The sequence below is a fragment of the Mycobacterium sp. IDUB_9 genome (assembly GCF_055419505.1).
Genome location: NZ_JBVAXU010000004.1, coordinates 183280 through 297589, shown reverse-complemented (window position 1 = coordinate 297589; position 114310 = coordinate 183280). Strand labels below are relative to the sequence as shown.

Below are 114310 nucleotides of genomic sequence, written 5' to 3'. Positions count from 1 at the left end.
GTGAGAAACACCGTGCCGAAGTTGGCCTTCACGAGTTCGAAGCTTGCCTTGACCGCGTCGACTGCCTTGAGATTGCGGTCCACCGCGGCGACCGTCGTAAACAGGAACAAGACGGCGATGAGCACGCTGGCGATGAAGGCCAGCGGCATGGTCACCCACCAGAGCCCGGGCACCAAGGCCGTCGGGAGCGACAGCACGAAGTTGACCGCGAACGTGATCGCACCGACGATCACCGTCGCAAGGATCACGTTCATGACGTTGCGCGGCTTGAAGAACGATCCGATCGTCACCTGTTGCCCGTTGGCGATGTCGACCAGGCCCGCGGTGTAGGCCGCGGCGATCCACCCGCTGACGATCAACATCAAGATCGACCCGATGAACATCACGATGCTGCCGGCAACCCCGAGATCGTCCGATGATGCCGAGAAACTGAAGCCGTTTCCACCCGACTCGTAGCTGCTGGTGGAACCGGGCGACACCGCCGCTGCAATGAGCGTGACGACAACCCAGACGGCTGCCGATGCCGCGCCGAACACGAGCCCCGGCACGATCAGCTCGACCGGATGCTTGAGGAACTTGTTCCACGCCCACGAGAAGGCATCACCGACGTTGTAGGGCGCGCCGCCGAATCCGGGTCCGCCCGCGGGCGGGTAGCCGGGAGCCCCATAGCCGGCAGGCGGATACCCACCGGGCGGAGGGTAACCACCGGGCGGCGGATAGCCACCGGGAGGCGGATAACCGCCGGCGCCACCGGCGGGAGGCGGCGGCGGATAGCCGCCGCCCTGCGGTGGCTGCGGCGGCGGATAGCCCCCCTGCTGGGGCGGGGGCGGATAGCTGCCAGGGGGAGGCGGCGGGTAGCTGCCACCCGGCGGCGGGGGCGGCGGTGTGAAGCCCCCGTGCTGGGGCGGAGGTGGAGGCGGATAGCCACCCTCCGGCGGCGGCGGGTAATTCCCGGGCGGGGGCGGTTGATCGGTCACGTCGAAAGCTCTCCTCATCTTCCGATAGCGCTCCGCAGGCGGACGCTACTTTCTGCCAGCACCTAGACGGACAGACTGCTCCACACGCAGATTACGCATCGTCAACCCCGTTTGACAGGACAACACGAGCGTCTTCGCCGGGCGCAGCGGGCCGGTCGTCACCGCGGGCAGCGACGGTCTACGAGTTTGCTAGCCCTAGGCCAACTCACCCTAGCTGAGAAGTCGCTGGAGACAAGGTATTCCACGCGACTCAATACGCTGGATCGCGCTAGTGTCGCCCGCCGCCATCGGACAGGAAGCCGAGCAGGTCGTGGCGGGTGAGCACACCGACCGGTTTGCCCTCTTCGACGACCATCACCGCGTCGCATTCACGCAGCGTCTTCGCCGCGGTGGAAACCAACTCCCCCGCACCGATGAGCGGCAATGGCGGGCTCATGTGCTCGGCAACGGCGTCGGCCAGCTTCGCCCGCCCTTCGAACACCGCGGACAGCAGTTCCCGCTCGGAGACACTGCCTGCCACCTCGCCCGCCATCACCGGAGGCTCGGCGCCGACCACCGGCATCTGGGAGACGCCGTATTCGCGGAGGATGCCGATCGCGTCGCGCACCGTCTCCGACGGATGGGTGTGCACCAGGTCGGGCAGCGCACCGGACTTGCCGCGCAGCACATCGCCGACGGTCGACTGTTCGATCGAACCGTCGAGCCGGTTGCGCAGGAAACCGTAGGACGACATCCATGCGTCGTTGAAAATCTTTGAGAGATAACCGCGTCCGCCGTCGGGCAACAGCACCACGACGACCGAGTCGGGACCGGCCTTGCGAGCCACCTCGAGTGCGGCCACCACCGCCATGCCACAGGACCCACCGACCAGCAGTGCCTCTTCGCGGGCCAGCCGCCGGGTCATGTCGAACGAATCGGCGTCGGACACGGCGATGATCTCGTCGGGGACCGCAGGATCGTAGGCCGACGGCCAGAAATCCTCACCGACGCCTTCCACCAGGTAGGGACGGCCCGTGCCGCCGGAGTACACGGAGCCCTCGGGGTCGGCCCCCACCACCTTCACTGGGCCTTCTGCACGCTGTCGGGATATCTCCTTGAGATACCGGCCCGCACCGGTGATGGTGCCGCCGGTGCCGACGCCCGCCACGAAATGCGTGACCGTGCCGTCGGTGTCGGCCCAGATCTCCGGACCCGTCGTCTCGTAGTGACTCTCCGGTCCCATCGGGTTGGAGTACTGGTCGGGCTTCCAGGCGCCGTCGATCTCCTCGACGAGCCGGTTGGAGACGCTGTAGTAGCTGTCCGGGTGATCCGGTGGCACCGCCGTCGGGCACACCACAACCTCGGCACCGTAGGCGCGCAACACATTCTGCTTGTCCTCGCTGACCTTGTCCGGGCAGACGAAGATGCACTTGTAGCCGCGGGTCTGGGCCACCAGCGCCAGTCCGACCCCGGTGTTACCGGATGTCGGCTCGACGATGGTGCCGCCGGGCTTGAGCTCGCCGCTGGCCTCGGCGGCGTCGATCATCTTGGCGGCAATGCGGTCCTTGGAGCTGCCACCGGGGTTCAGGTACTCGATCTTGGCCAAGACCATTCCTGAGCCTTCTGGGACAACCGAGTTCAGCTGTACCAGCGGGGTATTGCCGATGAGCTCACTGATGTGCCTGGCGATGCGCATACGTCAATGGTCTCAGGCCCGCGAATCGCTTACCAGGTGGCCTCTCGAATGTATTCGCCGATCTGGCGCAATGAGCGCTGCGCTTCAGACACCAGCGGCGACGCAAGCTGGAAGACATGCATCTGACCGGGCCAGATCCGGAGCTCGACCGGAACCCCGGCGGCGGCCAGCATGTGCGCCCCTTTGCGCGCATCGCTGAGCAGAACCTCCGAGCCGGACGCATGGATCAGCGTGCGGGGCAGGCCGGGCTCGACGTGATCGAGGGGCTCGTAGACGTGCTCGCCCTTGCGTTTGGCCGCAGCCTCCACGAGTTCGACGAGTGCGTCGAACGCCTTGGCGGGGAACATCGCGTCAGAGTGGATGTTCGGGTGGTTGGCCCTCGACTCGTTGTCGATCTCGAACAGGGGCGACATCGTCACGATGGCGGCGGGGACCTCCCCCTCGTCGAGCAGGCGCTCGGCCAAGGCCAGCGACAGGTAACCACCTGCCGAGTCGCCCGCCAGCACGATCTGGTCCGGTTCGTAACCGGTCAGCCGCAGCCACTGGTAGGCGTCGTAACAGTCCTCGATCGCGGTGCCCACCGAGTGCTTGGGGACCATGCGGTAGTCGACGACGAACACCGGGCTGTCGGCATATCCCGACAGCGCGGTCACGATGCCGGAGTGCGTGTTGGCTCCGCAGGCCAGGAACGCGCCGCCGTGCAGGTAGAGGATGACGCTGCGCTTCCCGTCGGCGGGCAGTACGCCGTCGGCGCGGACCAGCTGCGCGGTGCAGTGAGGCAGCGCGATGGTGGCTTTGATGGTTCCGGGGACCGGGCGGATCAGCCTGGCAGCGAAATTGACCAGCCCGAAAGGCCACGGCAGATGCGGTACATGGCTACCAATTGCCAGGGTCGGCTTGATTGTCAGCATGGCCGCCAGCGAAGCCAATCGGCCGGCCAGACTCGGGCCGTCCTCGACCACCTCGACGGGCGCGCCGTCACTGACCGGGAACCTACGCCCGCGGTGGGCCCTAGCTGGGCTTATACCAGCCTGATGAGACCTGGATACCTTACTCGGTGCGGTCATCGTCACCACTTCCTACGTCTTTGTAGTGCTAGGTGCGCTTCGTCACTCAGACAACCCGGGTAACTTAGCTTGACATCCGTAAACAGTTCAACAGTCAAATAAACTGAATTGATACCGGACTTGATACAGCACCGTGATCGCCACGATGAGGCGCCACGCGGATTACCCGTCTGATCGACCTAGACTGATCGCGTGGGCACACCGCGTCGGTCGACCGTCGCCCTCGCCGCTGCGGCGACGTTGGCTTCTACGGGATCGGCCTATATCGGAGCACGCAACTTGTTGAGCGGGCAGGCCAACAAGGCCCGTCAGGTCATCCCAAAATCCTGGGACATCCCGCCCCGCGCCGATGGCGTGTATCTCCCGGGCGGCGGGCCCGTCGAGAAATGGGAACGCGGGGTCCCCTTCGACCTGCACCTGATGATCTTCGGCGACTCCACGGCCACCGGATACGGCTGCCGGGTGCCCGACGAAGTGCCCGGAGTTTTGATCGCGCGCGGCGTGGCCGAGCAGTTCGGCGAACGAGTCCGCTTGAGCACCAAGGCGATCGTCGGCGCCACCTCGAAAGGGCTGTCCGGCCAGATCGATGCCATGTTCGTGGCGGGCCCACCACCGGATGCTGCCGTGATCATGATCGGCGCCAACGACATCACCAAACCCAACGGCGTCGGGCCGTCGGCCCGCCGCGTCGGCGACGCGGTGCGGCGGCTGCGGGCGGCAGGAGCCGTCGTCGTGGTCGGCACGTGCCCCGATTTCGGGGTGATCACCGCCATCCCTCAACCGTTGCGCGCGTTCGCCCGCGCGCGTGGCCTGCGGCTGGCCCGCGCCCAGGCCGGCGCCGTGCGAGCGGCTGGGGGCATACCCATACCGTTCTCCGATCTCCTGGCCAGCGACTTCCACAAGGCCCCTGACCTGCTGTTCTCCGAGGACATGTTCCATCCGTCGGCAGCCGGCTACGCGCTCGCGGCCAAGCAGTTGCTGCCCGCGCTGTGCACCGTGCTCGGCGAGTGGGACGGTGACGCGGCGCTGGAATCCGGCGCCGCCGACACCAGGACGTTGCTGACCCGGCTCGGCGGTGTCAGCAGGCTGTGGCACCGCTCAACCGGGGTGCCCGCACCCATCGTGGTGACCGCGGGCTAGTTTCAATCTGAGTTTTCTAAGCCATTCGATCAGCAGGAGCCGTCATGCCTGAAGCCGTCATCGTTGCCACCGCCCGCTCACCGATCGGCCGCGCCGTCAAGGGATCGCTGGCCACCATGCGCCCCGACGACCTGGCCGGCCAGATGGTGCGCGCCGTGCTGGACAAGGTGCCGTCGCTGGATCCGCGCGACATCGACGACCTGATGATGGGCTGCGCCCAGCCCGCCGGTGAGGCCGGCTACAACATCGCGCGCGCGGTGGCCGTCGAGCTCGGCTACGACTTCCTGCCGGGCACCACTGTCAACCGGTACTGCTCCTCGTCACTGCAGACCACCCGGATGGCCTTCCACGCCATCAAGGCCGGTGAGGGTGACGTGTTCATCTCCGCGGGTGTAGAGACGGTGTCGCGCTTCGGCGTCGGCGCCGCCGATGGCGCCCCCAATTCCAAGAACTCGCTGTTCGAAGAGGCCCAGGCGCGCACGATCACGCAGGCCGAGGGCGACATCAAGTGGCATGACCCGCGCGAGGACGGCCTGATCCCGGACGTCTACATCGCCATGGGCCAGACCGCCGAGAACGTCGCCACCTACACCGGCATCAGCCGCGAAGACCAGGACCACTGGGGCGTGCGTTCACAGAACCGTGCTGAGGAAGCCATCAAGAACGGGTTCTTCGAGCGCGAGATCGTCCCGGTGACGCTGCCCGACGGCACGGTCGTCTCCACCGATGACGGGCCGCGTGCCGGCACCTCCTACGAAAAGATCAGCCAGCTCAAGCCGGTGTTCCGGCCCAACGGCACGATCACCGCAGGTAACGCGTGTCCGCTGAACGACGGTGCCGCCGCCGTCGTCATCATGAGCGACACCAAGGCCAAGGAGCTGGGCCTTACCCCGCTGGCCCGCATCGTCTCCACCGGGGTTTCCGGTCTCTCGCCGGAGATCATGGGCCTGGGCCCGATCGAGGCAATCAAGAAGGCGCTGGCCAAGGCCGGCAAGAAGATCTCCGACATCGACCTGGTCGAGATCAACGAGGCGTTCGCCGTGCAGGTGATCGGCTCGGCTCGTGAGCTCGGCATCGACGAGGACAAGCTGAACGTGTCCGGCGGCGCGATTGCGCTGGGCCACCCGTTCGGCATGACCGGCGCCCGCATCACCGCCACGCTGCTGAACAACCTCCAGACCTACGACAAGACGTTCGGCATCGAGTCGATGTGCGTCGGTGGCGGCCAGGGTATGGCGATGGTTCTGGAGCGTCTCTCCTAGTTTGCCTGCGTTGACTCTGCGTGCAGGGCGCGAAAGTGCGAGTAACCCGCGCCCTCACCGCAGAGTCAACGGCTCGGCAACCTCATTCCACGCAAGACGTAGACGCCGGAGGATGTCTACCCGACGGTGGCCCTTGGCCACTTGGATCGTGGTCCAACCGGCTCGCCTGATGTATTCGTGGCGGACGATGTCGTAACCAAGCGCATCAGCATGCTGTACGCCGTCGTATTCGACCGCGAGCATGTGCTCCTCCCATCCCATATCCAGGTAATACCTTGCTTGGCCGTTCCGACCCGGCACCGAGATCTGTGTTTGCGGTCGCGGGTAGCCATCGTCGATGATCATGAGACGAAGCCAGGTTTCCTTGGGCGACTGGGCACCCGGGTCGTAGATATCGAGCGCAGACTCAAGCTGACGTAGCCCACGTGTGTGCCGATGACGAGCCGCCAGCGCCAAGACATCAGCAGCTTTGAATCCAGTCGCATTGCCGAGTGCGTCGAGGCGCGCCACCGCCTCCCCGAGTGGGCCGCGCCTGCCGAGATCGAATGCCGTCCGCTCGGGCGTCGTCACGTTCATCCCGTCGAGCCGTTGAAACTCCCCCGGCTGCAACAGATCGGTGCGGGTGATGACTCCCCGCGGAGGCCTCGCATTCGCCCAGATCAGCTCGACTGGAACGTCGTCGTCAACCCACTCTGCGCGATGCATCGCGGATGCCGCGAGACCCGCGACCACCGCTTCGCGATGCGACCACAACCACGCTGCCTGCGTCCGCCGCCGCAAAGTCGGAGTAATCCGCTTGTCCAGGTACACATTTGGCATCAGCGATCGGTAGTAGCGGCGCAACTCGTAGCGGTTCACCGCACCGCATGCCAAAGCCTCACTGCCGACGAAGGCATCACTTCCAATGTCCATGGCCACAGGCTGGTTTCAGTTGCCGACATTCGTCGCCCACCGCACCATCCGGGGCTTCGCGATGTGGATGAATCTTCGCTTGGGGATAACCATCTCGCGCATGCCACCCGTTTGGCTCTGCGCTCAGGGTGCAAACGTGCGAGAGACCTGCGCCCTCCTCGCAGAGTCAACCCAAAAGAAAAAGGCGCCCGCAATCGCGGACGCCTTTCTCGGGGCAGGGTTGCTAGTCGTTGTTGAAGTACGACAGCAACCGGAGGATCTCGATGTACAGCCAGACCAGCGTGACGGTCAGGCCCAGGGCGATGCCCCATGCGGCCTTCTCCGGAGCACCGGCACGGATCATCTGGTCGGCGGCATCGAAGTCGATCAGGAAGCTGAACGCCGCCAGCGCGATCACGAACAGCGAGAACGCGATGGACAAGCCGCCGCCCGAACGCAGGCCGAGGCCTTCACCGCCGCCGACACCGAACATCGCGAGCACGAAGTTCACGAGAACCAATGCCAGCACGCCGAACATCGCGGCGACGATCATCCGGGTGAACTTGGGCGTCACGCGGATGGCGCCGGTCTTGTAGACCACGAGCATGCCGATGAACACACCGATCGAGGCCACGACGGCCTGGAAGATCATGGAGGGCCCACCGCTGGACACCAGGTTGGCGAACAGGAACGACGCCGCGCCGAGGAACAGGCCCTCCAGCGCCGCATACGTCAGCACGATGGCCGGGTTGTCCTGCTTGCGCCCGAAGGTCGCGATCAGCACCATGACCAGACCGCCGAGGCCGCCGATCAGGGTGAACGGCATCATCAGGGCCGTATTTCCGGCCACGAGGAAGTAGGACACGACCGCGACGGCCGACACGACGGCCAGCGTGATGCCGGTCTTGGTGACGACGTCGTCGATGGTCAGCGGGCGGGAAACGCCCGTCTGCGGCTGCTCCAAGTACTCCTGCGCGTAGGGCTGCGCATGCACCTGCTGTGCACCGAAGCCGCTGGCTCCGGTGCCGAATTGTGCGTATCCGCCCTGCGTCTTGGGCAGGCTGCGGAATACCGGGTTGCTGGTTTCGCGCACCGTCGGATCCTCTCTGATGAGATGTGTTCGAGTACGAACTAGTAGCTCAACGATCAATGGTCCTGCTGGGTTCCCGTCGACGACTACAAACTCTCAGGAAACTTCCAGGTTTGATCTTGGGGCAAACCCTACCCGTAGCGCACCACAACTGGGGCGCCGAACTAGATTGCAACTCGTGACAGAAAACGAGGACGTCCTAGTAAGTGTCCGGAACGGCGTCGGGATCCTCACGCTGAACCGGCCCAAGGCGATCAACTCGCTCAACGACGCCATGGTCGCGGGCATCTCCGAGGCGCTGCACGCCTGGGCGAACGACGACACGATCCACACCGTGCTGCTGACCGGCGCCGGCGAACGTGGCCTCTGCGCGGGCGGTGACGTGGTCGCGCTCTATCACAGCGCCAAGGCCGACGACGGGGCAGCGCAACGGTTCTGGTACGACGAATACCTGCTCAACGCCTATATCGGCAGCTATCCGAAGCCCTACCTGGCGGTGATGGACGGCATCGTCATGGGCGGTGGCGTGGGCATCGCGTCCCACGGCAACATCCGGGTGGCGACCGATACCACCAAGATGGCGATGCCCGAGGTCGGCATCGGCTTCATCCCCGACGTCGGCGGTACCTATCTGCTGTCGCGGGCCCCGGGCCGGTTGGGACTGCACGCCGCGCTCACCGGCGCACCGTTCTCCGGGGCCGACGCGATCGCCATGGGTTTCGCCGATCACTACGTGCCCCATGACAAGCTGGCCGCCTTCACCGAGTCCGTCGTCGCCGACGGCGTCGAGAACGCCCTGGCCACCTACGCCATCGAGGCGCCGGCCAGCCCACTTCTCGAACAGCGCGGCTGGATCGACGAGTGTTATGCCGGCGACACCGTGGCCGACGTCGTCGCCGCACTGCGCGGCCATGACGAGCAGGCTGCCCGCGACGGCGCGGACTTGATCGCCACCCGCTCCCCCGTCGCCCTTTCCGTCACGCTCGAAGCGGTGCGCCGGGCCGCCAAGCTGGAGACACTGGAGGACGTGCTGCGCCAGGAGTACCGAACCTCGTGCGCCTCGGTGAAATCGCATGACTTCGTCGAGGGCATCCGCGCTCAGCTCGTCGACAAGGACCGCAACCCGCAATGGTCCCCTGCCTCGATCGCAGCGGTCACCCCCGCCGATGTCGAGGCGTACTTCGTTCCGGCCGACCCCGATCTGACCTTCCAGGAGGACAACCAATGAGTGAGTTCGAGACGATCCTGGTGACCCGCACCGACCGGGTCGCCACCATCACGCTGAACCGGCCCAAGGCGCTCAATGCGCTCAACACCCAGGTGATGACCGAAGTGACCACGGCCGCAGCCGAACTCGACCGTGACCCGAGCGTCGGCGCGATCATCGTCACCGGCAATGAGAAGGCGTTCGCCGCCGGCGCCGACATCAAGGAGATGGCCGAACTGTCGTTCGCCGACGTGTACGCGGCCGACTTCTTCGAGCTGTGGTCGAAGTTCGCCGACACCCGCACGCCCACGATCGCCGCGGTTGCCGGGTATGCGCTGGGCGGTGGCTGCGAACTGGCGATGATGTGCGACATCCTGATCGCCGCGGACTCGGCGAAATTCGGCCAGCCCGAGATCAAGCTGGGTGTGCTGCCGGGCATGGGCGGCAGCCAGCGGCTGACACGGGCGATCGGCAAGGCCAAGGCGATGGACCTGATCCTCACCGGCCGGACCATCGACGCTGTCGAGGCCGAGCGCGCCGGCCTGGTGTCACGCCTGGTGCCCGCGGACTCACTGATCGACGAGGCCCTGGCCGTGGCCGCGACCATCGCCGGGATGTCCCTGTCGGCTTCGCGGATGGCCAAGGAGGCGGTCAACCGGGCCTTCGAGTCCAGCCTGGCCGAAGGACTGCTCTACGAGCGCAGGCTGTTCCACTCGGCCTTCGCCACCGCCGACCAGAAGGAAGGCATGGCGGCGTTCTCGGAGAAGCGCGCCGCCAACTTCACCCATCGCTAAAGTCGACGGGTGACCGAGACCGCCGAATCCGAGGCCGACGCACCCGAAGTCCAGTCAGGTGGTGCAGAGAAGCCGGTGTGGTGGGCACGCCATTACACGTTCTTCGGCACCGCGGTGGGTCTGGTGTTCGTCTGGTTCTCGCTCACACCGTCGCTGCTGCCCCGCGGGCCGCTGTTCCAGGGCCTGGTCAGCGGCGGCGCCGGCGCAACCGGGTACGGCCTCGGCGTTTTCGGGGTGTGGCTGGTCCGCTACATGCGTTCGGCGGAAACCAGCCCGAAAGCCCCCAAGTGGGCCTGGTTGTCCTTGCTCGTCGTGGGTGTCGTCGGACAGATCCTGATGATCATCTACTTCCACGTCTGGCAGGACGAGGTCCGCGACTTCATGGGCGTGCCCCGGCTGAAGTTCTGGGATCACCCGCTGACCGCGGTGCTGTCACTCGTGGTTCTGTTCGCGTTCGTCGAGATCGGGCAATTGGTCCGCAAGCTGGTACGTTTCCTGGACCTCAAACTGGATCGCTTTCTGCCACCGCGGGTTTCGGCCGTCATCACGGTGGCGCTGCTGCTTGCGCTGTCGATCGCGCTGCTGAACGGTGTGGTGGTCCGGGTGGCGATGAGCACCATCAACCGGACATTCGCGGCCGTCAACGACGAGAGCGATCCTGACTTCGCCGCCCCGACGTCGGTCCTACGCTCGGGCGGCCCACAGTCATTGGCCGACTGGGAGTCGCTGGGCCATCAGGGTCGGGTGTTCGTCTCGGCCGGCCCTACTGTGCAACAGCTTTCGCAGTTCCACGGTAAGCCTGCGATCGAACCGATCCGCGCCTACGCGGGTCTGCATTCCGCCGATGGCATCAAGGCCACCGCGGCCCTGGCGGCCAGGGAGTTACAACGCACCGGCGGCCTGGACCGCGCCGTGATCGCGGTGGCGACCACGACGGGCACGGGCTGGATCAACGAGGCCGAGGCCTCCGCCTTGGAATACATGTACAACGGCAACACCGCGATCGTGTCGATGCAGTACTCATTCCTGCCGAGTTGGTTGTCGTTCCTGGTCGACCAGGAGAACGCGCGGCAGGCCGGGCAGGCGTTGTTCGAGGCCGTCGACACTCTGGTCCGGGCGATGCCGGAGGCCAAGCGCCCCAAACTGGTGGTGTTCGGCGAGAGCCTGGGATCGTTCGGCGGCGAGGCACCGTTCCTGTCGCTGAACAATCTCGTCGCCCGCACCGACGGTGCGCTGTTCTCGGGCCCGACGTTCAAGAACACGATCTGGACGACGCTGACCCGCGACCGCGACGCCGGTTCGCCGGAGTGGTTGCCGATCTACGACAACGGCGAGAACGTGCGGTTCAGTGCGAAAGCCGACGATCTGGACCGGCCCGATGCGCCGTGGGGCCACCCCCGCGCGGTGTATCTGCAGCACGCCTCGGACCCGATCTCGTGGTGGACGCCCGACCTGTTGTTCGCCAAGCCGGATTGGCTGCGTGAGCCACGTGGGTACGACGTATCGCCGCGGATGGAATGGATCCCCATCGTGACGTTCCTGCAGGTGTCCGCGGACATGGCGGTGGCGGTCGATGTGCCCGACGGCCACGGCCACGTCTACGTCAAGAACGTCGCCGACGCATGGGCGGCGATCCTACAGCCGCCGGGCTGGACGCCGGAGATGACCGAGAAGCTCCGCCCCATGCTGAGCAACAACGAAAACGCCTGAGGCGCAACCTCACACGTGACCGGCGGCGACCAGCGCGTGATAGCCGCCGACGACGTCGGTGGACCGGTGTAGACCGAGGTCCACCAGCGCCGCCGCGGCGAGGCTCGACGTGTAACCCTCCGAGCACAGGATCACCCAGTAGACGTCGTCGTCGACTGCCTGCGGTATCCGCGCATCACTGGTCGGGTCGCAGCGCCACTCCAGCACGTTGCGCTCGATGACCAGCGCACCGGGTACCGAACCCTCGGCGGCACGCTGGGCAGCGGGGCGAATGTCGACCAGGACGGCACCGGCGTCCAGGGCCTCGGGAAGGTCTTCGGCGGGGAGTCGGTGCAGCCGGGTCCGGGCCTGCTCCAGCACGGTGGCGATTCGGCTCATTTCAATCACTCCGGTGCGTCGGTGAGCTCGGTGCGGTTGCGGCGCAACGTGTTCTGCGGCGTCACCTCGTAGTAGGACATTGCGGTCAGCGGCGGCGAGTAGGCGTGGACGCTCAGCGTCGGCCCCGTCACCGTCAGCGGTCCGGATGCGTGCACCACGTCATGCACCCAACCCAGTGGGAAGGCCGCCTGATCGCCTTCCGAGAGGCGCCGCCCCCGTAGAAGCTCGCCATCCCAACGGGTTTCGCGCAGTGCACCGGACACCACGGTCAAAGCGCCGAGGGAACCGCCGTGGTCGTGCAGTTCGGTCGACTTGTCGGGTACCCAGCTGATCAGCCAGACCTCGACTTCGTCGTCACCCGACAAGCGGGTGTACCAGCGGTCGTCCTTCGGCAGCTTGCGCAGCAACCTGTCGTAGCGTCCGGACAACACATCGTCGGCAGCGCGGTCGGTGGTGTGCAACAGGTCGGGCAGCCGTAGCCGGGTGGGCGCCGAGACCGCAGGAACGGGCGCGAGCGTAGACAACATCAGAGAAACTCCAAGAATGACGGCGGAACAGGGCAGACGGGCGCGCTAGCGAGCCCGACAACACTCCTGGAATCCGGTCCCTTCCGTCATGGCCGCCAGTGTTGCATAGATTGGCGGGATGCGCCGTTACACGTGGACCACCCGCCTGACCGCCGGAGCCGTCACAGCCACCGCGCTGGGCCTGCTGATCGGATGCTCGACGGAGGCCGGCAAGGAGCAGTCCGGCGAGTCCGCGGCACCCTCCCCGCCGGCCACCACAACCGCCGAGGCGGCGACCCCCACGGCCAAGCCCGGCGAGGTCGCGGTGTCCCCCGGCGGGGTCACCACGGCCGTCGGCGCTGACGCGCAGTCCACCGAAGAGGAGTATTTCCAGGCCTGTCACGCCGCGAAGGTGTGGATGGAAGGCAAGGGCGGCGACCTCAAGGCCCAGATCGAGCCGTATCTGGCGAGCCTGCAGGCACCCGATGCGGCCCCCGGGCCCGGCACGTACAACGTGGCGTGGGCCCAGCTGGAGCCGGGCCGTCAGGCAGCGGTCATCGTCGCGGCGCGGGCAGCTGCCGACGAACTCTGCGGCTAGCCGCTGCTAGTTCGAATCAGGCTGCGCCGAACCCCCGGCAGCGCCGCCCTGGGCGGACACCCAGGCGCGGCCACGTGCGACCGCGGTGTCGAGGGCGCCGAAGACGCGGTCGGACGACGGGACGATGCCGTCGTCGCCCAGCAGGTCGTCGAGCCCGCCCCGCCGCAGGACCTCCGCGGTGGCGGCGTCGACCCCAGAGATGATGAGCCGTCCGTTGTTGTCCGCCAGCTGCCCGGCCCAGCGGCGCATCGCCTTGATGGTCACCGACGACGGCACATCGGGCAGCGCGCGCAGGCTGAGCACGACGACGGCGTTGGTGCTGCCATCGGCGCGGGGCCAGGTTTCGTCGATGCGGGCCACTTCCGCGAACAACCCGACCCCGGCGTAGTGCAGCACGGTGACGTCGTTGCTGGCGCACTGCTCGGGCACCGGCGCCTGTTCCCAGCCTCCGCCCGGCGCCGGGGTCAGCGCCATCAACTGCGCGGCTTTTGCCGCCTTCGCGCAGTAGAGCACCAGTGAGGTGATGACGCCGATGAGGATCGCGGTGTGCAACGGAAGTTGTGTGGTGGCCGCGAACGTCACCAGCATCGCCACCGCCGAAAGCGGGGCGACCCGCAGGACCAGCTTGATATCGGGCAGTCGGCCGACCACCAGCTCGGCCCCGATCACGAGGATCAGCCCGCCGATCACCGGCATCGGGATGATCTCGGCAGCCGACCCGGCCACCAATACCAGCGCTGCGAGCCACAACCCGGCGAAGATGCCCGCCCACCGGGTCTGTGCGCCCGCTGAGGTCGCCACCCCGGTCCGCGACAGTGAACCGCCGGCCGGCAGCGCGCCGAACAACCCGCCCGTCACGTTCGCCGCGCCCTGGGCCAGGAAATCGCCGTTCATGTTGGTGCGGCTGCCGTCCGGGTTGGGCACCGCGGCCGAGATTCCAGCGGCCTGGGCCAGCGCGACGAGTGCCACCGCCACGCCGCCGACGATGAGTTCAGGCATGGCGGCAAAGTTCGGAACTGTCAACGGCGGAAGCGCATTCGCGATCGACGCGATGTCACCGACGGTTTCGACATCGATGTGCGCGACGGCCACCACCGCCGTCACGACGACGAGAGCCAGCAACGTCGCGAACGATTCGAGCGGCTTGATGAAGTGGAACACCGCCCACACCGCGACGGTGCCCAGCGCCACTGCGGCGGCGGCGGGATGCCACAACCCGATGTGCGCCAGGGAGTCGACGAATTTGCCAATCGTGTTGCCGCTCTGCGGTTTGTAGCCGGTGGCGTCGCCGAGGACGCCGGCGACGATCTGCAGGGCGATGCCGGTGGAGAAGCCCGTCATCACGGCATTGGACACGAAGTTCATGATCGAGCCGAACCGCAGCAGGCCGAACAGCAGCATCACCACACCGACCACGAGGGCCAGTGCGGCGATATTTGCCGGATCCGCCGGATCCAGGCCGGCCTCCTTGAGCACACTGCGCGACGTCAGGGCGATGGCGCTGGTCAGCGTCGTCACCATCAGCACGGTGCGGGCGAACAGTGACCCGATGATGCCGGGCACGATGCCGGCATAGATTCCGGCGACCGGGTTGAAGCCGCCGATACTGGCGTACGCCATGCCTTCTGGGATGGAGAACAATCCCGTAACCAGCCCCGAGATGACATCGCGAGGCTTGGGGCGACCGAGCTTTCGCGCGAATGTTGACGCTCCCACAGTTCAACCCTCCCACGAATGAGTCTGCGGTGGGCGATACTGCGAATGTGCGCGCGCCGGGAATTCTTCCGTACCAGCGCGCGTGGTTACGCGCCGACGTGGTGGCCGGGCTGGCAGCCGGGGCTGTCATCATCCCGCAGGCCATGGCATACGCGACCGTGGCCCGGATGCCGGTCCAGTTCGGCCTCTACACGTGCATGCTGCCGCTGGTCGTGTATGCGTTCATCGGAGGTTCGCGCACCGCGAGCGTCACCACGACGTCGACGATTGCCACGCTGAGCGCGTCGACCATGGTCGGCGCCGGCATCGCTGCGGGTTCGCCGGATGCGCAGTCGCACCTGATCACGCTGACGCTGTTGGTGGGCGCGCTCCTGCTGGCGGCACGGCTGCTGCGGCTCGGCACGATCATCGAGAACATCAACGAGGCCACGCTGCTCGGGCTCAAGGCGGGGGTGGGGTTGACTGTTGCCGCTGCCCAGATCCCCAAACTCCTTGGTGTGGAAGAGGATCCGCATGCCACCGGGTTCTTTCACATCATCTGGTCGGCGTTGCACCACATCGGCAACGCCAATCTTCCCACCGTGATGCTGTCCATCGTCACGATCACTCTGTTGCTGCTGATCGGCAAGTTCGCGCCGCTGGTGCCGGGCCCGCTGGTTGTGGTGGTGCTCGGTATCGCGCTGGCCGTGGTCGGCGGGTTGCCCTCGATGGGCGTGCAGTTGATCCCCGAGGTGCCACGCGGAATACCCCTGCCCGCGCTGCCTGCCTTCGACCACATCGGGCACCTGATTCCGGGCGCATTGGCCATCGCCATGATGGCGTTCCTCGAAACCGTCGCGGTGGCACGCGGCGTTCGCCGGGCCGACGAACCGCAGGTCGATGCCGATCGTGAGCTCGCCGCCAACAGTATTGCCGCACTGGTCAGTTCGTTCTTCCACTCGCTGCCGCCCGCCGGCGGGTTCTCGCAGACCGGCATGAACCTGCGCGCCGGCGCCCGTTCCCAGATGTGCGGCCTGGTCACCGCGGCACTGGCTGTGCTGGTCGCGGTGTTCCTGGCGCCCGCGCTGTCTGAGCTGCCGCAGGCGACGCTGGGTGCCATGGTGCTGGTCGCCGTGCTCGGCCTCATCGACATCGGCGCCCTGCAGCGGCTCTACCGGTTCGACAAGCTCGAATTCAGTCTGGCGGCGATCGTCGGGGTGTTCGGCCTGACCGTCGGACTGCTGCCCGCCGTCGCAGCCGGGGTCCTGCTGACCCTGTACTTCGTGCTGCGCGAAGCCAACCGTGCACATATTGTGCAGGTCAGCGCCCAGCCGCTGGTCTTGAGATTCGACCTCGGCCTGTACACCGCCAACCTGCGGGCGAACATCGACGCCGTTCTCACGAAGGTCGCGGCCGCTGAACCGCGGCCGGATGTCGTGGTGCTCGACCTGTCCCGGCTGCCGTGGCTGACGTCGACGATCCTCGACGGCCTGCGCGATCTGGAATCGCAGACCGGCGTCGAGGTGCACTACACCGGTCTGCGTAGCGACCTGCACCAGATGGCGAAGCGCTGGCCGTGGTGGCAGCAGGTGGAAAGCCAGGGGCGTTACACCGACAGCCCATGATCCAGAATGGACGTATGCGTGTTGCTCTGGCCCTCGGCAGTGGTGGGGCTCGTGGTTACGCGCACATCGGGGTGATCAACGAACTGTGCGATCGCGGTTACGAGGTCGTCGGGGTGTCCGGGTCGTCGATGGGTGCGCTGGTCGGCGGACTGCATGCGGCGGGCAAGCTCGACGAGTTCTCGGACTGGGCGCGGACCCTGACGCAGCGGGCGGTGTTGCGGCTGCTCGATCCGTCGATCAGCGCGGCCGGCATCCTGCGGGCCGAGAAGATCCTCGACGCGGTCCGCGACATCATCGGCGAGGCCACGATCGAGGAACTGCCCATCCCCTACACGGCGGTCGCGACAGACCTGGTCGCGGGCAAGTCGGTGTGGCTGCAGCGCGGCCCGTTGGATTCGGCGATCCGGGCGTCGATCGCGATCCCCGGCGTGATCGCGCCGCACGTGCTCGACGGCCGGTTGCTCGGCGACGGTGGCATCCTCGACCCGCTGCCGATGGCCCCCATCGCAGCGGTCAATGCGGATCTGACCATCGCGGTCAGCGTCTCGGGAAGCGAACCCAGCACATCGGCGGACCGAGCCGGCGCCGAACCGCGGCCCACCACCGAATGGCTGAATCGCATGTTGCGCAGCACCTCAGCGGTGCTCGACACCGCCTCGGTGCGCAGCGTGCTGGATCGGCCCACGGCCCGCGCGGTGCTCAGCCGATTCGGCGCTTCGATGCCGGAGACCGACGAAGACGTCGACCCGGGCAGCGCTCTGCCGGAGCTGCCCGAAACCGCTGGGGTTCCGCGTCTCGGCAGTTTCGAGGTGATGTACCGGACCATCGACATCGCACAGGCAGCGTTGGCCCGGCACACCCTGGCGGCCTATCCTCCCGACCTGCTGATCGAGGTGCCGCGCACGGTGTGCCGCAGTCTGGAATTCAACCGTGCCGCCGAAGTGATCGCGATCGGGCAGGAACTGACCGCCCGTGCGCTCGACGGCTGAATCAGCCCGCCAGGAAAGCAGCGACCTCAGCCGCCACGCGCCGCCCCTGAGCCCGGCCGGCGTGCGCCGAAGGTACCCGGCAGTCCGGGTCGAGCGGATTCTTGCCGAAGGCGGACAGGGACTCGTCGTCGGCGAAGATCCCCAGCGACCGTCCGGCAAAACCGTCGACCTCCTCGGCGGCGCCCGCGCCGAACGGGGACGGCGTCGAGCGGCCCTGCGGAACCAGCGCCACCGCAGTGTCGCAGTCGCCGGCCAGCGCCATGTTGACCGCGCTTCCGATGCCGCCGTCCATGAACCGGCGACCGCCGATCGTCACCACGGGCCACACCGCGGGCACCGCACAGCTGGCTTCGACGGCGTCAACCAGCGACACTCCCGAGTCCCGGTCGAGCGTCACCAGTTCGCCGGTGTCGATGTCGATGGCCGAGATCCGCAGCACCCGCGCCGGCCAGTCACGCGATGGCAGGCGCGCTTCGATCACTTTGCGCCGCACTGCCGGGTCGATCGTGGCGGTGTCCAGCGCCACGGCACCGATCTGCTGCAGCTTCTGCGCCTTGCTGGTGTTGGTTGTCAGCATGGCTTTGACGAAGAGGTCGGTGACCGTGTCGATGCTCGTCCCGGGGTCGAGCTCGGCCGATCCGGTGCCGACCTGACGCTCGAACAGCTCCTCCAGCGTCAGCCCGCTGCCGAGCTGCGCCGACACCGTCGACCCCGCCGACGTGCCCACCAGCACGTCGGACGCGAGTAGTGCGTCGGCAGTTTCGGGAGATTCGTCGGCGATGCCCTGCAGGATGCCGGTCTCCCAGGCAATGCCTGCGATACCGCCACCGGCGAGCACCAGTGCACGTTTGGAAGTCACGACAGTCGAGTGTGCCAGGGCCCCGGATCAGGCTGGTAAGTCGCAGCTAAGCATGCTGCGACGCTGCCGCCTGCGCGGACAGGTCGTCGCGGTGCAGGAGGTGGCGCGGCGGGGCCGGAAACGCCCGTTGACGTTCGATCCGCAGATCTGCGTCGACGTGTACGAGTTCACCGGGGGTGACGAGCTGCCAGTCCTCACCGTCCATCGGTTCGCTGGCGAACACTACCGACGGCTGCGAGGTCAGGTTCTCGGATTCGGCGCGGATCCGCCGGCTTCTCAGGCGTAGACGCCCTTGTGCCGGGTGTCTGCGGTCGAGCAGATACAACTCGTGAGTGTCCGGGTAGCGCAAGGCCCACATGTCGGTGGCCGTGCTCAGTAGGAGGTTGACGGCGTAGATCGGCACGTTGTCGGCCAGCCAGCCGATGGCGTGCACGATGCCCGCGCCGACGTCGCCGTTGTGCGCTCGGACGGCGGCGGTGATGAGCGCGAAGACGCGTTCGGAGTCGGTCTGGCCTTTGACCAGGTCTGTCACTCCCAGTTCGTGTATCCGGCCGTCCAGGTCATCCAGACCTTCGACCACGCCGTTGTGCGCGAAGATCCGGCCATCTTGGACGAAGGGATGGGTGTTCACCGGATCCAACGACCCGGTCGACGCATAGCGGACGTGCGCGATGAAGGTTGTCGCGGTGACATCGTGTGCCTCAGTGGCGAATTCGGAATCCTGCCACGCCGCCACGGGCTCCTTGTGCACCACTGCGACGCCGTCGGCCCCGAATACGCCGAGACCGGTACCGTCGGGATTGTGGCGGCTCTGCTCGGCAAGGTTGTCCGGTGCATCCAGCAACCAGAAGGTCGCCGGCACCGACTGGCGGCCGGCGTGCAGGCCGAACAATCGGCACATCGCCTCAACCCACCCGATCAAGTGCCATGATGCGGATAGTAACCGGGTAGACGAGGGGAACGCCATGACAACAGATCTTGGGCCGACCATGCGGGCCGAGCGGTTCTACGCGGACACCAAACGAGTTGTGGTAGAGGATGTTCCGATTCCCGAGCCGGGTCCGGGCGAGGTTCTGGTCAAGGTGGCGTTCTGCGGGATCTGCCATTCCGACCTGAGCCTGATCAACGGCACCTTCCCCGCGCAGGCCCCGGTGGTCACGCAGGGCCATGAGGCGTCGGGCACCATCGCCAGGCTCGGACCGGGCGTCACGGGCTGGTCCGAAGGCGACCGCGTCATCGTCGCCGCCGGGCGGCCGTGCATGGATTGCCCCAACTGCCGGCGCGGCGATATCGCCAACTGCATGCGAATCCGGTTGATGGCCTTCGCCTATGACGGGGCGTGGGCCGAATACACCTTGGCGCAGGCGGTGGGGCTGACGCGGGTTCCGGACAATGTGCCGCTGGAGCAGGCCGCAATCCTGGCCGACGCGGTGTCGACGCCGTACGGCGCGGTGGTTCGTACCGGCAAGGTCGGTATCGGCGAGTCGGTCGGCGTGTGGGGCCTGGGCGGCGTCGGCACCCACATCGCGCAGTTGGCCAGGCTGGTGGGTGCAGTGCCGGTGGTGGCCGTCGACATCAAACCCGAGGTGCTCGAGCGGTCCCTGGAACTCGGTGCCGACTATGCGTTCGACGCCGGCGACGAGCGGCTGGGTGAAAAGATCGCCGACGTCACCGGCGGCCGCGGGCTGGATGTGGCATTCGATGCGGTGGGCCTCAAGTCGACGTTCGAGCAGGCGCTGGGCCAACTGACGGTCGGCGGCCGGCTGGTCGCGGTCGGGATGAGCGCCCAGGAACCCACGATCGGACCGACGTCGATGTTCGGCCTGACCCAGAAGCAGGTACTCGGCCACCTGGGGTATCAGAACGTCGACATCTCCACGTTGGCGACGCTGGTCTCGTTGGGCAGGCTGGACCTGTCCCGCTCGATCAGCGAGATCGTGTCACTGGAGGACATCGCATCGGGTATCGACAAGCTGGAGCGTCAGGAGGGCAACCCGATCCGGATCCTGGTGCGGCCGTAGGGTCTCCGTACGCCGACTCTGAAGATATGTGCGAGTTCTCGGCGATTGTTCGCACGCAAGCTCAGGTTCGGCGCGCTTTGCCTGTGATGAGCGGCAGATCCGGGTAGGTGACGACACCGGGTTCGGCCGCGCACACCGCGGGGACCGAGTTGACGCAGTGCGCAGCGGTGGCGACGACACCGGACTCCGGGCCCTCCTCCCCCGCCTCGGACTGGAAGCCCTTGATGATGACCGTGAAGTCCGGGTTTCCGCGGACCTCCATCTCGTAGCGTTGCCCGGCCGGACCGAAAGTCCATGCCGGGTCGAGGTTTTCCTCGCCCATCAGCCAGTTGACCGTGACACGGACGACCGGCTCGCCGTCGACGAGGGCCTCCCAGTGGAACTTACGAGCGGCGACCTGGCCGGGTTCGATCACGCCGATCGGCGAGTCGATGGGCGCGGTGGCCACGGCGATCTCCTGGGTGGCGCGGACCCGTGGATCGATCTTGAACCCCACCTGATCCACGATCATCTTGACGGCCTGGATGAAGCCGCCGTCGAGCATCTTCTGCATCGGTCCACTCAGCGCGGTGTCGGGCGTGCCGCCGAATCCCATGACGTGGCGCACCACATCGGGCGCGTCATACGTACGCAGATCGGAAAACTCTTCGGCCCGAACGAAGTTCACCCCGGTGGCCATCGCGGAGAAAACCAGCGGGAACTTCTCGCTGATTCCGCCCGGCGCGATGCCGGTGCCGTGCAACGTGGCGTTGCCTTCCAGCGCGGCGGCCCGCATCGGCGCGGCCTGCTTCTCGCTCGGGTACAGCCAGCCGACGGGGGTGATGACGTTCTTGCCCGAGCGCAGCAGCGCGGCGACCTCGTCGGCGTTGGGGATCAGCGGCGAGTAGATCACCGCGTCGGCGTCCAGCGCCAGGATCTCTTCGGCGCTGTTGGTGGCGGTGATGCCGAGCGGTTCGGCGCAGATGAGCTCGCCGACGTCCTTACCGTTCTTGGCGTCCGAGTGCACCCAGCAGCCGACCAGTTCCAGGTCGGGATGTTCGAGTACGCCCTTGATCGCGGCCACGCCGACTCCACCGGTTGCCCACTGCACGACTTTGAGCACGACGCACCCTTTCGAACAAACTAGAACGTGTTCCAACTATCTCTACACCACGGAAACCGTGATCTGTATGTTTCTGGGCATGGCTAACAAAGTTTTCGTCGTCGGTGTGGGGATGACGAAGTTCGAGAAACCCGGACGGCGCGAGGGTTGGGACTACCCGGACATGGCGCGGGAATCGGGCACCAAGGCGTTGGAGGACGCCGGAATCTCCTATGACCAGGTGCAGCAGGGCTATGTCGGGTATTGCTCAGGTGATTCCACCTCGGGGCAGCGCGCGCTGTACGAGCTGGGCATGACGGGCATTCCGATCGTCAACGTCAACAACAACTGTTCCACCGGTTCGACCGCGCTTTACCTCGCTGCACAGGCGATTCGCGGTGGACTGGCCGATTGCACGATGGCGCTGGGCTTCGAGAAGATGCAGCCCGGTTCGCTGGGCGGCGGCGCGCAGGACCGCGAGTCTCCCCTCGGCAAGCACGTCAAGGCGCTGGCCGAGATCGACGAGTTCGCCTTCCCCGTCGCGCCGTGGATGTTCGGCGCCGCCGGCCGCGAGCACATGAAGAAGTACGGCACCACCGCCGAGCACTTCGCGAAGATCGGCTACAAGAACCACAAGCATTCGGTGAACAACCCGTACGCGCAGTTCCAGGACGAGTACACCCTCGACGACATCCTGGGCGCCAAGATGATCTCCGATCCGCTGACCAAGCTGCAGTGCTCCCCCACCTCCGACGGGTCGGGCGCGGCGATCGTGGCCAGCGAGGCGTTCGTCGACAAGCACGGGCTGGCCGCCCAGGCCGTCGAGATCGTCGGGCAGTCGATGACCACCGACTTCGCCTCGACCTTCGATGGCAGCGCCAAAAATGTGATCGGTCACGACATGAATGTGCAAGCCGCCCAGCAGGTTTACGCGAAGTCCGGCCTCGGCCCGGAAGATTTTCAGGTCATCGAGCTGCACGATTGCTTCTCGGCCAACGAACTGCTGCTGTACGAGGCCCTGGGCCTGTGTGGCGAGGGTGAGGCGCCGCGACTGATCGACAACGGCGACACCACCTACGGCGGCCGCTGGGTGGTCAACCCGTCCGGTGGGCTGATCTCGAAGGGCCATCCGTTGGGTGCGACGGGCCTGGCCCAGTGCTCCGAGCTGACCTGGCAGTTGCGCGGCACCGCCGACAAGCGGCAGGTCGACGGCGTCACCGCGGCCCTGCAGCACAACATCGGGCTCGGCGGCGCAGCCGTCGTGACGGCCTACCAGCGCGCCGAGCGCTAACCACCTCGCCCGCGAAACGGCATTCCAGCAGGCCCGTTCTCGAACTTTTCCTGCTGGAATGCCGTTTCGGCGACTGAGTCGCGGGAGAAACTAGCCCGCCAGCATCGCGTCGATCAGGCGGCGTAACACCTGCCTGATCTCGCGGCGGGCTTTCTTCGGGTCCTCGGCGGTGGCGATGGCCATGGCCGCCTCGTCGAGAGCGCCGATCAGCACGTGCGCCAGTGCCCGGACCGGCTGCCGGGCGAGCTGGCCCGCCTTGATCGCCTCGCTCAAAAGCTGCTCGGTCATCCCCAGGCTGTAGCGCTGGGCGACGTCACGGAAACCGGCCCAACCGAGGACGCTCGGCGCGTCGAGCAAGATCAACTGCCGCACCTCGGGGTCACCGGACACCTCCAGCCAGGCGTCGACCGCGGCCCGGATCGCGTCGGCCGGTGACGTCGCGCCCGACGCGGCCACCGCCTCCGCCAACCGGACCATCACATCCTGCTCGACCACCTCCGCCACCGCCAGGAAAAGCGCTGCCTTGTCGGCGAATTGGTGATACATCGCGCCGCGGGTCACCCCGGCGGCCGTCGCGATCTCGGGCGTGCCGACGTCGGCGTAACCCCGTTCGCCCCACAGTCGCCGGGCGGCCGAGATCAACGCCTCGCGGGTCGCCGCGGAGCGTTCCTCCTGGGTACGTCTCTTGATTTCCATACACCCTGTTGGTAAGTTACGGACACGCTGTTTGTAAATGTGTATCGAGCCAGGAGTCATCCATGTCGATCATTGAGATTAACGCCGGAACCATCCATTACGAGGAATTCGGACCAACCGACGGCAGGCCGGTCGTCTTCGTCCACGGCTACATGATGGGCGGTCAGTTGTGGCGGCAGGTCAGCTCGCAGCTGGCCGAGCGCGGCCTGCGCTGCATCGTCCCGACCTGGCCGTTGGGCGCGCATCCCGAACCCCTGCGGCCCGGTGCCGACCGCAGCATCCACGGGATGGCCGACGTCGTCGCAGACACCCTGGCAGCACTGGATCTGCAGGACGTCGTACTGGTCGGAAATGACACCGGCGGAGTGGTCACGCAGCTCGTTGCGGTGCACCATCCGGACCGCATCGGTGCGCTGGTGCTGACGAGTTGCGATGCGTTCGAACACTTTCCGCCTCCCATCCTCAAGCCGGTGATCCTGGCCGCGCGGTCCAGGGCGCTGTTCCGCGTGGGCACCCAGGCCATGCGGATCCCCGTGGTGCGCCGACGAGCTTTCGCCGGGCTGGCGCACTCGAACATCGATGCGTTCACCCGCGAGTGGGTGCGGACCGCGCTGTCGAACCCCGCGATCGTCGAGGATCTCCGGCAGTTCTCCCTGTCCCTGCGTGCCGAGGTCACCACCGAAGTGGCCGCGCGGCTGTCGGAATTCGACAAGCCGACGCTCATCGCGTGGTCGGCCGATGATTTGTTCTTCGAACTCGGTGACGGCGAGCGGCTCGCCGACATCATTCCGAACGCGCGGTTCGAGGTCATCGACGGTGCACGCACGTACTCGATGGTCGACCGGCCGGACCGCCTAGCCGACCTGCTCTCGTCGATCGCCGTGCGCGCCTAGTCTCGCGAGCGCCTAAAGGGTGACCACCTCGTAGGCACCGTCGGCGTGCCGGGCCCGGATGGTCTTCTTGTCGTATTTGCCGACGCTGGTGCGCGGCACCTGCTCGACGAAGGTCCACCGTTCTGGCAGCCACCACCGAACTACCTTGTCCGCCAGGAATTCCCGCAGTTCGGCCGGATCCGCCGAGGCACCCTCGTGCAGCACCACGACTGCCAACGGGCGTTCCTGCCAGCGCTCGTCGGGCACCCCGACAACGGCCGCCTCCAGCACCGCCGGGTGAGCAATGAGGTGGTTCTCCAACTCCACCGAGGAGATCCACTCGCCGCCGGATTTGATGACGTCCTTGGCCCGGTCGGTCAGCGTCACGTAACCCTGCCGATCGATCGAGCCGACATCGCCGGTGCGCAGCCACCCGGTGTCGAACTTCTCGGCGTCGCGGCCCAGGTAATACGCCCCGGTGATCCACGGACCACGGACTTCCAGTTCGCCGACCGCGGCACCGTCGCTGGGCAACGCGTCGCCCTCGTCGTCGACGACACGCACCTCCACCCCGCACATCGGCCTGCCCTGGCTGACCCGCATCTGCCACTGCCGTTCCTCGGACACCCCGGGCAGCGGCTTGGCCACCGTGGCCAGCGGCGAGGTCTCGGTCATCCCCCAGGCCTGCTGGATGTAGACGCCGTAGGTCTCCTGGAAGGTCTGCATCAGTGAGAGTGGCACTGCCGAACCACCACAGGCCACCAACCGCAGCGACGAAATATCGTGTCCCGGATTGCTTTCCAGGCAGTGCATGACGTCGTTCCAGATGGTCGGCACCGCACCGGCCAGCGTCGGGCGCTGCGTTTCGATCAGGTCGATCAGCGACGCTCCGTCCATGAACCGGTCGGGCATCACCACGTTGGCGCCGGCCATCAGGGCCGCATACGGCAGCCCCCATGCATTGGCGTGGAACATCGGCACGATCGGCAATACGGTGTCACTGCAGCTGACGTCGAGCGCGTTGCCGGTGCAGGTACTCAGTGCGTGCAGGTAGCTCGACCGGTGGCTGTACACCACACCTTTCGGGTTTCCGGTGGTACCGCTCGTGTAACACATTGCCGCCGCGGAGTTTTCGTCGATCTCAGGCCAGTCGAACTCGGTGGGCTGCGCGGCCAGCAGCTCGTCCCAGCGCACGACGGTCACACCTTGCAACGCGTCCACGTCACCGTCGCCCACCACGATCACGGTGTGCACGGTCTCGGCCAGGGGCAGCACGGGGGCCAGCAGCGGGACCAGAGATGCGTCGGCGATCACGACGCCGTCGGCCGCCTCGTTGGCGATGTAGGCGATCTGTTCGGGCGACAGCCGGATGTTCAGCGTGTGCAGCACCGCACCCATCGCAGGCACCGCGAGATAGGCGGCGAGGTGTTCGGTGTTGTTCCACATGAACGTTCCGACGCGCTGGTCACCGTCGACCCCGAGCCCGCGCAGGGCATGGGCCAGTTGAGCCGCCTGCGCGCCCAGCTCCTGATAGCTGATCGTGCGGTAACGGCCCCCGCCGCCTGCCGTGGTCACGGTCCGGTCCCCGTTGACCCCGCAGGCATGCCGCAGGATCGCGGTGATCGTCAGTGGCCAATCTTGCATGGTGCTGTTCACGGGCGCGATGCTATGCGCTCGACGTTCGGCGGCGGTGGGAACGAATCGAATTCCCAGAACGATGTATGTAGGGGAAGATGGACTGACCACGACGGAAGGACTAGTCCGATGCGCACGAAGTCGCTGTTGGCGGCAGTCGGGCTGGCTGCGTTGGGCGTGGCGGGCGCGTCGTCCGCGGTGGCCTCGGCCGAGGAAACCGCGCAGGAGACGATCAGCCGTCTGCAGTCGGAGGGCTACACCGTCACCATCGACAAGATCGGCACGGCGCCGCTGGACCAGTGCACGGTCACCAGCGTTCGTAACCCCCGACAGGTTTCCCAGTTGGTGCCCTACGTCGGGCCGGGCCTCGGCGGCGATCGCATCCTGGTGCCGTCAGTTACCAGCCAGACCGTGTCGGTGTCGCTGAACTGTCAGCGCTGACGGTCACTTCGAACAGTCCAGCGACACCGTGATGGTGCGCCGCACCACGACGGGTACGAGGTCGAATTCGGACTTGCCGTTCTTGCCGAACCGCTCGACGCGGATGAGTCTCGTCTGGGTTTGTGGGTTGCGAACACTGGTGACGATGCACTGATCCAGCGGCGCACTGCCCACCCGGTCGATGTTGACCTGAAAGCCCTGGGCTTCCAGCAGCCCGATCGTTTCGATCGCGGAGTCGGCGTATGCCGGGCCGGCCGTCGCGAGAAGTGTGCCTATAGCCGCCCCCGACGCGGCGAGCATGATGATTGATGCCCGCATGGTCGTGTCTTCTTTCTCAAAGCCCCGCACTCACCTTGTCGGTGATGCCCTCACCCTTGTTACGTGCTGGAACGGTTGCGAGTTCAATGCGAAAGGCCCCGGCCGGATTTCCCGGCCGGGGCCTTTCGCCCGGTGACTACGCGCGGGCCGGTTCGGGCATGCGGTCCGAGTGGTCGTTGACCATGGTGAGTTCGTCGAACGGATCGTCACCGCGCAGCACCGCATCGACCTTGGCCTTGTCCACGGTGTGCGTCCACGAGCCGACGAGCAGGGTCGCCACCGCATTGCCGGAGAAGTTGGTGACCGCGCGGGCCTCGGACATGAACCGGTCGATCCCGACGATCAGGCCGACCCCGTCGAGCAGATCGGGGCGGTGGGCCTGCAATCCGCCGGCCAACGTGGCCAATCCGGCGCCCGTCACACCCGCCGCCCCCTTCGACGCGACGATCATGAACACCAGTAGGCCGATCTGCTGCCCGACGGACATCGGGGCGCTCATCGCATCCGCGATGAACAACGCCGCCATGGTCAGGTAGATCGCGGTGCCGTCGAGGTTGAACGAATATCCGGTCGGCACAACGACACCGACAGTGCTGCGGTCGACGCCCAGGTGCTCCATCTTCGCAATGAGGCGTGGCAGCGCCGACTCCGACGAGGACGTCGAGAAGATCAGCAGGTACTCGCGGGCCAGGTACCGCACCAGTTTGAAGATGGATACTCCCGACACCGCGCGCAGCAGTGCGCCTAGCACACCGAACACGAACAGCACACAAGTCACATAGAAGCCCAGCATCAGGGTCAGCAGCTGGGTGACGGCGGTCCAGCCGGTCTGCCCGACGACGTTGGCGATCGCGCCGAACGCTCCGATGGGCGCCAGCCACAGGATCATGATCAGCACCTTGAACACGAGCTTCTGCAGGTACTCGATGCCGCGCAGGATCGGTTCACCATTGCTGCCCATGCCCTGCAGCGCGAAGCCGACCAGCAGCGCCACGAACAAGGCCTGAAGCACACTCCCGGCTGTCAGCGAGGAGAACAACGTCTCGGGGATGATGCCCTGGACGAAGTCCATGAGTCCGCCGGCCTCATGTGCCTTTTCCGCGAGCTCGGCGCCTTTGCCTGCCGAGCTCTCGGACAGGTGCATGCCGCTGCCCGGGTGGATCAGGTTGCCGACCACCAGACCGATGGTCAGCGCGATCGTGGACATCACCAGGAAGTAGCCGAAGGCCAGGCCACCGACCTTCCCGACGGTCGCGGCCTTGCGTACCGAGCCGATCCCCAACACGATCGTGCAGAAGATGATGGGGCCGATCATCATCTTGATCAGGTTGACGAACATGGTGCCCAGCACGCCCACGCTCCTGCCGACCTCGGGTGCCACAAGCCCCACGATCACGCCGATGACGACGGCCGCGATGACTGCGATGTAGAGCCAATGGGTGCGGTCCCGCCGAGCCGGCGCTGCCGGTTCGGGGTGCGGTTCTACGGACACGTTCATCGGTGCCACCTCCAGGTCGGGATCTTCGAATGCGCTCTACAAGCACCTTCGACCATAGGGTGATCCAGGTCACGCTTTAGTTCATTACGTTCATGCAGCGAGGGATTGCTCAGATACCGGTGCAGAGCGAGACAAACGGAATGGGTGCGCAGATGCCCACCGAGAAGTAGGGCGTGATGTCGCCGTTCCATGCCGGAGGTGGGGGTGGTGGGGGTGGCGGGGGCGGTGGCAACGCGGCCGCCACGCAGGTGTTCGAAGGTGGGTCGAACACGGTGCCCACTCCGCACTCGGTGGCATTGCCGACCGCCGGGGAAACAGCCGTCACCACTGCCATTGACGCAACCGCGGCCGTGACGACGGTCATCAAGCGATGAATGATGCAGCCCATCGCAGGCCTCCCTTGGATCTGCCCTCGACCCCTGCCTACGGTCCGAGTCTACGACTCTGCGCACGCCGATATCACCCCCAAATTGACGATGGGGAAGACGGCGGAGGATGCCCAAGCGAGCCCGCTACCAGGGGCATCTGGGTCATGATCTTGGTAGTTCTCGACGTTCACAATCCGGAGGTGCGGTGACGCGTTGGTGGCGGCAGCTGCCGGGCCGGGCCTGGCCACGCTCGCTGGCCGGGCAGGCCATCGCGCTGCAGGTCCTGGTGGTCGCGATGGTGGTGCTGGCCGGCACGGCGCTGGCGCTTGTCGATGCGCGCCGCGACGGTGAGGACGCGGCCCGACAGCAGGTGATCGGTATCGCCACCGCTCTGGCCGATTCCCCGTCGACTGCAGAGGCCATCGAATCCGGCACTGCGACAAAGGTTCTGCAGCCGGCTACTGAAGCGGTACGCACCAACACCGGCATCGCGTTCATCACCGTCATGGCCCCGGACGGCATCCGGTTCACCCATACCGATCCCAGTCAGATCGGCGGACATTACCTGGGCACGGTCGAGCCCGCGTTGCGCGGCGAGACATTCAGCGAGGTCTATACCGGGACGCTGGGACCCTCGGTGCGCGCGATCGCACCGGTGCGTGGTCGCGACGGGCGCATCGTCGGGCTGGTGTCGGCCGGGATCACCCAGCAGACCCTGGGGCAGCGCTGGCGCGCACAGTTCCCGGCGATCGCGGCGGTGACCCTTGCCGCACTGGCAATTTCACTGATCGGAGTGTGGGCGATCCGGCGCAGGCTGTTGCGCCAGACCCGCGGCCTTCGGCCCGACGAACTGCGCCTCATGTACGACCACCATGACGCGATCCTGCATTCGGTGTCGGAGGGGCTCATCGTGCTCGATCGCGACGGTGTGGCGCTGGCCAATGACGAAGCCCGCCGGCTGCTGGGCCTGGCATCCGGGCCCGTGCAGACGCAGGACCTGCCGCAGTTTCTGCGACGCGCCGATCCCGGAGCGCGAGACGAATTACACGTCACCGCCGACCGGGTGCTGGTGGTCAACCGCGCCTGGGTCCCCAACGTCGGTTCGGAGGTCGTCACGATCCGTGATCGCACCGAACTGCAGGGCGCCCTGGGCGAACTCAGCTCGCTGCAGGTCCTGACAGACTCGTTGCGGGCACAGGCGCACGAGTCGGCGAACAAATTGCACACCGTGGTCACCATGGTGGAGATGGGCCGGCCCGAGGACGCGGTTCGATTCGCCACCAGCGAGTTGGAGTTGTCGCAACGCCTGGTGGACCGGCTGTCACTGGCCGTCGGCGAACCGGCCCTCGTGGCCCTGCTCCTCGGCAAGACAGCTCAGGCGGACGAACGCGGTATCGCGCTGACGGTCACCGAGGACACCCAGTTGTCCGCCCAGGCCGTACTCTCCGGACAGGAGATGGTGACGGTGCTGGGTAATCTCATCGACAATGCGATGGATGCGTGTGACCGTGAGGATCCGTGGATCGAGGTCACAGTGAGCCAGGACGATGGCGAGTTGTTGATCCGGGTCGCCGACAGTGGGCCCGGCATGGACCCGGATACCTTCGAAAAGGCCATGCAGCGTGGATATTCCACGAAATCCGCCGACACGTCCGGTCACGGGCTGGGGCTGGCGCTGGTGGCCCAGGTGATTCGCAAGCATGGCGGGACGCTGCGTGCCGACGTCACCTACGGTTCAGTCGTGACCGCAACGGTGCCGAACAGATGATCAACGTCCTCATCGTCGAGGACGATCCGTTGATCGCCGAGGCCCACCAGACCTATCTCGGTCGTCTGGAAGGGTTTTCGGTGGCGGCGGTGGCACACACCGCCCGGGACGCGATGCGGGCGGCGGCCGAGGCCGTGACGTCTGAGCATCCCGTCGACCTGGTACTGCTGGATATCGGATTGCCCGACGCCAGCGGAATCTCCTTGGCATCCGGGCTTTCCGGGTTACGGCCCGCACCCGACATCATTGCGATCACCTCCGAGCGCGATCTGGAGATGGTGCGCGCCGCCGTGGCCCACGGCGCGTTGGCCTACCTGCTGAAACCGTTCACCTTCGCGGCATTTCGCGATCGGTTGGAACGGTACCGCCGTTATCGCTCGGCGCTGCCGTCGGGAACCGATGCCGCCAGCCAGGCCGAGGTTGACCGGGCATTGGCCGAATTACGGGTTGCCACAGATAGATCCACCGCACCCAAAGGCGCGGCGCCGCAGACCACCGAGGGAATTGCCGCCGCTGTGCGCGACGATCCCGACGGCCTGACCGCCGACGAGGCGGCCAAGCGAGTCGGAGTGTCGCGGGTGACGGCGTGGCGCTATCTCGAGCGTCTGGCCGATGAAGGCACCGTGCTCCGCAAAACGGAGTACGGCAAGGCCGGACGGCCGCGCACTCGCTATCGGTGGCGCTGAATCAGCTGAATCAGACGCCGGCCGGCGCCAGGGCGGGCAGTTGGTGCATCTCGATCGCGTCTGCCGAGACCAGCTGCGAGTACAGCGACTCGGCGACGTCGAACACGTTGACGTGGCCGGCGTAGTCGGCGATGTAGAGCCGAGTGCCGTTGTCGCGCACGGCGACCGCTGCGGGCTGTGCATGCACGTCGATGCTGCCCTGAATTTCGCTGCTCAGGGTGCACCAGACGATGACGCGGTCGTAGTCGACCAGGTACGCACGGGTGGCGTCAGTGCTCAGCACCAGCTGCGTGGGTGCCCCGCCGACCTCGACGGCGTCCACCACGGTCCCGGCGGACAGGTCCACGGTGTGCACCACACCGCGGTGCTCACGGTCAGAGGTCAACACGTAGGCAACGCCATCACCGATCGCGATGTCGCGGATCGGGGCGCCGATCCACACCGTGGCCTGCGCCTGGGCGGTTTCGGTGTTGACGACGACCAGCCGGCTGCCGCGGAAATCTGAGGTGGCGACGTACAGGCGCTTACCGGTCGAGTCGATCTGCAGGGCGTCCAGGTTGACGCCCGCACCGGTGGCGATGTCGATGGTGCCGACACGCTCGGCGGTGGTGTCGATGACCGCGATGTCGATCCGCTCGTGGCCCGCGCGGCCGGCGAAGACGCGCTTGCCGTCCGGGCTGATGGCCAGGGCGGTGACGGTGAAGGCCAGCGGGTATTCGTTGAGCACGGCACCGGTGATCGTGTCGACGGCCACGAGCGCGTCGTGCCCGGCGGTGCCCACGCTGACGTAGGCCCGGTCATCAGCAGCCACGACGGCGAAGGGGTCTCCCGCGAGGCGGACCGAACCCACCACGCCCATGGTGTGCGGGTTGATCACGGTCAGGCTCTGCGCCGCGGTGTTGGTGACCACCACGGTTTCGCGGTCGGGATCGACGGCAATGTCGCCGATCGGCCCGCGTCCGACCTCGGCCAGGCCGGCGACATCGATGTCGTCGAGCGCACCGTCGAATGCGACGCTGCGGACAGACGAGTCGTCGATGGCGCGGTCATCGTGGCCGGGGCGCAGCGCTGCGACCAGCGCACGCAGGAAGTTGTTTGCCATCGTCATCGGCACCTCCGCCGGCAAGGCTTTCACCGGCTCTAGATTTCAAGTCGATCTGCGCCGGGAGTGGCGCGGTTGCATTGAGTCTAGCGACGAAACCGACAGGTCCTCTACGACTTCACAGCGAATACGCGACAGCCGTCAATAGTCTCTCAGAATGCGCTTAGGAAATTCTTCGTTATCGACTCGTTACCTTTTGGACGCTTTTGATTAAAAGCTTGTTACCAGGGACTTCGCAGCATCGCTATGACGTCGCACAATTCCCGAGCAGCATGGCCGTCAATAGCAATTCTTACCATCTCCGGCAAAAGTGAGCGGTAGATCACACCCCGACACGCCAGCAAACTTTCTGCAGCGTCAACCCAAGGTGACCGGCAGCGGTGGTCGATATGTGTTACTGGTGTGAAAGCTGAGCCACGCCGAATCGGTAGTTCGCTGCATGCCCCAACAGCCCGGCTGCGGCTACAGACGCAGTGCAGCTGCGGTGGCCGGGCCGACGATTCCGTCGACCTTCAGTCCGCGGGTGCGTCGTTGGAACTCCTTGACCGCGGCCTCGGTCTGCGGGCCGAAGACGCCGTCGACCTCGAGATCCCCCGCATACGCCGTGTAGGCGGCCTTGAGCCGGCGCTGCAGCGCGGAAACCTCGGGCCCTTCCATGGGCCGGAACAACAGGACATCGGTGTATTGCCCCACCGGAACGGGCGGCCGGGGCGTGGGCGCCGGTTTCGCGACGTCACCGATCTGCGCCTGGATGTCGGCGCGCAGGATGTCCATGTCGATGGCGCCCGGATCCCACTTTCCTTGCGCGCGGCCCGCATACTCCTTGTGCCCGATGGTGCGTTCGGAGCTCTGCGCCAACCGGCGATTGATCGCGGCACAACACCGCACCAGCGCGAAATACTGTGCATCAGGCCAGTTCTTGCGATGCGGCGCCGTGGGGCTGGTACCGCTGTTGGCGCACTCGATCCCGATCATGTGCCAATTGCCCATGTTTGTCGGCAACCACGGATACATACCGATACCGGCATGCCAGGCCACCCCGAGCGCAATCACCGTCACCGTCCCGTCGCGCGCGATGTGCAACTGCGACAATGGGCCGGGAAGGTCGGGGCGTCCATCGGCGATCGATGCGGCCGTGGCGTTGTCCGACCCGGTGTGATGCACCATCACTCCGCGGATGTCCTTGAAATCGCCGTGCCCGCGCGTACGCCAACCCGGATACTCGACGAGGTCGATACCTTCTGCCCGGAGTACGTCGGCCAGCCAGACCGGGTCACCGGACCATCGTCCTACCTGTGGCACTGAGATCCCTTTTCCTTGCGCAGCAAACCATCCGTGGCACCAGCCTACGCGCGGGAACCGACACCGGTCCGGATGCAACCAGGCGGCCAGACAGGTTATGCACCAATCCCTTTGCCGCCTCATACCTCGCCTGTGGTGCGGGCCGCGAGCCGGTTCGCCGGAGTCGCAACCTGCAAACACGTTCATTGAACGGCAGCGACACTTTCCGTCCGCATCGGCGGCCGAGTGTGCGAGCATCTGCGCATGGATCCGAAGGACGACCCCGAGGCCCGCATCCGGGAGCTCGAGCGCCCACTCGCCGAAGCCGCCCATGCGTCCGAGCTCGGCACCGGCAAGACCACGGGTCCGTCCGGACCGCCCCCGACTCGGCCGTGGACCAACGCGTTCCCGCCACCGCCGCCGGGACCCCCGGCTCCGTGGCCGGGTTACGAGCCTTACCCCGCCCCGCCACAACCGCGACGCAAATCGGGCGCCGCGCCGTTCTTCATGCTGTTCGGCGCGGTGACGGTGATCCTGGTCGCCGGCGGTATCGCGGCCGTGGTGGCGTTCGGCAATACCGACGCGAGCAAGTCCGACACCGACACCGACGCGGTCACCGACAGCCAGTCGACCACCATCCGACAGACAACGGTCAGCGGGTTGCCAATGCCCGGATCCGTTGCACCGACGGAGGTTCCGGCAGGAGAGACGGTGATCGTCTCGGGTATCAGCGAGCACCGGACCGTCGAATGCCGGGACAATACCGTGATCGTCAGCGGCATCGAGAACGAGCTGGAGATCATCGGCCACTGCGCGGCCCTGACCGTGTCCGGCGTCGAGAATGTCATCACCGTCGAATCCGCCGACACCATCGGGGTGTCAGGATTCGACAACCGCGTCACCTACCGCAGCGGGGAACCCGAGGTAAGCAATTCGGGTCAGTCCAACGTGGTCGAGCAGGGCTGATCGGATTCAGCCGGGCGGTCGAGGCGCCGGAGGAATTCGCCGAGCAGACTCACCAGCGGCGCCGGATTGTCTTCTGGCACCCAGGCATAGGAGTCGTCGACGAATTTCAGCATCGCGCGCGGCAGCGTCCGCGCCAGACGCGAGGCCCCTTCGGCAGGGAAATAACTCTCCTCGCGCGGCCAGACCACGAGTGCGGGTCGCTCGTAGTCGGTCAACCGCGGTGAGTACTTCGCCAGATACGCCGGCGATAGCCCCTGGAGAAACCGACGAAAATCGTTACGCACCAGAGGGTCACTGCGCAGCGGCTGTAGGTAGGAGGCCATGATGTCGGCAGGAATGGGGCGTTTGGTGGCGCCGCCGTAAGTGATCCGGAGACGCTGCACGGGTTTGAACCGGATCAACCCCGACTGCAACAGCCCGGCGCCGGGCAGCGAGGCGAGCCGCGCAAGTACCTTGACCGGCCATGGGTCGGAGTCGAACGCGTTGGTGGCGATGAGCACCAGGGCCCCGACCCGTTGCGGGTACTCGGCCGCGACCACCTGGGCGATGTCGCCGCCGTAGCCGTTGCCGACCAGCACCGCCTGCTCTATTTCCAGAGCGTCGAGGAGGTCGACAACGGTCCGGGCCAGCCCAGGCAGGGTGAGGTCGGCGCCGGGGACCGCCGGAGTATGCGATCCCAACGCCAGATCGGGGGCGATACAACGAATTCCGGCCCCGAGGCGGTCAGCCACGTGACGCCAGACCAGTCCGTTGGCCACGAGGCCGTGCAGCAGGACGACGGGGCGGCCGGCCCCGGATTCGCGCACCCCGACCGAGCCGCAGGGCAGCGGAATCATCCGTCGGGAGCTCAGTGTGTTCATCTACCTGCCCTCTCGCCGCAGGGGCATAAATTAATACAGACTGTATGCAAACACATGAAGCGCGGAACATCAATACATACAGCTTGTTAAAATTCCTGAGTGAACGAAGACGCCCGCGACGGCCGCGAACAACGCAGCGAAACCACCCGCTCGGCACTGGTCGCCGCGGCCCGCGCGCTGTTCGTCGAACGGGGCTACGCAGCCGTCTCCACCGGAGACATCGCGCGCGTCGCGGCCGTCACTCGAAACGCCCTGTACTACCACTTCCCCACCAAGGAAGCCGTGTTCCGGGCGGTCTACGAGGACGTCGAAGGCCAACTGGCCGCGCGGGTACTCCCGGCGGCCCTGGCCCACGACAGCAGCAGAGCGCAGCTCGAGGCCGGCATCGACGAGTTCCTCGACGGCTGCCTCGACCCCACCGTGGCCCGGATCAGCGTCTTGCAGGCGCCGGCCGCCCTGGGATTCGCGCAGATGCGTGAGATCGACAATCGCAACTACCTCGGTACGTTGCGCGAGGGCATAGGCAGTGCCGTCGAGGCCGGTGAACTCCCTGGCCTCCCCGTCGAAACCCTCGCGTCGATGCTCATCGGGGCGCTGGACGAAGCAGCCCTGCTGATTGCGAGCGCCGACGATCCCGCCGCGGCCCGTCGCGATGCCGGCGCGGTGGCCCGGGCACTGGTCGCCGGTCTCTTCGTGAAATAGGCGCTACAGCACCTTCGACAGAAACTCCTGCAGCCGAGGATGTTTCGGGTTGTCGAAGACCTCAGCCGGCGAGTCGTCCTCGACGATGTTGCCGTCGGCCATGAAGATCACCCGGGAGGCCACCTCGCGGGCGAAACCCATCTCGTGGGTAACCACCACCATCGTCATGCCACCTTCGGCCAGATCGCGCAGCACCTGCAGCACGTCGCCGACCATCTCGGGATCCAGCGCACTGGTGGCCTCGTCGAACAACATGATCGACGGGTTCATCGCCAGGGCCCGGGCGATGGCGACACGCTGCTTCTGACCACCGGACAACGTGGCCGGCTTGACCTTGGCCTTCTCGGCCAGGCCCACCTGGGTCAGCAACTCCATGGCGCGTTTCTCGGCCGCCGCCTTGTTCATCTTCTTGGTCAACAGCGGCGCCAGCGTCACGTTGTCGATCACGGTCATGTGCGGGAACAGGTTGAAATGCTGGAACACCATGCCGATGTGCTGACGGACCTTGTCCAGGTTCACCCGCCGGTCGGTGAGGTCGAACTCGTCCACCGTGACCTTGCCGGCGGTGATGTCCTCGAGCTTGTTGAGACACCGCAGGAAGGTGGATTTGCCCGATCCTGACGGCCCGATGACGCAAACCACCTCGCCCTTGCTGATGGTGGTGTCGATGCCGTCGAGTACCACCAGATCGCCGAATGACTTCTTGAGGCCCTCGATGCGGATCTTGACGGTGCCCTCGGGCTCGGCGGCCGCGGCTTCCGGTACCAACTGGGTCATTTCACCATCCTTTTCTCGAGCCGGTCGGACAGTTTTGTGAGCGTCATGATCACGACGAAGTAGATGATGCCGATGATCAACCACATGGTGAACGACTGGTAGTTACGGGCGATGATCAGCCGCCCGGTCTGGGTCAGCTCGGCGATACCGATCACCGACAGGATCGAGGTGTCCTTGAGGGTGATGACGAACTGGTTGATGTACGACGGGATCATGGTCCGAATTGCCTGCGGCAGAATGACTTTACGCATCGTCGGCAGGTAACCGATACCGAGACTGCGGGCCGCCTCCATCTGCCCCTTGTCCACCGACTGGATTCCGCCTCGGACGATCTCGGTCATATAGGCACCGGCGTTGAGCGAGAGCGTGATGATGCCCGCGGTCAGTGCGGTCATCTGGAATCCCAGGGCCGTCGGTATGCCGAAATAGATGAAGAAGGCCTGCACCAGCAGCGGCGTGCCACGAAAGATGTCGACGAACGTCGTGCCGATGCCCCGCAACACAATCGACCGTGACACGCGGAAGAGGCCGAAGATGACGCCGAGCACCAGCGCGATGGCGATCGACACCACGGTGAGGATCAGCGTCATCTTCAAGCCGGTCATCAGGAACGGGAAGGTGCTCTTGAGTAGTCCGGCGAAGGAGTTGTCGGAGACCGAGGCCCCCTCGCCGAGGTATTTCTCGACGATCTCGTCGTACCGGCCGGAGTCCTTGAGCTCCTTGAGGCCCGCGTTGAACTTTGTCAGCAGTTCGGCGTTTCGCCCTTTGTTGACCGCGAAGCCATAGCTGGAGCCCTTCTCCTTCGGCGTCACGGTTTTGAAGCCGTTGCCCTGCTGGATGCCATACGCGAGCACCGGATAGTCCTCGAAGACCGCCACGGAGTTTCCGGTCTTGACTTCCTCGAACATCGAGGCCGAATCCGCGAACGAGACGATCTGGAAGCCGTACTTGTCCTTGATCGACGCCGCGAATTCGGCACCTTGGGTGCCGTTCTTGACGGCGACCCGCTTGCCCTTGAGGTCGGCGTAGGACTTGATGTCCTCGTTGGCGGCCAGCACCGCCATCTGCACGCCGGATTCGAAGTACGGGTCGGAGAAGTCGAACACTTTCTTGCGCTCGTCGGTGATCGACATGCCGGCGATCACGCCGTCGGCCTGATTGGCCTGAACGGCCTGCAGCGCGGCATCGAAGCCCAGTGGCTTGATCGTGATGTGGAAGTTCTGGTTGGCCGTGATCTCGTTGATGAGGTCGATGTCGATGCCGACGAATTTCCCGTCGACATCCTGGAATTCGAACGGCGCAAAGGTGATGTCGGTAGCGACGATGTAGGTCTCACCATCGGCGGCGGCTCGGGCCGGCGCTAGCATCGCGGCCCCGAACAGCCCGACCAGCACGGCCACGACGGCGGCCAGCAGCCGGTGCGGGGACCGGATGACTCCGGCGATACCCTCGCCCGACGCGGATTCGGCTCTCATCGCCCAGTCTCCTATCCAGGTATGAAACGACGAGTCCTCACGCTATCGCCGTCACCGCGATTAGGGCGGTATTTACCGGCCACGGTTCGGCGACTCGATCATGCGAAGGGCTCCACTGGCGGGCGGCCGCCACGGAGCGCGCAGCTCAAGCCGGCACCATTCGCCGCCGCTCCGAGGCGGGTGGCTGCGTCACAGGGGTCGCACGGGACATCGAATTACCCTGTGCTGGAAGATAGTTGCGCGGGGAACAGCCGGACCGTCACGCCATCGGCCGATGGCAACCCGCGTGGTGGGCTTTACAAATCACCCGCCCTGTCGATCTCGCCGCCGTGAGAACCGGTCCTGTAAAAGAACGTTCGGTCGCAGATGCACCTTACTGAGGTAGTGCACTACGCGTGAGGAATGACTGCGGTCAGTCGTACGTTTTCTGCATAACAGCGTTGGACAGTACGACGCTTGGTTCAGAGGAAGTTCGACATGAGCGTTTTCCATCAGGTTTCCGCCGTCCGACGTGAAGCCTCAGCACAGACCACGATGCGCCCGCACACGCACAAGCCGGTGCTCATCACCGAACAGCAGGTCCTGTTCAGTACTGCCGCGGCAGCAGGGACCCACGCGCACCACAACGTCATCACGATGATGTCGCATGCGGTGTCCTCGGCGACGGAGCACTGGCGGGCCCGACGCGCCCGCACGTACTACCCGCCACCCTGCAGTTATCTCGAGAACAGCCTGATGGCTCGGGAGATGGACCGGCTCTGACCGGCAGGCCCGGTCAGCCGGCCAACGCGACGGGCGCGATGACCTCGGAGTAGCGGGATGCATCGCCGGCGATCGCCCGGCTGCGCCGGCCGTGGACATCGACCGGAATGTCACCGGCCAGCGTGATCCGGCTCAGCCGGCGGAACTGGTCGTCGTAGTCGGCCACCGCGTAGTGCTGGGTCGCCCGGTTATCCCAGATCGCCAGGTCTCCCAGCTCCCAGTTCCAGCGAATCGTGTTCTCCAACTTGATGATCCGATTCTGAAGCAGCTGGAACAGGGTGGCGGACTCGGCGGCGCTGAGACCCGCGAACTGTTTGACGAAGTGTCCCAGCAGCAAAACCCGCTTGCCGGTCTCGGGATGTATCCGCACCACCGGATGCTCGGTCTCGTAGTACTCGGACTCGAACTCCTCGCGGTACTGACGGTGGCCGTCGGCAACTTCCTCATGGCGTCCGTCGTAGTCGGCCGCATAGTCGTATTGGTTGGTGTGAACCGCCCACAGGTTCTCGACCAACGCACGCAGCGCCTCGGGTAGCCGGTCGTAGGCCGCCTCCGTCGACGCCCATGTCGTGGTGCCGCCGTAGTCCGGGAGCGTCACCGCCCGCAGCAGCGACGCCTTCGGGATGCGGTCGACGAACGTCACATCGGTATGCCAGCTGTTGGCCTTGTCATACCGCGAGTCGATGGGCAGGATCCGATCGCCCCGCGAGGTGACGGTCGGGTGTGCGCCCGTCGGCGTACCGAGCAACCGGGCGAACGCCAGCTGACCGTCGTCGTCGAGGTGGTGTTGCCCCCGAAAGAAGATGACCTTGTGCTCGAGGAGGGCATCGTTGATCGCGGAGACCGTGGCCGGGTCGAGGTTGCCGTCGACGTCGATTCCGTCGATGCGGGCGCCGATGTGGGCACCGAGCTTCACTACACGCAGAGAGGACACCCCGTCACCATCGGCGACAGGGTGGCCGAACACCACGGTTGCACTCACTACGAGCGCAAAGAGCTGCGAAGGTCAGTCGATCCGGATGACGTAGGTGCCGTCCTCGTCACGCTCGATCTGGCCGTCAAGAGCGTTGATCCACACCGGGGTGTCGCGTCGCGAACCGAGGAACGCGCTCTGCACGGAACCCCCGGGCTGCAGGTCGACATTCCACTCGTCATCCTGGGCGACGATGGTGAGAAGCTCCTCGCCATTGGCGCGACGGATCGAGATCACCTGGCCGTTGGCGTCCAGGTCCTCCAGTTCCACATCGTCGTCATCGAGGTACTCATCAACCTCAGCGTCATCGAAAATCTCGGCGTCCGAACCTCTGACATCGTCATGCACGCCGACGACTGTACTCAGGATCACGCGCCCCTATGAAGACTGCGAGCGTTTGAACCGCTACGGTGCATCCGACGTTTACAGGCTGTTCGCCCGGGGAACAAGGAGTCCCGCTGCGGCGTTGGCCAAAAACATTGGTCTTGGACTTAGGAGGATCATCTATGGCTACTGATTACGACGCCCCGCGTGTCAAGGAAACGGACGAGGCGAGCGAAGAGTCGCTCGAAGAACTCGCCACCCAGCGACGCGCCGCGGCCAACACCGCAGTCATCGACGAGGACGAGGTGGTCGATTCGTTCGACCTTCCCGACGCCGACATTTCCGGCGAGGAGCTGAGCGTGCGGGTCGTCCCCAAGCAGGCTGACGAGTTCACCTGTTCCAGCTGCTTCCTGGTGCAGCACCGCAACCGGCTGGCGCTGCAGAAGGGTGAGCAGCAACTCTGCGTCGAGTGCGTCTGACGCAGAGCCATGCCCGGGCCCGACGGCTCCGGCGCGCCCTAGCGACAGCAGTTCGGATCGAGCACGGTGCACAACGCGACGAGCGAGTCCCGGCGCGGGCGGTGGTAGACGTTCATCCCGCGCCGTTCGGACTCCACCATTCCCGCGCGCCGCAATTGCGACAGATGATGGCTGACGGTGGATTCCGCCAAGCCGACCGCAGCCGCCAGATCACACCCGCAGACTTCTCCGGCCTCCGCACTGAACAGCAGCGACACGAGCTTGACCCGCACCGGGTCGGCCAGCGCTTTCAGCCTCAAGGCGATCTCCAGCGCTCCATCGTCATCGATCGGGCCGGCCGCCACGGGTGAGCAGCAGACCGGTTCGGAGGTGTCGACCACCGGCAACGCTTTGGGCATGTACCCATCCTGCCAGAGGATATTGACATACGTCGAAGAGGTGGCATTATCGATGCTGCCCGGATAGTTCGACATAAGTCGCAGAGGTTGGGAGCCTGTCATGTCGCGTGCACAACTCGCCTTGAACGTCGATGATCTCGACGAAGCCATCACGTTCTACTCGAAGCTCTTCAACACGGCTCCGGCGAAGGTCAAGCCCGGCTATGCCAACTTCGCCATCGCCGCTCCCCCGCTGAAACTGGTGCTCATCGAAAACCCCGGGCACGGCGGGACACTCAATCATCTCGGTGTCGAGGTCGAGTCCAGTGAGCAGGTGCACGCGGAGATCGCCCGCCTCACGGACGAAGGCCTGTTCACCGAGGAGGAGATCGGCACCACCTGTTGCTTCGCCACCCAGGACAAGGTGTGGGTCAGCGGGCCCGCCGGCGAAAAGTGGGAGGTCTACACAGTTCTCGCCGACTCGGAATCCTTCGGCACCAATTCACCCGCACTCGATGGCGCCGAACCCGGCAGCGCCTGCTGCACATCGTGAACCAGGTTGTACCCGCGCGACTTTCGACGCTGGACCGGCTCCTGCCGCTGTGGATCGCCATGGCGATGGCCGCGGGCCTGCTGCTCGGAAGGCTCGTTCCCGGAGTCAACACCGCACTGAACCACGTTCAGATCGACGGCATCTCGCTGCCGATCGCCCTCGGCCTGCTGATCATGATGTACCCGGTCCTGGCGAAGGTGCGCTACGACCGGCTCGACCGCGTGACCGGTGATCGCAAGCTGTTGATCAGCTCGCTGATCCTCAACTGGGTGCTGGGCCCTGCCCTGATGTTCGCTCTGGCCTGGCTCTTCCTGCCTGATCTGCCCGAGTACCGAACAGGTCTCATCATCGTCGGACTGGCCCGTTGCATCGCCATGGTCATCATCTGGAACGACCTGGCCTGCGGCGACCGTGAGGCCGCCGCGGTACTGGTCGCCCTCAATTCGATCTTTCAAGTGCTCATGTTCGCCGTGCTCGGCTGGTTCTACCTGTCGGTTCTGCCCGGCTGGCTCGGCCTTGAGCAGGCTCGCATCGATACCTCGCCATGGCAGATCGCCAAGTCGGTGATCATCTTCCTGGGTGTCCCGCTCCTGGCCGGCTACCTGTCGCGCCGCATCGGCGAATCCGCGAAGGGCCGGGACTGGTACGAATCGACATTCCTGCCGCGCATTGGTCCGTGGGCCCTGTACGGCCTGCTGTTCACCATCGTGGTGCTGTTCGCGCTTCAGGGCGACCAGATCGCCGAACGTCCGTGGGACGTCGCACGCATCGCACTGCCACTGCTGGCGTATTTCGCGATCATGTGGGGCGGCGGATACGCGCTGGGAGCGATCCTGGGGCTGGGGTACGAGCGCACCACCACCCTGGCGTTCACGGCCGCAGGCAACAACTTCGAACTGGCCATCGCGGTGGCGATCGCGACGTACGGCGCGACCTCCGGCCAAGCTCTGGCAGGTGTGGTCGGCCCGCTCATCGAAGTGCCCGTACTCGTGGCGCTGGTCTACGTGTCACTGGGCCTGCGACCCCGGTTCGCCGCCGCAGGACACGACCAACCCGTGAGGAGCAGGTGATGGCCGAGCACGACCGCCCCAGCGTGTTGTTCCTGTGCACCCATAACGCGGGCCGGTCCCAGATCGCGATGGGCTACTTCGCCCACCTCGCCGGAGACCGGGCATCCGTGTTCTCGGGAGGCTCGGAGCCTGCCGAGATGGTCAACCCCGCGGCCGTGGCGGCGATGGCCGAAGTCGGTATCGACATCGCGCACCGGCAACCTCGGCGATGGACCGACGAGATCGTCCAGGCCGCCGACGTCGTCGTGACAATGGGATGCGGGGACACGTGTCCGTACTTCCCCGGCAAGCGGTACGAGAACTGGGAGTTGGCCGATCCGGCCGGCCTCGGAGTCGACGCGGTCCGTCCGATTCGCGACGACATCGAGCGTCGGGTTCGTGTCCTGCTCGCCGACCTCGGAATCAATCCTGCCGACTGATTCTCGGGGTGTGACTCAGCCCTCGCCGCGTTCGGAGTGCCGACCGGCAGGCTTCGCGGCGGCAGTGGACCCCTTCTTGCCCTGAGCCTTGCTGTCGGCGTTGACGCCGACGCGCGTTTTGCCGTCTGCGTCATTGTTCAGATTGGCCGTCACCCGGTCACTGAGGTTCTTGACGTCGGCCCCAACCTGTTTCAGCGCGGCCTTGACCGCGGTGCGGTCAGCGACCTTCTTCTTCGAAACCGGTGAATCCTCTGTTGCGGCAGCCAGTTTGGCGGGCGCTTCCAGATCCGGCTGGACCTCGGGGACCTCGGGGACGTCGATGGTGACAGCCTTGAACGGCGCCCCGAGACTGACCGGCGCCGCGGCTGACGGAACGCGCAGTTGCGCGGTGTCGAAGGTGGGCCGCGGTGGTGGTGCGGTCGCCAGCGCGGTGGTGATCCCGAACTGAGCGGCCTCGATGCCGTCGACGATCGACCTCGCCCCGTCCCCGAGGGAGATAAGGAAGTTCTTCGTTCCGTCTACCGTGGCGTCGACGATGTTGCCCAGATCGAAGGTGAGTATGGCGGCGACCAAATTCTGTGTGCCCAGGATGAACGCGTTCACGGCGCCGCTGCCGGCATCGAGGAATCCGTTGGCGACATCGATGACAGCCCGGGGCCACGCGGCCTCCATCGCGGCCTGCACCACCAGATACTTCTGGTTGCGCCAGATCGCCGAATCCAAGAGCGGCTGACCAACTGCGATCACCGAATCCCGCACCGCCTGGGTGAAGGTGTCGAACGCCCCGACGAAGTCCAGATCGAAAACCTGCTGGATGATCTCCACCGTGACGCCGGGGATCGCCAGCACCGACTGTCCCAGACCGATCCCGGCCTGGCCCAGCCCAGCCAGGTAGACGGCCCAGTTCTCGGCCCAGTTGCGGATCGACTGCCGCACGATCGGCAACGTCAGAATGTAGGGAAGCTCGAAGTCGGTGAGTTGGAACTCAGAGGCGACCGCCGGGGCTGCCACCTGCACAGCGGGCGCCTGCCACGACGGCGTGACCGGCGACAACGCCACCGCGGTCGCGCCGACCATCGCCACTCCGGTGGCCAACCACGGGCGAACAGCAAGTTCCATGCACAAGCCCCATCCTGAGAATTACATGAGATTGACGGAACTGTAACTTGTCGCGGCAAGTCCGGCACAGCAAGTGCGGAAGGGAGTCACGGCGAACCGCGCCGGTTCGACCTCACCCTGACCTACCGTGACATTCGTGACTGAAGCCGCCATTCGACAGCGCATCGCCGACGGCGTCAACGCGATCCGTGCGCGCGATCTCGACACTCTGACTGCCCTCTATGCGCCCGACGTCGTGTCCTTCGATCTCGGGGCACCGCTGCGGTACGCCGGTGACGACAACAAGCGACGCGCCTGGCAGGAAGTCTTCACCGCGTACACCGGCCCGATCGGCTACGACGTGCACGAGTTGACCGTCACCACCGAAGGCGACCTCGCATTCGTGCACAGCCTCAACCATGTCCGCGGCACACTGGCCAGTGGTCGCGACATCGACATGTGGGTGCGGTGGACAGCGTGCCTGCGCTGCGTGGACGGCGTCTGGCTCGTCACCCATGACCACATCTCGGTGCCCGCCGACCTCGAGTACGGCAAGGCAATTCTGAATCTGACGCCGTGATCTACCCGAACCGCCCACGCCGGCGCGCATAGTTCCTATTCTCAGACCTGCAGACCCACAACGGCGTTGGGAGCGCAGATGACCGAGGGCGCGACGGCGGAAGCTCGACATACCGGGCGCAGCTACCACTTCGATCGGCACACCCCGCAGTATCGCGACCAGTTCGAGCCGATCACGTCCGAGATGCTGGGTTCCTGCCCGCTGGCCTGGACCGACACCTACGGAGGGCACTGGGTGGCCGCCGGCAGCAGCGAGGTCTTCGAACTGGCCCGCTGCCCACACATCTCGAACGACAACGACATCGTCGGGGAGCGAAACGGCTACCGGGGCATCAACATTCCGCGCGGTGAGGTGAGCACGCAGTTCCGCGGGGGCATGTTGGAGATGGACGATCCCGAGCACCGCGCATACCGGACACCGCTCAACGGGTACCTCTCGCCCGCCGCGGTCGCGCGGTGGAAGCCGGTCGTCGACGAGCTCGTCAGGGCGTGCCTGGACGAGAAGATCGAAGACGGCCGTATCGATTTCGTCGACGATCTGGCGAACATCGTCCCGGCGGTGCTGACGCTCGGTCTGCTGGGTGTTCCGCTCGCCGAGTGGGAGATCTACTGCGAACCCGCGCACGCATCGGTGTACACGCCTGCCGACTCCCCCGACGCCAAACGCGTCTTCGACCTGTCCGTGGCCTCAGCGGTGCACATGATGGGCCACGTTGCCGTGATCCGCGAGGATCCGCGTCCGGGTTTGATCGATGCCATGGTCCAGATGCGTATCGATGGCGAGCCCGCACCCGATTCGGAAATCCTGGGCATGCTCATGCTCCTGATCGGCGGCGGCTTCGACACCACGACGGCACTGACCGCGCACTCCCTCGAGTGGCTCTCTCAACACCCTGATGAGCGTGAGCGGTTGAGCCGGGACCGTGCTTGGTTGCTCGACCCGGCGACCGAGGAGTTCCTGCGTTTCTTCACCCCGGCACCCGGGGACGGGCGCACCATCGCCGAGGACATCGAAGTGGATGGTGTGCCACTCAAGGAAGGCGAGCGGTTATGGCTTTCCTGGGCGATGGCCAACCGCGACCCGCGTGTCTTCGAGAGGCCCAACGATCTGGTGATGGACCGAACGGGTAACCGCCACTTCAGTTTCGGCTTGGGCGTGCACCGGTGCATCGGCTCGAATGTGGCGCGCACGGTGTTCAAGTCGATGCTCACCGGGGTGCTCGACCGGATGCCGGACTACCGATGCGATCCCGACGGCGCCGTCCACTACGAGACCATCGGCGTCATCCAGGGCATGAAACATCTGCCTGCGACATTCACCCCCGGCCGCCGGACCGGCCCTGGTCTGGCTGAGACACTGGAGAAACTGCAACGGATCTGCGATGAGCAGCAGCTGGCAGCACCGATCACGGTACACAAGGCCACCGCGGTCATCGACTGAAAGCGAACGACATGACAGCCCTGATCCCTACCCGACGCCTGATCGTCACCGCCTGCTCCGCGATCGCGGTCATGGCAGCGGCCACCGCGATCGCCGCCTCGCCCACACCGTCGACCGCGCGGGCGGCCTGCCCGAACGGCGAGGACAACGACACCTACACCGGCAGTTGTGTCCCCTACCTGGTGCCGAACTCGCCGAGCAGCAACAGCCTTTGCCCGCCCGGAGTCACCGGCACGGAGTGCGGTTCGGCAGAAGTCAGGACCACTCCCACTGCGCCGGTCGCACCGACGGGCCCCGAGCAGGAACTCGAAGACGTGAGCACGCCCGACTTCTGATGGCCCAGCGAAAATGACGACCGGATCCCACGGTGAGATCCAGCTCGAGAATGACTGGTTCCGTGTCACCCAGTGGACGATCAATCCCGGTGGTGCGATACCGATGCACCGGCACGATTACGAGTACGTGGTGGTCCCGCTGGTCACCGGCACCATGCACGTCGTCACTGCCGATGGCATGGAGATCGTCGCGGAACTCGTAGCCGGACAGAGCTATTCACGTCCCGCGGGCTCCGAGCACACCGTCGAGAACCGCGGCGACCGCGATCCCATCGTCTTCGTCGAGGTTGAGCGACTCGCCTGACGGGCGGGTTTTCCCCCGTTTCGGGGGACGACGTGCGACTGCTGCGCTCATAATCTCGTTGCCATGGCGCACAACGGAAATAACGATTGGACCCAGCCGGCAGCTCTAGCCCTCCCCCAGGAGGGCTACTTCGAACTGACCCGGGGGCGGTACGGCCCGGTCTATCCCCGCACCCCCGCCTGCTACGGATTCAACATCATCGCCAAGGTGCTCGACGGCCACGAGCAGGCGATCCGCGATTACGGCAAGCAACTCGAGGCGGCTGTGGCCGCGCAGCCCGACGTGCTGGCCCCGCTGAAGCTCCATTACTTGCGCTGGCAACTGTTCGATGTCGGCTCCGGTGTGCACTTCCAGTACCAGGGCATCTTCGATACCGACTTCGACAAGTACACCGAGGATGCCGTCAAGCTGTTCAGCTCGACCGGCATCACCACTGCGTTCACCCACCTGGTGGGCTTCCCGGAGGACTGGAAGACCAACCCTGAAGCCTTCATCATGTTCGTTCGCGACCACCAGGTGCCCAGCTTCCTGGAGTATGGCGAGTACCCGTACATCACGTCCGAGGAGGTCAAGAAGGCATTGCGGCTCAAGGCCGCGTTCTCCGACATGTTGGACCAGATGCAATGACCGACCTCGAATTCGACGATATCCAGCACATCATGCTGACCGGGACGCCCCACTTGACCGGTCGGTACGAGTTCCTGGCCTTCGAGACCCCCGAAGCGGGGCGAGCCTGGCTGGCCGAGATGGTCCCCCTGGTGCAGTCGGCCACCGATGTCCGGGAGACGGTCAATGTCTTCAAACGTTGGGTCAACCTGGCCTTCACCTGGAATGGGTTGCGCGCGTTGGGTCTGGACGACGGGTCACTCGCCTCGTTCCCGGACGAGTTTCGCGAGGGCATGGCGTCTCGGGCCGACATCCTCGGAGACACCGGTGCGGCCGCGCCCGAACACTGGCTGGGCGGGCTCGCGGATGACGACTTGCACGCCATCGTCATCCTGTTCGCCCGCGACGAGGACGAACGCGTGCGGTGCGTCGGCGAGCACGACGCACTACTGGCGCGCTGCCCCGGTGTGCGGTCACTGTCGCATCTTGATCTGGCGGCCACCGCACCGTTCGAGTACGACCACGATCACTTCGGGTACCGCGATCCGATATCGCAGCCGCAGATGAAAGGTTCCGGAGAGGTACTGATACCTGGCTCGGGCGGGGCACTGGAACCGGGAGAATTCCTCCTCGGATATCCCGACGAAGAGGGGCTGGTGGCGGACCAGCCCACGCCCGAGGTGCTTTCGCGCAACGGCAGCTACATGGCGTACCGCAGGCTCGAGGAACATGTCGGGGTCTTCCGCGACTACCTGAAGCAGACCGCCGAGGGCGACGAGGACGAGGAGCTACTGGCCGCCAAGTTCATGGGCCGCTGGCGCAGCGGCGCACCGCTGGTACTGGCACCCGAACACGACGATCCGGAACTGGGTGCGGATCCGATGCGTAACAACGATTTCGACTACGGCGAGATGGATCCGCACGGCTACGCGTGTCCGCTCGGCTCTCACGCCCGCCGCCTCAACCCACGCGATACCGAACCTAATCCGAATCGGCGCAGGCTGATCCGGCGCAGCGGCACCTACGGCCCGGCACTGCCCGAAGGCTTGCCAGCGGGGGCCGACGACGGGGTCGAACGCGGTGTCGGGATGTTCCTGATCTGCGCCAGCCTGGTACGCCAGTTCGAGTTCGCGCAGAACGTCTGGATCAACGACACCGCGTTCAAAGACCTCGGCAACGATCACGACCCCATCTGCGGCACCCAGGACGGCACGCTCGACTTCAAGATTCCGAAGCGGCCGATCCGCAAGGTGCACAAGGGGTTACCGGCGTTCACCACGCTGCGCGGCGGAGCGTACTTCTTCCTGCCCGGTATGAGCGCGTTGCGCTACCTCACAAGCCTCGAGAATTAGGAGACATCATGGCGTCACAGTCATACGCCCGCACGTACAACCAGGCCCATATCGCCCGGCCGCACAACGGCAAACGACGGGTTTCCATCTATTGGTCGTGGAGCTACCCGTGGGAGGTCCAGCGCGATCCGGCGCTGCTGTACAACCGGTACTCCACCATGACGGAAGTTCGTCTGGCGACCTGGCCCGCCTACGCCGGACCCGAGTACGACCCGCGCGACTTCCTGCAGGGCATCGACGGAACGCTGGAATTATTCCACCGGTCGTCCCTGGCTTTCCAAGACGTGGCCGGCGAGGCCACCGGACATCCGGTGGCGGTGTTTCAACGGGTCGATCAGGCTGGGTACCGGTTACCGATCGATGAACGCATCCTGGACGACACCGACACTCTGATGATCTTCGGCCTGGACCACCTGCTCGGCGACGAGGCCGCCACTGAAGAGGAGATCGCCGCGATCCAGCAGTGGTTGAAGCGCGAGGGCACCTGCCTGATGCTGGCACCGCACCATGACGTCGGGTTCACCGACGACAAAGAACAGCAGCAGATGGAGTACCTGCACCACGGCGATCCGCTGACACCGCGGATCCAGCGCTTCAGTGGCTATGCCCGGTCACTGCTGACCGGATTGAACATCCCGGTGCACAACACCTGGGGCCTGCGTCCAGCCACGGTCGAGGGGACCAAACAGATTGTGCCGCTTACCGGCTTCCGCGATCTGGATTCCGCCGGCCTGTTGCGCGACGTCACCACGCTGGCACTGCATCCGCACCTGCCGCACTATGAGTTGACCGCGCCCGAGGGGTCGAACCTCAGAGTGCTGGGCCGGCAATTGATCGACCAGACCCGGCCGCATCCGTTCACGTTGGCCGGCAACACCGAGTTCAACGCACTGATCCACATGCCGCCGTCCGGTGATCGCGCCGGTGACATCGTGCTGGTCGACTCGACGCACTTCACGACACTGTTCGGCGCCAGTGACAGCCTGAAGTCCTTCTGGCGCAACCTTGTAACGATGGCCTGATAGGGACCGGCATGAACGATCTCCTCTTGCAGGGTTCGAATATCGCCGTTCTCTTCTTCGTTGTCTCGAGCACTCTGGCGGTCGGGCTGGGCTTGACCGTCGGCCAGATCCTGGCTCCGCTCAAGAACATTCGCGTGGTTGCCCTGGCCCTCGCGGCCAACTTCGTGCTGGCGCCGCTGGCCGCGTTCGGGCTGTGGCGGGTGTTCGATCTGGATGACCCGCTCGGGATCGGGCTGCTGTTGTGCGGACTCGCGGCCGGCGCACCCTTCCTGATCAAGCTCGCCGAGTTCGCGAAGGCCGACATGGCCTTCGCGGTGGGCCTGATGGTGCTGTTGATGGTGGTCACCGTGGGATATGTGCCGCTGATCCTGCCGATCTTCGTCTCGGGCGCGGCCGTCAACCCCGTCCAGATCGCGATGTCTCTCGTGGTGCTGATGCTCATCCCACTGGCCGCGGGCCTACTGCTGCGGGCCCGCGGCCCCGGTGTGGCCGCCCGCCTCCAGCCTGTGATCGCGAAGGTGTCCACCGTCAGCATGATTCTCGTGATCACGTTCACGATCACCGCGCATTTCAACAGCGTGCTGTCGGTATTCGGCACGTTCGGCATCCTGGCGGCTGTCATCTACACGGTGATCTGCGCCGGAATCGGTTGGCTCATGGGCGGTCCCGGGACACGGGAGGTGCTGGCGCTGGGCACCGCTCAGCGCAACGCCGCAGCGGCGTTCGTGGTCGCCGGCCAGAACTTCGACGATCCGAAGGTGGTCGTGATGATCACCGTGGTGTTGATCGCCGAGTTTCTGATGCTGTTGCCGTTCGCGAAGCGGCTCGCGCGGCGTCACTGAGCAGCCCGAGCCGGTCGGCCTCGGCAACCGCGGCGGCGCGGGACGCCACGGCGAGCTTGCGGTAGATCGACTTCGTCTGGCTCTTCACGGTCTCCCGGCTCACGGTCAACTCGTCGGCGATACCCTGCAACGACAGGTGGGATGCCAAGTGCCGCAACAACCGCAGCTCGGCCTTCGTCAGCGACGGCCGAGCGCCGCGAGCCGCGCGGGCCGCCGACAAGACCCGGATATCGTCCAGCCATTGCCCGATGCCGACAGCCTCAGGTTCACGCCGATGAGCGCGGTGCGCCGCGTCCAGGTGACGGTCACACAGTTCGGTGTCGTCGATCTCGACAGCTGCGCCCGCAACCAGCACATGGGCCATCAGGGCGGTACGAGCGGACAGATCTCCCAACCGGTCGACAAGCCGCTCGGTCGCGCGGACGGCCCTGCGCGCTCCGTCCACGTCTCCGCGCCGAGCCCGGACCAGTGCGTCGACCGCGTAGACCACCACCATCGGGACCATGTCGGACAAGTCGCGTGAGTCGACGATCGAGCGCGCGGCGTTGGTGTGTGAGATGGCGGCCGGCAGGTCGCCGTCACCGAGGTCCAATGCGGCGAGATGTGCCAGTGCGGCGGCCTGAAATCCGGGTAGGTCTTCGATCACCGGTAGGGCAGATTCCAGGGTGGCCCGGGCCTGCCCGGATTCCCCGAGCATGGCCAGGGCAGTACCTTTCATCGTGGTGGCCGCACCCCACCATGGATTGACCAGGTGATCGCCTGACTCACAGACGGTTTCAGCATGACGGATCACCTCCCCCACGCCGCCGACACCGATCAGAGAACCGATCAGCGCCGCAGCCACCTCGACCGAGGGTGTGCCATCGGAGAGCGGCTCGCCGGTGTCGGCCGCGGCCGCGGTCAACAACGACCGCTGGATCAACTCGGCGTCACCGGTTGTCACGCCCAGCCAGGCCCGCGCGATCGCCGCGTCGGGATAGTCGGTGAAGGTCTGCTCATCGATGAGGCTGAGCCGCCGGGCCAAGACCCCGACACGGCCGTCAAAGCCCAGCCGCACGGCGTCGACACCCACCAGTGCGGCCACCTGAGCACGATCATCGGCAGCCAGCGCCTGAGCCAGCGCGCCATCGACGTCACCGGCTTGGGCCAGCCAATCTGCCGCCCTTGCAGCCAACTCCCGGAACCGGTCCGGATCCCGATCACGCAACCGCGCGCGCAACAGGTCACCGAAGAGCTGGTGATAGCGGTACCAGATGCCTTGATTGTCAATGGAAACCAGGAACATGTTGCCGGATCGAGTGATCGCGTCGAGCATCGCAGCCGAATCGGTACGTCCGACCAGCGCATCGAGTTCGTCGGCGCAGAAGCGGTCCAGCATCGCCGATTCCATCAGGAATGTGGCGGTATCGGGGTCGAGCTGGCTGAGTACCTCCTCGACCAGGTAGTCGGCCACCAGTCGGTGCCGACCGGTTACCACCTCAGCCGGAGCGCCATCGCGCAGCGCCAACGCTGCCATGACCACACCGGCCGCCCAGCCTTCGCACCTGTCGAGTACCCGCGCGATCGTGGCCTCGTCCGTGCCTGCACCGAGGGCCGCAAATGCCGCTGCGCCTTCGGATCCGGAAAGCTTCAGCTCCGGAATTCCGATCTCGACGACATAGCCCTGCAGTCGGCGTCGCGCCAGATCGACGGCAGGAGTCTGCCGGCCGACGAGCGCCAGCGTCGTCGAGTTCGGGGCTAGATCCACCACTGCGCGCAGGGAGTCGACGGCCGCGCCTGCCGACAACTCGTGAACGTCATCCAGCACCAGGACGACAGGCCCGCAGGTCTCAAGAGCCTGGACGAACGCCGACACCAGTTGGGGCTCGGCGCGGCCCGCCCCCTGCAGGTAGTGAAGCACTGTCGGGTCGATGGGCTTGATCTGATTCAGCGCCGTCGCGAGATGCAACAGCAGATGGGCCGGGTCGTTGTCGAGGTTGTCCAGCCGCACCCACGCGAACGGGCGTTCGTCCGCGTCGTCCCACTGCACGACCGCAGTGGTCTTGCCGTATCCCGCGGGGGCCGCGACCACCACCAGACCGGTGCGATCCCGCAGCACACGGGCAATTCCCGGACGGGGAACACCCGCACGCGCAGTGGCCGGCCGTCCGACGGTCGCCACCGGAATGTGCGTCGGCCAGGATCCCGCTACCACTTCCGCATCGTAGGCCCTGTGCGCTTCGGTCCCCGCCAGGGTGACGCGGACGAGACCTCAGTAACGAGACTATTAGTCTTCATGCCGCTTCAAGATCAGATTGACGCGACCGTCGACAAGTCATGCGCGCTCAATGAGCAGGTCAACATCGTATTTAGCCGGAACTAAATTTTGATACTGCACAAAGTGCGCATCCGAAGGTTCTCAAACTGGAACTTGTTCCACTCCCCTCTCTGTACGGTCCTTGACTGCTGGCTGTCCGCCAGTGCCCGCGTGGAAACCACTGCGGTGGAAGGGAAACCGATGCAGTCAAGCACTGACCATGGAGAGGTCCGATCCTTGTCCAAACATAGAAAGGCCAGATCGCGCGCCACGGTGCGTCCGATCATCACCACCGGTGTGGCCGGCGCAGCGATGGCAGGTGCAGGCATCCTGCTGTTCAGCACGCCGGATACGCCGCCGACCGTCGCGCAGTCTCCGAACATCCAACTCGTCAATTCCGATTCGGCGCTACCTCCACTTCCGAATGCCTCCACGTCGAATGCCCCAGCGGCGAGCGACATTTGGTGGCTGGCCAACAACCGGGCCGTGGTCGGATCGATATCCAGCGCCCCCACGCCCAACGCACTCGTTTCGGCGACCGGGCAACCCGTCATCGGTGACGGCGGTTGGCTGATCGGCAACGGCATCGACGCGGCTTCCGACTGCACCGGGGCGGCCTGCAATGGCGGCGCGGGTGGCTTGCTGTTGGGCAACGGCGGCGCCGGGGCCAACGGTGGATCGGGCGGCAACGCCGGTCTCTTCGCCGGCAACGGCGGTCGCGGCGGCGACGGCCTCGCCGGTGGTGACGGTGGTAACGGCGGCGAAGCCGGGTTGTTCTCGATGTTCGGCAAGGGTGGTGACGGCGGCAATGGCGGCGTCGGCATCGCAGGTACGCAAGGCGAGAGCGGGACGGGCGGCACAGCCGGTAAGAACGGGCCGGACGGCGATGACGGGACCACCGGCAACAAGGGGGACGACGGCGTAGACGGCGCGAAGGGAGCCGACGGCGCCAACCCGACGGGCACTCCGGGTGCCCAGGGCACCAAGGGCATTGGCGGGATCGGCACGGCCGTGGCAGGCAGCGGTGGCGACGGCGGTGACGGCGCTCCCGGTGGTAACGGCGGCAACGGAAACGGCAACATCGGAGCCGGCCATACGGGCGGCGACGGTGGCGACGGTGGCGACGGAAATGTGCCCGGTGCTGGCGGCGGCGACGGCGGCACGGGCGGTGCCGGGGCATTCGGCGCCAACGGTGGTAACGGCGGCGATGGTGGCGACGGCGCTCAGGGCGCAGCCGGACAGACCGGGCAGAACGGCACCGACGGCCACACCGGCGGCGCGGGCACTGACGGAAAAACAGGCGGCACTGGCGGCAACGGCACTCAGGGCGGCACCGGATCCGCGGGCACCACAGGCAAGGCCGGCGGCAAGGGCGGCAACGGCGGCAGCGCCGGCTTGTTCGGCATCTTCGGCTCCGGTGGGGCTGCCGGCAACGGCGGTGACGGCGGGCAGGGTGGCGAAGGTGGCACCGGCGGCCAGGGCGGCGCGGCCGGCAACGGCGGTGCCGGTGGTGACGGAGGCCAGGGCGGCGAGGGCGGCGCGGCCGGCAACGGCGGTGTCGGTGGCAACGGCGCCGACGGCGGCAAGGGTGGCAACGGCGGCAAAGGCGGCCTCGCCAACTACGCGAACATTCCAGGAACCGTGGGCCTCGGCGGACAAGGCGGCAAGGGTGCTGCCGGAGGTTCGGGAGGATCGGGAGGTGCTGCGGGCACAGCCGGTTCCGGTGGTTCCGGCGGCGCCGCCGGGTCAGGTGGCGCCGCGGGTACAGCGGGTGCGGGAGGCTCCGGCGGTGCGGGAGGCTCGGGCGGCTCCGGCGGCGCGGCAGGCACGGCCGGCTCCGGCGGCGCGTTCGGCTCGAAGGGCAAGACCGGCACCGCAGGCCAGACCGGCGCCACCGGCAGCACCGGTGCGACCGGAGCTGCCGGCGCGAGTGGTTCGGCAGGCAGCGCGGGCACGCCCGGCAAGAAGGGTGCAATCGGCAAACCCGGAACGGCCGGCAAAGCCGGAAGCTCCGGGAAGGCCGGCGCCAACGGCAGCAACGGGGCCAACGGAACACACAGCACGCCGTAGGCGTGCCGGGTGAGATCGGGCAGACGCTCGGCTGGATACCCCGGCCGAGCGTCTTGCTCGGGCACTCATCACGACTCCGCCGTCAGAAATGCCAGCGAGTGGTCTTGATGCGCTGCTGAAATGAGTCGAGCGCCGCCAGGTCCTTCTTCATCAGCGGCTTGTTGACCTTCTCGGTGAAGAAGTCGATCAGCGGACCGGCGAAGAACGCGGTCATCACCGTCCCGATGCCGACCTGCCCGTGGAACGCCAACGCCAACGCGACGAACGCGAGGTCCTGGGCCACCCGCACCGCCCGGTACGGCAGGTGCGTGTGATCGACGATGATCGGGGCGATCGCGTCGTACGGGGCGTTGCCCAACGCTGCGGTCATGTACATCGACGCACCGGCGGCGAACAACGTGATCCCGACGAGGAACATCGCGGTCTGCAGCACGCGTCCGGGGTCGACGGGAACCAGGGGGCTCAGCAAGGCCGAGAACCATTGAATGAAGTACCCGGTCATGACCATGTTGATGATCGAGCCGATCCCGATGTACATGCGGCCGAAGAAGAAGACCGGGATCAGCAGCACGGCGTTGCTGATCAGCTGGTACGTGCCGAGGTCGAGCCCAATCGTGTTGCTGATACCGATGTTGGCCGCGGTGTAGGGATCCACGCCGACCTGCGCGACGCGCAACACGGCTGATCCGAAACCCAGGACAGCCACACCCACCAGCGCCCAGAACGACCGCCGCAAGTAGTGCTTTTCTCGGCTACCCACAATGGACGACTATGGCAGAGCCAGGCAGTTATTCACGGCCGACGCGTTGAAATCGCACACAGGGTTGCGCACCAGGACAGATCACGACCGTGGGCGCAATCTCAAGGCGTCAACGCCTGCCTAAGAGAGCTTCGTCAACGTGAATGAGAACCGTTCGCTGCGCTCGGCCGGGCCGCAGTCGCTCGCCTCCCAGGTGGCGAACCCGGTGCCCGTCAGCGCCTGAGCGTCCCAGGACAGCGTGCGTGAGGCGGTGAGCGGGGTGCCCTCGCAGGTCCCGGCGTCGGGCCACGGGCTCGCCATCGTCCAGGTCCCGCCGTCGAGGTGGGCCTGACCTCCATACGCCGCCCACGTCGCACCACCGGTGGCCGCCACGTCTGCGCATCCCGCGCCACATGGGGTGACGGTCCAGGTGCTCCACGTCGACGGACCGTCGTGGTCATAGCGGTAGGTGCCGTTGAGCTCTTCGGCGACAGCCGGGCTCGCGAAACCGACAGCCGTTCCGGCGAGAACCATCGCCGGAACCATGCTCATGACAAGTCTCAAGATCGCTCCCTGAAGTCGCCCCGACGCGGCGCCATAAATTGACGCGCAGAGCATCTCACACGAGAGAGCCTCGGGCACAGCAGAATTGGCACTGCGGTGGCTCGGCTTGGCACGGCTGGGCAGTAATCGACTTAGCTGGCAAACCGGTCGGCAGTCAGCGGGACTCGACCTCGGATTCGACCAACCCGGCGCTGCGGGCGTTGACGACGACGTGTTCCCAGCTGGTCGCCACGGCCGCGATCACCGTGATGGCCGTCGCGAAGCCGGCCAGTGAGGCCAGTACCGTGGCCCACTCTCCGCTGGTGGCGACACTGAGCAGGAGAGCGACGAACGCTCCCGCGAGTACCAGCCCGGCGGTCAGCGCACTGCGCCCCCGTGCGGCCCGGCGCAAAGAATCGATCAGTGTCATGCATCCCACTGTGCCCGCGCTGGCTGAGCAGAGATGAAGCGTTTCCTATGGAAATGTTCAGAACAAAACTTCCCGCTGGCAAAACCGTTCAATCCCTACTCGCGCACGCGGCACCGCTAGGGTGGTCCACCATGGCCAACTTGGATCGCCGAAAAATGATGATGTTGTCAGGTCTGGGCGTGATGGCGGCAGCACTACCCGCCCCGCAAGCCCAGGCCCTCCCGACCAAGCCCCAGACACCGCCTGTTCCTGCGCCGTCGGCGCCGCAGGCCACGGTGAACTACGTGTTCGCGGACGAATTCGACGGGTCTGCCGGCTCGGCGCCGAACGCGTCGAAGTGGACCATCGCGAAGGCCCGCGAGACCATCAAGGACCCCACCTACTGGGAGCAGCCCGGCCGCATCGGCCAGTACCGCGATGACCGCAAGAACGCCTTCCTCGACGGCAAGGGGAATCTCGTCATCCGGGCCACGAAGGAAGGCGACGCCTACTACGGCGCCAAGCTGGCGAGCGTGTGGGAGGGCGGTGCCGGGCACACCTGGGAAGCCCGGATCAAGTTCAACTGCCTGACCCCGGGCGCCTGGCCGGCCTTCTGGCTGGGCACTCTCGGTGAAGGTGAGCTCGACATCGTCGAGTGGTACGGCAACGGCAAATGGCCGTCGGCCACCACCGTGCACGCCAAGTCCAACGGCGGCGAATGGGAGACGCACAACATCGCCGTCGACACCGGCTGGCACACGTGGCGCACCCAATGGGACGCCAACGGTGCCCGCTTCTGGCAGGACTACACCGAAGGTGCGAAGCCCTACTTCGAGGTCGCGGCCAGCCAGCTGCCGGACTGGCCGTTCAGCCAGCCCGGCTACACGATGTTCGTGGTGCTGAACCTCGCGGTCGCGGGCTCGGGTGGAGAAGATCCCAGTGCCGGTACCTACCCGGCCGACATGCTCGTGGACTACGTGCGCGTCTGGTAACCGCCTAGCTCACGTGCTACTTGGGCGTGACGGTCTCGGCGAACGTGCCGCCGCCCTTGTTCAGCCAGGTGATGGTCCCGTGCTGGAATTCGGAGATCCAACCACCGTTGGCCACATCCGGACCGCCGGCCGTCTCGTCCTCATCTTCGGTGGGGAATCCAAGCTGGCCTGCTGGGCCGCCGTTCGCGGTGTAGACCCGCAAGATCTCGCCCTGCACGACGTGCGCGCCGGTGGACGGCGAGGAATAGATGGTGCCGTTGGCGAAAGCCTGCACCGTGCCGTCGCCGACCTTCTCCGGTTGCGCCGTCGGTAGACCCAACTTGGCTTCACCACCGGCGTCGGTGTACGCCTTTGCGACGGGAGCGTCGAGTACCACCTCGCCGACACCCGGTGCGTTCACCGTGCTCGGTGCGCCTTCGACAGCCGACGAGACCGCGCTCGAAGCGGAGCTGGCCCCCTCTTTTGCCTTGCTCGTGCCGGCATCGACTGCCGACGACGCGGCACTCGTGGCACTGGACAAGGCGTCTTTGGTGTTGTCTTTCGCTTCCTGCGAGCACGCAACGGCCGCCGCCCCGGTGATGGCGAGAGCTGCGGCGAGCGCACCTGTGCGTTTCATCAGCTTTGGGTTCATTTTCCGAACGTAACACCGGAACAACTGCTCGTCAGCAACATACGGAAATCGTGGGATGGAATGCCCAAATCAGGGACGCGGGTCCCGCATGCTGACCGGTGGGCCGTTCAGCCCATCTGCCATCGCACGCACATACCCGTGCAGACCTGGCCTTTTAGGGCTCAGCAGCAATGGGGCGAATTCGCATGGAATGGCGTCACGCCGACTGCGTTACGAATCAATGTTCTATGAGCAACGGTGCCGGCAAATGGCGGGTAGACGCGCGATTATCGTGGGGTAACGGCGAATGGAGGCATATGAGTTCCGAGACCCGACTCGACCGCACCGGTGCGGCGACCACTGTGACCGAACACCCTGACCGGTTCACCATCGACGTCGACGGCACCACAGTGGGGATCGCCGACTTCCACGACCGCGACGGCCGCCGCATCTTTCCGCACACCGAGGTTCAGCCGCAATACCGTGGCCGCGGCCTGGCGACCATCCTGATCGCCGAGGCCCTGCGCTCCACCCGCGATGCCGGACTGCGGATAGTGCCGACGTGTTGGATGGTGGCCGAGTACATCGACAAGCATCCGGAGTATGCGGACATCACCGACCGGTGAGACTGCGTCCGTACGCGCCGGCGCTCAGCCGGCCTGGGGCGTCACCAGGTATTTCTCACCGGTCGCTTTCTGCAAGTAGCCGTTGAACGCGTCGGGCTTGAGCATGTCGGCCAGCGAGACCTCTTGGGTGTAGCTGCTTGCGAAGGTCGTGGTGAGTTCCGCGGCAACGCGGGCGCGCAGCCGGGCGATGGTCTCGGCGCCGGCACCGGCGAGAAACGGGGTGAGCAGCCAACCCCCGACACCCCAGGCCATCCCGAAGTTTCGAGTCAGAACGGTCGGGCCGGTGTCGAGGCTGCCGTAGATGTACACCTGCTTGTGCACCGCCGACCCGTAGCGGGAGTACTGCGCGCCGGTCGCGTTGGCCGCCTGCTCCATGCCGTTGAGAATCTGACTGGCCAGCGTGCCGCCACCGGTGGCATCGAACGCCAGCGTCGCCGACGTCGCCTTGAGTGCCTCGACGAGATCCGTCTCGAATGATGGCGACGACGAATTGCAGACATGTACCGCGCCGAGGCCACGCAGGATTTCCTCCTGCTCGGTCTTGCGGACGATGTTGACCAGCGGCACTCCGTCGGCGAGGCAGATCTTGACGAGCATCTGCCCGAGATTCGACGCCGCAGCCGTGTGCACCAGGGCCGAATGTCCTTCGCGGCGCATGGTTTCCACCATACCCAGCGCAGTCAGCGGGTTGACGAATGACGATGCGCCGTCCTTTGCAGTGGCTCCCTCGGGCAGCACGAGGCATGCCGCGGCGTTGACCACCCGGTATTGGGAGTACATCGCGCCGCCTGCGGTCCCGACGGTCTTGCCGAGCAAGGCTTGCGCCGACGGTGACTCCCCCGCGGCCACTACAGTGCCCGCGCCTTCGTTGCCCACGGGAAGCGAAGATCCGACGCGGGCCGCCAGACCGGCGAGGGCTCCTTCCTTCAGCGGCGCCGTGACGACGGGCCGGTCCGGGGTGCCCGCGACGGTCGCGGCCGACATGTCGGCCGCGCTCGGAATCAGCAGACCCAGGTCCGACGGGTTGATCGGCGCGGCTTCGACCCGGACCACGACCTCGTCTTGTGCCGGGGTGGGCACCGCAACCTCGTGCAGCGACAACTCGAGCGTGCCGTCCTCGGTCACCAGCGACCGCAGTTCCAGCGCAGTCTTGGGTAGTGCCTCAGTCATGTCTGAACACTACGTCCGCTGCGCCGGGCTACACGCTGCATTTACCTCCGGTGACCAACTCACATGTGGTCTGCAGGCCGTTGAGCACCCCGGCGGGGATCGCGGAGATGAAGTCGGTCGCACTGATTGCGCGCAATGACGTCAGGTCCTTGGCCTTTTGCGTGCCGATCAGCACCGCCACGGCGTCGCCTCTGTCCGTGGCGATCGTGAACGAGTCGTCGCCGTCGCCGTACTGCCCGGCACAGTCGACGCCCGTCTTGCAGGCCCCGGTAGCGGGATCGATGTTCTCGTCGAACATGTCGTTGATCCACCCCGCGGACAAATCGCGGACGGCCAACGGATTCTGCGGTTGCGGGAACCCGGCGATCGCGTAGGCGGCGACCTGGATCAGCGGGTTGCCGCCTTGCATCGGGTCCATGTGAACGCCGTCTTCGAGAACGACGCCGGTGAATTGACCTGGCCGGGCTTCGGACAGCTGGTCGTTGACATCGCTGAACACGTTGAGGAAATTCAGTGGGGCGCCGATCTCGTAGATCGGGATGTAGTCGTTCGGATCGTCATCGCTGGGATCAGCGGTCCCGTTCGTCTCCAGCTCGTCCAGCCGGTCCATCGCGTCGGGGATGATCGAGCCCATCGGCACCGCATCGTAAATCACCACGCCGGCAAGCTCATTCGGTGCGTCCAGCCCCTGTTCCCGCCGACGGCTCAACCCTTCGGCGTAATACCCGGCGACCCCCGGAGCGAACCCGCCGCCCAACGAGTGCCCGACGAGAACGAACTGCGTTGGTACATCGATATTCTCGGTGCGGCCGGCCTTCAGCTCCGCGGTGTCCATGCTGGCGTTGAGCGCCGTGCGGTCCGGATCGAGAAACAGCTGGGCGACGGCCTCGTGCAGGTTGTCGCCACCGAGCCACATGCCGTCGGCCTCGAACGGGTTCGACGTGAAGGTGGTGGTGACGACGACACTGTTTGTCGATTGGGCCAGATAAGACGCGGTGTAGCTGTACAGCGGACCGTTCGCCAGGAAGCCGTGCTGCAGGTAGATCAGCCGAGTCGGTGGCTCACCATTTTCCGAAGTCGGGAAATACCAGTTGGATTCGACTTCGTGGCCTTCGGAGATGACGAGTGTGGATGTGCTGACCTCGACGGAGTCCCGCAACGCCGGCGGCACCACCGGATCGCCGCCGACGGCCCGCTCCAGCGTGGCCAGCGTGTCGAACACGACATCACCGATCACCGATATCGGCTTGGGGTAATTCTGCGGCTCGGGGTTGAGCACCAACGCCCCGAGGCTGCGGATCACGTCGTGGATGGCCTCGAGCGGATCCTCGTGAGACGGTGTTGCGGCAGCGAGGCTGACGACCCGAGCGCCAGGTTGGTCCGGATCGACCGGCTTCAGGGCGTCGCGCAGCGTTGTCGCGACCTGGACGTCGCGCGGTTCGATCGCCCCCGTCGGGCTGCCCCCGGACAGACGCAGGCGCTCACGGTGTGCGGCAATGGCCGACCGGATGCCGATCGGCGGCCGGACCCGGACCTCGACGGCGCTCTGCTCATCCACGGTTTTCGGCGTGGCGTCCTGGACGATGTCTTTTGCGGCGCTGATGCCGTCGGCCGCGTTACGAATCTCGCGGGCGGTATCCCGAAAGTCGCTGCGCGCCTTGGCACTGACTGAATCGGCAAGTTGGCGAAGGGTGCGCGGCGCCGCCTCGGACTTGGCTGATCTCGGTTTGGTCGTGGGCTTCGTTTCGGTGGTCGGCGCGTCTGAGACCGCGGATTCAGGCCGCTGTTTGACCGTGCGCGTTTTGCGGTGCTGGGTTTTCTGGGCGGACTCGTTGTGGGTGGCCGACGGCTTCGCGTCGCGCTTCGACCCGCCGTCGTCGTCGGCGTGGGCCGTCCCTGCCCCGGCGAGTACAGCCGCCGACAATCCGGCCGTGAACACCCCGGCACCAACCCACGCTGCTACCCGCGTCATTATTCGCCCCCCGTTACATCGAACTCGACGTTTGTCACGCTAGCGGGGATCGGCGGCCCTTCGGGCGAAATTGGACGAGATGCCGAAACGGTCCGGCCCGGGCGGGTTCAGCGCTAGCCGAGCTCGAGAGATTCGCGCGACATCCGGAAGAAGTGTCCGGAGTTGGTATCGGTACACGTCACGCCAGCGGGTTGCGATTCGCACTTGACCGGGCCGGCCGAACGCGTCTGGCCGTACGGAAGCGTGGGCATTCCGGGTTCGAAGATGGTGTCACCGTGGCAGTGCACCTCGGGTGCGCGACCCGGCTTCAGGCTGACGCGGTCGCCCCAGTCCAGATGGCAGTCCGCCGGTTTGGCCGGCGCGGTGTAGGTGTGTTCGCGGATCTCGCACACCACGCCGTCGGTGCCGTCGGAATTGCTCGCCACCAGACACCAGATGTTGCCCGACGGGGTGACAAACCTTGTGGACGCCGGGCAGGCAGAGGCGGTCGCAGGGAGGGCGATGATGGCTGCCGCGGCGGCGACGAACGGGATGAGGTGAGGTCGGTTTGTGCTCATGGCATTGAGCATGCGGGGGCCGCCTTGCGGAATTCTCAATGGAATCTTGTGCTGCGATCGGCCACGGTGACGGCAGGTTCGGCGGTGAGGTCCACGGCCCAGGCGATCGCCGCACCGCGCCGCATCGACTCGGTATCGCCGCTGGTCAGATAGGTTCGTTCGGCTACCGGACCGTTCCGGGCGGCGGGATGGCGGGCCGCGACCGCGGTGGCCAGCCGCTGGGCCGGGTCGATCAGCGCGGTGTCGGGGAGCGCGTCGGCGAACCAGTCGCTCACGGCCGGGTAGTGGGTGCACGCCAGCACCAAGGTCTGGGTCCGCCTGAGCGGGGCGACGATCCGGTGCAGGTCGGCGACGAAGGCCGGTGAGCCGGTGCTGCCGGCCTCGATGTGCGCCGACAGCGGCTGGGCCACCCGTGACAGCACCTCCCGGCCGGGACGGGCCAGCCCTCGCCGGTAGCGGCCGCTGGCGATGGTGCGTCGCCCGCCGACGACGCCGATGTATCCACGGAGCCCGTCGGGAACGGACGCCAGGCCGTGATCGATGATGCCTTCCACCGGAACGGAAACCCGAGTCAGCCGTGCGACGACCGTGCTTGCCGCATTGCAGGCCAGCACCACCTCGGTGGCGCCCCTCTCGGCGAGCTCGGAGATCACCGCGGAGAGCCGGGCTGCCAGATCCTCGCTGCGCATCCGGCCGTAGGGCGTGGCTCCGGCATCCGACCAGTACAGGACGGGCAAGCCGGGTGCGCACCGGTCCAGCTCGCGCACCAGGCCGATGCCGCCGATGCCCCAGTCGAGGATGCCGAGGCACCCAGCCGGCGTCATGGGTAGGTCAGCGGGGCCGTGAGCCCCTTGGCCAGGGGTCCCGAGTCGAACGCCACCACGCGCTGTGACGGCGTCGCCGTCAGCAGCCGCAGCCGGGTACCGGGGAACCGACTGGCGAAGTACCAGCGGTACTCGTGTTCGGCACGGATCGGATTGTGCCGCAGCATCTCCCGCCAGGCGGGATGACTGGTCAACGCGGCCAGCTCGGCGGCGAACCGGGGCCGGGCCCGTCGGGTGCGCAGGTGTTCGAGGGCAGATCGGGCCAGGACGGTGAGCTCGCGAACCCGTATCGGATGCTCCACCATGTCGACCACCCACAGCCTGCCGCCAGGCACCAGGACCCGGCGAATCTCGGCCATCGTCGGATCCCAATCCAAGTACCGGAACGACAGAAAGCAGATCACCACATCGACGTGGTCGTCGGGGATGTCGAGCTCCGGACCGCCGACCGCCGCGAACCGCAACCGCGGGCGATCGTGGGTACGGCGGTGCGCCTGGGCGAGCATGCCCGTGGAAATGTCCACACCGATGCCGAAGTCGACCACTCCGTCGTCGTCCAGCGCCCGTAACAACGCACCAGTGCCGCAGCCGATTTCGAGTACCCGCAACTCCCGGCCGAGCTCGGCCCGGGCACGGGTGGCCCGCTCGGACACCCATCGCCATTCGGCGCCACGCACCCTGATGTCCGCGTAGGCACCGTCGTACAGCTCAGCTACCGGATCATAGGAGCCGCCGGTCCCCGCGAGGTCGGGCAGGCTGCGCACCGGCGGCCGCGCTGCGGCACCCAGGTACTTGCGTGCGGTGCCGAACGGCCCGTGCGATTTTCGGCCCGGCGTGTCGATCAGGTAGAGCTCGCCGCGGGTGACAGGACGGCGCCCCGCCCAGGCGAACCGGTCCTTGCGCGCCGACACCGTCGTGTAGTCGCGGTTACCGAAAGCGGTCACCCCGAACACGTTCGCGAAGAACGGTGCGAACCAGCGCGCGGTGCGGCAAGCGTGGAAGTAGGCCTGGCCGGTGCGTGTGAAAGGGATGGTCATCGAACGCCATTCGTGCGGTGAGAACTGTTCAGGCCAGGCGGTCGATCCGAACATCGGGCCGTACATTCCGGAATGGCTGATGAGGTGCAACTGGTCGATGACGCGGCCGGCCTCGGCCAATTGGGTGAGCTCGGCGACGAAGTCGGCCTTCTGCTGCAGACCCGACGTGATGACCTCGGCATCGGGATGGGCGGCGGCCAGCTCACGTGCCATCGTCGCGGCCGCCACCGCGAACTCTTCGGATCCACCGCGGTAGTGCGTGGTGTGGGCCACCCAGATCACCGGCGCCGCAGTAATTTCCGGCGACACCTCGGCGAGGGGGAGGCGCTGGTGCTGCCCTTGCGGGATCCACGCACCGTAGTTTCCGATCAGCTCCAACATTTCGGCCCGGTCCAGATCGAACACCCGCATGCTGGTCGCCGGTGGACTGTAGAAGTGCAGGGTCAAACCACCGTCCGGGCCGGCCATGTCGTGGATCACGTCGCTGGTGATGCTCGTGACTGCGCCGGTGAGGTGCTCCGCGCTGCTGGTGACGGTCAGCCTTGGACCGTCCCAGCCGAACCGTCGCTCCTCGAACCGGCCGTCCAGGACGATGACGAAACCGCCTGCCCCGCCATGGTCGTGCGGTGCGCAGCGCTGCCCTGGTCGCCATCGGGCCAGCATGATCTCGACGTCGTCGTCGACACGTAGGATCGTCCGCGAGTAGGGCTCACCGGGGTTCGGGTCGGACGCCGTCGTAGCCAGCGCGTGCCGCGCGCCGGCTACCTGTGCCAGCAGTTCGGCCCCGGGGACCTCTCCCCTGACCGCGACACCGGCCAACGCGTCGAGCAGCGAATCCAGTCCGGCGTCGTCGTGCCGGGCGGGGCGGTGCGAGATCGTGGTCATGTCGGAACGATGACGCCGACACCTTGCGGGATTCTCAACGGATCCTTGCGGTAGCGCCGCGCGGCGTCACAATGGGATGCGGACCGCGCCGAACACCGGGAAGGCAAGCGATGAGCGACACTCGTCTCGGGTTCGGTCTGTTGGGTCCGCTGCAGGTCACCGTGGACGACGCTCCCGTCGCACTGGGTACGCCCAAACAGCGCGCGGTGTTGGCGGTCCTGCTCATCAACCGCAATCGGGCGGTCAGCACCGAATCGCTGATCGACGCCGTCTGGGACGGTGAACCGGTGCCCGCAGCCCGCGCCACCATCCACACCCATGTGTCCAATCTGCGTCGGCTGCTCGGCGGCTCTGAGCGGGAAACGCATGCAGCGCTGGTCAAAGCGGCTCCCGGCTATCGGCTCAACGTCGCCGTCGGCAGTTGTGATCTGGACCGGTTCATCATCGAGAAGTCCGCGGGGATAAACGCCGCCGCGGCCGGACGATTCGATACGGCAAGCACGCACCTGTCGGCCGCGTTGACGCAATGGCGTGGCGAGGTTCTCGAGGATCTCCGCGGATTCCGGTTCGCGGATACGTTTGCAGCGGCCTTGGCCGAGGACCACGTGCTGGTGCACACCAGCCGCGCCGAGGCCGAGATCGCTTGCGGCCGTGCGGTGACCGTGATCGCCGACCTCGAAGACCTCGCCGCCAGGCATCCGTACCGGGAACCGGTGTGGGCTCAACTGATCACGGCCTACTACCTCGCGGAGCGCCAGTCCGATGCGCTGGAGGCCTATCGACGCGTCAAGTCCGTGCTGGCCGAGGAACTCGGCATCGACCCCGGGCCGACGCTCACCGCACTGCACGCGCGGATCCTGCGTCAGGAGCGGCTGGACACCAGGCAGGCCGCCATGGCCACCGCCGCGCACACGGTGAGCGCCGGACGCACCGCCGCCAACCGGGGTTCGACGGCGGCCGCACTGCGTGATGCCACCGGACGCCGATATCCGTTGCAACCGACCGTCACCCGGATCGGGCGGCTTCCCGACAACGACATCGTCCTCGACGATGCCGAGATCAGCCGTCACCACGCGGTGATCATCGACACCGGAAGCAGTTTCGTGATCACCGACCTGCAGTCGGCCAACGGTGTGCAGGTGCGGCAGGAACGCATCCACCCCAGCGCGACCGTCGGCGACGGGGACCAGATCCGCATCTGCGGTCACGCGTTCACCTTCGAACTTCAAAGCGCCGCACCGTGACATCCGGTCACCGAGGCCGGCTGTGGGCCCTGATAGCGGTCTTCGCGACGATCGCGCTCGCCGCGGGGGTGATCATCGGGACCCACCTCGCCAAGCGCCCGAACACGCGGAGCTCGGCGCCCACCGCGTCGCTGGCCGCGGGATTCGCCCAGTTGCAAACGCAGCTGCCCGCCGTTGCTGGTGTGGCGATCAGCGGCGTCGGCCCCGGGCAGGAGCCGATGAGCTTGGGCGAGTGGCAGAGCGGCCCCGCCTGGTCGACGATCAAGGTGCCGTTGATCATCGCCGCGCTGCGCGCACAGGTGCCGCCGCAGATCACCGAAGCCATGACCGCGGCCATCACCCAGTCCGACAATGCCGCAGCCGAATCGATCTGGGACGGCCTGGGTACACCGGCCGAGGCCGCGCACAAGGTCGAAGCGGTTCTGCGGGAGACCGGTGACCCGACGGTCGTCCAATCGCAACGCGTGCGTCCGGAGTTCAGCGCTTCGGGGCAGACCGACTGGCCGCTGACCGACCAGGCGCGGTTCACGTCCGTTGCGTTGTGCGACAAGGCAAATGACCCCGTGTTTGATCTGATGGCCCGCGTCGAGCCCGACCAGCGATGGGGTATCGGCACCCTCGAGGGCAGCCGGTTCAAAGGCGGTTGGGGCCCCTCACCGACGGGTGGCTATCTGGTTCGTCAGATCGGTGTGCTGACGACTCCGACCGGAACCGTGGCCGTGGCGTTGGCCGCACTGCCGTACTCGGGAAAGTTCGAGGACGGCACCGCTGCGCTCACCACGATGGCCAACTGGCTGCGTGAACGTCTGAGCGCCCTGCCGACGGGACACTGCCCGGCTCACCAGAGATAGACGCGGGCGTTCTTGCCGCCCGTGCAGGTGATCCAGCTGTCGCCCGGGGACTGCTGACAGTGCATCAGGAAGTTGGAGCCGTCGCACAGCGCCCCCGGCACCTTGCCGCAGTCCACCGCCCCTGGGGCCGACACCGCTCGCGGCAGCGGACTCGCGTTGCCGTATTCGGCCCAGTACGACGTCAGCACGCTGTTGGTGAAAAGGCATGAGGTTTCCGGGGTTCCGCGCCCGGCACGGCTGGCGAACCCGGTGGCGGTGGTGACCGCGAAACCGTCGTCACACGACTGGTGCAGGCTGCTCTGATCGGGGCCGGTGATCAGTGGCGGCACCGGGCCGCCTGGCTGCGCGGGGTCTCGCTGCGATGCCGAAGGCGGTGTGTCCGCGGGTTGTCCGGCGTTATTGGCAAGCATTCCGATTACGACGCCGAGGCCGCCGAGGATCAGTGCGGCCGCCACCGCGATGACCGTCGGCAGCACCCATCCCCGTCCGCGAGGCGGCTGTGACGGCTCGGCAGGTGGATCCGGATGTGGATAGCTGGCGGGGCTCACCAGAGCCGCGGCGAGGGTGGGCGCCTGGTGCGGTGCGGTCGACGGCGCCGAGCCGGCCTGCAGTGCGCGTTGCGCCGCACGGCCCAATCCTCCGGCCGAGCCGTACCGGTCGTCGGGGTCCTTGGCCATGCCCCGGGCCACCACATCGTCCAGGGTCGTGGGCACCGTGGGATTGGCGGTGCTGGGCCGAGGGGGCGGCGCCGAGATATGGGCGGCGAGCACGCTTTCCAGATTGTCGCCGACGAAAGGGGGCTGGCCGGTCAGCGACTCGTACAGTACGCACGCCAGCGCGTACGAATCGACTGCCGGTGTGACCGTCTGTCCGGTAAATCGTTCGGGCGCCATGTAATTCAGGGTGCCGATGCGGGATCCCTCGGTGGTCAACCGGCTGTCGCCCTCGCTCTCGGCGATGCCGAAGTCGACGAGGTAGGCAAAATCGGCCGGGGTGACGATGATGTTCTGCGGCTTGATGTCGCGGTGGATCAACCCGGCCGCGTGCGCCGCATCCAGGGCTGCCGCGATCTGGGTGACGATGGCCACCGCTCGCGCCGGCGCCAGCGGGCCGTGGGCGATCAGATCCGAGAGCGTCGCCCCCTGCACCAGTCGCATGTCGATGTAGAGGCTGCCGTCGATCTCGCCCCAGTCATGGATGGGGATGACGTGGGGTTCCTGCAGGACCGCGGCCGCATGCGATTCCCGCTGGAATCGGGTACGAAACGTGGCGTCGCTGGAGTACTGGTCGGCGAGGATCTTCAACGCCACGGTCCGGTTCTTCTCCGCGTCGAAGGCCTCGTACACCTCCCCCATCCCGCCCTTTCCGAGCAGGCGCGTGATGGCGTACTTGCCGAACGTCGTGCCGACGCGCGAATCCACTTCCGATCTCCCCTGGTCGTTCGGTATAGACGCAGTATCGCCTGTGAGGCCACGGGATGCAGATGATTGCCGACCATCCGGTCTGGTCAGGATCTCCCGAGCGCGGGCACGGTGTCACGTGTGCCTTTCGGCCGCTGATAGCCGGGGCAGGTGATCTCGATCTTCACCTGGCGCCACCCGGGCCCTTCTTGGGCAGGCATCCGTCCACTGATCGTGTAGACGTCGTCGACCTTGATGGCCGTCATCTCACGCGAGTCCTTGGTGAAGCCATTGGCTTCGGGGATATGGAACCCCGCGGCCGTGACGACCAGGCGGTGTGCCGTCGTCAGCATCAATCGAACGCTTCGTCGGTGGTCCGTCGCCGATGGCGATGCGTAGATCAGCAGGTTGCCGTCGGGAAACCTGGTGCAGGTGACCTGCGCGGCCAGGGTGTGGACGTCGCCGTCGAGCACGATCTTCACCTCGGACAGGCCGGCCCCGGACGTACAACCCACCAACAGTGTGATCGCAGCCGTCGGCGCCGCGATGCCGACGCGGGCACGCATGTGTGCAGTATGAACGCACCGCGGTGCCTGGGCGACCGGAACTAGAGTCGGCCGGCGGCGAAATCGGCTGCCTGCGCAACCTTTCCGGACTGCACATAGGACACGTGGGCACCCATGTCCCAGCCACCTTCCCAACAGATCGGGTCGGCCTCATTGCACTGGTCGATCGAGTTGGCGGCGTACTGCGGGGCGAGCGTCGGCAGCGGCATCCCGGAAGCCAGGAGGCCTGAGAAGCTGGTGCGCGGCGTACCGAACAGTGCGGTGGCCGCCACGTGATCGGCGGTCTGGGGAGACGCTGCGGTGGTGGCCTGTTCGATGACGGCCGCTCCCTGCGAGTAGCCGCCCAGCACCATCTTCGTGTTCGGACAACTGGCCGCGATGGACTCGATCAGGGACTGCGCCGCGTCGGTGCCGGCCGGGGTGCTGTTGTGGAAGTCGTTGTTGGCCGGGTAGTCCACCGCGGTTCCGTCGACGGTGCGCGGCGCCACCCGGGCCCGCAGGTCGTCGACGAACGGGCCGCCGACACTGCCGAGGCCAGGCGGTTCATTGGTGCCGCGGGCGAACACCACGATCACATCTGCGCAGGGCGCAGCCGCTGCCGGCGCGGGCGTGATTGTCGGGACCGCTGCGGCCAGTGCCGCGAAGGCCAGAATCAAAGCAGGCTTGCTGGTCATACCGACCGATCGTAGGGCCGTTCCCCCGATCGGTGGACCCACGATTCCGGCGATTCATGGTCTGACCAGCGGACAGACTCGGTGGCTCCCAGACGGGATGGTGTTTTCAACACACCAACACCCACCGAGGGGACATCACATGACCATCAACACCATCGGCTTCGTCCGCCGCTCCGCACTCGTCGCCGCCGCGGCGGTCGTGCCCGCACTCGGGCTCGGCCTCGCGCCGGCCGCCGGCGCACAGGTCACCGACTTCGGACCGTGCGGAAATCCCGCCGACAAGCATGTCGCGCTCTGGAACGACGTCAAGCACGCCAGCCCACAGCACAAGGACGGCGCCATCGACGTCGTGTGGCCCGCCGGCGACAAGTCCCGCGGCTATGCGGTGCGCCAAGGACACCATCCCGCCCAACTGACCGACCTGCTGGTGATCCCGACGGCCCGCGAGACCGGCATCGAATGCGCAAACCTGTTGGACGCCAATGCTCCCCATTACTTGAAGGATGCCTTTGAGCAGGTCAGCATTCTGCCGCCGGGCAACCAGGGCCAGGCACCGGACTGGGCGCTGGGCATCAACTCCGCCGACAACCGCGGCCAGGAGCAGCTCCACGTCCACGTGACTCTGCTCGATCCCACAGCCCGCGCCGACATCGACCAGGCCGTCAAGAACCACAAGGTCACCAAGGACGTGAAGGGCTGGAAGGACTCCGTGATCGGTGTGCGCGGCCACAACGAGAAGGACCAGATCGAGAAGAGCCCGCGCGGCTACCGGGCCTGGCACACCGACAACATCGACCAGAACTTCTTCGCTGCGCTGAACACCGACATCGTCGCGCCACTGAAGAAGGCGGGCACCGACGTGAACATGAGCAACGAGACTCTGCTGATCACCAAGAACCACCAGGGCCCCGGGTTCATCGTGATCGCCAGCGACGAGAAGTCCGGCCTCGCCCCGTTCGGCGTCAACAACATCGAGCGGTTGCTCGACAAAGGCTGATCTGTCTGCGAACCCAACGGCCACCCGTGATCGGGTGGCCGTTGGATGTTTGCGCCCACGTGGTTTCCGCTGGCGGTAGCCTCACCTCACCGAACAAGCAAGGGGCAATCATGAGCCAGCCCGATGACAATCATCCGCCAGCGGTGCCAATACCCACGCCACCATCGAGGCCGCTGCTGCCCGATCTGAGCCCCCCGCCCGGATACATCAGCGCAAGCGGTGCAAACCCCTACCCGTACTCAGCCCCGCCGCCGGTCCAGACCAACAGATACGCCCCGCATGCGGCCTCGAAAAGCCCTGGGCTCGCCGCCCTGCTGGCCGGACTCTTCGGTTGCCTGGGCATGCTCTACGCCACCGTGCCAGGGGCGTTCATCACGTTCGGTATCAACGTGCTGCTGTTCTTCATCGGAATCTTCACCGTCGGGATCGCCTGGTTCTTCTTGGTGTTCACCTGGATCGGCGGCATGGTCTGGGCCTACGTGGCCGCACAAGAACACAACAGGAAACTGCTGCCACCGGCACGCGCGCCGCAGAGCCCATAGTGATCGGCGAAGCCGCGAGACGACGTGAGCTGCGGCCGAACTGGTTCCGTCCCAGGCACCGTGTAACGCGGTTTCGTCGAACCCGCTGGCCGGTACTGACGAACCCGGGTCGTGTCGGTGCCCCCAGTCGGACTCGAACCGACACTTGGCGGATGAGAGGCGGCGCGGCTGGATCTCTGCGTCGGAGGCCGGTGGGACGATTAGGCCGTGTTTGGGACGCCGACGCCACTAGCCGATCCGCTGATCGTTGAGATCGTGAATCACACGGGGCGGTGGCAGCCTTGGCTGCCGCCTGCCGTCGGACTCCTCGGGTCGATGCTGGTCGCGGTGGTCGCGCTCTACAGCGTCTACAAGACGAACGGAACGAACGAACGTGCCATAGATGCGTCTGACAAAAGAGAACATGTTAGGTGGCAGCGCGACAAGCTCATCAGTCTGGCTGATGAACTGCTCCAGACGTCCGAGATGGCAACTGAACGCCTGCGCGGGTGCGTGTCATGGGATCTTGCGAAACCGGGAGCAGCGGATCGGATGCTGCACGAGATCAACAATGAATCCGCCACGGTCCCGATGCTCGGTCGGCGCATCGCTTTTGTCACCGACGAAGTAGCGGATGAAGTCAAGATCCTGTTCGAGACCATGTCGGCTTTGTTCTTGCTAGTCGCGGAAAACTGGAGAGAAGCGCGCCGAGAACTTCCGAGAGAAGAGCGGCCAATGCTTGCCCGCATTGATGCGGAGGCCGAAAAGGTGCGCGCCTCTCAACGCACGTTTGTCCTGGCTATTCGCAAGGCCGCTGCCGACCTGGGCCGAGAGCCTTCGCCTATCTCGCCTGGTGCGCAAACAGATTAACCACCTTGCTCGGTAGCTCGGCGGGCTTGCCGGGGGGCGGTTCGGGCAAGTCGTCCGCGTACTGCTCCGCTGGGATCATGTCGCAGTATGTGTTCAACGCCAACGTGTAGGTCGAGTGGCCCAGGAGCTAGCCACGCAGGCAACGCCGCCCCCGACTACCCGCGAGGTCGAATGCGTGTGCGGGCGTGGCGTATTCATGCGACCGTCGAGTCTGTGACGTCGACTTACAACGGTATTCCGTCTTGAGCCTGGATCGAGCGGACCTACCACCGTCGCCGACGCCAGTCCGGCCCTGGGGTGGTTGACCCCGATCGAATACGAAGCAATCAAGACCACACCCGCCAGTCAGTCCGCGTGACCCGCACTGCCACCTGATCGTGCAGCAGACCCTTTTGTCGCCACCGTCACATAACGTGCAGACCTATGACGCTTATCCAGACGGTGTTCACCAAGGACCGGATAATCCAGGTCTCAGATCGCCGACTCACAAAAGGTAAGAACGGTGACTTGGTGGACGACTTCCACACCAAACTGGTGCTGTGGAATGACCGTTATACCGTGGGTTTCACTGGCATAGCCCGCATCAACCCCCGCCAGACTCAGTCAACCGCGATGTGGATGGCCGAAGTTCTTTCGGATTATTGGCACTTCGAACATGGCGTGCAGGCACTTGGAGCTGAGGCTGGGAAGCGTATGAAGAAGCTCCGCAGAGATTGGGATCGCCGACTAGCGATCGTTATTGCCGGGTTTGATGAGTACCACCAGGGCCCGGCCATCACCTGCGTCACCAACATGGACATGCAGACCAACGCGTCGGCCGACCCGACACAGTTTGAAATCTGGCAACTCGCGATGGGTCCCGGTCAGATGTCAGGCACCCATTCCATTGGCGCCGCTTTGAACGCACAACAAAACAATCTGCTCACCCGGTATGTGAGGAGGGCACTTCAAAACGGGGATGGAGTCAACGATGCCACACGTCTGATGGTTGCGATTCAGCGCGACGTTGCCAGGACAGACAAGAAGGGCACCGTCGGACCAGATGCGTTGGTGGTTCATATTCCCCGCGCTTCAACAATTCCGCCTGGTGGCCCGTCTGTGGTGTCGAACCTCGGAGGCACCGACCTCCCGACCGCTGGGACTAGCTTCGGATACTTCGACCGGAACGGCTGGCAATGGAAACAGGAAGCTCCGTTGGTCGCGGGCGGCGGATTTGTCAAGAAATTTTGGGCCTCTGCCGACCCGGACTGTCCAGACAGCCAGAGTGTCAGCATGAAATTCCTTAAGGTGCCGAAGGATTGGGGCAGGCCTGAGTCATCAGCACCTCAATTGAGATAGAAGCCTTGCCAGGCTCCGGGGTTCCGCTTTCGTGTGCGCGATCCAAAACTCATCCAACAGGTCTACGCAAATACCCGAGCGACCGTGACAGGAGAGCCCAAAACCGAAGGAACTCATGCTGTAACGGGCGAGCCACGTCGTCCTAGTACCAAATGGAAACCATTGTTGTTGCGCTACTTCGCTTTTATCGAAGCTATCCAAGGCCGCCGGGTCAATAGGTGCCAGCCCTCAAGCCCCGGCGGGTAATCCAGCGCGAAGCCCGTCCCGATGGCGAGCAGTGGTGACTGGTTTGCTGGTTTCGCCGCGGCGGAGTCGGCGCGACCGGAGTTGCCGGCAAGTACGGCCACGCTCCCCTGTCTCGGCCGATGCAATCGCCATGCGTTCGATGGGTTACGCCTGTGTGCCGCAAGCCTGTACGAGTACTACTTGCAGCCCGCGAGGAGAGCATTAGGTCTCGGAGCTGTCCGTTTTCACGATCTGCGCCATACCTTCGCTACCATGAACCTGTCCGCAGGGATTAGCGGCCCGCAGACCCGTCTTGAGGTGGCAGCATCACGCGCATGACGTACTCGTTTCACAATCGGTTGGTGCTCAGCGATGCAGTCAGCGCGGGCCTATTGGGGGAACCCAATCCCGAGACGGGATTTGTCGAAGTGACTAGCGTCGTCCTGCCCGACGGCCCCGATGGTGTTGTTGAGCTGTGCGGTCCGGCCGAAGGTGCACAGATACAAGGTGCGCTGGAACTGCGCCTGACTGGGCGGGACTTTCCAACGTTTGAGGCGGCGTACCAGGCTGGCATTGTGTGGCGGAACCACCTGACAATCGCGTTCGCTCACTACTTGGTTGGCATCAAGATTGGTTCCGCTGACAACCCGATTCACCAGGGTTTCGGTACGCCGTACTACCAAAGCCCTCAACAACGACGTCTAAGGGATGATCCTGGCCTGCTCGTTTTCGAAGCCGGTAAGCAATCTGGGGCAGGGGGATTCTTCGCTGAGGGCTACGTAATGCAGGGAATACACGGGTTAGTGACCTACACGATTCCATGGATCACCAGTCGTAATTATGAGATAACGTCGCAGCAGCTCTTGGCCTATGGGCTGGTGCATGCCGCGTACTTCGAGGACAACCCTGAAACAAGTTTCATCCTGTTAGTCACCGCAATCGAAGCGCTCTTACCGCCGCGCGAAGTGGCTCCCCGCGACGTCGCTGACGTGCTCGACGCGCTCAAGCAGCAACTGGATGAGATGACCGATATCGACGCCGATCTACGCCAAGACGTTGCCGAAGCGCTCGAGGATGACAAGTTCGACCCCATCGGGCGCAGAGGCCGCCAGCTGGTGAGCTGCCTCGGCACCGAGCGTTTTGCAAGTCAGAAGCCTAAGGACTACTTCTACGGGCGCTACAAGGTACGCAGTGAGTTGGTGCATGGCAGCGTCGATCGCCTTACCGAGTATCAGCTGTCAAAAGAGGTGCCGGAGCTGCGCCGCTTTGTTCTGGCGCTCTTGGGCATGTTGGTGTTCGGTGTGCGGCTACCGGAATTTTGGACTGCGGAAACCGTCCAGAGCTCACCCAGTTAACCCGGCCTCGTTGCCGGGTGGCGGCTCGTGTCCGTACACGGACGTGACACGGACGCGCCACCGTTTCCGACCCCATCGGCCGACGGTTAGAGCCCCCGAAAACAGCTCTGACATGCACTGATATCAGTGCCCCCAGTCGGACTCGAACCGACACTTGGCGGATTTTAAGTCCGCTGCCTCTGCCAATTGGGCTATGGGGGCGATCGGTAGCACCGTACCCGGCCCCCTGTCCGCCGGCAGACAGTCACCCGCCGGCGCGGTCGTCGTCCCAGCGCGGTTTCAGCCCGGGAGGACGCGGTAGCCAAGCTCGTAAAACGGTCCGCCTGGGTTCCCGTTCACGAAAAACTTGATGAACAGCTCGTCCTTCGGACTGTTGACGTCGCTGGCTTCAATGATCGTTTCTCCGAGGTCCCGTCCGCCATCGTCAGCGACGACCATTCTGAACTGAAGCGGGTTCTCAAATGCCCGGAATGATTGATCGTCGAACACAAATAAGTTCCGCTCAAGTTCGTCATTTCGAGTCATGGTCAGCCGGCCCATCCGACGGCGTTCACCTCCTCCTTGCTGGGGCACTTGGAGTAGGACGACGGACTCCGGAAAGCCGAGGGGGCCAGTCATGTCCACCAGCTTGAGAAGCGGAAGAGCCATTTCAAAACCTCCTGTTGGGGCGGTGCGGATTCGCTACAGAGTCTTCCGACGCTGGCCGGCCACGACGCGCGTAGTCGCCTACTCGTTTCTTCAGCTGGGTAAGGCACGACTTTCGGCCGGAATGCACCCTGGCACCCCGCGTGGTGCCGGCGGACCGCACTTGATTGAATGAGGCCGCAGGGCGGGAAAGCGACGGGGGCCGCATATGCCGAGCAGTATCGCGAATTCGATTGCCGTAGTTGCCGAACGGATCGCGGCAGCACTGGGACCACGGGCGATGCGGGTGATCGCCCGCTTCAACAAGTACGTCACCAACCCGCTGCAGCGGTTGTGGGCGCCATGGCTGCCGTACATGGCCGTCATCGAGCACACCGGCCGCAAGTCGGGCAAGCCGTACCGCACTCCGGTCATGGCGTTCGTCGACAGCAAGTCGGTCTCGGTGGTGCTGAACTACGGCGAGCACTCGGATTGGGTGCGCAATGTCCGGGCCGCCGGTGCGGCCCACCTGGTGCATCGCGGCCGGCATTATCAACTGACCAATCCCCGCATCATCCCGGCCACCGACCAGAAGGCCCGGTTGGTCGCCTCCCTGACCGCTCCGTGAGTGTTGGCTTGTGTGCGAAGTTCGGCCAAGAACTCGCACATAAGCCAACGTTCGACGCGGGGACCGGGCGTAGGCTGCGCATATCCCGACTCCCGGGAGGCTGCGATGCCCGAACTGGCCATCGAACTGCGCGACGTGGTGCGCGAGTACAAGGTCGGCGGCCAGACAGTGCGCGCCCTCGACGAGATCAGCCTTCAGCTCAACGGCGGGCAGTTCGTGTCGGTCATCGGCCCCTCCGGCGCAGGTAAGAGCACGTTGCTGCATCTGCTGGGCGCGCTGGACTCCCCCGATTCGGGCTCCATCACCTTCGACGGCGAGGAGATCGGGCGCCTGGGCGACGAGCAGCAGTCGGCGTTCCGCCATCACCGGGTGGGGTTCGTCTTCCAGTTCTTCAACCTGTTGCCCACCCTGTCGGCCTGGGAGAACGTGGCCGTCCCCAAGCTCCTGGACGGGGTCCGGCTGGGCAAGGTCAAACCGCAGGCCGTGGAACTGCTGGACCGCGTGGGCCTGGGCAACCGGACCGAACACCGGCCGTCGGAACTGTCCGGTGGCCAGATGCAACGCGTCGCGGTGGCCCGGGCCATGATGATGGACCCGCCGCTGATCCTCGCAGACGAACCGACGGGCAACCTGGATTCGACAACGGGTGCGGCGATTTTGACCCTGCTGGGCGAGGTCGCGCACGAGGAGGGCCTCGGTCGCCTCGTGGTGATGGTGACCCACAATGCCGAGGCCGCGGCAGCCACCGACCGGGTGATCACGCTGCAGGACGGCCGGCTCGGCTCCGACGAGATGTCGGTGGTGCCGGGGTGAGACTCGCAGCTGTGCTGTCTTCGTGGATGAGCCGGCTGAGGGTATTCAGCCTGCGCGAGCTCGTCGTGCACCGGCGGCGCACCCTCGCCTCGATCGCCGTAATGGCAGTGTCGGCAATGTATCTCGTCGCGATCCTCGGCATCTTCGGGTCGATCACCGGATCGGTCAATCGACTCGCGGACGGAGTCGCCGGCGTCGCCGCCCTTGAGGTTTCGGGAGTCACCGACGCAGGATTCCCCGAATCCGTGGTGGACGACGTCGCGAAAGTACCGGGTGTGGCGACCGCGGCGCCGATGATCCGGATGTCCGCGCCGACCGCGACCGAGCCGGTGCTGTTGTTCGGCGCCGACGACCGCAGTCGCGCCTTGGAGGGCGCGCTGAAGGATGCGGTCGGGGTCCAGGTCCAGGCGCCAACAGCGGCCGAGGGCGTCCGCGTCGGCCCCGGCGTCGGTCACGCCAAAGGCGAGACGTTCCAACTCGGGTCGGGGTCGGTCACCGTCGCCGAAGTCCTTGAGGGAAAGCAGCTCGCCGATCTCAACGGCGGCCACTACGTGCTGGCCCCACTCCCGTTGGCGCAGAACGTCACCGGAAGACAAGGACAACTCGACTCGATCCTGATCACCACCGCACCGGGTGCCGACCTCAACACCGTGCGCGAGCAGGTCACGAAAGCCGTCAATGGCCGGGCCCTGGTTGCCGCCCCGAGCTCGCGGGCGGCCCGCGCCGGCGACGGCGTCAAGCTCATGAACTACATGGCGTTGATGGGCGCGGCGGTCGCCCTGGTGGTCGGCGCATTCCTGATCTACACAACGATGACGATGGCGATCGCCCAACGCCGCCCGGTCATCTCGATGCTGCGCGCGATCGGCGGCAGACGCGCCACGATCGTCCGAGACATGCTCGCCGAGGCCACAATCCTCGGGCTGATCGGCGGCACCATCGGCTCACTGCTCGGAATAGTGTTGGGCCGCCTGGCCATCGGCCGGCTGCCACCGACGATGACCCAAGGCCTCGAAGCCCGGATCGAGTACTGGCTGCCCGACTACGCGATCCCGGTCGCCATCGCCGCCACGGCGCTGACGAGCGTGGCGGCGTCGGCGATGGCGGCCCGTCAGGTGTACAAGGTTTCGCCGATCGAGGCGCTGGCTCCGGTCGGGGTGTCGGCGGCGGACAACGTGCCGCGTTGGCTGCGCATCGTCACCGGCATCGCGGCGGTGGCGGTGCTGGGGACGTCGATCCTGATCGTGTTCTACCAACCGGGTTCGATCGCGTTCGTGGCGATCGCCGCGCTGTTCACCGCCCAGATCGCGCTCGGTTTCGCGCTCGCCGGGCCCATCGTCGCCGCGACGGCCGCGGTGGCGCGCCTGTTCGGATCAGCCGGGGCGCTGGGGGCGGCGACGGTCGAGCGTGCCCCGCGGCGGGTGTGGGCCACCGTGATGACCGTGCTGATCGCCGTCGTCACGACCGTGGTGATCACCGGGACGAACAACGACATGATCCGCTCCGCACGCGACGTCTTCGCCCCGGTCGCCGACGTCGACGCGTGGGTGAGTGCCAACCCGCCCGACGAGTACTCCACCGGCCTTCTGCCCCAAGGTCTTACCGAGAATGTCACCGAGGTACCCGGAGTCGCGAACGTCACCGAAGGTGCCCTGGGCTTCGCCGTCGTCGGCGGCACCCGCGTCATGCTCGACGGCTTCGCCCCCGGCAGCCACGACGCCCTCTTCCACGCCCTCGACGACCAGACCCGCGGCGATGTGCTGGCGGGCCGCGGCGTGGTGCTCTCCCAGAATCTGGGCAAGACCCTCGATGTCCGGGTGGGCGACGATCTCCAATTGGAGACGCCGCACGGACCGAGGCGGACGAAGGTGCTGGCGCTGGTCCCCTACTTCTCGACAGTGATCGGCACTGTCGGGATGGGTCTCGATCAGATGCGCGCCTGGTTCGACCGACCGGGCGCGACGACCCTGCAGGTCACCGCTGTGAAGGGAACCGATCCCGATCGCCTGCTGGCCAACATCCGTCACGTCGTCCCCGCGCCGAACTACGCCTACGACGGCGCCACCGCACTGGCCGGTCTCGAAGCACCGCTGCACCAAAGCATGCTGATCGCCAACGCGGTGTGGATCATCGTGGTGTTCGTCGCCGCGGTCGCGCTGCTCAACACGTTGACCCTGTCGGTGCTGGAGCGACGCCGCGAGATCGGGGTACTGCGGGCGATGGGATCCAGCCGCCGATACACGCTGGCCATGGTGCTGGCCGAGGCGGCGGCCATCGGCATTGTGGGCGGCATCCTCGGATTGCTGATCGGCCTGGTCGATCAGTGGCTGTTCAGCCTCGTCAGCGGGGACATCATGAATTTCGATGTCACATTCCGGCCCAGTCCCATGGCGCTGGTGTTCACCCTTGGCGCGCTGGCGATCAGCCTGCTGGGCTCGCTGCCGCCGGCGCGGCGGGCCGCGCGGCTCAACATCATCGAGGCCGTCAGCGTCGAATAGTCGCGACCCCCTGCAGATGTGGAGTGCACGGCGGAGGAACCAGCGTCCTGCGTCGTCGGTGTAACTCGCTGGTGTCGAACCCGGCCGCGGCGATGGCGTCGACGGTGCGGCGGTTCGGTTCACACCCGGACGACAACCACGCCCACGGCCTCGCGATCAGGTCCTGGAATCGCCCCATCAAACCTTCACCACGGACGTGCTCGAGGACGACCAACCGGCCGTCGGGCTCCAGCACCCGCCGGATCTCGGCCAGGGTGGCGGGCACATCATCGACCGAACACAACACGAGACCGACGTGGACCGAGTCGAAGCTGTTGTCCGGGAACGGAATCGACTCGCCCGCCCCATCGACTACGTCGACGTCGATACCGTGACGCCGGGCCAGCGCGCCTGCCATCCGGCGCATCGCGGCATCGGGTTCCACCGCCGCGACGGACGTCACCGCGTCCGGCAGGAACAGCAGATCGGTGCCCGGCCCCACCCCGACCATCAACAACCGCCCCGTCGCATGGCTCATCGCCGACCGGCGGTAGCGGCGGTAGAACAGCCGGTCGAATATCGGCATGCCGAGCCGATACACATACGGGAACAACGGGTTTCGGTGCCTCAATCCGAGGCCCCCAGATCCATTCGAAACGGCGGATACTCGTCGCTCATCAGCGACACATAGACGGCGACGCGGTAGCGCCACCGGACAAGTCCCATCAGGAGGTCGAACATCCCCGGAGAGACCGTGCCGCGCGCCAACAGTCGCACCGCGGAGATGACGCAAAGTACTTGCAGCGGCGCCTCCATCGCCCAGCACATGATGATCTGCGGAAACGCCAGCAGCCACCACTTCACCAGAACCGCCCCTCTCGAAAGGTGTTCGGGGTAGGCGACCTCGAGATCACCCGGATAGTCGGCCCGGGGCTTGAGGGTAAACGGCGGGTACTTGTCGGTGGTGTTCATCGGGAACCGGTAATTCATCACGCGCCACGACCAGCGCAGCACCCCGACATTGAAATCGAACAGGGGCCGTGGATACCGACCGGTGAACAAGATGGCGATACCCGCTGCGAGCGTCACCAGCGGATAGACCAGGTAGAGGCCGATCAGGATCGGATAGTGCGGCACGGCCAGCACACACCATTTGACGAGCCACAGCCGACGCGACGGCACATCGATGGCGCCCCGCACCCGTATTACCTCAGCGGGCATGTTCATCACTGCCCGCGGCCGTTACGTCCGCCAGTCCCCTGCTGATTCCCGCGGCCATCCGGCGGTGGCTCACCAACCGCAGGAACGTCGCCAACACCCAGGTCATCAGCCGGTCCGGAACCATCGCCGCCGGCCGCAGCACGGCCTCACCATGGGAGACCTGCAGCGAGGCCACCCGGGACACCGCGGCAACCCGACGCCGGCGGGTGTTCTCGTACCGGCGCAGCGCGGCGGACAGATCGCCGTTGACCCCGTGCTGGAAGTCCGAAATCGCCTTGCACAACACCATCGTGTCGAGCAGTGCCTGGTTGGTCCCTTGCGCCAGCGTTGGCGGCATCGTGTGGGCCGCATCGCCCAACAACGTCAACGCTCCATGCCCCGGCCCTGGAACCGGATGACGGAAATGCGGGTAGGGCGAGCGCGCCAGATCATCGTCGGTCAACGTCGCGAGTACTTGATCGACCAGGTCGGACCAACCGGTGAAATTGGCGCGGATCACCTCGATCGGGCGTTCCGGCCTGACGAAGTCCGGCGACCACGGCAGGTCGAACCACCACTGCACCTCGGTGTCTCCGGCCGGCCAGAGACCGAGGTTCCCGTGCTCACCGACGATGACGAAGGCGACGTGCCGATCGGCCGCGTCCGGAAGCGCAGCCAGCCCTTGCCAGCTGCACCAGCCCGTCGGCTTCGCGTGCGGTGCGCCGACGATCTCGCGCACCGTGGAGTGCAGACCGTCCGCACCGATCACGAGATCGCCTCCCGCGCAACTGCCGTCGGCGAAATCGATGCGAGCCCCGCCCCTGCCGGTCACGACGCCGACCACCTGCGCGTTGCACCGAATCCGTTCAGCGGGAAAACCTTCCAGCAGACGTTCGAGCAGAAGCCGGCGCGGAACCATCCGGACGGGCGCACCCATCCGCTTCACGATCGTGGTCACGTCCAACGTGCCCAACGGACAACCCGTCGATGTCATGACCCGCACCGTGGACAGCTCCTGGCCGGCACCCGCCATCACTACACCCAGTTGCGCCAGCACGGTTTCACCGTTCGACCAGATGGTGACGGCCCCACCGCCGGCCCGGATATCGGGACGCTGCTCGAACACCGTGACGTCATGACCGTCCCGCAGCAATCCCCGGGCGATGGAGATACCACCCACCCCGGCACCGACAACGAGAATCCTCAGCGACGCTTTCGGCGCTGACTGATCGTGGTGCCGGCCCTCGGGCCGTTTCGGGCCCACGGCTCAATTTATGTCCGATGCAGGTCCGCTGTACAGGTCTGCACGCGGAAGCGGCCTACAGCCGGCTGCTCAGCCCCGCGGAGACCACCACCACCGGTCGCGGGAAACTCAGCGTCGCGCACGCATCGTCGAGAGTCATCGCAATCGCCCGGCCCAGCCCGGAAAGATCGTCGGGCCCCGTACCGAAGTCGAATCCGCCGCCGATCCAGACCCGGGTGAGCACCACAGCGTGGGTGCTGCGAATGTCGGCCATCTCGGCGACCACATCACCGACCATCTCCGGAATTTCGGTGAAACAGTCTTTACCCGAGCCGATTTCGCGGTACACACCGACGAGATCGAGGCGCGGCCCGTTCAGCACGGCGGCCACCGTGTCAGCATCGGTGACCCCGAGGATCACCCGTTGCCGACGGTGCCGGACCACGCACGAGGCCAGCAGCTGGATCTGTTCGACGCTGTTCGCCACCACTCGGCCCACCCCGAGGTTCGCACTGCAGAACACCAGTTCGTCACCGCTGAACCCGTCGGCGTGCACCACCAAGCGCATCGGATGGATACCGGTCCCAATCGCCACCGTGAGGTCCCCGCTGCTGCGCACCTCGACGATCAACCCGTGATCGCGTGCCCATTTGGCCACGTTGTTGTCCCGCAATGCCCAGGCGGGCAGGGCAAGCTCTACCGGATCGAGCGAGCGGCAACATGTGGCACACCGTCGCATCGCCTCTCGCTCGGGCGATCGCTGTGCCGGCGCCAAGAACGTGGACTGCAAGCCTGTCGACAGTGTCACCACAACCTTCTCTTCACCGCGCACCGGCCCGATGCCGCATGCGCCCGCTTCGAGTCTTCCGATCCGACCGGGGGCCGGACGGATCCTTGCGGTCTCTTGATGCGAAGCAACGAAACATTCACGCTGCGTTGACGTCCCGCAAAAACTGCGCATACGGCGCCACGGACAGCACCGCCGGGGGGTGTCCATCTCTTGTCTCTGCTACTGTCCGAGCGTTGCCTTGCCCGGATAGTTATGCCAACTGGCATCGGCCGTAAACGAAATTGCGCTAATGACCGCTAATGCCGGCACATCGTCTTTATTGACCCACTTTTCAGGCAATTACACCTGAAGAGTAAATGCCCGTACGGCAGCCGAACACTGACGGCGAAAATACCCAGGACTGCGCGCCGGACAGCCTGTCCGGAGCCGGCAGAATTCGACGGCAATTGCGTGTTTCGTGCGCCGCATCCGTGCGCTGTCGACGGCGTCTTTACCCGGCTGGCGTGGACATCCATGGCTCCCGGGAAAGAACCCGTAAAGGTCCGGCAGCCGAGCGTAAAGAAGACATAAAGATCATGGCCGGCCCCCCGCTGCGGACGCACCCTTGATCAGTCGTCGAGATCCGGCGGCCCCAAAACGTGTTGGAGAACCCATGTCCGTAGTGGTGTTCATCGTGCTGACAGTGGCGATCTTTGCGCTGCTGGGCCTGGTGCAGAAGTTGGTCGAGGGACTGTGAGCTACGAAAACGTCGTCGGCCTGGGCCTGGCCATCCTGATCGCGCTGTTTCTCTTCGCGGCGCTGCTGTTTCCGGAAAGGTTCTAGTGACCACTTCAACCGCGGGGATCGTCTTCCTCGTTGTCCTGATCGTCGCGGTGGCGGCAGTCCACGTACCGCTCGGCGATTACATGTACCGCGTCTATACGACCGACAAGCACTCGCGGGCGGAACGCCTGATCTACCGGCTGATCGGTGCCGACCCGAAGGCCGAACAGACCTGGGGCGCCTATGCCCGCAGCGTGCTGGCCTTCTCCGCGATCAGCATCCTGTTCCTGTTCGCGTTGCAGCTGCTGCAGGGCAAGCTGCCCCTGCATCTGGGCGATCCGGGCACGCCGATGACACCGGCGCTGGCCTGGAACACCGCCGTCAGCTTCGTGACCAACACGAACTGGCAGGCCTACTCGGGTGAGTCCACCCAGGGGCACCTGGTGCAGATGGCCGGCCTGGCGGTGCAGAACTTCGTCTCCGCCGCCGTCGGCATGGCGGTGGCGATGGCCTTCGTCCGTGGCCTGGTCCGGCGTAACACCGGCGACCTCGGCAACTTCTGGGTCGACTTGGTGCGCGGCAATCTCCGTATCCTGCTGCCCATTTCGATCGCCGGAGCCCTGATCCTGGTCGGCGGCGGAGCGATCCAGAACTTCGCTGTGCACAGCGAGGTCGTCAACACCCTTGTCGGCGGAACACAGACCATCCCGGGTGGACCGGTGGCCAGCCAGGAAGTCATCAAACTTCTCGGCACCAACGGCGGCGGCTTCTTCAATGCCAACTCCGCCCACCCGTTCGAGAACCCCACCACCTGGACCAACTGGGTGGAGATCTTCCTGATCCTGATGATCCCGTTCTCGTTGCCGCGGACATTCGGCCGCATGGTCGGCAGCCCGAAACAAGGTCTGGCGATCGCCGCGGCGATGGCCGTCATCGCCACCGTCAGCGTCAGCCTGATGATGCTGTTCCAACTGCAGGCCCACGGCACTGTCCCCACCGCCGCCGGTGCCGCGATGGAAGGCGTCGAGCAGCGGTTCGGTGTGGCCAACTCAGCGGTGTTCGCGGATGCGACGACGCTGACGTCGACCGGCGCGGTGGACTCGTTCCACGATTCGTACACCAGCCTCGGTGGCCTGATCACGATGTTCAACATGCAACTCGGCGAGGTGGCTCCCGGCGGCGTCGGCTCCGGCCTGTACGGCATGTTGGTGCTGGCGATCCTCACGGTGTTCATCGCGGGTCTCATGGTCGGACGCACCCCGGAGTATCTGGGAAAGAAGATCACCCCGCGGGAAATCAAGCTCGCCGCAACGTATTTCCTGATCACCCCATTGCTCGTGCTGACCGGCACCGCAGTGGCGATGGCGATGCCCGGACAACGGGCGGGCATGCTCAACACCGGACCACACGGCCTCTCGGAAGTGCTGTACGCCTTCACCTCTGCCGCCAACAACAACGGTTCCGCTTTCGCCGGTATCAGCGTCAACACCGAGTGGTACAACACCGCCCTCGGCCTGGCGATGGTGTTCGGCCGGTTCCTGCCGATCATCTTCGTACTGGCGCTGGCCGGATCCCTGGCCAGACAAGGCAAGACGCCCGAATCCATCGGTACATTGCCCACCCATCGACCCCAGTTCGTCGGCATGGTCGCCGGAGTCACGCTGATCCTGGTCGCCCTCACCTTCTTGCCCGTGCTCGCGCTCGGGCCCCTTGCTGAAGGAATTCACTGATGTCAGTATCCACGCTTGATTCACCGTCGTCCGCTCAGCGGAAACCCAGTAGTTCCAACCAGATCAAGGGCGGCATCCTCGACCCGAAGATGCTGTGGCGCTCGATGCCCGACGCGCTGCGCAAGCTCGACCCCCGCACGCTGTGGCGCAATCCCGTCATGTTCATCGTCGAGATCGGCGCCGTAGCGGCAACACTGTGCACCGTTCCGAATCCGTCGTGGTTCTCCGCGCTGATCGTCATCTGGCTGTGGCTCACGGTGATCTTCGCCAACCTGGCCGAGGCCGTCGCCGAGGGTCGCGGCAAGGCTCAGGCCGAGTCACTGCGAAAGACCAAGACCTCCACCATGGCCCGCCGGCTGACCGGGTGGTCTGCGGGCACTCGGGGCCACGAGGCCCAGGAAGAAGATGTGGCGGCGCCCCTTTTGTGTCAGGGTGACGTCGTGGTGGTCGAGGCGGGCCAGGTCATCCCCGGTGACGGTGATGTCGTGGAAGGCATTGCCTCGGTCGATGAATCGGCGATCACCGGTGAATCGGCACCCGTCATCCGGGAGTCCGGTGGCGACCGCAGCGCCGTCACGGGCGGCACCACCGTGCTGTCCGACCGCATCGTCGTCAAGATCACCCAGAAGCCCGGTGAGAGCTTCATCGACCGGATGATCAACCTCGTCGAGGGTGCCAACCGGCAGAAGACCCCCAACGAGATCGCGCTGAACATCCTGCTGGCCTCGCTGACGATCATCTTCGTCTTCGCCGTCGCCACCCTGCAGCCGCTGGCCATCTTCTCCAAGGCCAACAACCCCGGTGTCCCAGACAGCCTGGCGCTCAACGGGAACGGCATCTCCGGCATCGTCATGGTGTCGCTGCTGGTGTGCCTCATCCCCACCACCATCGGCGCTCTGCTCTCGGCGATCGGTATCGCCGGCATGGACCGCCTGGTGCAGCGCAATGTGCTGGCCATGTCCGGCCGCGCCGTCGAGGCCGCCGGCGATGTCAACACCCTGCTGCTCGACAAGACCGGAACCATCACCCTCGGCAACCGTCAGGCCGCCGCGTTCGTCCCACTGTCCGGTGTCACGCCCGAGCAACTTGCCGATGCGGCACAGCTGTCCAGCCTCGCCGACGAGACGCCCGAGGGCCGCTCGATCGTGGTGTTCGCCAAACAGGAGTACGGCCTGAGGGGACGCACCCCCGGCGAACTCGACAAGGCGTACTGGGTGGAATTCAGCGCCAACACCCGGATGTCCGGCGTCGACCTCTCGAACGAGCACCGGCTGCGCAAAGGCGCTGCGGGCGCCGTCGCCGAATGGGTGCGGACCGAAGGAGGCCGGGTACCAACCGAACTCGGCGACATCGTCGACGGCATCTCCGCCGCGGGCGGCACCCCGCTGGTGGTCGGCCACGTGTTCAACGGCAATGCTGAGGTGCTCGGCGTCATCCACCTCAAGGATGTCGTCAAACAGGGCATGCGGGAACGCTTCGACGAGATGCGGCGCATGGGCATCCGCACCGTGATGATCACGGGCGACAACCCGTTGACCGCCAAGGCCATCGCCGACGAGGCCGGTGTGGACGACTTCCTCGCCGAAGCCACGCCGGAAGACAAGATGGCACTGATCAAGAAGGAACAGGCCGGCGGCAAGCTCGTCGCGATGACCGGAGACGGCACCAACGACGCGCCCGCCCTCGCCCAGGCCGATGTCGGCGTCGCGATGAACAGCGGAACCTCGGCGGCCAAAGAGGCCGGCAACATGGTCGATCTCGACTCCGACCCGACCAAGCTCATCGAGATCGTCGAGATCGGCAAGCAGTTGCTGATCACCCGCGGCGCACTGACCACGTTCTCCATCGCCAACGACATCGCCAAGTACTTCGCGATCATCCCGGCGTTGTTCGTGGCCCTGTTCCCCGGCCTGGACCTGCTCAACATCATGCGGCTACACAGCCCACAATCGGCGATCCTGTCGGCGGTGATCTTCAACGCGATCATCATCGTGGTGCTGATCCCCTTGGCACTCAAGGGTGTCCGTTACACGCCCAGTAGTGCATCCAAGTTGTTGAGCCGCAACCTGTACGTGTACGGCCTGGGCGGCATCATCGCGCCGTTCATCGGCATCAAGCTGATCGACCTCGTCGTCCAACTCTTCCCGGGAATGTGACATGAAATTCTCCAACGTGCTCCGCCAACATGCAGCCGCCCTCCGGGCCCTGCTGGTACTCACCGTGATCCTGGGCCTCGGCTATCCGGTCTTCATCTGGCTGGTGGCCCAGATTCCCGGCCTGAGCGAGCGGGCCGACGGATCGCTGATCGAGGTGAACGGAAAGCCGGTGGGCAGCAGCCTGATCGGGCAGTCGTTCACCGACGCCGACGGCAATCCCCTGCCGCGGTACTTCCAGAGCCGGCCGTCGATGGCCGGCGACGGGTACGACCCGATGGCCACCAGCGCGAGCAACCTGGGTCCGGAAAGCATTGTCGACCAACCCGACAAGCCCAGCCTGCTCACCCTGGTGTGCTCACGCAGCGCAGCCGTCGGCAAGCTCGACGGTGTCGACGGGGCCCGCCCGTTCTGCACCGGAGGCGGGGTCGGGGCAGTGCTGTCGGTGATCGGGCCGCGGGATGCACGGGGAAACGTCGTCCACCCGACCAAGGTGGTCAGCGTCAACGAGCCGTGCGACACCACGAAGACGCCGTTCCTGAACGCCTATGAAGGTGTGCGCGTCGAATGCGCCAGGACCGGTGAAAACTACAGCGCGGGCCTGATCGTGCCGATCCGCGGCAGCGCTCCCGCCGACCCCGCGGTACCGGCCGACGCGGTCACCGCCAGTGGCAGCGGCCTGGACCCGAACATCTCGGTGGCCTATGCGAATCTGCAGGTGAACCGGGTGGCCAAGGCCCGCGGTCTCAACCCCGAGCTGGTGCGCGCCATGGTGGCCCGGCACACCGACGGACGCACCCTGGGCTTCTTCGGCGAACCGCGGGTCAACGTGCTCGAACTCAACATCGCCCTCGACGCGCTGTAGGCACGAGGATGATGGTCTTGTGAGTACGTCGGCGTCCAGCCCCACCAAACGCGGTGAGCTGCGCATATATCTGGGTGCAGCACCCGGTGTGGGCAAGACCTACGCGATGCTCGGGGAGGCCCACCGCCGGCTCGAGCGTGGCACCGACGTGGTTGCCGCGGTCGTCGAAACGCACGGGCGCAAGAAAACCGCCGATCTGATCGACGGCATCGAGACCATCCCGCCGCGCTACGTCGAGTACCGGGGAGGCCGCTTCCCCGAACTCGACGTCGCCGCGGTGCTGGCCCGTAATCCGCAGGTCGTGTTGGTCGACGAACTCGCCCACACCAACACCCCGGGCAGCAAGAACCCCAAGCGCTGGCAGGACGTCGAGGAACTGCTCGCCGCCGGGATCACCGTGATCTCGACGGTCAACGTGCAGCATCTGGAGAGCCTCAACGACGTGGTCACCCAGATCACCGGAATCGAGCAGCAGGAGAAGGTTCCCGACGAGATCGTCCGCGCGGCCGATCAGATCGAGCTGGTCGACATCACGCCGGAGGCACTCCGCCGCAGACTGTCCCACGGCAACGTGTACGCGCCGGAGCGTGTCGACGCCGCACTGTCGAACTACTTCCGGCGCGGAAACCTCACCGCACTAAGGGAACTGGCCCTGCTGTGGCTGGCCGACCAGGTGGACGCCGCGCTGGCCAAATACCGCGCCGACAACAAGATCACCGATACCTGGGAGGCTCGCGAACGCGTCGTGGTTGCCGTCACCGGTGGCGTCGAGTCGGAAACCCTGGTGCGCAGGGCATCCCGCATCGCCTCGAAATCCAGTGCCGAGCTGATGGTGGTGCACGTTGTCCGCGGGGACGGGCTCTCGGGTGTGTCGGCACCCCAGATGGGCAAGGTGCGGGGTCTGGCCACCAGCCTCGGGGCCACCCTGCACACTGTCGTCGGCGATGACGTCCCCACGGCCCTCATGGATTTCGCGCGCGAACGCAACGCCACCCAGCTGGTGCTCGGTACGTCGCGGCGGTCCCGCTGGGCCCGCATGTTCGACGAGGGCATCGGCGCTGCCGTGGTGCAGCAGTCCGGCAAGATCGACGTGCACATGGTGACCCATGAGCAGGCCCGTCGCGGGTTCGGCTGGTCAACGGCCACACCGCGGCAGCGCCACATCGCGTCCTGGCTTGCGGCCCTTGTGGTTCCGTCGGCGATCTGCCTGGTGATCGTCACTATGCTGGACCCGTACCTCGGTGTCAGCGGCGAGAGCGCACTGTTCTTCATCGGCGTGCTGATCGTGGCGCTGCTCGGTGGCGTCGCACCCGCGGGGCTTTCGGCGCTTTTGTCCGGGCTGCTGCTGAACTACTTCCTGGTCGACCCGCGGCACACGTTCACCATCTCCGAACCCGACAGCGCCGTCACCGTCGTGGTGCTGCTGTTGGTCGCGGTGGCGGTGGCCGCCCTCGTCGACGGCGCGGCGAGCCGGGCTCGCGAAGCCCGGAAGGCCTCGCAGGAGGCCGAACTGCTGACTTTGTTCGCCGGGTCGGTGTTGCGCGGCGCCGACCTCACCACCCTGTTGGAACGCCTGCGGGAGACCTACTCCCAACGAGCGGTGAGTCTGCTCCGAGAACAGAACGGAACCTCAGAGATCGTCGCGTGCGTCGGCACGAAACCGTGTGCCGAGGTGGACACCGCCGACACCGCGATCGAAGTCGGGGATGACGAATTCTGGCTGTTGATGGCCGGGCGCAAGCTGGCCGCGCGGGATCGCCGGGTCCTGAGCGCCGTCGCCAAACAGGCTGCCGGGCTGGTCAAACAGCGCGAGCTCACCGAGGAGGCCGGCAAGGCCGAGGCCATCGCGCAGGCCGATGAACTACGCCGGTCGCTGCTGTCGGCGGTCAGCCATGACCTGCGTACCCCGCTGGCCGCGGCCAAGGCGGCGGCGTCGAGTTTGCGCAGCGAGGACATCGACTTCTCCGCCGAGGACACCGCTGAATTGCTGGCCACCATCGAGGAATCCGTCGACGCGCTCACCGCGCTCGTCGGCAACCTGCTGGATTCGTCGCGGCTGTCGGCCGGCGTGGTCCGCCCCGAGCTGCGCCGGGTGTATCTGGAGGAGACGACGCAGCGCGCACTGCTGGGAATCAGCAAGGGGGCCACCGGTTTCACCCGCGAAGGCCTGGACCGGGTGAAGGTCGAGGTCGGCGATGCGGTCGCGATGGCCGACGCCGGGCTGCTGGAGCGGGTGCTGGCCAACCTGATCGACAATGCCCTGCGGTATGCACCCGACGGGCCCATCCGGGTCAGCGCCGGGCAGGTGGCCGACCGGGTACTGATCGCGGTGATCGACGAAGGCCCCGGAATGCCGCGTGGGGCCGAGGAACAACTCTTCGCACCGTTCCAGCGGCTCGGTGATCAGAACACCACCATCGGCGTCGGGCTCGGCCTGTCCGTGGCACGCGGATTCGTCGAAGCCATGGGCGGGACCATTTCGGCGACCGATACCCCCGGCGGCGGTCTGACCGTCGAAATCGACCTTGCCGCACCGCCGAAGGACGAATCCGTATGACATCCACCACCGCCCCCAAGATTCGCGTCCTCGTGATCGACGACGAACCTCAGATCCTGCGCGCGCTGCGCATCAATCTGTCGGTGCGCGGTTACGAGGTCGACACCGCCACCGACGGCGGGCAAGGGCTACGCGCCGCCGCCGATCACCGGCCCGACGTGATCGTGCTCGACCTCGGACTGCCCGACATGTCGGGCATCGACGTACTGGCCGGCCTGCGTGGTTGGCTCTCGGCACCGGTGATCGTGCTCTCGGCCCGCACCGACTCGTCGGACAAGGTCGAGGCACTCGACGCCGGCGCCGACGACTACGTCACCAAACCCTTTGGCATGGACGAGTTCCTGGCCCGGCTGCGCGCGGCCGTACGGCGTGGGGCAGCAGCTTCCGAAACCGATGAGCCCGTCATCGAAACCTCCTCGTTCACCGTCGATCTCGCTGCCAAGAAGGTGACGAAGAACAACACCGAGGTACATCTGACGCCCACCGAGTGGGGCATGCTGGAGATGCTGGTGCGCAACCGCGGCAAGTTGGTGGGCCGCGAAGAGCTGTTGCGTGAGGTGTGGGGGCCGGCCTACGCCAAGGAGACCCACTACCTGCGGGTGTATCTGGCGCAGCTGCGTCGCAAACTCGAGGACGACCCGTCACATCCGGTTCACCTGCTGACCGAGGCGGGCATGGGCTACCGCTTCCAGGAGTGAGTTCCCCCGACCAAACTTCCCGAACCCACGGGAGCGTCGGGTAATTTTGCGTCTGCTCGCGAAGGAGGGCGCCGGACGATGTTGGATCGCCTGAAGTTCATGGCCAGCTTTGTCGGTGCGTACCGGCGCTCGCGCAGCACCGGCGCCGACCACGCCGCGTCCCTCGACACGGCCGCGCGCGACACGATGCTGCGCAAGCTGGGCGGCGCGGACCAAGACGCCGCTGACAAGGAGGTTCCCGCCCCGATTGCGGCGATCTGGCTCGACCCCGAATCCCCTTGTGCCTTGGCCGACGGCGCGTGGTTCGGCGATGGACCCTTCGAGATCACGCCTCGCCACATCGACCTGATGCGACAGATGCGGTTTACGTGGGACGGCGCCGAGCGGGGCGCGCCGATGCTCGATCCGGAACGGCCGTACGGGCGCGGCGACCTTCTTGCACAGCTCGGTGACACGTTCGACTCCGATGACCAGGAGGAGCTCGCCCGGCGGCACGTGGAGATGTACTTCGTCCTCACCCGCACGTTGAAGCACGGCGCACTTGAACCTGGCCGCTACGCCCTGCGCAACATCGACGTGAGCGACGTGAGCGACGCGATGCGCGGCTACGGCGGCAATACCGGCGTGACGGATGCCGACCTCGGGCTCGACGCCGACGGTCAGGTGGCGATCAGCGACGACCATCTACGCCTGTTGCGCGGCATCGAGATCCGGTGGCCGTCTGTTTCCGAATCCGAAGACCGTCTCGCGGTCGGTGAGTATCCGGCGGCCGCCGCGGATCCGAAGCGGCCCTACGGCGACTTCACCTTCATCGAGGTGGACATGGCCCGCATTCTCGGTGTGCTTCCGCCGGCCGATGAGAGTGGCCGTTTCGAGCCCGGACCGGAGCTCGCCGGACGGCTGCAACGCCTGCACTGGCAGATGCTCGTCGCGATGCAGGTGTTCGCGGAGCAGGCTGACCTCGCACCCGGCGTCTACGGGCTGGACGGGTAGACAGAGGTCGGACCTACAGCTTTTTGCCAGGTTGCACCATCGTTGCAAGTGACGCAGATTACGGTTCCACCTATGTCCGGTTACCGCTCCCTCTTCGACGCCAGCCTCAACGATCCGGCCACGTTCTGGGCCGACGCTGCCAAGGCGGTGACCTGGACCTCCGAGCCGCGGCGGGTACTCGACGACACCAACCCGCCGTTCTACCGCTGGTTCCCCGACGCGGAACTCAACACCTGCGCCAACGCCCTCGACCGGCACGTGCCCGAGCGCGGCGATCAAACCGCGCTGATCTACGACTCCCCCGTCACCGGCACCAAAGCCACGTACTCCTACCGCGAGTTGCGCGACGCCACCGCCCAGTTCGCCGGGGCTCTGCGTGGGCTCGGAGTGAACAAGGGCGATCTCGTGGTGATCTACATGCCGATGGTGCCCGAGGCCGTCATCGCGATGCTGGCCTGCGCGCGGCTCGGCGCGGTGCACTCCGTCGTCTTCGGCGGATTCGCCGCGCACGAGCTGGCCACCCGCATCGACGACGCCCGCCCGGTGGTCGTGGTGAGCGCATCCTGCGGCATCGAGCCGACGCGCACCATCGAGTACAAGCCCATGCTTGACGCCGCACTGGACATCGCCGAGCACAAGCCTCGGGCCTGCGTGATCCTGCAGCGCGAGCAGTGCCCCTGCGAGCTGGTCGATGGGCGGGACCACGACTGGCAGCAGCTGGTGGCCGCCGCGCAGCCCGCCGATCCGGTGCCGGTGGCGGCGACCGACCCGCTGTACGTGCTGTACACGTCGGGCACCACCGGTAAGCCCAAGGGCATCGTCCGCGACAACGGGGGCCACGCGGTGGCCCTGCTGTGGAGCATGCGCCACATCTACGACGTGGCACCCGGCGACGTGTTCTGGGCGGCCTCCGACGTCGGATGGGTGGTCGGCCACTCCTACATCGTCTACGCACCACTGCTTCTGGGAGCGACAACCGTTCTCTACGAAGGCAAACCGGTCGGCACCCCCGACGCCGGGGCGTTCTGGCGAGTGGCCGCCGAGTACGGCGTCAAGGCGCTGTTCACCGCACCAACCGCGATCCGCGCGATCAAGAAGGAAGATCCCGACGCGACTCTGTTGGCGGGTTACGACCTGTCCGGCCTGAAGTACCTGTTCCAGGCCGGAGAGCGGCTCGACCCCGACACCTACCACTGGGCCGCCGACAAACTCGGCATCCCGGTAGTCGACCACTGGTGGCAGACCGAAACCGGATGGGCGATCGCGGCCGACCCGATGGGCGTCGAAGCCCTGCCGATCAAGGCCGGTTCAGCCACGGTGCCGATGCCCGGCTATGACGTGCAGATCCTGCGTTCGGACGGCATCCGGTGTGAAGCCGGTGAGGAAGGCGCCATCTGCATCAAGCTGCCGCTGCCGCCGGGCACACTGCCCACGCTGTGGGGCGACGACCATCGCTACGTCGCGTCGTATCTGTCCGCGTTCACCGGCTATTACCTCACCGGCGACGGCGGCTACCTGGACTCCGACGGCTACCTGTTCGTGATGGGACGCACCGACGACGTGATCAACGTTGCCGGGCACCGGTTGTCGACGGGGTCGATCGAGGCCGTACTGGCCGATCACCCCTCGGTGGCCGAGTGCGCGGTGATCGGTGTCGCCGACGAACTCAAAGGCCAGGTGCCGCGGGGCTTCGTAGTGCTCAAGTCCGGCGCCTCGACCCAGGGGATCACCCAGGAGCTCGTCGACCGGGTGCGGGAGAACATCGGTGCGGTGGCGGTTTTCAAGAAGGTGGATGTGGTCGCGGCATTGCCGAAGACCCGCTCGGGCAAGATCCTGCGCAAGACCATGCGCGGTATCGCCGACGGGCTCGATGAGCCGGTGCCCTCCACCATCGAGGATCCCGCGGTGCTCGACGCGCTCAAGGATGTGCTCCGCCCCTAGTTCTCCGCCGAGCAGACGCAAAACTGCCCTAAATCTCGTGATCTTGGGCAGTTTTACGTCTGCTCGCGCTAGGAAAGTTAGCGCCAGGCCCGACTTCTCAACAGCCGCAGCCCGTTGAGTGCGACCAGGATGGTCGACCCCTCATGACCGGCTACCCCCAGCGGTAACGGCAAGTGCCCGAACAGGTCCCAGACCACCAGCACGGTGATGACGGTGGCCGCGATCACCAGATTGGCGATCACCAGGCGCCGGGCCCGCCGGGCCAACGCGACCACCGCACCGATCGTCGCGAGATCGTCGCCGACGGTGACGACGTCGGCGGTGTCGACCGTGAGATCGGCACCGCTACGCCCCATAGCCATCGAGGAGTGTGCGGACGCCATCGCCGGTGCGTCGTTGATCCCGTCGCCCACCATCAGCACGCGCCGCCCGTCGGATTCCAATTCCCGGACGGCGGCAGCCTTGTCTTCGGGTAGCAGTCCGCCCCGCACATCGTCGATACCCACCTGTGCGGCCAGTTGCGCTGCCGCCGCGTGGTTGTCACCGGTGAGCAACACCGGCGAGCGTCCGGTGAGGGCACGCAGCACCCGCACCGCGCCAGGCGCCCCGGGACGCACCCGGTCCTGCAAACCCAGTACCCCGATCGCGTGAACGCCGGAGATCACGACGACAGCCGTCGCCCCGGCCGCCTCGATCTCGACCACAGCCGGGATCGCCGGGCCCGCAAACGCCGCCGGGCTGAGAACCTCGACCACGCGCCCATCGACGATCGCCCGCACCCCACGTCCTGCCCGGGCGGTGAACCCGGCGGCCTCGGGGACCACGAGGGCGCGGGATGCCGCCTCGGCGACGACGGCGCGCCCGATCGGATGCTCGCTGAATTGTTCTGCGGCAGCAGCGGTTGCGAGTACGCGCTCCGGTGTCACCTCACCGAGAGGCACCACGCGCGACACCTGGGGGGCGCCCGTGGTCAGGGTTCCGGTCTTGTCGAACACGACGACGTCGGTGTCGGCCAGCCGCTCCATGGCGACCGCGGATTTCACCAACACGCCGCGACGGCTGGCGTTGGCGATCGCACACAGCAATGGCGGCATGGTGGCGAGCACCACCGCGCATGGCGATCCGACGATCATGAAAGTCATGGCGCGCAACAGGGTTGAGCGCAGCTCGGCCCCCAGCGCCAGCGGCACCGCGAACAGTGCCAGGGTGGCGACCACGACCAGTACCGAATAACGCTGTTCGACCTTCTCGATGAACAACTGCGTCTTGGCCTTGGTCGCCGAGGCTGCGGCGACCGCCGCCACGATGCGCGCCATCACGGTGCTCGACGGATCGCGGGTGACCGTGACCTGCAGGGCCCCGGAGGCGTTGAAGGTTCCGGCGAAGACGCTGTCGCCCGCCTGTTTGGCGACCGGTAACGGTTCACCGGTGATCGAAGACTGGTCGACGTCCGACGATCCACCGATCACGGTGCCGTCAGCCGAGATCCGTTCCCCGGGCCGGATGAGGATCTGGTCGCCGGGCCGCAATGCCTCCGCGGCGACGACACGGTGGGCGCCGTCGTCGTCGACCAGGGTCGCGTCGGCCGGGGCCAGATCGAGCAGACCACGCACCGAGCGTTCGGTGCGTGCGGTCGCCACGTTCTCCAACGCGCCCGACGTCGCGAAGATGACGATCAACAGTGCGCCGTCGAAGACCTGACCGATGGCTGCCGCACCGATCGCCGCCAGGATCATCAGCAGGTCGACGTCGAGTGTGCGATCGCGCAGCGCCTGCACACCGGATACCGCCGATTGCCAGCCGCCGGCGAGATAACACGCCAGATACAGCGCCCACCACAGCGGTTGTGGAGCATCGGCCAACTGCGCAACCACGCCGCACAGCATCAGCGCCAGGGCTGCGGCGGCCCAGCGCACCGAGTCCAGAGACCAGATCCATGTGCCGATACCGCGCGCAGCCGCGGGCGGTGCGTCAGTGTGACCCAGCGGTGACCGGTCGGTCGACAGAGCGGTCATCGACTGCACCTCCCGTTCCTGCGTAGCTGATGCAACCAACACATTTAAACATGTAGAGATTGAAATGTATCAACTACGTTTGGCCCGCATGCTTGAATGAATGCCATGGGCCACGGAGTTGAGGGGCACGCGACGCCGGCAGCGTCCCTCGACGCCGCTTCAGCGGCCAAAGTCGCCGAGACACTGCAGGCCCTGGCCTCCCCCAACCGATTGCTGATCCTGACCCGACTGCGGGAATCTCCGTGCTCGGTCACCGAACTGTCCGCGGCAGTCGGGATGGAGCAGCCCGCGGTTTCCAATCAACTCCGGTTATTGCGGGCGCTGGGCCTGGTGACCGGCGACAGGTCCGGCCGCAATATCGTGTACCGGCTCTACGACAGCCACGTCGCGCAACTGCTCGATGAGGCCATCTACCACATCGACCACCTCAGGCTCGGCGCCCGCGACACCTCCGCCTGAGTCCTAAAGTCCCAGTGGCCAAAGAGTTTCACGCGCTGTTCACCGGAGCGAACCGACCCGAAACAGACAGTGTGGCAAAAACGCGCGCCATGGGCCGAATCCTTTATTTTCGCGGTGGCCCGAACTATTGTGAAATCGTTATATGTTGATGTCCGCCCCAACTCGGGAGTTTGCTGTCGGTCATGCCGGCGGTACCCGAACAGTGAGGAGTTGAACGACGATGCGCATGGCAACCAAGGGATCCTGCACCTGTCGCTGTAATGCCTGCGACGGTGGGCACCACTGCGGAAACCCCCCGAACTGCAACGCGCGGCGCTGACGCCGTCGGTGACCTGTCGCCGGGGCAACCGGCGGCAGGTCACCACCCGCACCCGCTTCGCCACCTGATCCATCGGTCATAACTCGTCGATCGCACCCGATCGGTCGTGCGATCTCGCGCATTCTCACTGACTTCCCGCGCCCTCCGCGTCCCGCGATCGGGCTCCCCGCTGGCTTATGCTCCGGTCTGTGCTCACCGCGCTGGTCTGGGGCCTGGTCGCCGCATCCTCACTGCTGATCGGGGCAATCGCCGGCGTTGTCCGGGACTGGAATCAACGCCTCGTCGGCCTGGTCCTGGGTTTCGGCGCCGGGGCGCTCATCTCCAGCATCTCCTTCGAACTCGCCGAGGAGGGCTTCCGGGCCAGTGGCGCCTGGGCTGTCGCGCTCGGCCTGGCCCTCGGCGCCGTGGTGTTCTATCTCGCGGACAAGGCAGTAGATCGGCTGGGCCGCAAGGGAACCCAGACCGCCGGACTGCCGCTGCTCCTCGGCGCCCTGCTCGACGGCATTCCCGAACAGGCCGCGCTCGGCATCGGCATCGCGACCGGAGCCGGCGTCAGCCTCGCGCTGGTGGTGTCCATCTTCGTGTCCAACCTCCCCGAGGCCATCGGATCGGCAAGCGACATGCGAACAGCCGGTGAGCCGGCCCGCCGGATCGTGGGCGGCTGGGCTGTGATCGCCGCACTGTGTGCGCTGGCCACCGTGGGCGGCTATCAGCTGCAGGATGTCGCCGGCGCCGAATTCCAGGGCGGCATCAACGGTTTCGCTGCCGGGGCGCTGCTGGTCATGTTGGTGGGCTCGATGATCCCGGAGGCCACCGAGAAGGCCCGAGAGAACGCCGGGCTGGCGGCCGTGCTGGGATTTGCCGTCGCCGCGGGTCTGTCGCTGGCCGGGTGAACCGGCCGCGGGTTAGGTTCGGCAGGTGACTGCGCAGTGGCACCTCGGGCCCGTAAGTGTCGGGGTGCACAACCTGTTCGTCGCCCTCGGGGTGTCCGCCGCCCTGCTCGTGTTCGTCATCGAGGCCCGCCGGCGCGGCGCGGTCAACGAACAGTCCGTGGTCGCCGCAGCCGGGGCGCTCATCGGTGGGGCGATCGGCATGAGGCTGACCGGGTGGCTGCATCACCTGGATTTCAGCGCCAATCCGAGCCTCGCACAGGCTTGGCAGTTCGGCTCACGCAGCATCCTCGGCGGACTACTCGGTGCCTATCTCGGCGTGTTGATCGCCAAGCGCCTGGGTGGTTACCGCGGAAAGACCGGTGATCTGTTCGCGCCCGCGGTCGCACTCGGCATGGCGATCGGCCGCATCGGCTGCCACCTCACCGAAGCCCCCGGCCGGCCCACCACCCTGCCGTGGGGGATCCACGCCCCGGCCGACACCCCCGAATGCCCGGGATGCCTGGCCGGAGTCGCCATGCACCCGTCGTTTCTGTACGAGATCGCCTTCCAGCTCACCGCATTCGCCGTACTGCTGTGGCTGCGCCCCCGTATCGGTAGGCCCGGCGAGCTGTTCGTGCTCTACGTCGCCGGCTACGCGGTGTTTCGCTTCCTCGTCGAGTTCGTAAGGGCCAACGAGACCGTGTGGCTGGATCTGACCCGCCCGCAATGGTTCCTGCTGCCATCGATGCTGATCCTCGGATTTCGGCTGTGGTACGGCTACCGCCGCGGGTACTATCGCAACCCAGCCCGCACTCAGGAGGTGCCCGCATGACGACACCGCCCGGCCCACCTGACGGCACGCCTGACGGTCCACCTGACGGCACGCCTCCAGACGGCTTCCAGCCTCCGGCGTTCGGCCCGCAAAGCTTTGAGCCACAAGGGGTCCCGCCGGCCTATCACGGCGAGCCGCCACCACCGCCGCCACCGCCGGGCTATGCCGGTTATCCGTACCCACCGGGCTATCCGTACGGTCCGCCACCACAACCCCCACGGCGCATCTCGGTCCCCATGGTGATCCTCGGCCCGTTTCTCTACGCCGCACTCAACCTGGTGATCGGGTTCGCCGCCTTCATCGGCGCGGGCGCCGCCGACAGCAGCGGCGGCAGCACCAACGCGGTCTTCGGCGGCGCCGCTCTGCTGTTGGCCTTCATCGCGTTCGGCGCTGGGACCCTGATGTTGTTGTCGAAGAACCCGACAGCCAAGGGCCTGGGCATCGGACTGATGGTCGGCTGGGCCCTGGTCTCGCTGTTCACCGCCGGATTCTGCACCGGTATCAACCCCGATCTGTATGCCCTGTGAGCACCGGAATGGGGTTGCGCGGCGACCGTCTGCACCGCTACGTCACCGCGTTCTGCCCGCAATGCCACAGCGACGCGCCCGAGCGCCCACTGGCCGATGTCGAGCGACTGGCCGGCATCCTGGTCGAGCGCGACGGGCATATCTGGCTCGAACGGGGCTGCCGCACACACGGATTGGTGCGCACCCTGTATGACGAGGATCCGGAGATCCTGTCCTACCTGGAGGAGTGGACCGCCCCGACCAAGACCCACACCCCCGATGTCGCCGGGAACTTCGACCCGATTCCCTCGGCCTACCTGCGCGGCCTGCCCGAGATGCAGACCCAGCACACCTGCATCCTGCTGCAGGACATCGCCGAGACCTGCAACCTGCGCTGCCCCACCTGCTTCACCGACAGCTCGCCCGACCTGCGGCATGTGGTGCCCACAGCTGACGTGCTGGCCAACGTCGACCAGCGGTTGGCCCGCGAGAACGGCCGCCTCGACGTCCTGATGCTCAGCGGTGGCGAACCCACCCTGCACCCGAAGCTGGCCGACTTGCTCGATGAGCTGGTGGCTCGCCCGATCACCCGGATCCTGGTCAACAGCAACGGGGTCCGCATCGCCAACGACGACGCGCTGCTGGATCTGCTCACCGCGCACCGCGAACGGGTCGAGGTGTACCTGCAGTACGACGGCTTGTCCGAGCAGGCCCACCGCCACCACCGCGGCGGCGATCTCCGACGGATCAAAAGCCAAGCCCTACAACGGCTCTCCGAACGAGAGATCTTCACCACCCTGGTGATGACGACCGCACTCGGCGTCAACGACGACGAGATCGGCGACATGGTCCGGCTGGCCCTGGATACTCCATACGTCGGCGGGCTCACCATTCAGCCGCAGTTCGGTTCCGGCCGGTCGGGCGCGATCGACCCCATGAACCGGCTCACCCACACCGGGGTGCTCAAGCGGCTGGGCCCACAAACCGGCGGCGCCGTCACCTGGCGCGACCTGACCGCGCTGCCCTGCTCGCACCCGCACTGCTGTTCCGTCGGCTACCTGGTCCGTGACGACGCCGACCAGTGGCGCTCGCTGGTATCGCTCATCGGCACCGAGAGCCTCAAGGACAAGCTGGGCCTGGTCTCCAACCGGATCGCCGACACCGAGCTCCCCCGCCAACTGCGCATGGCGGTGCAGGAGTCACTGCTCGGGCTGCTCTCCGAACAGTCCTCGCTCTCACATCCTCAGATCGGTGATGTCTGGCGCGCCATCTGCGAGAGCTGCGACCTGGGAATGGGAACACTGCTGACGCTGGCGTCCTCGGCCCTGCCCGGCCGTCGCCGCAAGATCCGTAAATTGTTGGGCGAGCGCGTCGTTCGCCTGACCGTCAAACCGTTCATGGACATGTCCACGATGATCGAGGAGCGGCTGACCCAGTGCTGTGTACATGTCGGCACCCGCTCCGGTCAGTCGGACTCGGCCCAACACCAGTGCGCGCCGTTCTGCGCCGTACAGGCCTGGCCTGCACTGGGGCGCCAGCGGCTGTCGCTGTCGGTAGGACAGGCATTACCGCTCATCGAGATTCGATGACGCGGCGAACGGCCAGGTCACGGTCGCATTTGGACCCGGCCAGCAGCGTCGGACACCAGGTCGACACCGCTTTCTGCCAGGCGCCGATGGCAGAAACTGTGAACTACTGTTCCTAACCGTCCTCTTAAGCTGATAACTTCGCATGAAGTGGGTGTCCCACTGCCGGGGGGCCTGCCACCTCTTTTTGGACCAGTCAGGAGTGAACGCCTTGAAGAAGACGAATATCAGTACGGCCTTTGCCGGAGCGGCTATCGCCGCCGCGGCGATCGTCGCAAGCGCCCCGATGGCGCTCGCCGACGCCGCCGAGGACAGTGCCGTCACCACCGCTGCGCTCGGCAGCCAGGGCAAGCTGGACGGCGGCACCCAGAGCTGGACGGTCACCGACCTGAAGCCCAGCACTGACACCATCAACTACACGCCCCGCGGCACCCTGTGGGAAGTCACCGCGACCAACGAAGCCCTCGAGGGCTCGGTGACGCCGATCGTCTCCAACTTCAACATCCGCGCCGCTGACGGCCAGAACTACCGTGCGCTGTTCCAGGTGCCCAGCACGCAGGGCGTCAACCCGGCCACCCTGGCCCAGGGCCAGAAGACCAGCGGCAAGATCTACTTCGACGTGACCGGCGACCAGCCGACCTCCGTCGTCTACAACGCCGGCGGCCATGACGTCCTGGCGTGGGACAAGACCGCTGCGCCCGCCGCAGCCCCGGCCGCCGGCGCCCCCAAGCGTCCGGCCCCCGCCGCGGCTCCGGCTGCCGCCGCCGCACCGGCTGCCACACCCGCCGCCGGCGCTCCGGCTGCTGCTCCGGCCGCCGCTTCCCCGGCACCCGCGCCTGCCGCCGTCCCGGCTGCACCGGCCGGCACCGGCGCAGGTAGCCGCGCGACGGACCTGCCTGCCGCCACCCCGGCTGCGCCGGGTGCTCCGGCCGCAACCCCCGCCGCTCCGGGCGCCCCGGCGGCAACCCCGGCCGGCACCGAAGCCGTTCCGGCCGCTCCGGCACCGGGCGCCGAGTCGACCCCGGTCGCACACGGCACGCCGGTCTCCGAAGGTGCACCGGCCGCCACGGGTGCGGGCAACGCCGCCACCGCGATCTCGCCGGCCGAGGGCGTGCCCGCTGAGGGTGTGCCCGCCGCTGCACCGGGCGCTCCCGCTGCACCGGCCGCTCCGGCTCCGGGTGCACCGGGTGCACCGGCTGCTCCGGCAGCACCTGCTGCCCCCGGCTCCGAGCCCGCGCTGGTTCCGGCCGCCACCCAGCCGGTCATCACGCCCGCCCCGGCCCCGGCGGTCGCTCCGGCGAGCAACCACGGGACCGTGTCCTGATCTAAGTAGTCAAGCCAACGGCCGAACGCGGGTAACCGCGTTCGGCCGTTGTTTTATGTGTGGGATCCCGCGCTGCCCGGGTGCATTCGTCGCTTTCCACACCAGGGCTGTGATCGCGTGGTTCAACGACCCCACAGTAGAAAACGATCAACCCCCGCCACAGGTGCATTCGTCACTTTCCACACCAGGGCTGTGATCGCGTGGGTTAACGACCCAGGCGTAGAAGTCGGCGCGCAAAGAAGAGCGGATCAGGCGATCGACAGCGCGATGCCGTCGAGAATGTCATGTTCGCTGACCACCAGTTCGCCGATCCCGGCCCGCTGCCGGAGAACGGCCGCCAACTCCTCGACGATGATGGCACCGCCGCCGATCACGTCGGCACGGCCGGCATGCATCGGCCCCAGTGCCAGGCGTTCGGCTTTGGTCATTCCGATCAGCTGCTCACACACCCCGAGCAGATCGTCGAACCCGATGCGGGACAGGTGAATTGCGTCGGGATCGTATGTGCTCATGTGCTGCGCCAGCGCCGAGAGCGTGGTCATCGTCCCGGCCACACCCACCCACGTGCGCGCACCTTCGACCGGCACCGCCCGCAACGCCTCGGCCAGGCCGTCACGAGCCACCACCCGCGCCTGCTCCACCTCGTCCACGGTGGGCGGATCGGAGTGCAGGCACCGTTCGGTGAGCCGGACACACCCGATGTCGGCGGAGAAGCTCGCCTGCACGGCCGCCTCGCCCAGCACCAATTCGGTTGAGCCGCCACCCAGATCGACCACGACGAACGGGCCTGCGTCAGGGTCGAGTTCACCGACCGCACCGCGGAACGACAGCTCGGCTTCCTCGGTGCCGGTGATCACCTCGGCCACCGCCCCCGCGACCACCTTGCCCAGCAGGCGTGCGGTCATCGCGAAGAACTCGTCGCGGTTGCCGGCATCCCGCGCGGCCGAGGTGGCGACCATGCGCACCGCCGTCACCGAGTGCTCAGCCATCAGGGCCGCATAGTCGGCCAGCGCGGATTCGGTGCGCACCAACGCTTCCGGAGCGAACTCGCCGGTGGCGTCGACACCCTGACCCAGCCGCACGACCCGCATCTCGCGGTGCACGTCCCGCAGCTTTCCGTCCACGAAGTCGGCGATCAACAGCCGAATCGAGTTGGTGCCACAGTCGATTGCGCCGACCCGCCTCAAACCCATACCTCTCGGTCCAGAATTCCCGCCATCGCGGGCTCGACCGACAGTACCGCGAGCGCCTCGTCACCAAAGGGGTTGACCCCGGGGCCTTTTGCCAATGAGTGCGCCATCACCACGTGCAGGCATTTGACCCGGTCCGGCATGCCGCCCCCGGTGAAAGTGGTACCCAGCGATTCGATCGCATCCCGCTCGGCCAGATACGACTCGTGCGCCCGCCGGTATGCGGCCGCCAGCTCCTCATCCTCCTGCAGGCGCTCGGTCATCTCCCGCATCAATCCGGAGGATTCCAGCCGGCTGGCAGCCGCGGTGAGCGCCGGGTGCGTCAGGTAGTACAACGTCGGGAACGGCGTGCCATCAGGCAATCTCGGGGCAGTCTTCACCACCCCGGGCTCGCCGTTCGGGCAGCGGTAGGCGATCTCCAGAACGCCACGCGGCTCACGGCCCAGTTGCCGCTCCACGGCCTCGATGTCGGCGGGATCAACCATGGGGACCTCTGGGCTCGGCCGGCGGCGGTGGGACGGGCGGCCCACCCGGAGGAGGCGCACCCGGCGTTCCGCCGAAGGCGGGCGAAACCCCGTGCGGTTCATCGGCAATCGTGTGCCACAGCGAGGTGTACCAGGGCTGGCCGGCGGGCACGGTCGAACCAGGCAGCACCGCCTCCCCTGGCTCACCGGAATCGATGGCCCCCTGGGGAAGCTGCACCTGATACGGGGTGTCGCCGGGCATGACGAAACCGAGCCGCTCCCTGGCCTGGGCCGCGATGTAGACCGGGTCGGCCAGTTTGACCTTCTGCTGCTCCAGGTCGGCGATCTTGGCGCGCAACTGCTCCTCGCTGGCCTTGAGTTGTTTCATCTCGGTGCGTTGGCCGAAGTAGGTGCGGACCGGCCCGGCGATGGTCAGGGTCAGCACGCACACCACCGCGGCCAGAATTGCGGCCCGGCGCGCAGTCGACCCGAACCGCTGTTCGGACTGCAGCTCGGCCTGCTGCTGAGCTTGCACCGCAATGGCTTTGGTGACCGCCTCGTCGGCGTCCGGCGCGCCCTGCGCCGGACGGGACTCAGCCGTCCGGCGCTTGGGTTGTGAAGCGCGCGGCCGATTCGACTCCCCGGCCTTGCCCGGCTTGCCGGGTCGGGAGGCCGGGGACCGCCGCTTCGGATCAGGCCGCTTCGCTTCGGACATCGACGTATCGGTGCGCAGACGCCTGCGTTACTTGGCCTCGAACCGAGGGAACGCGAGATCGCCGGCGTAACGCGCGGCGTCGCCGAGAGCCTCCTCGATGCGCAGCAGCTGGTTGTACTTGGCCACCCGCTCGCTGCGGGCCGGGGCGCCGGTCTTGATCTGACCGCTACCCACCGCGACCGCGAGGTCGGCGATGGTGGTGTCTTCGGTCTCACCGCTGCGGTGGCTCATCATCGTGCGGTAGCCGCTGTTGTGGGCCAGCGCAACGGCATCCAGCGTCTCGGTGAGCGTGCCGATCTGGTTGACCTTCACCAGCAGCGCGTTGGCGGCGCCGCGCTCGATGCCGTCCTCCAGGCGTTCCGGGTTGGTGACGAACAGGTCGTCGCCGACCAGCTGCACCCGGTCGCCGATGGCCGAGGTCAGCGACACCCAGCCGTCCCAGTCATCCTCGGACAGCGGGTCCTCGATCGACACCAGCGGGTAGGCGTCGATCAGGCCGGCGTAGAACTCGGCCATCTGATCGGCGGTCCGGGTCTCCTTCTCGAAGGCGTAACCCGAACCCTCCGTGTAGAACTCGGTGGCGGCGACGTCCAGCGCCAGCGCCACATCGCTGCCGAGCTTGAACCCGGTGGCCTCGATGGCTGTCGCGATCAGGTCCAGAGCCGCCTTGGTGCCCGCGACGTCGGGGGCGAAGCCGCCCTCATCGCCGAGCCCGGTGGACAGGCCCTGCTTCTTCAGCACGGCCTTGAGCGAGTGGTAGACCTCGGTACCCCAGCGCAGCGACTCCTTGAACGAGGGAGCGCCGATCGGGGCAACCATGAACTCCTGAACGTCCACGCCGGTGTCGGCGTGAGCGCCGCCGTTGAGGATGTTCATCATCGGCACCGGAAGGATGTGCGCGTTCGGGCCACCGAGGTAGCGGAACAGCGGCAGCGCGGCACTGTCCGCGGCAGCCTTGGCCACCGCGAGAGAGACACCGAGGATCGCGTTGGCGCCCAGCCGCGACTTGTCCGGCGTGCCGTCCAGATCCAGCAGCGCCTGATCGACGAGACGCTGATCGTCAGCGGCCAGGCCGATGATCGCCGGGGCGATCTCGTCGAGAACGGCCTCAACAGCCTTCTCGACGCCCTTGCCGCCGTAGCGGGAGCCGCCGTCGCGCAGCTCCACCGCTTCGTGCTCGCCCGTCGACGCCCCCGAGGGCACCGCTGCCCGAGCAAACGTGCCGTCCGTCAGGGCCACCTCGACCTCGACCGTCGGGTTGCCACGGGAGTCGAGGATCTCGCGGGCTCCAACCTGCTCGATGATGGGCACTGGCTTCTCCTTATTGAGTCCGGCGTGTAGGGATGAGACTAGATCGTGGTCGGCGGTACGGGGCGTTTGGGCTTGTCACACGCGTCACAAGGCGTGGCCACCGGCGTAGGCCGTCGCCCAGTCACGGACCATGCGGGCGTACTGCTCTGAGTTGTTGTAGGCCTTGAGCGCATTCATCCAGCCCCTCGGGGTGGACAGGTCCTTGCCGTACCAGCACAGCAGACCAGCGGCCGAGAGCGCCGCGTCGTCGAAGTTGTCCGGGCTCACGACCCCGTCGTTGTTGGCATCCACCCCGAAATGGCCCCAGGTCTCCGGGATGAACTGCATCGGCCCCATGGCGCGGTCCATCAGCGGATCCCCGTCCAACTTGCCCTTGTCGGTATCAGGAATGCGCAGGTTGCCGGCGGTCCCGTCCAACTGCACGCCACGGATCGGCGGGGTGACGTCGCCGTTGCGCGCGACCATCGCCCCGCGGTAGGTGCCGTGGTGGCTCTCCACCATGCCGATCCCAGCCAGGGTGGTCCAGGCCACCTTGCAGTTGGGGTTCTCCACCTGGGCAACGCGCGCGGCGTAGGCGTAGGCCTCTAGGGCGTTGACGGGCATGCCCATCGCGGGTGCCCGCTGCGCGGCCCATTCGTGCAGTTGATCGGCGGGTCTGCCCTTGGCATAGGTATCGATCGCAGGCACCCGATCGCCGGCCGGCGGCGGGACACCCTCCGGAATCGGGGTGCCCAGATGCCAGGAACAGCTGGATGCCAACAGCAGCGCTGTCGCAGCAATTACGGCGACAGCCCGCAGCCAACGCACTGGCGACACCGGACTCCCTCAACCCCGCTCGATCTGATTGGCCATCGTCGCATGCGCGACTGTGGACGTGTCGGGCGACGGGCCCGTGCCCGAGGAACGGCAGGTGAACTCGGCCGGTCTCACAGGGCCCCCTGCTAAGGTGAGCCACGCCTTGCTATGGCAAGGCAAGGCTACATTTTTCATGGTGTTTTCACCCCGGTCGAACGAGGACGCTTTGATGACTGTCATCTCGGATGTTTCGACCAGCACGCTGGCCGCGTCCAACGTCACCTCGCAGGTATTCGGCAGTGGCCTGATCGGTTTGCGGGAAGGCCTCGAAGCCGCCATCGTGGTCTCGATCCTGGTCGCATTTCTGGTCAAATCCGAACGCCGCGACGCACTCAAATGGGTGTGGCTGGGTGTCGGCGCCGCGATCGCCATGACGGTCACCGTCTTCCTGGTCATCCAGTTCGGCGAGAACACCATCAGCGGACTGGGCGCCGAGGCCATCGCCGGCATCGCCTCACTGATCGCCGTCGTCATCGTCACCACCATGGTGCTCTGGATGAAAAAGGCGTCGGCCTCGATATCCGGCCAGCTGCGCGGCGAGATGTCGCAGGCTCTGGACACCGGCGGCCTCGCGGTGGCGCTGCTGGCCTTCCTGGCGGTGGGACGTGAAGGTGTCGAGACCGCGCTGTTCATGGTCGGCTACGCCGAAGCGGAGACGCTCTGGCCGCTGACCGGCCTGATCATCGGCGTGCTGATCGCCGCGGCGATCGCCTACGGCATGTACGCGGGCGCTGTCCGGATCAACCTCGCCAAGTTCTTCTCCTACACCGGCATCTTCCTGATCGTGGTGGCCGCGGGAATCCTGGCGTACGGCATCAAGGCGCTGCAGACCGTCGGCTGGATCCCCGGGCTCAGCGCCAAGGCCTTCGACATGAGTGGCGCGTTCGACTGGTCAGCCTGGTACGGCGAGATCATCCAGGGCGTCTTCAACATCGACCCGACGCCGACCGTGCTGCAGTTCGGCGCGTGGCTCGCCTACATCGTCGTGGTGTTGGCGCTGTTCCTGAAGCCGCTGCGGACCGCGGCGTCGGCCAGTGCTTCGCCTTCCTCAGAGACTTCCTCCGAGCCGACCATCGAGCCGGCCATCGAGCCGGAAACCTCCACTGCATCCGAAAGGTCGACCAAGTGAAGATCACCCCTGCCGTCAAGACCGGTTTCGCGGCCACCGCCGCGGTGCTGGCCGGGATCTCGATGACCGCCTGCCAGGCCAAGGAGGCCGACAGCGGCAGTGCGAGCGGCGACGGGGCCAAGTCCGCACAGATCACCGTCGATGCCTCCGATACCGAGTGCAAGCTGTCCGGGACCACCGCGACGACCGGGCCCAGCACCTTCGTCGTCACCAACAGCGGCGACAAGGTCACCGAGTTCTACGTCTACGGCGAGGGCGAGCGGGTCATGGGTGAGGTGGAGAACATCTCCCCCGGGCTCAAGCGCCAGCTGATCGTTCAGCTCACCCAGCCCGGCACGTACCAGACCTCGTGCCGCCCCGGCATGGTCGGCGAGGGCATCCGCGGCAATTTCGTCGTGTCCGGTGAGGCCGTACAGGTCGACACCGAGGGCAAGTTCAAGGACGCCGCCGACAGCTACAAGCGGTACGTGAACAGCCAGGTCGACGCCCTGGTGCCGGCCACCGAGGAGTTCGTCGCCGCGGTGAAGGCCAAGGACATCGCCAAGGCCAAGGACCTCTACCCGACTGCGCGCGTCTACTGGGAGCGCATCGAGCCAGTGGCCGAGTCGTTCCCCAACGATCTCGACCCGCGAGTCGACCTGCGCGAGGCCGACCTGGAGCCCGGGCAGAAGTGGACCGGTTTCCACGCTTTGGAAAAGCAACTGTGGGTCACGGGCCTCCAACCGGATGCCAACGCGCTCGGCGACCAGTTGATCTTCGACGTCAAGGAGCTCCAGGCCGGGGTCAAGGCACCGGACTGGACCATCGACTCCACCCAGATCGCCGGTGGCGCACAGGGCCTGCTCGACGAGATCGCGATGAGCAAGATCAGCGGCGAAGAGGACATCTTCAGCCACACCGACCTGTGGGACTTCAGGGCCAACGTCGAAGGTTCGCAGACCGCGGTGGCGTCGGTGCGGCCGATCCTCGACGAGCGCGACGCCGAGCTGGGCAAGCGGGTGGACCAGCGCTTCGCCGACGTCGAGAAGTTGCTGGAGAAGTATCGTGACGGCGACGGCTTCGTCTCCTACGACAAGGTGACCGAGCCGCAACGCCAGGAACTGTCGCGCGCCATCGACGCGCTGAGCAAAGAAGTGAGCCAGGTACAAGGTGTCATCGCCAAGCAGTGATTCTCCGGAATCCACCCCGGACGCCGAGCAGTCCGCCGGATTCTCCCGGCGCAAGCTGTTCGGCGCCGCCGGGGTCACCGCCGCGGTAGTCGGTGCGGCCGGCGCGGGTGCGCTGGCCGGCCACGCCTCTGCGGCCAGTACCCCGCAGGGTGAACATCTGACCCGTCCGGTGCCGTTTCGAGGCGACCGGCAGGCAGGCATCATCACCGAGGCGCAGGACCGGATGCATTTCTGCTCCTTCGACGTCACCTCCGACAACCGCGACGACGTCATCGCGCTGCTCAAGCAGTGGACGAAGATGGCTGAACGGATGACGCGCGGCGAAGAGACCGAAGACGGCGGTGCCGTGGACGGTAATCCGTATGCGCCGCCGTCGGATACCGGTGAGGCACTGGGCCTGCCGGCCTCACAGCTCACCCTGACCATCGGGTTCGGACCGTCGTTTTTCCGCAAGGACGGCAAGGACCGCTTCGGCATCGCCGACAAGCAGCCGGCCGAGCTCAAGGACCTTCCGAAGTTCCCCAACGAGACCATGGACCCGGCCCGCAGCGGGGGCGACATCTGCGTGCAGGCGTGCGCCAACGACCCGCAGGTCGCGGTGCATGCGATCCGCAACCTGGCCCGCGTCGGGTTCGGGACGGTCGCGGTGCGGTACTCGCAGCTGGGGTTCGGCCGGACCTCATCGACCACTCGCGATCAAGCCACCCCGCGAAACCTGTTCGGATTCAAGGACGGAACGAACAACCTCAAGTCCGATCAGACCGACCTGCTGAACAAGAACGTCTGGGTGGGCGAGGGCGACGGGCCGGCCTGGCTCACCGGCGGCAGCTACCTGATCACCCGACGGATCCGGATGCGCATCGAGAACTGGGACCGGACAACGCTTCTGGAGCAGGAGCGGGTGATCGGCCGGCAGAAGGGCAGCGGCGCCCCCAACGGATTGCAGCAGGAATTCGACGAGCTCGATTTCGAGATCACCGACGGCAAGGGCAATCCGAAGATCGACGTGGACGCTCACGTGCGGCTGGCCTCGGCCGACCACCTGGGCGGCATCGAGATCCTGCGCCGCGGTTACAACTTCACCGACGGTTCCGACGGATTCGGCCATCTGGACGCCGGCTTGTTCTTCATCGCGTTCGTACGCAGCCCCGAAAAGCAGTTCATCCCGATGCAGCGGGAGCTGGGCCGCAAGGATGCGCTCAACGAGTACATCACCCACACCGGGACGGCCATCTTCGCCTGCCCGCCCGGGTTGCGTGAGGGTGACGCCTCGGGTTACTGGGGTTCGACGCTGTTCGAGTGAGCAATCGCGACGGTGGCGTCGCGTTCGACAAGCTCAGGGGCCGAGCAGGATTTGGCTGAGACGGGTGGTGGTTGCGACGCCGTCGTCGTAGCCGCCCTGCCCGTTGAGCCCGTTCATGATCGCCAGCGTGTAGCGCTGGTTGGGTCCGGCGAAGCCGACCGAGTTCACGACCCAGCCGCCCTGTTCCTGCGACCACCCGTTCTTGTTGCCGGGGCTCATCGACGGCCCCGCGCCCCACACCCCCCACTGTTGCTCCCCGCCGACCCGTTGCATCTCAGCCACCACGGCGGCCGCATCGGGCGGATTCATTTGGGTCAGCGCGTAATTCATCAACCGGTCGAGATCGTTGGTGGTCGATTTCTGGAAACCCCAGTACGGGAACATGTCACCGAATCCCGGTTGCGGCCGCAGGTCGGTCATGCCGTAACGGGGGAAGCCGGCGTTGAACGCCTTGTGATCGGCCCCGCCGTAGCGGGTCCACAACGAGTCGGCCGCGTCGTTGTCTGAGTTTCGCAGCATGTTCACCATCAGCTGCCGGTCGTCGCCCGACATCCGCAGTGCACCGGCTCGTTCCCGTGTCAGCAGGTCGACCACCATGGCCAGCTTGATGGTGGAGGCGGTCCAGATCATCTGGTTCGCACCGGGGTTGGCGTAGCGCGTGCCCGCGGCGCGATCCCGCAGCACATAGCCGACGGTGCCGGGCCGCGATGCCAGGTAGGAATCGGCTGCCGCGATCCGTGAGCGCAGGTCACATCCCGATGCCGGGCAGTCCGCAACGGCCTGCGGTGCCACCATTCCCAGACTGAGCGCCAGGACGACGGCAGCGATCCGCAGTACCCGCATCGCCACACCGTAGGGCTCGTAGGGCCGATCCGGTGACCGCACAAGCCGGCGGTCTCGAGCCGAAACCGTGCCGTTGTCGGTTCGTTACGGCACCAGGTCCGCGTCCCATGCTGCCCCGCCGTCGACGTCACATCCAGGGCTTCACGATTACTTTCGGTCACAGGCGCCGCAGCAGCACCCCGCTCGGGACAGGAGGCCGTGCTGCCCGCCTACGAGCGACAAAGTCGCTGAAATCGCCAACCTGGCCTCAACAGAATCAATAACCCCAACACTCTGGCCACACAACACTCTCCAGCATCGTCAGACCCGTTGGCATCAGGTTTTGGCCTGCCCACCTGTCAGCGACAGAGTCGCTCGTAAGTGGACACCCCGAAACGCGTTGCGCGTGAGTCCGATGCGAGTTATGTCGGCTCAAGGGACCTACGCAGCGATGCTGCAGAGACGTGAGTGGCCAGTGGGGGCGCTATCCGCGACTTTGTCGCGCATAGGCGGGCAGCTCGGCAGTCAGTCCGACTTGGCCGACTCGCCCGGGTCGTCGCCGTCTCGTTCGGAGGCAACCTCAGGATCGTCGACGTCAGGCTCCTCGACGTCGGCGACGGCCGGTTCTGAGGCGGCGTCATCGCCGGAATCCTCGGCGCTCGCTTCGACGGAGTCGAGATCGACTGCGTAACCGTCTGCATCGTCGGATTCGTCGTCTGATTCGTCGTCGGCGGCAGCAAGGTCGTCGTCGCCAGCATCGGAGTCGTCGTCAAACTCGTCGTCCGCATCGGGCTCGGGCTCGGCAATCGCGCCCGGCCAGTACTCCCGCCACTCGGCCTCGGTGATCGACCCGAGCGGTGTCACGTCGAGTTCCTCGGGAACGTCCTCGCCACGGCGGCCGGCCGCCACGTCGGACTCCGCCGCACGCACCCTGTCCATGAACTCCAAAACCGCACTGCGCAAGTCATTCTCGGCGTCGGCATCTGCCGAAACCACCACCGACGTCAGGGCCGCCGGCACCAGATCCGCAGGCAGCCCGGCCTGGGCCACCCGGGCCAACACCTTCTGCGCCAGCGCCAAAGCCGGCTGCCCCGTCGGCACGTCATCCATCGACGAGCCGCGGGCCTTCACCTTCTGCTCCTGCGCCTTGCGTTCCTCCCACTGTGCCAACTGCTCGTCCAGTGAAATCGATTCTCCGGCAAGCACTGCCGGCACGCGGTTGCCGAGCTTGCGCACCAGCGAATCGGCGACATCGTCGATGTTGAACGGGTGGACGGGCGCATCCTCGGCGATGCGAGCGTGGAAAAGCACCTGCAGCAACACATCACCGAGCTCTTCGCGCAGCTCGTCGGCGTTGCCGCCGCGTACCGCGTCGAACAGCTCGTAGGTCTCCTCCAGCAGATAGCGGCGCAGCGAATCGTGAGTCTGCTCGCTCTCCCACGGCCCGTCGGAGCGCAGCTTGTCCATCATCGCCACGGCGTCCACGAGCCGCTCCCCAGCCTGAGCCCGCGGGGCCGCGATCAAGCGGTCCCCGGCCGCCAATCGGGCCTTGACCGCCGGATGCTCCGGGTCCGAGGTCAGCAGAACGGGAGCATCCTCACCGTCATATGCGGGCCGCGCGGCGGGCAGCGACCACGGCACCTTCACGGGCATTTCCTCGGTGTACTGGACGTCACCGGTCAGCAGGTCGATCGCTTCGACGGGAATCAGGGACGGGCGGCGGGGGTCGACCAATACGACGGTCATCGGCGATACCCCCTCACGGATTTCGATGAGACTCCTAGTCTCGGTTATACCAACGCGTTGCCGGACCGCGACACGCCTGGTGAGCACGGCCAACGCTGTGACGCGCCGGGATCGGGGCGTCCCCACACGGGATGGCCGCCCTGCCCGAAGGCAAGGCGGCCATCATGTCACAGGCCGTGGTTTACGACTCCGGCGGGAACTGGTCCTCCGGGATCACCCAGTGACCCGGGGTCTGGTCGAAAAACGGGTTGGCGACCCCGTTCACCGTCGGCAGCGTCTTGAGCTGACCAGGCGGGATTCCGAAGAACGGATTCGCAACACCGTTGATGGTCGGCGAATTCATCAGCTGACCGGGTGCAACGTTGCCATTCGTCTGCCGGAAGAAATTGTCTACCTCAGGGAACCTGACGGTGGGCACGTTCACGTCCGGAACGTTGACACTCGGCACGTTCACGTCCGGAACATTCACGCTCGGCACGTTCACATCAGGAACATTCACGCCCGGCACGTTCACATCAGGAACATTCACGCCCGGCACGTTCACATCAGGAACATTCACGCCCGGCACGTTCACATCAGGAACATTCACGCCCGGCACGTTCACATCAGGA

Annotated in this window: 110 protein-coding genes, 1 tRNA gene and 2 pseudogenes (1 of these 113 cut by a window edge); 60 read left to right on the top strand and 53 right to left on the bottom strand. The window is 66.2% G+C overall.

Going from position 1 to position 114310, the window contains the following annotated elements; all coding sequences use genetic code 11:
- From ACZY08_RS19500 to ACZY08_RS19490, 3 genes are all read right to left on the bottom strand, one after another.
- On the bottom strand, positions 1–977 hold the 5' portion of the coding sequence (locus ACZY08_RS19500) for a DUF2189 domain-containing protein (protein ID WP_463746264.1). Its footprint begins 145 nt before the window's first position; the window shows 977 of its 1122 coding nt (coding positions 1–977); the start codon lies at positions 975–977; the stop codon falls past the left edge of the window.
- Between the two features lie 268 nt (positions 978–1245).
- Positions 1246–2652, bottom strand: a complete 1407-nt coding sequence (locus ACZY08_RS19495; protein ID WP_463746263.1) for a cystathionine beta-synthase — start codon at positions 2650–2652, stop codon at positions 1246–1248.
- 29 nt (positions 2653–2681) lie between these two features.
- Positions 2682–3719: an alpha/beta hydrolase gene (locus ACZY08_RS19490; RefSeq protein WP_463746262.1), complete on the bottom strand. Its 1038-nt coding sequence runs from the start codon at positions 3717–3719 to the stop codon at positions 2682–2684.
- Between the two features lie 192 nt (positions 3720–3911).
- Here ACZY08_RS19490 and ACZY08_RS19485 point away from each other — a divergent pair, with 192 nt between their 5' ends.
- Positions 3912–4859 (top strand): SGNH/GDSL hydrolase family protein, encoded by a 948-nt coding sequence (locus ACZY08_RS19485; protein ID WP_463746261.1) that lies wholly within the window; start codon positions 3912–3914, stop codon positions 4857–4859.
- A gap of 44 nt (positions 4860–4903) precedes the next feature.
- Positions 4904–6121, top strand: a complete 1218-nt coding sequence (locus ACZY08_RS19480) for an acetyl-CoA C-acetyltransferase (protein ID WP_463746260.1) — start codon at positions 4904–4906, stop codon at positions 6119–6121.
- A 54-nt stretch (positions 6122–6175) separates the two neighbouring features.
- On the opposite strand, the gene ACZY08_RS19475 is transcribed toward ACZY08_RS19480, so the two are convergent.
- Both ACZY08_RS19475 and ACZY08_RS19470 read right to left on the bottom strand, forming a co-directional pair.
- Positions 6176–7033 (bottom strand): DUF559 domain-containing protein, encoded by an 858-nt coding sequence (locus ACZY08_RS19475; protein WP_463746259.1) that lies wholly within the window; start codon positions 7031–7033, stop codon positions 6176–6178.
- A gap of 223 nt (positions 7034–7256) precedes the next feature.
- Complete coding sequence (locus tag ACZY08_RS19470) at positions 7257–8105, bottom strand: Bax inhibitor-1/YccA family protein (RefSeq protein ID WP_463746258.1); 849 nt, start codon at positions 8103–8105, stop codon at positions 7257–7259.
- Positions 8106–8280: 175 nt separating this feature from the next.
- Here ACZY08_RS19470 and ACZY08_RS19465 point away from each other — a divergent pair, with 175 nt between their 5' ends.
- From ACZY08_RS19465 to ACZY08_RS19455, 3 genes are read left to right on the top strand one after another with little or no spacing between them, the layout of a single operon-like run.
- Positions 8281–9330, top strand: coding sequence for an enoyl-CoA hydratase/isomerase family protein (locus ACZY08_RS19465; RefSeq protein WP_463746257.1), 1050 nt, complete (start codon positions 8281–8283; stop codon positions 9328–9330).
- Positions 9327–10103: an enoyl-CoA hydratase gene (locus ACZY08_RS19460; protein ID WP_463746256.1), complete on the top strand. Its 777-nt coding sequence runs from the start codon at positions 9327–9329 to the stop codon at positions 10101–10103. The genes ACZY08_RS19465 and ACZY08_RS19460 overlap by 4 nt, the downstream gene beginning before the upstream one ends.
- 9 nt (positions 10104–10112) lie before the next feature.
- Positions 10113–11813 (top strand): alpha/beta hydrolase, encoded by a 1701-nt coding sequence (locus tag ACZY08_RS19455; RefSeq protein WP_463746255.1) that lies wholly within the window; start codon positions 10113–10115, stop codon positions 11811–11813.
- Between the two features lie 9 nt (positions 11814–11822).
- On the opposite strand, the gene ACZY08_RS19450 is transcribed toward ACZY08_RS19455, so the two are convergent.
- Positions 11823–12191, bottom strand: a complete 369-nt coding sequence (locus tag ACZY08_RS19450; RefSeq protein ID WP_463746254.1) for a rhodanese-like domain-containing protein — start codon at positions 12189–12191, stop codon at positions 11823–11825.
- Between the two features lie 5 nt (positions 12192–12196).
- Positions 12197–12718 carry a cysteine dioxygenase gene (locus tag ACZY08_RS19445; protein ID WP_463746253.1) on the bottom strand — a complete coding sequence of 174 codons (522 nt, stop codon included), beginning with the start codon at positions 12716–12718 and terminating at the stop codon, positions 12197–12199.
- 118 nt (positions 12719–12836) lie between these two features.
- Here ACZY08_RS19445 and lpqV point away from each other — a divergent pair, with 118 nt between their 5' ends.
- Entirely contained in the window at positions 12837–13295 is a 459-nt protein-coding gene (gene lpqV, locus ACZY08_RS19440) for a lipoprotein LpqV (RefSeq protein ID WP_463746252.1), read from the top strand.
- 6 nt (positions 13296–13301) lie between these two features.
- Here the strand turns inward: lpqV and ACZY08_RS19435 are convergent, their stop codons facing one another.
- Positions 13302–15011 carry a SulP family inorganic anion transporter gene (locus ACZY08_RS19435; RefSeq protein ID WP_463746251.1) on the bottom strand — a complete coding sequence of 570 codons (1710 nt, stop codon included), beginning with the start codon at positions 15009–15011 and terminating at the stop codon, positions 13302–13304.
- A gap of 29 nt (positions 15012–15040) precedes the next feature.
- Here ACZY08_RS19435 and ACZY08_RS19430 point away from each other — a divergent pair, with 29 nt between their 5' ends.
- Positions 15041–16615, top strand: coding sequence for a SulP family inorganic anion transporter (locus ACZY08_RS19430; RefSeq protein ID WP_463746250.1), 1575 nt, complete (start codon positions 15041–15043; stop codon positions 16613–16615).
- Positions 16612–17604, top strand: coding sequence for a patatin-like phospholipase family protein (locus tag ACZY08_RS19425; protein WP_463746249.1), 993 nt, complete (start codon positions 16612–16614; stop codon positions 17602–17604). The genes ACZY08_RS19430 and ACZY08_RS19425 overlap by 4 nt, the downstream gene beginning before the upstream one ends.
- A 1-nt stretch (position 17605) precedes the next feature.
- Here ACZY08_RS19425 and ACZY08_RS19420 read toward each other — a convergent pair whose 3' ends face one another.
- Together ACZY08_RS19420 and ACZY08_RS19415 are read right to left on the bottom strand one after the other, a co-directional pair.
- Positions 17606–18463, bottom strand: a complete 858-nt coding sequence (locus tag ACZY08_RS19420; RefSeq protein ID WP_463746248.1) for a patatin-like phospholipase family protein — start codon at positions 18461–18463, stop codon at positions 17606–17608.
- A gap of 46 nt (positions 18464–18509) precedes the next feature.
- A complete protein-coding gene (locus ACZY08_RS19415) occupies positions 18510–19364 on the bottom strand; it encodes a class II glutamine amidotransferase (protein WP_463746247.1) in 855 nt (284 codons plus the stop codon).
- A 64-nt stretch (positions 19365–19428) separates the two neighbouring features.
- Between ACZY08_RS19415 and ACZY08_RS19410 the strand changes: the two genes are divergently transcribed.
- A complete protein-coding gene (locus ACZY08_RS19410; RefSeq protein WP_463746246.1) occupies positions 19429–20484 on the top strand; it encodes a zinc-binding dehydrogenase in 1056 nt (351 codons plus the stop codon).
- Between the two features lie 61 nt (positions 20485–20545).
- Here ACZY08_RS19410 and ACZY08_RS19405 read toward each other — a convergent pair whose 3' ends face one another.
- Positions 20546–21586, bottom strand: coding sequence for an NAD(P)H-dependent amine dehydrogenase family protein (locus tag ACZY08_RS19405; RefSeq protein ID WP_463746245.1), 1041 nt, complete (start codon positions 21584–21586; stop codon positions 20546–20548).
- Between the two features lie 67 nt (positions 21587–21653).
- On the opposite strand from ACZY08_RS19405, the gene ACZY08_RS19400 reads away from it, so the two are divergent.
- On the top strand, positions 21654–22856 hold the full coding sequence (locus ACZY08_RS19400) for a lipid-transfer protein (RefSeq protein ID WP_463746244.1): 1203 nt from the start codon (positions 21654–21656) through the stop codon (positions 22854–22856).
- Positions 22857–22946: 90 nt separating this feature from the next.
- Here ACZY08_RS19400 and ACZY08_RS19395 read toward each other — a convergent pair whose 3' ends face one another.
- Positions 22947–23552, bottom strand: coding sequence for a TetR/AcrR family transcriptional regulator (locus tag ACZY08_RS19395; protein ID WP_463746243.1), 606 nt, complete (start codon positions 23550–23552; stop codon positions 22947–22949).
- A gap of 62 nt (positions 23553–23614) precedes the next feature.
- On the opposite strand from ACZY08_RS19395, the gene ACZY08_RS19390 reads away from it, so the two are divergent.
- Positions 23615–24445 carry an alpha/beta fold hydrolase gene (locus ACZY08_RS19390; protein WP_463746242.1) on the top strand — a complete coding sequence of 277 codons (831 nt, stop codon included), beginning with the start codon at positions 23615–23617 and terminating at the stop codon, positions 24443–24445.
- Positions 24446–24457: 12 nt separating this feature from the next.
- Here the strand turns inward: ACZY08_RS19390 and ACZY08_RS19385 are convergent, their stop codons facing one another.
- Positions 24458–26080: a fatty acid--CoA ligase gene (locus ACZY08_RS19385; RefSeq protein WP_463746241.1), complete on the bottom strand. Its 1623-nt coding sequence runs from the start codon at positions 26078–26080 to the stop codon at positions 24458–24460.
- A gap of 108 nt (positions 26081–26188) precedes the next feature.
- On the opposite strand from ACZY08_RS19385, the gene ACZY08_RS19380 reads away from it, so the two are divergent.
- Positions 26189–26500, top strand: a complete 312-nt coding sequence (locus ACZY08_RS19380) for a hypothetical protein (protein WP_463746240.1) — start codon at positions 26189–26191, stop codon at positions 26498–26500.
- 3 nt (positions 26501–26503) lie between these two features.
- Here the strand turns inward: ACZY08_RS19380 and ACZY08_RS19375 are convergent, their stop codons facing one another.
- The 3 genes from ACZY08_RS19375 to ACZY08_RS19365 form a co-directional block, all read right to left on the bottom strand.
- Positions 26504–26818, bottom strand: a complete 315-nt coding sequence (locus tag ACZY08_RS19375; RefSeq protein ID WP_463746239.1) for a hypothetical protein — start codon at positions 26816–26818, stop codon at positions 26504–26506.
- A 136-nt stretch (positions 26819–26954) separates the two neighbouring features.
- Positions 26955–28316, bottom strand: a complete 1362-nt coding sequence (locus ACZY08_RS19370) for a cation:dicarboxylate symporter family transporter (protein ID WP_463746238.1) — start codon at positions 28314–28316, stop codon at positions 26955–26957.
- A gap of 109 nt (positions 28317–28425) precedes the next feature.
- Complete coding sequence (locus ACZY08_RS19365; RefSeq protein WP_463746237.1) at positions 28426–28680, bottom strand: hypothetical protein; 255 nt, start codon at positions 28678–28680, stop codon at positions 28426–28428.
- 209 nt (positions 28681–28889) lie between these two features.
- Here ACZY08_RS19365 and ACZY08_RS19360 point away from each other — a divergent pair, with 209 nt between their 5' ends.
- Both ACZY08_RS19360 and ACZY08_RS19355 read left to right on the top strand, forming a co-directional pair.
- Positions 28890–30452 (top strand): sensor histidine kinase, encoded by a 1563-nt coding sequence (locus tag ACZY08_RS19360; RefSeq protein ID WP_463746236.1) that lies wholly within the window; start codon positions 28890–28892, stop codon positions 30450–30452.
- Positions 30449–31138, top strand: coding sequence for a response regulator (locus ACZY08_RS19355; RefSeq protein WP_463746235.1), 690 nt, complete (start codon positions 30449–30451; stop codon positions 31136–31138). Before ACZY08_RS19360 ends, ACZY08_RS19355 begins: the two co-directional genes overlap by 4 nt.
- A 10-nt stretch (positions 31139–31148) precedes the next feature.
- Here ACZY08_RS19355 and ACZY08_RS19350 read toward each other — a convergent pair whose 3' ends face one another.
- Together ACZY08_RS19350 and ACZY08_RS19345 are read right to left on the bottom strand one after the other, a co-directional pair.
- A complete protein-coding gene (locus tag ACZY08_RS19350; RefSeq protein WP_463746567.1) occupies positions 31149–32240 on the bottom strand; it encodes an MmpL3/TtfA transport complex stabilizer in 1092 nt (363 codons plus the stop codon).
- 462 nt (positions 32241–32702) lie between these two features.
- Positions 32703–33542 carry a peptidoglycan recognition protein family protein gene (locus ACZY08_RS19345; protein ID WP_463746234.1) on the bottom strand — a complete coding sequence of 280 codons (840 nt, stop codon included), beginning with the start codon at positions 33540–33542 and terminating at the stop codon, positions 32703–32705.
- A 243-nt stretch (positions 33543–33785) separates the two neighbouring features.
- Between ACZY08_RS19345 and ACZY08_RS19340 the strand changes: the two genes are divergently transcribed.
- Positions 33786–34487: a DUF3060 domain-containing protein gene (locus ACZY08_RS19340; protein WP_463746233.1), complete on the top strand. Its 702-nt coding sequence runs from the start codon at positions 33786–33788 to the stop codon at positions 34485–34487.
- On the opposite strand, the gene ACZY08_RS19335 is transcribed toward ACZY08_RS19340, so the two are convergent.
- Positions 34460–35347 (bottom strand): alpha/beta fold hydrolase, encoded by an 888-nt coding sequence (locus ACZY08_RS19335; protein ID WP_463746232.1) that lies wholly within the window; start codon positions 35345–35347, stop codon positions 34460–34462. The genes ACZY08_RS19340 and ACZY08_RS19335 overlap by 28 nt on opposite strands.
- Before the next feature lie 99 nt (positions 35348–35446).
- Here ACZY08_RS19335 and ACZY08_RS19330 point away from each other — a divergent pair, with 99 nt between their 5' ends.
- The gene (locus tag ACZY08_RS19330) at positions 35447–36049 is read left to right on the top strand and encodes a TetR/AcrR family transcriptional regulator (protein WP_463746231.1); all 603 of its coding nucleotides are present in this window, start codon (positions 35447–35449) and stop codon (positions 36047–36049) included.
- A gap of 3 nt (positions 36050–36052) precedes the next feature.
- Here the strand turns inward: ACZY08_RS19330 and ACZY08_RS19325 are convergent, their stop codons facing one another.
- Positions 36053–36826, bottom strand: coding sequence for an amino acid ABC transporter ATP-binding protein (locus ACZY08_RS19325; protein WP_463746230.1), 774 nt, complete (start codon positions 36824–36826; stop codon positions 36053–36055).
- Positions 36823–38301 carry an amino acid ABC transporter substrate-binding protein/permease gene (locus ACZY08_RS19320; RefSeq protein WP_463746229.1) on the bottom strand — a complete coding sequence of 493 codons (1479 nt, stop codon included), beginning with the start codon at positions 38299–38301 and terminating at the stop codon, positions 36823–36825. Before ACZY08_RS19320 ends, ACZY08_RS19325 begins: the two co-directional genes overlap by 4 nt.
- A 477-nt stretch (positions 38302–38778) precedes the next feature.
- On the opposite strand from ACZY08_RS19320, the gene ACZY08_RS19315 reads away from it, so the two are divergent.
- Positions 38779–39063, top strand: a complete 285-nt coding sequence (locus ACZY08_RS19315; protein WP_463746228.1) for a hypothetical protein — start codon at positions 38779–38781, stop codon at positions 39061–39063.
- A gap of 13 nt (positions 39064–39076) precedes the next feature.
- Here ACZY08_RS19315 and ACZY08_RS19310 read toward each other — a convergent pair whose 3' ends face one another.
- Both ACZY08_RS19310 and ACZY08_RS19305 read right to left on the bottom strand, forming a co-directional pair.
- Entirely contained in the window at positions 39077–39997 is a 921-nt protein-coding gene (locus tag ACZY08_RS19310; protein ID WP_463746227.1) for a TauD/TfdA dioxygenase family protein, read from the bottom strand.
- A gap of 72 nt (positions 39998–40069) precedes the next feature.
- Complete coding sequence (locus ACZY08_RS19305) at positions 40070–40384, bottom strand: hypothetical protein (RefSeq protein ID WP_463746226.1); 315 nt, start codon at positions 40382–40384, stop codon at positions 40070–40072.
- 158 nt (positions 40385–40542) lie between these two features.
- Here ACZY08_RS19305 and ACZY08_RS19300 point away from each other — a divergent pair, with 158 nt between their 5' ends.
- The gene (locus tag ACZY08_RS19300; RefSeq protein WP_463746225.1) at positions 40543–40839 is read left to right on the top strand and encodes a DUF4193 domain-containing protein; all 297 of its coding nucleotides are present in this window, start codon (positions 40543–40545) and stop codon (positions 40837–40839) included.
- Between the two features lie 38 nt (positions 40840–40877).
- Here ACZY08_RS19300 and ACZY08_RS19295 read toward each other — a convergent pair whose 3' ends face one another.
- Positions 40878–41237: an Rv2640c family ArsR-like transcriptional regulator gene (locus ACZY08_RS19295; protein WP_044519995.1), complete on the bottom strand. Its 360-nt coding sequence runs from the start codon at positions 41235–41237 to the stop codon at positions 40878–40880.
- Positions 41238–41337: 100 nt separating this feature from the next.
- Here ACZY08_RS19295 and ACZY08_RS19290 point away from each other — a divergent pair, with 100 nt between their 5' ends.
- The gene (locus ACZY08_RS19290) at positions 41338–41769 is read left to right on the top strand and encodes an ArsI/CadI family heavy metal resistance metalloenzyme (protein WP_463746224.1); all 432 of its coding nucleotides are present in this window, start codon (positions 41338–41340) and stop codon (positions 41767–41769) included.
- Positions 41754–43258 (top strand): annotated as a pseudogene (gene arsB, locus ACZY08_RS19285) (ACR3 family arsenite efflux transporter). The gene ACZY08_RS19290 and the pseudogene arsB overlap by 16 nt, the downstream one beginning before the upstream one ends.
- A 15-nt stretch (positions 43259–43273) precedes the next feature.
- Here the strand turns inward: arsB and ACZY08_RS19280 are convergent.
- Positions 43274–44377 (bottom strand): hypothetical protein, encoded by a 1104-nt coding sequence (locus ACZY08_RS19280; RefSeq protein ID WP_463746223.1) that lies wholly within the window; start codon positions 44375–44377, stop codon positions 43274–43276.
- 136 nt (positions 44378–44513) lie between these two features.
- Between ACZY08_RS19280 and ACZY08_RS19275 the strand changes: the two genes are divergently transcribed.
- The 8 genes from ACZY08_RS19275 (at position 44514) to ACZY08_RS19240 (ending at position 50837) form a co-directional block, all read left to right on the top strand.
- Positions 44514–44936 carry a YybH family protein gene (locus ACZY08_RS19275; protein WP_463746222.1) on the top strand — a complete coding sequence of 141 codons (423 nt, stop codon included), beginning with the start codon at positions 44514–44516 and terminating at the stop codon, positions 44934–44936.
- Positions 44937–45014: 78 nt separating this feature from the next.
- Complete coding sequence (locus tag ACZY08_RS19270; protein ID WP_463746221.1) at positions 45015–46376, top strand: cytochrome P450; 1362 nt, start codon at positions 45015–45017, stop codon at positions 46374–46376.
- Between the two features lie 11 nt (positions 46377–46387).
- Complete coding sequence (locus ACZY08_RS19265) at positions 46388–46711, top strand: hypothetical protein (protein ID WP_463746220.1); 324 nt, start codon at positions 46388–46390, stop codon at positions 46709–46711.
- A gap of 13 nt (positions 46712–46724) precedes the next feature.
- A complete protein-coding gene (locus tag ACZY08_RS19260) occupies positions 46725–47015 on the top strand; it encodes a cupin domain-containing protein (protein WP_463746219.1) in 291 nt (96 codons plus the stop codon).
- A gap of 63 nt (positions 47016–47078) precedes the next feature.
- Complete coding sequence (locus tag ACZY08_RS19255; RefSeq protein WP_463746218.1) at positions 47079–47642, top strand: hypothetical protein; 564 nt, start codon at positions 47079–47081, stop codon at positions 47640–47642.
- On the top strand, positions 47639–48973 hold the full coding sequence (locus ACZY08_RS19250) for a Dyp-type peroxidase (RefSeq protein ID WP_463746217.1): 1335 nt from the start codon (positions 47639–47641) through the stop codon (positions 48971–48973). The genes ACZY08_RS19255 and ACZY08_RS19250 overlap by 4 nt, the downstream gene beginning before the upstream one ends.
- Before the next feature lie 8 nt (positions 48974–48981).
- Positions 48982–49995: a hypothetical protein gene (locus ACZY08_RS19245; protein WP_463746216.1), complete on the top strand. Its 1014-nt coding sequence runs from the start codon at positions 48982–48984 to the stop codon at positions 49993–49995.
- A gap of 11 nt (positions 49996–50006) precedes the next feature.
- On the top strand, positions 50007–50837 hold the full coding sequence (locus ACZY08_RS19240) for a bile acid:sodium symporter family protein (protein ID WP_463746215.1): 831 nt from the start codon (positions 50007–50009) through the stop codon (positions 50835–50837).
- Here ACZY08_RS19240 and ACZY08_RS19235 read toward each other — a convergent pair.
- Positions 50767–53031: an AAA family ATPase gene (locus ACZY08_RS19235; RefSeq protein WP_463746214.1), complete on the bottom strand. Its 2265-nt coding sequence runs from the start codon at positions 53029–53031 to the stop codon at positions 50767–50769. The genes ACZY08_RS19240 and ACZY08_RS19235 overlap by 71 nt on opposite strands.
- Positions 53032–53370: 339 nt before the next feature.
- Here ACZY08_RS19235 and ACZY08_RS19230 point away from each other — a divergent pair, with 339 nt between their 5' ends.
- The gene (locus ACZY08_RS19230; RefSeq protein ID WP_463746213.1) at positions 53371–55203 is read left to right on the top strand and encodes a PGRS repeat-containing protein; all 1833 of its coding nucleotides are present in this window, start codon (positions 53371–53373) and stop codon (positions 55201–55203) included.
- An 82-nt stretch (positions 55204–55285) separates the two neighbouring features.
- Here ACZY08_RS19230 and ACZY08_RS19225 read toward each other — a convergent pair whose 3' ends face one another.
- The 3 genes from ACZY08_RS19225 to ACZY08_RS19215 all read right to left on the bottom strand — a co-directional run bounded on the left by ACZY08_RS19225 (position 55286) and on the right by ACZY08_RS19215 (position 56915).
- A complete protein-coding gene (locus ACZY08_RS19225) occupies positions 55286–55963 on the bottom strand; it encodes a YczE/YyaS/YitT family protein (protein ID WP_463746212.1) in 678 nt (225 codons plus the stop codon).
- A 120-nt stretch (positions 55964–56083) separates the two neighbouring features.
- A complete protein-coding gene (locus tag ACZY08_RS19220; protein ID WP_463746211.1) occupies positions 56084–56506 on the bottom strand; it encodes a hypothetical protein in 423 nt (140 codons plus the stop codon).
- Positions 56507–56660: 154 nt separating this feature from the next.
- Complete coding sequence (locus ACZY08_RS19215) at positions 56661–56915, bottom strand: hypothetical protein (RefSeq protein WP_463746210.1); 255 nt, start codon at positions 56913–56915, stop codon at positions 56661–56663.
- 131 nt (positions 56916–57046) lie between these two features.
- Between ACZY08_RS19215 and ACZY08_RS19210 the strand changes: the two genes are divergently transcribed.
- A complete protein-coding gene (locus tag ACZY08_RS19210) occupies positions 57047–57886 on the top strand; it encodes a glycoside hydrolase family 16 protein (protein WP_463746209.1) in 840 nt (279 codons plus the stop codon).
- 16 nt (positions 57887–57902) lie between these two features.
- Here ACZY08_RS19210 and ACZY08_RS19205 read toward each other — a convergent pair whose 3' ends face one another.
- Entirely contained in the window at positions 57903–58517 is a 615-nt protein-coding gene (locus ACZY08_RS19205) for an LGFP repeat-containing protein (protein ID WP_463746208.1), read from the bottom strand.
- Positions 58518–58813: 296 nt separating this feature from the next.
- Here ACZY08_RS19205 and ACZY08_RS19200 point away from each other — a divergent pair, with 296 nt between their 5' ends.
- Entirely contained in the window at positions 58814–59122 is a 309-nt protein-coding gene (locus ACZY08_RS19200; protein WP_463746207.1) for a GNAT family N-acetyltransferase, read from the top strand.
- Between the two features lie 24 nt (positions 59123–59146).
- On the opposite strand, the gene ACZY08_RS19195 is transcribed toward ACZY08_RS19200, so the two are convergent.
- The 5 genes from ACZY08_RS19195 to ACZY08_RS19175 form a co-directional block, all read right to left on the bottom strand.
- Positions 59147–60292 (bottom strand): zinc-binding dehydrogenase, encoded by a 1146-nt coding sequence (locus ACZY08_RS19195; protein ID WP_463746206.1) that lies wholly within the window; start codon positions 60290–60292, stop codon positions 59147–59149.
- A gap of 28 nt (positions 60293–60320) precedes the next feature.
- Positions 60321–62264, bottom strand: a complete 1944-nt coding sequence (locus ACZY08_RS19190) for a hypothetical protein (protein WP_463746205.1) — start codon at positions 62262–62264, stop codon at positions 60321–60323.
- Between the two features lie 113 nt (positions 62265–62377).
- The gene (locus tag ACZY08_RS19185) at positions 62378–62821 is read right to left on the bottom strand and encodes a DUF6636 domain-containing protein (RefSeq protein ID WP_463746204.1); all 444 of its coding nucleotides are present in this window, start codon (positions 62819–62821) and stop codon (positions 62378–62380) included.
- A 35-nt stretch (positions 62822–62856) separates the two neighbouring features.
- Positions 62857–63645, bottom strand: a complete 789-nt coding sequence (locus ACZY08_RS19180) for a glutamate racemase (protein ID WP_463746203.1) — start codon at positions 63643–63645, stop codon at positions 62857–62859.
- Positions 63642–65567 carry a methyltransferase domain-containing protein gene (locus ACZY08_RS19175; RefSeq protein WP_463746202.1) on the bottom strand — a complete coding sequence of 642 codons (1926 nt, stop codon included), beginning with the start codon at positions 65565–65567 and terminating at the stop codon, positions 63642–63644. Before ACZY08_RS19175 ends, ACZY08_RS19180 begins: the two co-directional genes overlap by 4 nt.
- 110 nt (positions 65568–65677) lie before the next feature.
- On the opposite strand from ACZY08_RS19175, the gene ACZY08_RS19170 reads away from it, so the two are divergent.
- Both ACZY08_RS19170 and ACZY08_RS19165 read left to right on the top strand, forming a co-directional pair.
- Complete coding sequence (locus ACZY08_RS19170; protein WP_463746201.1) at positions 65678–66811, top strand: BTAD domain-containing putative transcriptional regulator; 1134 nt, start codon at positions 65678–65680, stop codon at positions 66809–66811.
- Positions 66808–67662 (top strand): serine hydrolase, encoded by an 855-nt coding sequence (locus ACZY08_RS19165; RefSeq protein WP_463746200.1) that lies wholly within the window; start codon positions 66808–66810, stop codon positions 67660–67662. Before ACZY08_RS19170 ends, ACZY08_RS19165 begins: the two co-directional genes overlap by 4 nt.
- On the opposite strand, the gene ACZY08_RS19160 is transcribed toward ACZY08_RS19165, so the two are convergent.
- The 3 genes from ACZY08_RS19160 to ACZY08_RS19150 all read right to left on the bottom strand — a co-directional run bounded on the left by ACZY08_RS19160 (position 67650) and on the right by ACZY08_RS19150 (position 70302).
- A complete protein-coding gene (locus ACZY08_RS19160) occupies positions 67650–69083 on the bottom strand; it encodes a serine/threonine-protein kinase (RefSeq protein WP_463746199.1) in 1434 nt (477 codons plus the stop codon). The two genes, ACZY08_RS19165 and ACZY08_RS19160, sit on opposite strands and share 13 nt — an antisense overlap.
- Before the next feature lie 86 nt (positions 69084–69169).
- The gene (locus ACZY08_RS19155; RefSeq protein ID WP_463746198.1) at positions 69170–69628 is read right to left on the bottom strand and encodes a lipoprotein LpqH; all 459 of its coding nucleotides are present in this window, start codon (positions 69626–69628) and stop codon (positions 69170–69172) included.
- Positions 69629–69669: 41 nt separating this feature from the next.
- Positions 69670–70302 (bottom strand): cutinase family protein, encoded by a 633-nt coding sequence (locus ACZY08_RS19150; RefSeq protein WP_463746197.1) that lies wholly within the window; start codon positions 70300–70302, stop codon positions 69670–69672.
- Between the two features lie 139 nt (positions 70303–70441).
- Between ACZY08_RS19150 and ACZY08_RS19145 the strand changes: the two genes are divergently transcribed.
- From ACZY08_RS19145 to ACZY08_RS19120, 6 genes and pseudogenes are all read left to right on the top strand, one after another.
- On the top strand, positions 70442–71299 hold the full coding sequence (locus ACZY08_RS19145; RefSeq protein ID WP_463746196.1) for a CDP-diacylglycerol diphosphatase: 858 nt from the start codon (positions 70442–70444) through the stop codon (positions 71297–71299).
- 110 nt (positions 71300–71409) lie between these two features.
- Positions 71410–71841 carry a hypothetical protein gene (locus tag ACZY08_RS19140; RefSeq protein WP_463746195.1) on the top strand — a complete coding sequence of 144 codons (432 nt, stop codon included), beginning with the start codon at positions 71410–71412 and terminating at the stop codon, positions 71839–71841.
- A 207-nt stretch (positions 71842–72048) separates the two neighbouring features.
- Positions 72049–72690: a hypothetical protein gene (locus ACZY08_RS19135; protein ID WP_463746194.1), complete on the top strand. Its 642-nt coding sequence runs from the start codon at positions 72049–72051 to the stop codon at positions 72688–72690.
- A gap of 423 nt (positions 72691–73113) precedes the next feature.
- Complete coding sequence (locus tag ACZY08_RS19130; RefSeq protein WP_463746193.1) at positions 73114–74028, top strand: hypothetical protein; 915 nt, start codon at positions 73114–73116, stop codon at positions 74026–74028.
- 329 nt (positions 74029–74357) lie between these two features.
- Positions 74358–74544 (top strand): annotated as a pseudogene (locus ACZY08_RS19125) (tyrosine-type recombinase/integrase); the annotation flags it as partial.
- A 44-nt stretch (positions 74545–74588) separates the two neighbouring features.
- Positions 74589–75608, top strand: a complete 1020-nt coding sequence (locus ACZY08_RS19120; RefSeq protein WP_463746192.1) for a hypothetical protein — start codon at positions 74589–74591, stop codon at positions 75606–75608.
- Positions 75609–75735: 127 nt separating this feature from the next.
- On the opposite strand, the gene ACZY08_RS19115 is transcribed toward ACZY08_RS19120, so the two are convergent.
- Together ACZY08_RS19115 and ACZY08_RS19110 are read right to left on the bottom strand one after the other, a co-directional pair.
- A tRNA-Leu gene (locus ACZY08_RS19115) sits at positions 75736–75809 on the bottom strand.
- Positions 75810–75887: 78 nt separating this feature from the next.
- On the bottom strand, positions 75888–76256 hold the full coding sequence (locus ACZY08_RS19110; protein ID WP_463746191.1) for a hypothetical protein: 369 nt from the start codon (positions 76254–76256) through the stop codon (positions 75888–75890).
- 277 nt (positions 76257–76533) lie between these two features.
- Here ACZY08_RS19110 and ACZY08_RS19105 point away from each other — a divergent pair, with 277 nt between their 5' ends.
- From ACZY08_RS19105 to ACZY08_RS19095, 3 genes are all read left to right on the top strand, one after another.
- Positions 76534–76860 carry a nitroreductase family deazaflavin-dependent oxidoreductase gene (locus tag ACZY08_RS19105; RefSeq protein WP_463746566.1) on the top strand — a complete coding sequence of 109 codons (327 nt, stop codon included), beginning with the start codon at positions 76534–76536 and terminating at the stop codon, positions 76858–76860.
- Positions 76861–76965: 105 nt separating this feature from the next.
- The gene (locus ACZY08_RS19100) at positions 76966–77673 is read left to right on the top strand and encodes an ABC transporter ATP-binding protein (protein WP_463746190.1); all 708 of its coding nucleotides are present in this window, start codon (positions 76966–76968) and stop codon (positions 77671–77673) included.
- 26 nt (positions 77674–77699) lie between these two features.
- A complete protein-coding gene (locus ACZY08_RS19095; RefSeq protein WP_463746565.1) occupies positions 77700–80171 on the top strand; it encodes an FtsX-like permease family protein in 2472 nt (823 codons plus the stop codon).
- On the opposite strand, the gene ACZY08_RS19090 is transcribed toward ACZY08_RS19095, so the two are convergent.
- The 4 genes from ACZY08_RS19090 to ACZY08_RS19075 all read right to left on the bottom strand — a co-directional run bounded on the left by ACZY08_RS19090 (position 80158) and on the right by ACZY08_RS19075 (position 83401).
- Entirely contained in the window at positions 80158–80781 is a 624-nt protein-coding gene (locus ACZY08_RS19090) for a class I SAM-dependent methyltransferase (RefSeq protein ID WP_463746189.1), read from the bottom strand. The two genes, ACZY08_RS19095 and ACZY08_RS19090, sit on opposite strands and share 14 nt — an antisense overlap.
- A complete protein-coding gene (locus tag ACZY08_RS19085; protein ID WP_463746564.1) occupies positions 80778–81350 on the bottom strand; it encodes a DUF4389 domain-containing protein in 573 nt (190 codons plus the stop codon). Before ACZY08_RS19085 ends, ACZY08_RS19090 begins: the two co-directional genes overlap by 4 nt.
- A gap of 10 nt (positions 81351–81360) precedes the next feature.
- Positions 81361–82557, bottom strand: coding sequence for an FAD-dependent oxidoreductase (locus ACZY08_RS19080; RefSeq protein WP_463746563.1), 1197 nt, complete (start codon positions 82555–82557; stop codon positions 81361–81363).
- Between the two features lie 112 nt (positions 82558–82669).
- Complete coding sequence (locus tag ACZY08_RS19075) at positions 82670–83401, bottom strand: type III PLP-dependent enzyme domain-containing protein (RefSeq protein WP_463746188.1); 732 nt, start codon at positions 83399–83401, stop codon at positions 82670–82672.
- Between the two features lie 586 nt (positions 83402–83987).
- Here ACZY08_RS19075 and ACZY08_RS19070 point away from each other — a divergent pair.
- The 9 genes from ACZY08_RS19070 to ACZY08_RS19030 all read left to right on the top strand — a co-directional run bounded on the left by ACZY08_RS19070 (position 83988) and on the right by ACZY08_RS19030 (position 95082).
- On the top strand, positions 83988–84119 hold the full coding sequence (locus ACZY08_RS19070) for a hypothetical protein (RefSeq protein ID WP_463781838.1): 132 nt from the start codon (positions 83988–83990) through the stop codon (positions 84117–84119).
- On the top strand, positions 84116–84205 hold the full coding sequence (locus ACZY08_RS19065; protein ID WP_019347277.1) for a potassium-transporting ATPase subunit F: 90 nt from the start codon (positions 84116–84118) through the stop codon (positions 84203–84205). The genes ACZY08_RS19070 and ACZY08_RS19065 overlap by 4 nt, the downstream gene beginning before the upstream one ends.
- Positions 84205–85875, top strand: a complete 1671-nt coding sequence (gene kdpA, locus ACZY08_RS19060; protein WP_463746187.1) for a potassium-transporting ATPase subunit KdpA — start codon at positions 84205–84207, stop codon at positions 85873–85875. Before ACZY08_RS19065 ends, kdpA begins: the two co-directional genes overlap by 1 nt.
- Complete coding sequence (kdpB, locus tag ACZY08_RS19055; RefSeq protein ID WP_463746186.1) at positions 85875–88031, top strand: potassium-transporting ATPase subunit KdpB; 2157 nt, start codon at positions 85875–85877, stop codon at positions 88029–88031. The genes kdpA and kdpB overlap by 1 nt, the downstream gene beginning before the upstream one ends.
- A gap of 1 nt (position 88032) precedes the next feature.
- Entirely contained in the window at positions 88033–88893 is an 861-nt protein-coding gene (locus ACZY08_RS19050; RefSeq protein WP_463746185.1) for a potassium-transporting ATPase subunit C, read from the top strand.
- Positions 88894–88912: 19 nt separating this feature from the next.
- A complete protein-coding gene (locus ACZY08_RS19045) occupies positions 88913–91450 on the top strand; it encodes a DUF4118 domain-containing protein (protein ID WP_463746184.1) in 2538 nt (845 codons plus the stop codon).
- A complete protein-coding gene (locus ACZY08_RS19040; RefSeq protein WP_463746183.1) occupies positions 91447–92148 on the top strand; it encodes a response regulator in 702 nt (233 codons plus the stop codon). The genes ACZY08_RS19045 and ACZY08_RS19040 overlap by 4 nt, the downstream gene beginning before the upstream one ends.
- Before the next feature lie 78 nt (positions 92149–92226).
- On the top strand, positions 92227–93141 hold the full coding sequence (locus ACZY08_RS19035) for a hypothetical protein (RefSeq protein ID WP_463746182.1): 915 nt from the start codon (positions 92227–92229) through the stop codon (positions 93139–93141).
- 72 nt (positions 93142–93213) lie between these two features.
- On the top strand, positions 93214–95082 hold the full coding sequence (locus ACZY08_RS19030) for a propionyl-CoA synthetase (RefSeq protein WP_463746181.1): 1869 nt from the start codon (positions 93214–93216) through the stop codon (positions 95080–95082).
- Positions 95083–95159: 77 nt separating this feature from the next.
- Here ACZY08_RS19030 and ACZY08_RS19025 read toward each other — a convergent pair whose 3' ends face one another.
- A complete protein-coding gene (locus ACZY08_RS19025) occupies positions 95160–97097 on the bottom strand; it encodes a heavy metal translocating P-type ATPase (RefSeq protein WP_463746180.1) in 1938 nt (645 codons plus the stop codon).
- Between the two features lie 105 nt (positions 97098–97202).
- Between ACZY08_RS19025 and ACZY08_RS19020 the strand changes: the two genes are divergently transcribed.
- From ACZY08_RS19020 to ACZY08_RS18995, 6 genes are all read left to right on the top strand, one after another.
- Entirely contained in the window at positions 97203–97556 is a 354-nt protein-coding gene (locus ACZY08_RS19020) for an ArsR/SmtB family transcription factor (RefSeq protein ID WP_463746179.1), read from the top strand.
- Between the two features lie 507 nt (positions 97557–98063).
- Positions 98064–98768 (top strand): ZIP family metal transporter, encoded by a 705-nt coding sequence (locus ACZY08_RS19015; protein WP_463746178.1) that lies wholly within the window; start codon positions 98064–98066, stop codon positions 98766–98768.
- A 25-nt stretch (positions 98769–98793) separates the two neighbouring features.
- Positions 98794–99579 carry a prolipoprotein diacylglyceryl transferase gene (locus ACZY08_RS19010; RefSeq protein WP_463746177.1) on the top strand — a complete coding sequence of 262 codons (786 nt, stop codon included), beginning with the start codon at positions 98794–98796 and terminating at the stop codon, positions 99577–99579.
- A complete protein-coding gene (locus ACZY08_RS19005; protein ID WP_463746176.1) occupies positions 99576–100106 on the top strand; it encodes a hypothetical protein in 531 nt (176 codons plus the stop codon). The genes ACZY08_RS19010 and ACZY08_RS19005 overlap by 4 nt, the downstream gene beginning before the upstream one ends.
- Before the next feature lie 8 nt (positions 100107–100114).
- Positions 100115–101674, top strand: coding sequence for a radical SAM protein (locus ACZY08_RS19000; RefSeq protein WP_463746562.1), 1560 nt, complete (start codon positions 100115–100117; stop codon positions 101672–101674).
- Positions 101675–101873: 199 nt separating this feature from the next.
- The gene (locus tag ACZY08_RS18995; RefSeq protein WP_463746175.1) at positions 101874–102995 is read left to right on the top strand and encodes an MPT63 family protein; all 1122 of its coding nucleotides are present in this window, start codon (positions 101874–101876) and stop codon (positions 102993–102995) included.
- 248 nt (positions 102996–103243) lie between these two features.
- Here ACZY08_RS18995 and ACZY08_RS18990 read toward each other — a convergent pair whose 3' ends face one another.
- From ACZY08_RS18990 to ACZY08_RS18970, 5 genes are all read right to left on the bottom strand, one after another.
- Entirely contained in the window at positions 103244–104188 is a 945-nt protein-coding gene (locus tag ACZY08_RS18990) for a Ppx/GppA phosphatase family protein (RefSeq protein WP_463746174.1), read from the bottom strand.
- A complete protein-coding gene (locus tag ACZY08_RS18985) occupies positions 104179–104670 on the bottom strand; it encodes a DUF501 domain-containing protein (protein ID WP_463746173.1) in 492 nt (163 codons plus the stop codon). Before ACZY08_RS18985 ends, ACZY08_RS18990 begins: the two co-directional genes overlap by 10 nt.
- On the bottom strand, positions 104663–105364 hold the full coding sequence (locus tag ACZY08_RS18980) for an FtsB family cell division protein (RefSeq protein ID WP_463746172.1): 702 nt from the start codon (positions 105362–105364) through the stop codon (positions 104663–104665). Before ACZY08_RS18980 ends, ACZY08_RS18985 begins: the two co-directional genes overlap by 8 nt.
- A gap of 27 nt (positions 105365–105391) precedes the next feature.
- Positions 105392–106675, bottom strand: a complete 1284-nt coding sequence (gene eno, locus ACZY08_RS18975) for a phosphopyruvate hydratase (RefSeq protein WP_463746171.1) — start codon at positions 106673–106675, stop codon at positions 105392–105394.
- Positions 106676–106759: 84 nt separating this feature from the next.
- Entirely contained in the window at positions 106760–107491 is a 732-nt protein-coding gene (locus tag ACZY08_RS18970) for a lytic transglycosylase domain-containing protein (RefSeq protein WP_463746170.1), read from the bottom strand.
- A gap of 208 nt (positions 107492–107699) precedes the next feature.
- On the opposite strand from ACZY08_RS18970, the gene efeU reads away from it, so the two are divergent.
- Genes efeU through efeB form a run of 3 tightly spaced genes read left to right on the top strand, consistent with a single transcriptional unit; the run spans position 107700 to position 111131 of the window.
- Positions 107700–108659, top strand: coding sequence for an iron uptake transporter permease EfeU (gene efeU / locus ACZY08_RS18965; RefSeq protein WP_463746169.1), 960 nt, complete (start codon positions 107700–107702; stop codon positions 108657–108659).
- Positions 108656–109828, top strand: a complete 1173-nt coding sequence (efeO, locus tag ACZY08_RS18960) for an iron uptake system protein EfeO (protein ID WP_463746168.1) — start codon at positions 108656–108658, stop codon at positions 109826–109828. Before efeU ends, efeO begins: the two co-directional genes overlap by 4 nt.
- Positions 109809–111131, top strand: a complete 1323-nt coding sequence (gene efeB, locus ACZY08_RS18955) for an iron uptake transporter deferrochelatase/peroxidase subunit (protein WP_463746167.1) — start codon at positions 109809–109811, stop codon at positions 111129–111131. The genes efeO and efeB overlap by 20 nt, the downstream gene beginning before the upstream one ends.
- Positions 111132–111164: 33 nt before the next feature.
- On the opposite strand, the gene ACZY08_RS18950 is transcribed toward efeB, so the two are convergent.
- From ACZY08_RS18950 to ACZY08_RS18940, 3 genes are all read right to left on the bottom strand, one after another.
- Positions 111165–111974: a serine hydrolase gene (locus ACZY08_RS18950; protein ID WP_463746166.1), complete on the bottom strand. Its 810-nt coding sequence runs from the start codon at positions 111972–111974 to the stop codon at positions 111165–111167.
- A gap of 504 nt (positions 111975–112478) precedes the next feature.
- The gene (locus tag ACZY08_RS18945; protein WP_463746165.1) at positions 112479–113699 is read right to left on the bottom strand and encodes a nucleoside triphosphate pyrophosphohydrolase; all 1221 of its coding nucleotides are present in this window, start codon (positions 113697–113699) and stop codon (positions 112479–112481) included.
- A 181-nt stretch (positions 113700–113880) separates the two neighbouring features.
- Positions 113881–114310: hypothetical protein (locus tag ACZY08_RS18940; protein WP_463746164.1), on the bottom strand; the 430-nt coding region annotated here is incomplete at its 5' end.

Bases quoted from the DNA above. Each gene is read 5' to 3' on its own strand.
- ACZY08_RS19495 (WP_463746263.1), bottom strand. From the start codon at position 2,652: ATGCGCATCGCCAGGCACATCAGTGAGCTCATCGGCAATACCCCGCTG.
- ACZY08_RS19490 (WP_463746262.1), bottom strand. From the start codon at position 3,719: ATGACCGCACCGAGTAAGGTATCCAGGTCTCATCAGGCTGGTATAAGC.
- ACZY08_RS19480 (WP_463746260.1), top strand. From the start codon at position 4,904: ATGCCTGAAGCCGTCATCGTTGCCACCGCCCGCTCACCGATCGGCCGC.
- ACZY08_RS19475 (WP_463746259.1), bottom strand. From the start codon at position 7,033: ATGGACATTGGAAGTGATGCCTTCGTCGGCAGTGAGGCTTTGGCATGC.
- ACZY08_RS19460 (WP_463746256.1), top strand. From the start codon at position 9,327: ATGAGTGAGTTCGAGACGATCCTGGTGACCCGCACCGACCGGGTCGCC.
- ACZY08_RS19450 (WP_463746254.1), bottom strand. From the start codon at position 12,191: ATGAGCCGAATCGCCACCGTGCTGGAGCAGGCCCGGACCCGGCTGCAC.
- ACZY08_RS19445 (WP_463746253.1), bottom strand. From the start codon at position 12,718: ATGTTGTCTACGCTCGCGCCCGTTCCTGCGGTCTCGGCGCCCACCCGG.
- lpqV (WP_463746252.1), top strand. From the start codon at position 12,837: ATGCGCCGTTACACGTGGACCACCCGCCTGACCGCCGGAGCCGTCACA.
- ACZY08_RS19425 (WP_463746249.1), top strand. From the start codon at position 16,612: ATGATCCAGAATGGACGTATGCGTGTTGCTCTGGCCCTCGGCAGTGGT.
- ACZY08_RS19415 (WP_463746247.1), bottom strand. From the start codon at position 19,364: ATGTGCCGATTGTTCGGCCTGCACGCCGGCCGCCAGTCGGTGCCGGCG.
- ACZY08_RS19410 (WP_463746246.1), top strand. From the start codon at position 19,429: ATGACAACAGATCTTGGGCCGACCATGCGGGCCGAGCGGTTCTACGCG.
- ACZY08_RS19400 (WP_463746244.1), top strand. From the start codon at position 21,654: ATGTTTCTGGGCATGGCTAACAAAGTTTTCGTCGTCGGTGTGGGGATG.
- ACZY08_RS19395 (WP_463746243.1), bottom strand. From the start codon at position 23,552: ATGGAAATCAAGAGACGTACCCAGGAGGAACGCTCCGCGGCGACCCGC.
- ACZY08_RS19390 (WP_463746242.1), top strand. From the start codon at position 23,615: ATGTCGATCATTGAGATTAACGCCGGAACCATCCATTACGAGGAATTC.
- ACZY08_RS19380 (WP_463746240.1), top strand. From the start codon at position 26,189: ATGCGCACGAAGTCGCTGTTGGCGGCAGTCGGGCTGGCTGCGTTGGGC.
- ACZY08_RS19375 (WP_463746239.1), bottom strand. From the start codon at position 26,818: ATGCGGGCATCAATCATCATGCTCGCCGCGTCGGGGGCGGCTATAGGC.
- ACZY08_RS19370 (WP_463746238.1), bottom strand. From the start codon at position 28,316: ATGAACGTGTCCGTAGAACCGCACCCCGAACCGGCAGCGCCGGCTCGG.
- ACZY08_RS19365 (WP_463746237.1), bottom strand. From the start codon at position 28,680: ATGACCGTCGTCACGGCCGCGGTTGCGTCAATGGCAGTGGTGACGGCT.
- ACZY08_RS19355 (WP_463746235.1), top strand. From the start codon at position 30,449: ATGATCAACGTCCTCATCGTCGAGGACGATCCGTTGATCGCCGAGGCC.
- ACZY08_RS19350 (WP_463746567.1), bottom strand. From the start codon at position 32,240: ATGGCAAACAACTTCCTGCGTGCGCTGGTCGCAGCGCTGCGCCCCGGC.
- ACZY08_RS19340 (WP_463746233.1), top strand. From the start codon at position 33,786: ATGGATCCGAAGGACGACCCCGAGGCCCGCATCCGGGAGCTCGAGCGC.
- ACZY08_RS19335 (WP_463746232.1), bottom strand. From the start codon at position 35,347: ATGAACACACTGAGCTCCCGACGGATGATTCCGCTGCCCTGCGGCTCG.
- ACZY08_RS19325 (WP_463746230.1), bottom strand. From the start codon at position 36,826: ATGACCCAGTTGGTACCGGAAGCCGCGGCCGCCGAGCCCGAGGGCACC.
- ACZY08_RS19320 (WP_463746229.1), bottom strand. From the start codon at position 38,301: ATGAGAGCCGAATCCGCGTCGGGCGAGGGTATCGCCGGAGTCATCCGG.
- ACZY08_RS19315 (WP_463746228.1), top strand. From the start codon at position 38,779: ATGAGCGTTTTCCATCAGGTTTCCGCCGTCCGACGTGAAGCCTCAGCA.
- ACZY08_RS19300 (WP_463746225.1), top strand. From the start codon at position 40,543: ATGGCTACTGATTACGACGCCCCGCGTGTCAAGGAAACGGACGAGGCG.
- ACZY08_RS19295 (WP_044519995.1), bottom strand. From the start codon at position 41,237: ATGCCCAAAGCGTTGCCGGTGGTCGACACCTCCGAACCGGTCTGCTGC.
- ACZY08_RS19290 (WP_463746224.1), top strand. From the start codon at position 41,338: ATGTCGCGTGCACAACTCGCCTTGAACGTCGATGATCTCGACGAAGCC.
- ACZY08_RS19280 (WP_463746223.1), bottom strand. From the start codon at position 44,377: ATGGAACTTGCTGTTCGCCCGTGGTTGGCCACCGGAGTGGCGATGGTC.
- ACZY08_RS19270 (WP_463746221.1), top strand. From the start codon at position 45,015: ATGACCGAGGGCGCGACGGCGGAAGCTCGACATACCGGGCGCAGCTAC.
- ACZY08_RS19265 (WP_463746220.1), top strand. From the start codon at position 46,388: ATGACAGCCCTGATCCCTACCCGACGCCTGATCGTCACCGCCTGCTCC.
- ACZY08_RS19260 (WP_463746219.1), top strand. From the start codon at position 46,725: ATGACGACCGGATCCCACGGTGAGATCCAGCTCGAGAATGACTGGTTC.
- ACZY08_RS19255 (WP_463746218.1), top strand. From the start codon at position 47,079: ATGGCGCACAACGGAAATAACGATTGGACCCAGCCGGCAGCTCTAGCC.
- ACZY08_RS19250 (WP_463746217.1), top strand. From the start codon at position 47,639: ATGACCGACCTCGAATTCGACGATATCCAGCACATCATGCTGACCGGG.
- ACZY08_RS19245 (WP_463746216.1), top strand. From the start codon at position 48,982: ATGGCGTCACAGTCATACGCCCGCACGTACAACCAGGCCCATATCGCC.
- ACZY08_RS19240 (WP_463746215.1), top strand. From the start codon at position 50,007: ATGAACGATCTCCTCTTGCAGGGTTCGAATATCGCCGTTCTCTTCTTC.
- ACZY08_RS19215 (WP_463746210.1), bottom strand. From the start codon at position 56,915: ATGACACTGATCGATTCTTTGCGCCGGGCCGCACGGGGGCGCAGTGCG.
- ACZY08_RS19210 (WP_463746209.1), top strand. From the start codon at position 57,047: ATGGCCAACTTGGATCGCCGAAAAATGATGATGTTGTCAGGTCTGGGC.
- ACZY08_RS19205 (WP_463746208.1), bottom strand. From the start codon at position 58,517: ATGAACCCAAAGCTGATGAAACGCACAGGTGCGCTCGCCGCAGCTCTC.
- ACZY08_RS19200 (WP_463746207.1), top strand. From the start codon at position 58,814: ATGAGTTCCGAGACCCGACTCGACCGCACCGGTGCGGCGACCACTGTG.
- ACZY08_RS19195 (WP_463746206.1), bottom strand. From the start codon at position 60,292: ATGACTGAGGCACTACCCAAGACTGCGCTGGAACTGCGGTCGCTGGTG.
- ACZY08_RS19190 (WP_463746205.1), bottom strand. From the start codon at position 62,264: ATGACGCGGGTAGCAGCGTGGGTTGGTGCCGGGGTGTTCACGGCCGGA.
- ACZY08_RS19185 (WP_463746204.1), bottom strand. From the start codon at position 62,821: ATGAGCACAAACCGACCTCACCTCATCCCGTTCGTCGCCGCCGCGGCA.
- ACZY08_RS19180 (WP_463746203.1), bottom strand. From the start codon at position 63,645: ATGACGCCGGCTGGGTGCCTCGGCATCCTCGACTGGGGCATCGGCGGC.
- ACZY08_RS19175 (WP_463746202.1), bottom strand. From the start codon at position 65,567: ATGACCACGATCTCGCACCGCCCCGCCCGGCACGACGACGCCGGACTG.
- ACZY08_RS19170 (WP_463746201.1), top strand. From the start codon at position 65,678: ATGAGCGACACTCGTCTCGGGTTCGGTCTGTTGGGTCCGCTGCAGGTC.
- ACZY08_RS19155 (WP_463746198.1), bottom strand. From the start codon at position 69,628: ATGCGTGCCCGCGTCGGCATCGCGGCGCCGACGGCTGCGATCACACTG.
- ACZY08_RS19150 (WP_463746197.1), bottom strand. From the start codon at position 70,302: ATGACCAGCAAGCCTGCTTTGATTCTGGCCTTCGCGGCACTGGCCGCA.
- ACZY08_RS19145 (WP_463746196.1), top strand. From the start codon at position 70,442: ATGACCATCAACACCATCGGCTTCGTCCGCCGCTCCGCACTCGTCGCC.
- ACZY08_RS19140 (WP_463746195.1), top strand. From the start codon at position 71,410: ATGAGCCAGCCCGATGACAATCATCCGCCAGCGGTGCCAATACCCACG.
- ACZY08_RS19130 (WP_463746193.1), top strand. From the start codon at position 73,114: ATGACGCTTATCCAGACGGTGTTCACCAAGGACCGGATAATCCAGGTC.
- ACZY08_RS19120 (WP_463746192.1), top strand. From the start codon at position 74,589: ATGACGTACTCGTTTCACAATCGGTTGGTGCTCAGCGATGCAGTCAGC.
- ACZY08_RS19110 (WP_463746191.1), bottom strand. From the start codon at position 76,256: ATGGCTCTTCCGCTTCTCAAGCTGGTGGACATGACTGGCCCCCTCGGC.
- ACZY08_RS19105 (WP_463746566.1), top strand. From the start codon at position 76,534: ATGCGGGTGATCGCCCGCTTCAACAAGTACGTCACCAACCCGCTGCAG.
- ACZY08_RS19100 (WP_463746190.1), top strand. From the start codon at position 76,966: ATGCCCGAACTGGCCATCGAACTGCGCGACGTGGTGCGCGAGTACAAG.
- ACZY08_RS19095 (WP_463746565.1), top strand. From the start codon at position 77,700: ATGAGCCGGCTGAGGGTATTCAGCCTGCGCGAGCTCGTCGTGCACCGG.
- kdpB (WP_463746186.1), top strand. From the start codon at position 85,875: ATGTCAGTATCCACGCTTGATTCACCGTCGTCCGCTCAGCGGAAACCC.
- ACZY08_RS19050 (WP_463746185.1), top strand. From the start codon at position 88,033: ATGAAATTCTCCAACGTGCTCCGCCAACATGCAGCCGCCCTCCGGGCC.
- ACZY08_RS19040 (WP_463746183.1), top strand. From the start codon at position 91,447: ATGACATCCACCACCGCCCCCAAGATTCGCGTCCTCGTGATCGACGAC.
- ACZY08_RS19035 (WP_463746182.1), top strand. From the start codon at position 92,227: ATGTTGGATCGCCTGAAGTTCATGGCCAGCTTTGTCGGTGCGTACCGG.
- ACZY08_RS19030 (WP_463746181.1), top strand. From the start codon at position 93,214: ATGTCCGGTTACCGCTCCCTCTTCGACGCCAGCCTCAACGATCCGGCC.
- ACZY08_RS19025 (WP_463746180.1), bottom strand. From the start codon at position 97,097: ATGACCGCTCTGTCGACCGACCGGTCACCGCTGGGTCACACTGACGCA.
- ACZY08_RS19020 (WP_463746179.1), top strand. From the start codon at position 97,203: ATGGGCCACGGAGTTGAGGGGCACGCGACGCCGGCAGCGTCCCTCGAC.
- ACZY08_RS19005 (WP_463746176.1), top strand. From the start codon at position 99,576: ATGACGACACCGCCCGGCCCACCTGACGGCACGCCTGACGGTCCACCT.
- ACZY08_RS19000 (WP_463746562.1), top strand. From the start codon at position 100,115: ATGGGGTTGCGCGGCGACCGTCTGCACCGCTACGTCACCGCGTTCTGC.
- ACZY08_RS18990 (WP_463746174.1), bottom strand. From the start codon at position 104,188: ATGGGTTTGAGGCGGGTCGGCGCAATCGACTGTGGCACCAACTCGATT.
- ACZY08_RS18985 (WP_463746173.1), bottom strand. From the start codon at position 104,670: ATGGTTGATCCCGCCGACATCGAGGCCGTGGAGCGGCAACTGGGCCGT.
- ACZY08_RS18980 (WP_463746172.1), bottom strand. From the start codon at position 105,364: ATGTCCGAAGCGAAGCGGCCTGATCCGAAGCGGCGGTCCCCGGCCTCC.
- efeU (WP_463746169.1), top strand. From the start codon at position 107,700: ATGACTGTCATCTCGGATGTTTCGACCAGCACGCTGGCCGCGTCCAAC.
- ACZY08_RS18950 (WP_463746166.1), bottom strand. From the start codon at position 111,974: ATGCGGGTACTGCGGATCGCTGCCGTCGTCCTGGCGCTCAGTCTGGGA.
- ACZY08_RS18945 (WP_463746165.1), bottom strand. From the start codon at position 113,699: ATGACCGTCGTATTGGTCGACCCCCGCCGCCCGTCCCTGATTCCCGTC.